The following is a 112,857-nucleotide window of genomic DNA, read 5'->3' on the forward strand; positions in this document are numbered from 1 at the left end:
CGGCCCGCGGCCACGTCCCGGACGGCGGCGAGCAGTTCGCTGCCGCGGATGTCCTTGAGCACATAGCCGGACGCGCCCGCCATGATCGCGTCGAACAGGGCCTCGTCGTCGGCGAAGGAGGTGAGCATCATGCAGCGGATGGTCTCGTCGCGCGAGCGGATCTCCCGGCAGACCTCGACCCCGCTGCGGTCGGGCAGCCGGATGTCCAGCACGGCGACGTCGGGGCGGGTGGCGATGATCCGGGCGAGGGCGTCGGCCGCGGTGCCCGCCTCGCCGACCACCTCCATGTCCGGCTCGCTCGCCAGCAGCTCGCGCACGCCGCGTCGTACGACTTCGTGGTCGTCGAGTAGGAAAATCCTGATTTTTCCTTCTTCGCGCACGGCTCCAGTCTCACACACCAAGTCTTCCCGCGCCTTTGTCCTGCGGGATAACGTGCGAGGGACCGACGGTCGGCGAGGCTGTGACCAGTGGATGTTCACCCAACCGCGCGATTTACTTGGAAATCCAAGCAAAATTGCAGGTCAGGTGGGGTTTCGCAGGAATGCGGAGCACTGGGTAACGTGCCTTGTGCAGGGCCGACCGCCGGGAACCTGTCACGCCTGGACGGACGTTTCGCCGCACCCACCCCGTGCGTCGTCGTCGGACGGGCGAGCCGCAACTGGCCGCCGGCCGATCCCGGAGGCCGGACAGACGGAGGAGCACACGTGACCGTGGAGAGCACTGCCGCGCGCAAGCCGCGCCGCAGCGGAGCCAAGCGCAGCACCAGCGCGCGGAGCACGAAGAAGCAGTCGGCGGAACCGGAACTCGTACAGCTGCTGACCCCGGAGGGCGAGCGGGTCGAGCACCCGGACTACGCGATCGACCCGACCCCCGACGAGCTGCGCGGCCTGTACCGGGACATGGTGCTGACGCGGCGCTTCGACGCCGAGGCCACCACTCTGCAGCGCCAGGGCGAACTGGGCCTGTGGGCCTCGCTGCTCGGCCAGGAGGCCGCGCAGATCGGCTCCGGCCGGGCCCTGCACGACGACGACTACGTCTTCCCGACCTACCGCGAGCACGGCGTCGCCTGGTGCCGCGGGGTCGACCCGACGAATCTGCTGGGGATGTTCCGCGGGGTGAACCACGGCGGATGGGACCCCAACAGCAACAACTTCCACCTGTACACCATCGTCATCGGCTCGCAGACGCTGCACGCCACCGGCTACGCGATGGGCGTGGCCAAGGACGGCGCGGACACCGCCGTGCTGGCCTACTTCGGGGACGGCGCCTCCAGCCAGGGCGACGTGGCCGAATCGTTCACCTACTCCGCGGTCTACAACGCCCCGGTCGTCTTCTTCTGCCAGAACAACCAGTGGGCCATCTCCGAGCCCACCGAGAAGCAGACCCGGGTCCCGCTCTACCAGCGCGCCCAGGGCTACGGCTTCCCCGGCGTCCGGGTGGACGGCAACGACGTGCTCGCCTGTCTCGCCGTCACCAAGGCGGCGCTGGAGCGGGCCCGCACCGGCCAGGGCCCGATGCTCGTCGAGGCGTTCACCTACCGCATGGGTGCCCACACGACCTCCGACGACCCGACGCGCTACCGCTCGTCCGAGGAGCGGGAGCTGTGGGAGACCAAGGACCCGATCCTGCGGCTGCGCATCCTCCTCACCAACGAGGGACACGCGGACGAGGCGTTCTTCGACGCCCTGGAGCAGGAGTCCGACGCGCTCGCCAAGCGGGTGCGGGAGACGGTCCGGTCCATGCCCGACCCCGATGACATGGCACTGTTCGAGCACACCTACGCCGACGGCCACGCGCTCGTGGACGAGGAGCGGGCGCAGTTCGCCGCGTACCAGGCTTCGTTCGAAACCGCCGAGGAAGGCATCTGACATGGCCGCCCAGAAGATGTCGCTTTCCAAGGCGATCAACGCGTCGCTGCGCACGGCGCTGGAGAGCGACCCCAAGGTCCTGATCATGGGAGAGGACGTCGGCAAGCTCGGCGGCGTCTTCCGGGTCACCGACGGGCTGCAGAAGGACTTCGGCGAGGACCGGGTCATCGACACCCCGCTGGCCGAGTCCGGCATCGTCGGCACCGCGATCGGGCTCGCGCTGCGCGGCTACCGCCCGGTGGTGGAGATCCAGTTCGACGGTTTCGTCTTCCCCGCGTACGACCAGATCGTCACCCAGCTGGCCAAGATGCACGCGCGGTCGCTCGGCAAGGTCAAGATGCCGGTCGTCATCCGCATCCCGTACGGCGGCGGCATCGGCGCGGTCGAGCACCACAGCGAGTCCCCGGAGGCGCTGTTCGCGCACGTCGCCGGGTTGAAGGTGATCTCGCCGTCCAACGCCTCCGACGCCTACTGGATGCTCCAGCAGGCCATCGGCAGCGACGACCCGGTGATCTACTTCGAGCCCAAGCGCCGCTACCACGACAAGGGCGAGGTCGACACCTCGGCCATCCCCGGCCCCCTGCACACCGCCCGCGTGGTGCGGTCCGGCACCGACCTCACCCTCGCGGCCTACGGGCCCATGGTGAAGGTCACGCTGGACGCCGCCGCGGCCGCCGCCGAGGAGGGGAAGTCGCTGGAGGTCGTGGACCTGCGGTCGATGTCGCCGATCGACTTCGACACGCTCCAGCGGTCGGTCGAGCGGACCGGCAGGCTGGTCGTGGTGCATGAGGCACCGGTCTTCCTGGGGACCGGGTCGGAGATCGCCGCGCGCATCACCGAGCGGTGTTTCTACCACCTCCAGGCCCCGGTGCTGCGGGTCGGCGGCTATCACGCGCCGTACCCGCCCTCGCGGCTGGAGGACGAGTACCTGCCCGACCTGGACCGGGTGCTCGACGCCGTAGACCGTGCGTTGGCGTACTGAAGGGCTTGAGGAGATCGTGACGATGACCGCAGTCGAACAGCGCTTCCGTGAGTTCAAGATGCCCGACGTGGGCGAGGGACTGACCGAGGCCGAGATCCTCAAGTGGCTGGTGGCGCCGGGTGACACCGTGACCGACGGTCAGGTGGTCTGCGAGGTCGAGACCGCCAAGGCCGCGGTGGAGCTGCCCATCCCGTTCACCGGGGTGGTGCACGAGCTGCGCTTCGGCGAGGGCACCACCGTGGACGTGGGCACGGCGATCATCTCGGTGGACACCGACCCGGGCGCCGGAGACGCGCCCGCGGCCGCCGCCGCGCCGGAAGCCGCCGCCGAGGCCCCCGCCGAGGCCGAGCCGGAGGGGCGCCAGGCCAACCTGGTCGGCTACGGTGCCGCGCCCTCCTCCACCAAGCGCCGCCCGCGTAAGGCCCAGCCCGGCGCCCGGCGCCCGGCGGCCGAGGCCCCCGCGGCCCCGGCGCCCGCGCCCGCCCCCGCGGCTCCCGCCGCGCCGGTGCGCGCGGAGCCCGCGCCCGAGCTGAACGGGCACCCCGGAACCGCCCGCCCGCTGGCCAAGCCGCCGGTCCGCAAGCTCGCCAAGGACCTCGGCATCGACCTGGCGACGATCACCCCGTCCGGGCCGGGCGGGGTCATCACCCGCGAGGACGTCCACGCGGCCGTGGAAGCCCCCGCCACGGCCCCGGAGCCCGCCGCCGCGCCCGCCGCCCCGGTCACGGGCGCGCGGGACGCGCGGGAGCGCCGGGTGCCCGTCAAGGGCGTACGGAAGGCCACCGCGCAGGCGATGGTGGACAGCGCCTTCACGGCCCCGCATGTAACGGAGTTCGTGACCGTCGATGTCACCCGCACCATGAAGCTGGTCGCCGACCTCAAGCAGGACCCGGAGCTGGCCGGGCTGCGGGTGAACCCGCTGCTCCTGGTCGCCAAGGCGCTGCTGGTGGCCATCAAGCGCAACCCGGATGTCAACGCCTCCTGGGACGAGGACAGCCAGGAGATCGTCTACAAGGACTACGTCAACCTGGGCATCGCCGCCGCCACCCCGCGCGGTCTGATCGTCCCCAACATCAAGGACGCGGACGCCAAGACGCTCCCCCGGCTGGCCGAGGCCCTGGGCGACCTGGTGGCCACCGCCCGCGACGGCAAGACCAGCCCGGCGGCGATGACGGGCGGCACGGTGACGATCACCAACGTCGGCGTCTTCGGCATCGACACCGGTACCCCGATCCTCAACCGCGGGGAGTCGGCGATCCTCGCCTTCGGCGCGGTCAAGCTCCAGCCGTGGGTGCACAAGGGCGAGGTCAAGCCGCGCCAGGTGACGACCCTCGCGCTCTCCTTCGACCACCGCCTGGTCGACGGCGAGCTGGGCTCCAAGGTGCTCGCGGACGTCGCGGCCATCCTCGAACGCCCCAAGCGTCTGATCACCTGGGGTTAACCCGGAAGTACCCCCCGTCCGCGATGCGGACGGGGGGTACGCAGGCATACGTGTTGTATCTATGCTGTGCGCATCATGAGTCCCACCGATACGGTCACCAAGCCGCCGCCCGCCGCCGAACGCGTCTACACCCATGTCAAACAAGCCGTCCTGGAGCGCCGCTACGAGGGCGGCACGCTGCTGAGCGAGGGCGAGCTGGCCGAGGCCGTCGGGGTCTCCCGTACGCCGGTCCGTGAGGCCCTGCTGCGGCTGGAGGCCGAGGGGCTGCTGAAGCTCTACCCCAAGAAGGGCGCGCTGGTGCTGCCGGTCTCCGCCCAGGAGATCGCGGACGTGGTGGAGACCCGGCTGCTGGTCGAGCAGCACGCGGTGGCCAAGGCGGTACCGGCCGGGCCGCAGCTGCTGGCGCGGCTGGAGGAGCTCATGGAGGAGCAGAAGGGGCACGCGGCGACCGGCGACCTGGGCGCGTTCGCGGTCGCGGACCGCTGCTTCCACGCGGAGATCGTCCGGGCCGGAGGGAACACGATCCTGGCCCATCTGTACGACCAGCTGCGCGACCGGCAGCTGCGGATGGGCGTGGCCACCATGCACGCCGAGCCCGACCGGATCGCCAAGAACATCGCCGAGCACACCGAGATCCTGGAGGCGCTGCGCGCCGGGGACGCGGGCTCGGCGGCCGGGCTCGTCCAGCGCCACATCAGCTGGGTGAACACGCTCGCCCGGGGGGACGTGCGATGACCACGCCCCGATTGCCCGGGGACCCGCCCGGGGGACGGCGTGCCGTCGCCATCTGGGGTCTGGGTGTCGCCGTCTACTTCGTCGCCATCGTCTTCCGCACCAGCCTCGGCGTGGCCGGGATCGACGCCGCCGAGCGCTTCCACATCAACGCCTCGGCGCTGTCCACCTTCTCCGTGCTCCAGGTGCTGGTCTACGCGGGCATGCAGATACCGGTCGGGCTGATGGTCGACCGGCTCGGCACCCGCAAGGTGCTGGCGCTGGGGATCGTGCTGTTCACCGCCGGGCAATTCGGCTTCGCACTGTCCCACTCGTACACCATGGCGCTGGCCTCCCGGGCGGTGCTCGGCTGCGGTGACGCGATGACGTTCATCAGCGTGCTGCGGCTCGGCTCCCGCTGGTTCCCGGCCCGCCGGGTGCCGCTGGTCGGGCAGTTCGCCGGGCTGATCGGGATGGCCGGCAACCTGGTCTCCACGCTGGTGATCGCCCAGATCCTGCACAGCGTCGGCTGGACCCAGACCTTCGCGGGCAGCGCGGTCGCCGGAGTGGTCATCCTCGTCCTGGTGCTGCTCTTCCTCAAGGACCACCCGGAGGGGCACGAGCCGCCGCCCGTCGACCGGACGGGCGGGGGCTTCGTACGCCAGCAGCTCATGGACGCCTGGCGTGAGCCCGGCACCCGGCTGGGCATGTGGACGCACTTCACCACCCAGTTCCCCGCCATGGTCTTCCTGCTGCTGTGGGGGATGCCGTTCCTGGTGGAGGCGCAGGGGCTGTCCCGCGGAGCCGCCGGTGAGCTGCTGACGGTGGTGGTGCTGTCCAACATCGTGATCGGCCTGGTCTACGGGCAGGTCATCGCCCGCCACCACGCCGCCCGCGGCCCGCTGGCCTTCGGCACGGTCGGCGCGACCGCGCTGGTGTGGGGCACCGTGCTGTTCTGGCCCGGCGACCACGCACCGCTGTGGATGCTGGCCGTCATGTGCGTGGTGCTCGGCAGCTGCGGCCCCGCGTCGATGATCGGCTTCGACTTCGCCCGCCCCGCCAACCCGCCCGAGCGGACCGGGACCGCCTCCGGAATCGTCAACATGGGCGGATTCACGGCCTCGATGAGTACTCTGCTCGCCATCGGCGTACTCCTGGACATGACCGGTCAGGACTACAGCGTCGCCTTCGCCGTGGTGTTCGTGCTGGAGGCGTTCGGCATCTCCCAGATGCTGCGGCTGCGCGGCCGCGCGCACCGCCGGGAGCGCGAGCGCGTGGTCGCGAGCCGCGTCGAGGCGGTGCACGTACCGGCGTGAAGGCCCGTCAGGGGGTCACGGGGCTTACGGGGCTTACGGGGCTTACGGGGTGATCGCGAAGTTGGCCACGATGGCGTCGGCCAGCTGCTGGTCCCCTTCGACCTTCACCCGCTCGGCGACCGCCTCCGGCCGCACCCGGCCGCACGCGAGCCGTACGTACGTCTCCCAGTCCAGGGAGAGCGTGAGGGTCGGGCCCAGCGACACACTGCCGTCGATCGTGGCCCGGCCCTCCGCGTCCAGCCGCACGGTGCGCATGAACTCCATCGGGCCGTGCACATCGAAGACCACCGCCGACTGGGGCGCCGCGCCCGCGTCCTTGGCGACGACCCTCGGCAGCGCCGACAGCAGCACGTCCCGGCTGAGGTAGGCGCCCGGCGAGTCCAGGTTGCCCGGCTGGTTCAGCGCCCGCCGCAGATCCTGCTCGTGCACCCACACATCGAACGCCCGCCGGGTCAGCACCTCCTCCAGGCTCAGCTCGCTGCCGCCGGGCCAGCGCACCACGGTGTCCGGCGCGCGCTTCTCGTTGCGCAGCTGACGGGACCGCCGGATGACGGTGTACTCCAGCTCGGAGGTCATCTCGGGCGCCGTATGGCAGCGCCGCACGTCGACCTGGACTTCCATGTACCGCGACATCTCGCTGGTGACGTGGTACAGGTCGCGCGGCAGCGTATGGATCGGGCGCGGATCGCCGAGCAGCTCGCAGTCGAGGCCGATCACATGCGAGACGACGTCACGGACCGACCATCCCGGGCATTCGGTGGCGCGGTTCCATTCGCGCTCCGCGAGTGGATTCACCAACTCCGATATCGCGTCGATGGAATGCGTCCAGGCGTCGATGGAGGTCTGAAGGCTGGGATGGACGGTCACGGGACCCCTCGGGCGGTTGGTACGCGGGTTGGGTGCAGGTGTGTGGCTTCAAGTTACGCTGCCCACGCGCGCGAGGGCAGTGCTTCGAGTCCGATCGTAGGCCCGGAACGGCCGCTTGCCGCGTGCGCGCCGCGGCCGTTCGCGGACCCTTGAGCGCCGGACCGGGACGGACCGGGGCGAGCCGGTCGAACCGGCCCGCGGGAATGCGTTTCCCCCAGCTGATGTTGGATGGGGATATGGCTCCACGTGCACGCGTCCGCGCCCCCGAGCTGACCGGCCGGGGCGGCTGGCTCAACACCGGCGGAAAAGACCTCTCCCTCGCGGATCTGCGAGGCCGCGTCGTCATCCTCGACTTCTGGACGTTCTGCTGTGTGAACTGTCTGCACGTTCTGGACGAGCTGCGCGAGCTGGAGGAGAGGCACCGTGACACCGTCGTGATCGTCGGGGTGCACTCGCCGAAGTTCGTCCACGAGGCCGACCACCGGGCCGTCGTGGACGCCGTCGAGCGCTACGAGGTGCACCACCCGGTCCTGGACGACCCGGAGCTGGCCACCTGGAAGCAGTACGCGGTACGGGCCTGGCCCACCCTCGTCGTCATCGACCCCGAGGGGTACGTGGTCGCCCAGCACGCGGGCGAGGGCCACGCCCACGCCATCGAGACCCTGGTCGGGCAGCTGGAGACCGAGCACGCCGCCAAGGGCACGCTGCGCCGCGGCGACGGGCCGTACGTACCGCCGGAGCCGGTCCCCACCGAGCTGCGCTTCCCCGGCAAGGCGCTGCTGCTGCCCGGCGGCACCTTCCTGGTCTCCGACACCACCCGCCACCAGCTGGTCGAGCTGGCCGCCGACGGCGAGAGTGTGCTGCGGCGGATCGGCACGGGCGAGCGCGGGTTCGCCGACGGCCCGGCCGACCGGGCCCGGTTCAGCGAACCGCAGGGGCTCGCCGCGCTGCCCGACGGCACGGTGGCGGTCGCCGACACCGTCAACCACGCGCTGCGCCGCTTCGACCCCGCGACCGGTGAGACCACCACGCTCGCCGGGACCGGCCGCCAGTGGTGGCAGGGCTCGCCCGACGAGGGACCCGCCCGCGAGGTCGACCTGTCCTCCCCCTGGGACCTGGCCTGGTTCGACGGCCGCCTGTGGATCGCCATGGCGGGCGTGCACCAGCTGTGGACGTACGACCCGCAGGCCCAGACGGTCGCGGCCGCCGCCGGGACCACCAACGAGGGCCTGGTGGACGGGCCCGCCGACCAGGCGTGGTTCTCCCAGCCGTCCGGGCTCGCCGCGGCCGGGGACCGGCTGTGGATCGCCGACTCCGAGAGCTCCGCGGTGCGCTGGGTCGAGCGGGACGGCGACGGCTTCGCGGTCCGCACCGCCGTCGGCACCGGCCTCTTCGACTTCGGCCACCGGGACGGCGCCGCCGAGCAGGCCCTGCTCCAGCATCCGCTGGGCGTCACCGCGCTGCCCGACGGCTCGGTCGCCGTCGCCGACACCTACAACCACGCGCTGCGCCGCTACGACCCGGCCACCGGCGAGGTCTCCACGCTCGCCACGGATCTGCGCGAGCCGTCCGGCGCGGTCCTGGTCGACCAGGACATCGTGGTGGTGGAGTCCGCCCGGCACCGGCTGACCCGGCTGCGGCTGCCCGAGGAGGCCGTACGGGTCGAGGCGGTGGCCCACCGCACCCAGCGCGCGGCCACCGACATCGCCCCGGGCACGCTCCGGCTGGACGTGGTCTTCCAGGCGCCCGCGGGACAGAAGCTGGACACCCGCTACGGGCCCTCCACCCGGCTGCTGGTCAGCTCGACCCCGCCCGGGCTGCTGGCGGGCGGCGAGGGCGCGGGCACGGATCTGCGCCGGGACCTGGCCCTGGCCGAGGGGGTGACCGAGGGCGTGCTGCACGTCTCGGCGATGGCCGCGTCCTGCGACGACGATCCGGCTAACGAGTACCCGGCTTGCCATGTGCACCAGCAGGACTGGGGTGTTCCGGTCCGGGTCACCGAGGGCGGCGCGGCGCGGCTGCCGCTGGTGCTGGCCGGGCTGGACGAGGAGTCCTGACGCGCGGACGGTCAGTCGGGGCAGTTGGGGAGCGTCGTGTACTGCACCTGGTCATGATCGATCCGGATGGCCGGAATCCACATCCGCTCGCCGCCTCTTAAGACGCGGAACCACATGCTGCTGTGGCCGCCCGCCTCGTCGGTGACGGTGACGCCGTTGGCGATGCGGCAGTCGGCGTGCAGTACGTCGCCGTGGTAGGCCCGGCCCGTGATGTTGGCGGGGCGGTAGGCCATGTACGGGTCCTTGGCCAGGCCCAGGGCGCAGGTGCGGACGCGCTCGCCCCGGCAGTCCTTCTCGGCGTTGAAGACGGTGATCCGGGCGTTGCCCAGGGTCGGGGGCTCGTCGTCGCCGGACGACCGGAGGGCGAGGACGCCGACCGTGGTCCCGGCGAGGACGGCGACGGTGCCGACCGCCGCGAGCGTGAGCCGCAGCCGCCGCCGGGGCGGCCGGTCCCGCGTGCCCTCGGGCGGCGTGCCCTCGGCAGGCGGGGCGACGGGCTCGCCGCCGGGCTCCACCACCGGCCCGGTACCGGCCTCCGCGGCGGCCTCGTTGGCCCGGTGGAGCAGCTTCACCAGCTCGGGCAGCCGGTCCTCGGCGGTGAACGAGAGCTTGCCCCACTGGACCAGGAGCCGTTCGTCGGGGAGGCTCTGACCGCGCAGATAGCGGGAGAGCGAGGAGCGGCTCGCGGGCAGGCGCCCCTCCAGCTCCTTGAGGCTCAGGCCCAGTTCGCCGTGCATGTGGCGCAGTGCGGTCACGAATTCCCGCACCGGGCCGGACAGTTCCTCGGGAAGCGGGGCGAGCGGCTTGCGCCGTGGGTTCTCGGAATGATGCGGATGCGCTGGCACGCTTCCCATTGGAGCATGTGGATCATGAACATGACGAGCGACACGTCCACACCCCCGAGGTGGACGTGCCGCTCGTTACCGGAACCGGATCGCTTGCGGACCGGCCGGTGAATTACCGCATCAGTCCGTGAACTTCAGCGGTCGGTAGGGCTTGTACTCGCTGCCCGGCGCCAGGCCGTAGGTGCGGGTCGCGTGGTCCGTACCGAAGTCGCCGCGCTGCTCGTACGAGGTGTACGAGGTGTGGGCGTCGTTGTTCCACTTCTCGAACATCACCACGTGACGGGTGTTGTTGTCGCCGGCGGCGTCGATCAGCAGATCGCCCGGCTTGAGGTCGTTCACGGCGACCGGCTTGGTGATGCCGGAGCCGGTGAGACCCACGGTGTTGGTGCCGGGCGTCGGCAGGCCCAGCGCCATGGAGACGTAGCCCGAGCAGTCCTGGCGGTAGCCGTCCTTCCAGATCTTGGCCTGGCTGTACGGGACCCGGCCGCCGCCGTTGGCCGTGAGCCAGGTGGAGGCGCGCTGCAGCGCCTCGGCGCGGCTGCCGCCGGGCTGGGGCGGCTTCGGCGGCTGCGGACCGCCGTTCTGCACGGGGACGCCGGGCAGGGAGTCCTCCGGGATGTCCACCGCGAGGACGCTCAGGAAGCCGGTGACCGGCCCGGTGATGTGCGCCATGTACGTCGAGCAGGTGCTGCCCTCGCACGCCTTCTTGCCGGTGTTGACCTGGTAGTCGGCGGTGATCCGGTCGTGGCCCGCCACCTCCTTGTTGATCATGCCGACGGAGGGGCTGCCGGTGTCGGCGCTCTGGTGGACGACCCAGCGCGTGCCCCAGGTGGGGAAGTCGGCGGCGGCCGCCGCCTTCGTACCGAACTCCCCGCTGGTCGTCTTCAGCTTGAGGGCGGCGCCCCCGCCCTTCGCGGCCCCCGTGTCGCGGCTCAGGGCGTTCTTGTCGGCCGCTTGGGCGTTGCCCGCCTTCTCCGCCTTCGCGTCATGGCCTCCGGTGCCCCCGTCGCCCGAGCAGCCCACGAGTCCGGCGGCGCCGATGCCCGCCGCGGCGATCGTGGGGAGCACCTTGCGCCAGATGGTCCGGCGCCGGGCTGTTGTGGTGGAGTGCGTCATGTGTGAATCCCCCTGTGACGAAAGGGCGCCGACTGCCCGCCGGAGCCGCTCTGCCGAGGCCGCCGGGCCGATCCGCCGCGGTGACGGGAACCACTCTCGGCCGCAGGACAGGGGAGTTCGGGGGAGCTTTCGTCCCATGGGACGTCCCATCCCGTCACACCCCTTCGACCTGCGGGGACGCGCCCGGGGAGGGCCCGGTGCGGGACATGGGCGGCGGCGCCTCGGGACATGACGGGACAGCGGACGGACCGCCGACGGCAGGGGACGACAGCGGACGGCCCCCGCCTCGGAGGCGGGGGCCGTCGGGGACACGCAGCCGGGGGGAGTCGGCTACGGGTCCGTCTGGGGAAACCGTGGGGTGCTGATCACCAGGTGAGCGCGTCGGAGGCGGTGTTCTGCCAGTAGGTCACCTGGGCGGTGTTGTCGACGTACACCGAGCCGCCGGGCAGGTCCAGGGTCGTCTCGGCGTCGAGACCCTCCAGGGACACCCCGAGCTTGGACATCTTGGCGCCGCCCGCGTCCGGGTCGTCACCACGGGAGGTGGTGATGCCCGCGTAGGCGGACTCGCCGGGGGCCAGCGTGATGACGGACTGCGGCGTGGTCTCCCCGGCGGCCGGGGTGGCGGCCTGCGCGTCGTCGAAGCGGAGGATCGGGAAGCTGGGAACCTCGCAGTCCACTCCGGCCCGGTTGGTGAACTTCAGCAGCAGGTGGTTGATGGGCCGCTTGACGGAGTCGACGGTCACCATGGCCTTGTTGACGTCGCAGGTGCCGATCTCCCGCTCGGCGTCCGCCCCGGAGCCGCCGCCGTTCTGCGCGGCCGCGCCGCCGTTCTGCTGGGAGGCGCTTCCGGCCTGCTCGGCGGCGTCCTTCGTGCCGCCGTTCCCGCCGCTCTCCGAACCGCTGGCGCCGCCGGTGCCACTCTCGCCCCGGGCCCCGGCGTCCGCGCCGCCCTGGCTCGCCGGGGCGGTGGCCGCGGAGTCGGCCTTGCCGGAGCTCTTGGCCCCCGTGCCGTCGTTGTCGCCGCACGCGGTGAGCGTCAGGCCCGCGGCGACGACCGTCAGACCGGCGGCGACGGAGCGGATGGTGCGGGCGTGGCGGGCGAGGAAGGCGGCGTGCGACATGGTGGGTTCCCCCGGGGGTGAGGTGCGGCTGCTGTCCCGTGCTTTCCGGTACGACAATCAGCTTGTCCGGGGCCGCTGGCGTTCGGCTGCCGTGTGGCTGCCGAACGCTAACGCCTCACTAACGCCCCGTTTAACACCTCACTCAACCCCCGCTGTTCAGGACGGACCGGCTCCCTCCGGCGGCCCGCCCGAGCCCTCGCCGGACGTCCCGGCGCCCCGTCCGCCGTCGCCCTGGGCGAAGAGTTTCACCAGGTCACTCATGACGTAGCGGTTGGTGGCCTCCTCGTCCAGCAGATGCATCTCGGCGAGCCGTTCCAGGGAGTCCTGGATCAGATCGGGGTCCGCCCCGGACAGCGCCGCCGCCTCCGCGGTGTTGACCTCCCGGGCGAAACCCGCGCCGAGCACCCGCAGCAGCTGGGCGTCGTCCGCGGAGAGCCGGGCCACCGAGCTGCGCAGCGCGGCCGCCACTCCGGCGTCCTCCGCCGACAGCAGGGCCAGCCGCCGCCGTTCGTCGCGCAGCGCCGTGGCCAGCCGGGCCAGCCGCCACCGCGGCCGCGCCACCAGCTGGGCGGAGGCGGCGCGCAGCGCGAGCGGCAGCCCGTCGCACAGCGTCACCAGCTCCTGTGCGGCGGCCGGGTCCTCGGCGACCCGGTCGGGGCCGAGCAGCGCGCCGATCAGGGCTGCTCCGTCCTCGGGGCCGAGCGCGTGCAGCCGCACCGGGCGGGCGGAATCGGTGGCGATCAGCCCGTCCAGCCGGGACCGGCTGGTGACCAGCGTGGCGCAGTGCGGGCCGCCGGGCAGCAGCGGACGCACCTGGGCCGAGCTGCTCGCGTTGTCCAGCACCACCAGCAGCCGCCGCTGGGCCACCAGCGAGCGGTAGAGCGCCCCCGCGGCCTGCTCCGAGGGCGGTATCTGGTCGGCCGGGGTGCCCATGGCGAGCAGGAACTCGCGCAGTACGGCGGCCGGTTCCGCCTCCTCCCCGCCGCTGAAGCCGCGCAGATCGGCGAAGAGCCGCCCGTCGGGGAAGGCGGCGGCGTAGGCATGGCCCCAGTACACGGCCAGGCCCGTCTTGCCGACCCCGGCGGCCCCGGTGACGAGGGCGATGCCGCCCTCGGCGGGGAGCCCGGCGGGAGCGCCGCCGTACGACCGGTCCTGCCCGGCGCCGGGCAGCGCCAGCCGGGTCAGCTCGGCCAGTTCCGCGTCCCGGCCCAGGAACCCGGCGGGCGGCCGGGGCAGCAGCTCCGGCGCGGGGCCGGGCGCGGGGGCGCCGGAGGCCGCGGCGGGCGCCGGGGCCTCCCCGCCGCGCGGGTCGCGCGGAGTGTGCGGCTCGCGCGGGTCGTGGGAGGTACGCGGGTCGCGGGAGGTGCGCGGGTCGGGCGGCGGTTCCGCCGCGGGCTCCGCCCGCAGGATCTCCTGGTACGCGGAGTTCAGCCGCTGCCCCGGGTCGACGCCCAGGTCGTCGGCGAGCATCTCGCGGGTGCGGTGGAACCAGGCGATCGCGTCGGACTGCCGCCCGGTGCGGTACAGCACCAGCATCAGATCCGCGATGAGCCCCTCGCGCAGCGGATTGCCGAGGGCCGCCGGGTGCAGCACGCCCGCGGCCTTCTCGTACTCGCCGAGCGCTCCGTGCGCCCGGGCGAGGGCCTCCACGGCGGTCAGCCGCCGCTCCTCCAGGGCGTGCGCGGCCGCCGCGAACGGCGGGCTGGCCACCGTCCCGGTGAGTGCCGGGCCGCGCCACAGGGCGAGCGCCTGCCGCAGCATCGTCACGGCCTCGGCCGGGGCGGATTCGGGGTCGGCGCGGGCCACCAGGTCGTCGAAGCGCACGGTGTCCACCAGCGAGGCGGGCAGCCGGAGCAGATAGGCGGAGCTGTGGGTGGTCAGCTCCACGCCGTGCTCGTCGGCACCGCCCTCGGCGAGGGCCGCGCGCAGCCGGGAGACATGGCCCTGGATGACGGTACGGGCGTGGGCGGGCGGCTCGTCCTCCCACAGACCGGCCACCAACTGGTCGACCGAGACGGTCGAGTTGGGTCGCAGAAGCAGCATCGCGAGCACGCTGCGGCGCTTGGACGGTCCCAGCGGAAGCTCGACGGGGGCCGCCGCGGGGCCTGTGGTCACGGTCACCGGGCCCAGCAGGGAGAAGTGCAACTCAGCCCTCCAGAAAGGCGGTCAGCGCCTTGGCGAGCAGCCGCGGGTCCTGTGCCCCGCACAGTTCGCGGGCGGAATGCATGGACAGGATCGCGACGCCGATGTCGACGGTGGCGATGCCGTGCCGGGCGGCGGTGATCGGACCGATCGTGGTGCCGCACGGCATGGCGTTGTGGGAGACGAAGCTCTGCCAGGGCACGCCCGCGCGCTCGCAGGCGGCGACGAAGACGGCCCGCCCGGAGCCGTCGGTGGCGTACCGCTGGTTGACGTTGACTTTGAGGATGGGTCCTCCGTTGGGGCGCGGGTGGTGGCCCGGCTCATGGCGTTCGGCGTAGTTGGGGTGGACGGCGTGGCCGGTGTCGGAGGACAGGCAGACGGTGCCCGCGAAGGCCCGGGCCCGGTCCTCGTAACCGCCGCCGCGCGCGTAGACGGAACGTTCGAGCACATTACCCAGCAGCGGGCCGTCGGCGCCGGTGTCGGACTGGCTGCCGTTCTCCTCGTGGTCGAAGGCGGCCAGCACCGGGATGTACGGCAGCTCCGGGCGGGCCGCGACGGCGGTGAGCGCGGCCGTCCCGGCGTGCACGGAGAGCAGGTTGTCCATCCGGGGCCCGGCGACCAGCTCACGGTCCCGGCCGAGGTAGGCGGGCGGCTCGACGCTGTGGACCATCAGGTCCCAGCCGGTCACGTCCTCGGCGGCCACCCCGGTCTCCTCGGCGACGAACCGGATGAGGTCGCCCTCCTCGGCGCTGCCGAGTCCCCACACCGGCGTCATATGGCGCTGCTTGTCGAGCTTGAGGCCGTCGGCGTTGACGGACCGGTCGAGGTGCACGGCGAGCTGCGGCACGCGCAGCAGGGGTCTGTCGACGGTGACGAGACGGCTGGAGCCGTCCCGCAGGGTGATCCGGCCGGAGAGCCCGAGATCACGGTCGAGCCAGGTGTTGAGGAGGGCGCCGCCGTAGATCTCCACGGCGATCTGCCGCCAGCCGTGGGCCCCGGTGTCCGGGATCGGCTTGACGCGCAGATTGGGAGAGTCGGTATGAGCGCCCACAATCCGGTACGGAGTGGACGGGCTCGCGTCCTCCGGCACGTACCAGGCGATGATCGCGCCGCCCCGCAGTACATAGCGCCCGCCCGCCGCGCCGTCCCAGGCCGCCGTCTCCTCGGCCTGCCGGAAACCCGCCTCTTCCAGGCGCTCCGCCGTGTTCGCCACCGCGTGGTACGGCGAAGGGCTGGCGCGAAGGAAGGACATCAGGTCATCGGTATGGCCGCGGTCGATGCCGGGGTGTGCGCTCATGTCATCAGCATAGATTCGGGACCGCCCGGCCCGTCGGGGTGTCATGTCCCCAAGGATGGGATCGTGATGAGGGCCCATCCGTGGGGTCCCGTTGATCCAATCTGATGAAAGCACGTCAGGGCGGCGGTATAAAACTCGCGTATCGGACGATAGTCCCCTTAACCGCTCACCAACGCACCCAAGGGGACAGCGGATGCGCGTTCTTCAACACCTCCTCGTCATTCTGGGGTCGCTGCTGCTGCTGTGCGGCGCGGGTCCGGCCGTGGCGCACACCGCCGGGCTGCGCCCCGCCGGACAGCTGCCCGCCCCGGCACCTGCTCCCACGCCCGTACTTGACGCGGCGGCGACGGAGGACGGGGGCGAAACCGGTGCCAAGGGCCACCCGCCCTGTCCGACTACCGACCGCACCGGGGGAACCAATTCCGCACCTACCCAGCCCTTCCAGCGGTACCACAAGGGCGACTGGCGGCTGGGTCCCGCCGCACTGCCGCGCACGGGCGCGATCGGCCGGATGCTCAAGGGCTACGAGCGGCTGGACGGCCTGTCCGCCCCGGCCTTCCTGAAGTGCTACTGGAACGAGCAGACCGGCGGCTGGTGGTATCCGTACCCGGACGGCTGGGTGCTGCTGAACGGCGTACCGCTCAAGACCACCATCACGCTGAAGGCGGGTCAGAAGGTCGATCTCTTCGGGAGCGGCTTCGGTCACTTCCTCGCCCCGGCGGGCACCCCGTACGCGGAACGGGCGCTGCCGCCGAGCAGCCTGAACACCTACGACCCGGCGCACCCGTACGGCTATCACCTCTACGAGGTCACCAAGCCGTTCCTGGTGGACGCGGGGCCCCTCAGAGCCTGGTTCGGCCAGCCGGGCAACGGGCTGCGGTATCTGACCGGGCCGTCGATCCCTCAGCTTGTTGCCGCGGGTAACCTGCGGCCGCTGAACTGACCGCGCATCCTGGTGCCGTGGACAGAACGGAACTCGTCCGGGTGCTGCGCGCCGAGCAGGTCCCGGACGCTTTGTACGACATTCCCGGCGCGGCCGACAGCGAAGTCCGGCCGGACGCCTACTACTTCCTGCGGCCCGCGCCGGACGGCGGCTGGGTGACCGGGCTGTGGGAGCGCTCGGTGGACAGGGACGTCAGCCGCTTCGCCTCCGAGGACGAGGCGTGCCGGGACCTGCTGGCCAGGCTGCGGGCCCGGCCGCGTCCGCCCGGAGCGGGGCAGGAGACGGTCGAGGAGCTGCTGGCGCAGGGCGAGGAGCTGCGGCGCCAGGCGCGTGAGGAGGTGGAGCGGGCCCTGCGGGAGCATCCGCCGGATAGCCAGGCCTGACGCCTGAGCGGTCTGACGAGGAGGCCGGACAGGCGGGAGCCGGCCGCCCCCCGGTGAAGGAGAGGGGCGACCGGCTCCCGGGTCTGTGGAGGCGAGGGCCCTAGAAGGCGGCCTCGTCCAGGTCCATCAGCTCCTTGGTGACGGACTCGGCCAGCGCGCGCTGCACCGAGACGCCCGGCAGCACCTCGTCGGCGAAGAACTTCGCGGCCGCGATCTTGCCCTCGTAGAACGGCACGTCCTTCGCGGTGGCCCCGCCCCGCTTCTCCGCGGCCACGGCCGCGCCGCGCAGCAGGAGGTAGCCGAGCACCACGTCGCCGGAGGCGAGCAGCAGCCGGGTGGCGTTGAGGCCGACCTTGTAGATGGAGCTGACGTCCTGCTCGGTGGCCGAGAGGTCGGTGAGCATGGCGCCCACGATGCCCTCCAGGTCGACCGCGGCCTGGGCGAGCCGGTCGCGGGCCGGGGCCAGCTCCTCGCCGCCGGCGGCCTCCGCCAGGAACTTCTTGATCTCCTCGGAGAGGACGGTCAGCGCCTGGCCCTGGTCCCGGACGATCTTGCGGAAGAAGAAGTCCTGGCCCTGGATGGCGGTGGTGCCCTCGTAGAGGGTGTCGATCTTGGCGTCCCGGATGTACTGCTCCAGCGGGTACTCCTGGAGGTAGCCGGAGCCGCCGATGGTCTGCAGGGACTGCGCCAGCTGCTCGTACGCCTTCTCCGAGCCGTAGCCCTTGACGATCGGCAGCAGCAGGTCGTTGAGGCGGCTCTCGGCCGAGGCGTCCTCGCCCGCGGCCTCCTTGACCAGGATCTCGTCCTGGACGGAGGCGGTGTAGAGGACGAGCGTGCGCAGGCCCTCCGCGTACGCCTTCTGCGTCATGAGCGAGCGGCGCACGTCCGGGTGGTGGGTGATGGTGACGCGCGGGGCGGCCTTGTCGGTGAAGGCCGCCAGGTCCGGGCCCTGGACGCGCTCCTTGGCGTACTCCAGCGCGTTGAGGTAGCCGGTGGAGAGGGTGGCCATGGCCTTCGTGCCGACCATCATCCGGGCGAACTCGATGATCTTGAACATCTGGCGGATGCCGTCGTGCTTCTCGCCCAGCAGCCAGCCCTTGGCCGGGGCGTTGGCGCCGAAGGTCAGCTCGCAGGTGTTGGAGACGCGCAGACCCATCTTGTGCTCGACGTTGGTCGCGTAGACGCCATTGCGCTCGCCCAGCTCGCCGCTGTCCCAGTCGAAGTCGTACTTGGGGACGACGAAGAGGGACAGTCCCTTGGTGCCGGGTCCTGAGCCCTCGGGGCGGGCCAGCACGAAGTGGATGATGTTGTCGGAGACGTCGTGCTCACCGGAGGTGATGAACCGCTTCACGCCCTCGATGTGCCAGGTGCCGTCCTCCTGCCGGACCGCCTTGGCGCGGCCGGCGCCCACGTCCGAGCCCGCGTCGGGCTCGGTCAGCACCATGGTGGAGCCCCACTGCCTGTCCACCATCAGCTGCGCGATCTTCAGCTGCTCCTCGGTGCCCTCGTCGTGCAGCACCCCGGCGAAGGCCGGGCCGGAGGCGTACATCCAGATCGGGGTGTTGGCGCCGAGGATCGTCTCGGCCGAGGCCCAGAGCAGGGAGCGCGGGCAGGAGGTGCCGCCGAGGCTCTCCGGAACCCCGAGCCGCCACCACTCGGCGTCCATGTACGCCTGGAAGCTCTTCTTGAACGACTCGGGCAGCGGCGCCGTGTTCGTCTTCGGGTCGAAGACCGGCGGATTGCGGTCCGAGTCGGCGTAGGAGGCGGCCAGCTCGTTCTCCGAGAGCCGGGTTATCTCGGAGAGCACGCTCTTGGCGGTCTCGATGTCCATCTCCGCGAACGGGCCGGTGCCGTACAGCTTGTCGCGGCCGAGCACCTCGAAGAGGTTGAACTCGATGTCGCGGAGATTCGACTTGTAGTGCCCCATGGCGACGGCTCCGTATGGCTCGGGAGAGGCAGGGACCTCTTCTTGGCGCGGTATCGATCAGCAGTCCGGCGCGGTCTATCCGGTGTCGCCATGATGCTACCCGTGGGTAATAAAGGGCAACCCTCAACCGCCCAACTGTGACTCAGTACGCTTCAGTCCATGTACGGCTACGACCAGAACGCGAGCGCAGGGCAGGGTTACGCCGCACCGCCGCCTCCGCCGCAACAGCAGCCGCATGCGTCACACCACTCACAGCCGGGGCCCGGCTACGGTGGGCAGCCGCTGTACCCCGAGCCCTCGCCGCCGTCCCTGGCGGACGCGGTGCGCGCCTTCACCACGGGCTCCATGGCGGCCGAGGACTTCCAGCAGATCTTCGCGGCCTCCAAGGTCTACTGTCCGCGCGGTGACAACCCGGGCTTCCTCGCGCTGCACAACACCCAGCAGCCGGTGATCCCGATGTTCACCTCGCTCAAGGAGCTGCGGCGGTACGCGGGCAAGGAGTCCAAGTACTTCGTGATCACCGGCGCCGAGGTGATCGACCTGCTGCCGACCGGCTATGGCTTCGTCCTCGACATGGAGGGTGAGCACCGCATGGTCTTCGACGCGAAGGCGGTGGAGCAGATGGTCGACTTCGCGATGCGGCGCATGTACGGCTGAGGAGTCCCCCGGGTTCCTCGCGCCCCACACGCCCCTCGTGTCCCGCTAGAGCGGGAATAGGGCCCCTCTTGCGAGTCGTTCAGCCTTCAATTAAGTTGAATGGTGAACGACCGAGGAGGCCGTCATGCCCGCAGTGACCGTAGACAACCCCCTGACCCTTCCCCGGGTCGCCGCGCCCGCCGAGGCGCGCCCCCGCCCGGCGCTCGGCGTCACCACCGCGCCCAGCGGCTTCGAGGGCGAGGGATTCCCGGTGCGGCGCGCCTTCGCCGGTATCGACTACCAGCACCTCGACCCGTTCATCATGATGGATCAGATGGGCGAGGTGGAGTACGCGCCGGGCGAGCCCAAGGGCACCCCCTGGCACCCCCACCGCGGCTTCGAGACCGTGACGTACCTCATCGACGGCACCTTCGTGCACCAGGACTCGCACGGTGGCGGCGGCACGATCAACGACGGCGACACCCAGTGGATGACCGCGGGCTCCGGGCTGCTCCACATCGAGGCCCCGCCGGAGTCCCTGGTCATGTCCGGGGGCCTCTTCCACGGGCTCCAGCTGTGGGTGAACCTGCCGAGCGGCGACAAGATGATGGCGCCGCGCTACCAGGACATCGGCGGCGCCAAGGTCAAGCTGCTCACCTCGGCCGACGGCGGCGCGCTGCTGCGGCTGATAGCGGGCGACATCGACGGCCACCAGGGTCCGGGCGTCACCCACACCCCGATCACCATGCTGCACGTCTCCCTGAACCCCGGCGCCGAGCTGACCCTGCCGTGGCGCGCCGACTTCAACGCCCTCGCGTACGGGCTCGCCGGGCGCGGCACCGCGGGCGCCGAGCAGCGGCCGTTCCGCACCGGGCAGACGGTGGTCTTCGGCGAGGGCGACGCGCTGACGATACGGGCGGACGCGGCGCAGGAGTCGCGCAGCCCCAACTTCGAGGTGGTGCTGCTCGGCGGGCAGCCGATCCGCGAGCCGATGACGCACTACGGCCCGTTCGTGATGAACACCCACGCCGAACTGGCCCAGGCCTTCGAGGACTTCCGAGCCGGAAAGCTCGGAACGATCCCGGCCGACGCCGAGTAGGCCGGGGGCGGGCGCCGTCCCGGCCCGGGCGCCCGGGCCCCGGTCGCGCCCCGGCGGCCTGCGGCGGGGCCTTCCCGGCCTGCTCGTCCGGTGCCCCGGGGAAGGCCCTGCTGATATGAGCGCGCCCTGTGCCCCGCGGCTCCGCGCGGCTGACGTGCCGGGCCGCCGTCCCGGGCCCGGCGCCTCGGCCCGAACGGCCCGGGCCGGACAACCCGGCGGCGCCGCACCCGCGGCGGACGGCGCGGCAGCGGCGGGCCGGGGCGTGCCGGATCTCTCCCGGTAAGGGGTGCACCGGCCGGTGGCCCGGGGCGGGCCCGGACGATGTGGCCGGGGCTTGTCGCGGCGGGTGCCCGGCGGTGGGGCTACGGCTCCGGCGGGCGTTCGTGGAGTTCGTACCAGATGCATTTGCCGTCGCCTCGGGGGTCGACGCCCCAGGCGTCGGCCAGCATCTCCATCAGCATCAGCCCCCGCCCCGACGAGGCGAGTTCGCCGGGGCGGCGGCGGTGCGGCAGTTCGTCGCTGCCGTCCGCGACGTCGAGCCGCAGCCGCCTCGACCCGCGCCGCCCGCTGACCTCGGCGACCAGCAGGGCGTCCCCGTCGGTGTGCACCAGGACGTTGGTGACCATCTCGGAGAGCAGCAGGACCGCCGACTCGACCTGGTCCGGGTCCGCCCAGTCGTGCAGCATGTCGCGCAGCTGATGGCGGGCGCCCGCTATCCGCTCCGGCTCGGCCTGGGCGAGGGTGATCGCGGTACGCCGCACCGGCGCCGAACCGGGTCCGACCAGGCACACCTCCGCGTCCCGGCGGATCAGCAGCAGGGCTATGTCGTCCTCGCGGCGGTCGGCGAGCGGGCCGGTGGTGTGGTGCGAGGGCGGCCCGTGCACGGCCTGTACCAGGGCCTCGGCGAGCGCCTCCAGGTCATGGGGGCCGTCGGTCGCGGTGGCCGGGTGCTCCAAGACCGACCGGATGCGGTCCCAGCCGGTCTCCAGGTCGTGGCCGCCGGTCTCGATGAGTCCGTCGGTGCACATCAGCAGCGTCTCGCCGGGCTCCAGCACCACCCGGGTGGTGGGGTAGTCGCCCTCCGGGTCGATGCCCAGCGGCAGCCCGCCCGCGGTGGGGCGGAGCATCATCGTGCCGTCGGCCAGCCGGACCGCCGGGTCCGGATGGCCCGCGCGGGCGATGTCCAGGGTGCCCGCGACCGGATCGACCTCCATGTAGAGGCAGGTCGCGAACCGGGGGTCGTTCGCCCCGTCCCCGCCGGGGTCGGCGAGCCCGCACAGGAAGCGGGAGGCGCGGGCGAGCACCGCGTCCGGGTGGTGGCCCTCGGAGGCGTACGCCCGGACCGCGATCCGCAGCTGCCCCATGATCCCGGCGGCCCGGACGTCATGCCCCTGGACGTCGCCGATCACCAGGGCGGTGCGCCCCGAGGGCAGCGCGATCACGTCGTACCAGTCGCCGCCGACCTGGAGCCCGCCGCCGGTCGGTACGTACCGCGCGGCCACGGTGAGGCCGGGGATGTCGGGCTTGGCGGCGGGCAGCATGGAGCGCTGGAGGCCGTCGGACAGCTCGCGCTCGGTCTCCTGGAGGGCGGCCCGGGACAGCGCCTGGGCGAGCATCCGGGCGATCGTGGTGAGCACCGAGCGCTCGTCGGGCGAGAACGCGACCGGGTGGGCGAAACCGGCCATCCACGCGCCGATGGTGCGGCCCGCGACGATCAGCGGCAGAAAGGCCCAGGAGCGGCGCTTGAGCGGCCGCATCCGCTGCCAGGCGGCGGGGAACCGGCCGCGGTACTCCTCCGGCGAGGGCAGGTAGACGGCCCGGCCGGTACGGACCACCTCGGCCGCCGGATGGTCGGTGGCCGAGGGCATGTTTGCGGAGGGGTGCTCGGTGTCCAGCCGGTGCCCGTGGTGGCCGATGAGCGATATCCGGTCACCTTTGACGCCGAAGACGGCGAGCCCGTCCGGCGAGAAGCCGGGCATGGACAGCCCCGCGGCCACCCGCAGCACCTCGGCGGTGGACATCGCCTCGGCCAGCGCCCGCCCCGCGTCCAGCAGGAACGCCTCGCGGTTGCGCCGCCAGTCGCCGGTGACCGGGGTGCCGCCCGCGGTGGTGCCGGGCAGCGGCTCGGCGACCTCCTGGAGCGTGCCGAGCAGCAGACGGCCCTCCGGGTCGTCGGGGTGGGCGACGGGCCGGGACCGGGTGCGCACGGTCCGCAGCACCCTGCCCTTCTCGTCCACGATGCGCAGCCGCGCCTCGGCAAGGGTTCCCTCGGCCTCCGCCAGCATCACGATGGACTGGATCTCCAGCCAGTCCGCCGGGTGGAAGCAGGCCCGGGCGGCGGCCTCGGGGAGCGTGACCGCCTCGGCGGGCAGGCCCACCAGGCGGGCCGCCTCGGCGTCATAGGAGACGGCGCCCAAGACGCTGTCCCACCGCCACAGGCCGGTCGCTATGGCGGCCAGCAGATCCTCGGTGCGCATTGCGCTACCTTATGGGCATTTTCCGCGCGCTTACCAGTGAGGGTCACGCCGCCGGTAGTCTTGGCCGGAAGCTTTAAGAGGGTACGCAATACTCACGACCAGACGACTTGGATGAATGATGCATCGGTACCGGTCCCACACCTGTGGCCAGCTCCGCGCCGCTGACGTCGACACCGACGTACGGCTCTCCGGCTGGCTGCACAATCGACGGAACCTGGGCGGCATCCTCTTCATCGATCTGCGCGACCACTACGGCCTGGTGCAGCTCGTCGTCCGGCCCGACACCGCCGCCAACGAGAAGCTCAGCTCGATCTCCAAGGAGAGCGTCGTCCGGATCGACGGCCGGGTGATCGCCCGCGGCGCCGACAACGTCAACCCCGAGCTGCCGACCGGCGAGATCGAGGTCGAGGTCGCCGACGTCGAGGTGCTCGGCGCGGCCGACCCGCTGCCCTTCACCGTCTACCCCGAGGACGGGGTCGGCGAGGAGCGGCGTCTTGAGCACCGCTTCCTGGACCTGCGCCGGGAGCGGATGCACCGCAACATCATGCTGCGCTCCGCCGTGATCTCCGCGATCCGGCAGAAGATGACCGCGCAGGGCTTCAACGAGATGGCGACCCCGATCCTGTCCGCCACCTCCCCCGAGGGCGCGCGCGACTTCCTGGTCCCCTCCCGGCTGCACGCGGGCCGGTTCTACGCCCTGCCGCAGGCCCCGCAGCAGTTCAAGCAGCTGCTGATGATCGCGGGCTTCGACCGCTACTTCCAGATCGCGCCCTGCTTCCGCGACGAGGACGCCCGCGCCGACCGCTCGCCGGGCGAGTTCTACCAGCTCGACGTCGAGATGAGCTTCGTCGAGCAGGAGGACGTCTTCGAGGTCATCGAGAAGGTGATGACCGAGCTGTTCGAGGAGTTCGGCAACGGACGCCACGTCACCTCGCCGTTCCCGCGCATTCCGTTCCGCCAGGCCATGCTGAAGTACGGCTCCGACAAGCCCGATCTGCGCGCCAAGCTCGAACTGGTCGACGTCAGCCAGGTCTTCGCGGGCTCCGGTTTCAAGGCGTTCGCCGACAAGCATGTGCGCGCGCTGGCCGTGCCGGACACCGCCGAGCAGCCCCGCAAGTTCTTCGACCAGCTCGGCGAGTTCGCGGTGGAGCAGGGCGCCAAGGGGCTGGCCTGGGTCCGGATCGGCGAGGACTCCAAGCTGACCGGGCCGATCGCCAAGTTCCTCACCGACGAGGACGTCGAGAAGCTGATCGCCGAGGTCGAGGGCAAGCCCGGCACGTCGGTCTTCTTCGGCGCGGGCGACTTCGACGAGGTCTCCAAGATCATGGGCGCGGTGCGGGTCGAGGCCGCCAAGCGGACCGGCCACTTCGAGGAGAACGTCTTCCGGTTCTGCTGGATCGTGGACTTCCCGATGTTCGAGCGGAACGAGGACACCGGCGAGATCGAGTTCTCCCACAACCCGTTCTCCATGCCGCAGGGCGGTCTGGACGCGCTGGAGAACCGGGACCCGCTGGACATCCTGGCGTGGCAGTACGACATCGTCTGCAACGGCACCGAGCTGTCGTCCGGCGCCATCCGGAACCACGAGCCGGACGTGATGTTCAAGGCGTTCGAGATCGCGGGGTACTCCCGGGAGGACGTCGAGCGGGAATTCGGCGGCATGCTGCGCGCGTTCCACTTCGGTGCACCGCCGCACGGTGGCATCGCCCCCGGCGTCGACCGCATGGTGATGCTGCTCGCCGACGAGCCGAACATCCGCGAGACCATCTCCTTCCCGCTCAACGGCAACGCCCAGGACCTGCTGATGGGCGCGCCCAGCGAGGTGGACGAGGCCCGGCTGCGGGAGCTGCACCTGTCGGTGCGCAAGCCGCAGATCAAGCAGGCCGAGAAGACCGAGAAGACTGGCAAGGCCGAGGGCGCCGAGAAGGCTGAGAAGCCGGTCGACGGGAAAGACGCCGAGTAACGGCGCGGACGGGATGGGAGATCCGTGCCCGGTGTGCATCCAGGGGCGGAGGACACAGTGAGGGTACGGATTCCGGCCGTGGCCACGGCGCTGCTCATCGCGGCGCTCGCGGGCTGCGCGGGTCCCGGGGACGGGTCCCGTAAGCACGCTACGGACGCCAGGGGCACCGCGGACGCCAAGGCGCCCGCGGGCCGCTCCGGCGCGGTGGGCGCGCCCACGGGCACGCACAGCCCGGCCGGGCGGCCCGCCCCCGCCGAGCGGCCGGGCGATCTGCCCGGGCTCGGGCCGCGCACCCGCGCCGAGGTGCCCCGGGACGCCGAGCAGGTCGTGGTCGTCACCGGCGGCGGCCGTGACGCGACCCGTTCCACCGTCGTGCTCTACGAGCGGTCCACGGCGAGCGGGAAGACCGGCGACCGGGAGGGCGACGGGGGCGGCGGCACCGCCTGGCGGGCGGGCCCCTCCTGGAAGGCGCACAACGCCGCCCGCGGCTGGACCGACCACCACCGGCAGGGCGACCTCCGCTCCCCGGCCGGCGTCTTCCGCCTGACCGACGCGGGCGGGAAGCTGCCCGATCCGGGCACCCGGCTCAGCTACGACCACGCCGTCCAGGGCTTCACGATCAGCGGCACCGGTGCCGAGGGCGAGCCGCTGGCCGGGGCCTTCGACTACGTCGTGGCGATCGACTACAACCGGAAGGCCGGGACCTCCCCGCGCGACTGGACCAGGCCGCTGGGCGCGGACCGGGGCGGCGGCATCTGGTTCCACGTCGACCACGACGGGCCCACCCAGGGCTGTATCAGCCTCTCCAGGGCGCATATGCGGACGCTGCTGCGCACCCTCGACCCCGCCCGCCACCCGGTCGTGGTGATGGGGCCCGCGGACTCGTTGGCCGACTGACTTTGGCTCGTTGACGCCGTTCCCACAGGCATTCACAGCAAGCACCCATGCGCTTGCCAGGTTGCGGCCCTAGCGTCCCCTGCCATGACCGAACCCCAGAAGAACACCCCCGTCGCCGAACGGGACATGACGAGGCGTCGGGTCGTCGTGGCGGGCGGCGCCGCGGTCGCGGCAGCCGGTTTGGGCACCGTCGCCGCCACCTCCGCCTCGGCCTCCCCTGACGGCTCCTCCGCCGCCACCCCCTCGGCGTCGGCCTCCTCCCCGTCCCAGGAGGTCTGCTACCGGCTCACCTCGGAGACCACCGAGGGCCCGTACTACATCGACGCCGACAAGATCAGAAAGAACATCACGGAGGGCAAGGCGGGCATCCCGATGACCCTCCGGCTCAAACTGATCGACTCCGAGACCTGCAAACCCCTCGCCAAGGCCGCCGTCGACATCTGGCACTGCGACGCGCTCGGGCTGTACTCCGGCTACGAGGACTCCAGCAGCGGCGGCGGCACCCCGCCCACCGGAGCCCCGCCCACCGGCACCCCGACCGATACGCCGACCGGCGAGCCCACCGGTACGCCCCCCACCGGTGGTCCGCCCGGCGGCGGAGGCGGCCACCAGGACCCGACCGACGACAAGCGGTATCTGCGCGGCACCCAGCTCACCGACCGGCACGGGTTCGTCGAGTTCACCACCGTCTTCCCTGGCTGGTACCGGGGCCGGTGCGTGCACATCCACGCCAAGGTGCACGTGGGCGGCAAGCTGACCGACTCCGGCTACGAGGGCGGCCACGCCTGCCACACCGGACAGCTCTTCTTCGCCGAGGAGGCCGTGCTCGCCTCCGCCGAGGTGGCGCCGTACAGCACCAGCACCACCCCGCGCACCACCCTCGACGAGGACGGCATCTACCCCGGCAACGGGGCCGAGGGCGGTCTGCTGAAGCTCCAGTACCGCAAGGGGAAGATCGCCAAGGGCGTCGTCGGCTCGCTGACCCTCGGGGTCGACCCCGACGCGACGAACGAGGGCACCGGCATGTGACGAACGGCCCCCGGGGAGCTCGTGGGGGGCTCTCCGGGGGTTCCGCGCCCCGGTCGGCACGGCGATCAGCACATGGATCAGCGAGTTGATCAGCGCGGGAAGAGGTCGGTCCGCCGGTCCACACCGCAGGGCGCGCCCCGCTCCGCGCGGGCGGCCCGGTGCACGGCGCGCAGCAGCCGTCTGGGCGTGGTGCGGTGCTGCCACAGCACCGCCCGTACGCCGTACTCCATCACCGTCAGCAGCTCCGCCTCGCGCAGCTCGCCCGCGACCAGCACCACCCGCTGCCGCCCGCCGCGCACCAGGTGGCGCAGCTCGGCCCCGGCGCGGGCGTCGAGGCGTTCGGCGAGCATGACGGCCACCGTGCCGGTCCGGCGCGTCAGCTCGACGCTGGGCTGCTGCTGCAGATGGCGGACGACCCCGGCCCGCGCGAGCGGGTCGGGGCCGTGGACCGACACCGTGACACCTGGGTCCGGCACTGGGTTCCTCGACTTCCCTGTGGAGATTTCCTCCACAGGGTCATCGCGCGGGCTAAACGTACGGTTGCCGATCGATCGACGCCGCCGCCGGTTACTTCGCCTTGGGCTCGGTGGGCTCCGCGGCCGCCACCGGCTCCTCCGTGCCGCCGAAGCGCTCCCGGTAGGACTCCAGGTCCTCCTCGGTGATCTTCGCGAAGAGCACCGGCGGGACGCGGAAGGCCGTGCCCGCCGGGACCGAGGCCAGCGCCCTGGCCTCCCCCTGGCCGACCCACCGCGCGGTGTCCCCCTCCAGCGCGAACGCCGACCGCATGGCCGCCGCCGACGCCGGGATGAACGGCTCCGAGACGATCGCGTAGAGGTGGATCAGGTTCATCGCCGTACGGAGTGTGAGCGCCGCCGCCTCCGGGTCGGACTTGATCTCCAGCCAGGGGGCCTTCTCCTCCAGGTAGGAGTTGCCCGCGCTCCACAGGGCGCGCAGCGCCGCCGCCGCCTTGCGGAACTGGAGCGTGTCCATGTGCTCCTCGTACTCCGCCAGCAGCCGTGCGATCTCCTCGCCGAGGTGCTCCTCGGCCTCCCCGGCGGCCTTCCCGGCCGGGACCTCGTCGCCGAACCGCTTACGGGAGAACGACAGCACCCGGTTGACGAAGTTGCCGAGGGTGTCCGCCAGGTCCTTGTTGACCGTGGCGGTGAAGTGCTCCCAGGTGAAGGAGGTGTCGTCGGACTCGGGCGCGTTCGCCATCAGGAAGTAGCGCCAGTAGTCGGCGGGCAGCACCTCCAGCGCGGCGTCCGTGAAGACCCCGCGCTTCTGCGACGTGGAGAACTTGCCGCCGTAGTACGTCAGCCAGTTGAAGGCCTTGACGAAGTCGACCTTCTTCCAGACGTCCCGGGTGCCGAGCAGGGTGGCCGGGAACATCACCGTGTGGAACGGGACGTTGTCCTTCGCCATGAACTCGGTGTAGCGGACGGTGGTGTCCACGTCGTACCACCACGACTTCCAGTCGCGGTTGGCCGGGTCCAGGTCCGCCCACTCCTTCGTCGCGCCGATGTACTCGATCGGGGCGTCGAACCAGACGTAGAAGACCTTGCCCTCGGCCGCCAGCTCCGGCCAGGTGTCCGCCGGGACCGGAACGCCCCAGTCCAGGTCGCGGGTGATCGCGCGGTCCTGGAGCCCCTCCGTCAGCCACTTGCGGGCGATGGAGGAGGCGAGCGTCGGCCACTGCTTGCCGTGCTCCTCGACCCAGGCGCCGACCTCGTCGGCCAGCTTCGACTGGAGCAGGAACAGGTGCTTGGTCTCCCGGACCTCCAGATCGCTGCTGCCGCTGATCGCGGAGCGGGCGTCGATGAGGTCGGTCGGGTCCAGCACCCGGGTGCAGTTCTCGCACTGGTCGCCGCGGGCGCGGTCGTAACCGCAGTGCGGGCAGGTGCCCTCGATGTAGCGGTCGGGCAGGAAACGGCCGTCGGTGATCGAGTACACCTGCCGGATCGACCGCTCCTCGATGAAGCCGTTCGTCTTCAGCTCGCGCGCGATCCGCTGGGTGATCTCGACGTTCTGCGGGGACGAGCTGCGGCCGAAGTAGTCGAAGGCCAGGCCGAAGCCGTCGTAGATCGCCTTCTGCGCCTCATGCTGCTGCGCGCAGAACACGTCCACCGGCAACCCCGCCTCCTTGGCGGCCAGCTCGGCCGGGGTGCCGTGCTCGTCCGTCGCGCAGATGTACAGCACGTCGTGGCCGCGCTGGCGCATATAGCGGGAGTAGACGTCGGCCGGGAGCATGGACCCCACCATGTTGCCCAGGTGCTTGATCCCGTTGATGTAGGGAAGGGCGCTGGTGATGAGGTGTCGAGCCATTGCAGGCTGCTCCCAAGTCGGTACGGTGGGTGACTTCCGGCCCGCTGCGCAGAGCGCGGCGGCCGCCCATATCGTATCCGAGCAGTGAGGGCCACCCGCGCGGTATTCCGGTGCGCGGACGGCCCTCGTCTGTGCCGTGTTCGCCTTACGCGGCGAGCACGCCCGCCGCCCGGGCTGCCTTGAGCCACACCGGGAACGCCTTCAGCAGTTCCCCGTACACCTCCGCGTCGGACAGCGACCGGGGGTCGAGACCGGCGTGGAAGAACGCCGCGTTGTCCAGCGCCCGCTTCTCCGGCACGGCGAGCGCCGGTGAGGTGCCGAGCTTACGGAGGAAGTCGAACCCCTTGGCCTCCGGATCGCCGAACCCGACGAACTGCCAGAACAGCGGCAGCCCCGCCGCCTCGCACAGCGCCTTCTCGGCCGCCGCCTTGCCCGTGGGCGCGCCGTCCGTCTGGAAGACCACCAGCGCGGGGTCGGCCGTGCCGGACGCCTGGTAGTGCTCGATCACGGCCTCGATCGCCCGGTGGTAGTTCGTCCGCCCCATGTGCCCGAGCGAGGCGTGCAGCTCCTCGACCCGGCCCTCGTAGTCGTCGAGGCCGATCTCGGCGGTGCCGTCGATGTCCGTCGAGAAGAACACGATGGGCAGGGTGCCGCCGACGCTGGCGCTTGCGGAGAGGGCGAGCGTCTGCTCGGCGAAGTGCTGGACGGTGCCGTCCTTGAAGTAGTTCCGCATCGAGCCGGAACGGTCCAGCACGAGGTAGACGACGGCCCGGACCCCACCGAGCCCGTCCCCCGCGGCAGCCCGCACCCCGGCAAGCCCCGCGCCGACGCCGGCGCTTGCGGTTGCGGTTTCGGCGCTGGTCGGCTCGGGCTGAGCTTCCGCCGCAGCGGTGTCGGCGGTGGGCTCGGCCTCGGCGGCCGCCGCCTTGGCGTTGTCCGCCGGGTCGGGCTCGGCGTCCGCGCTGGTGGCGGCGACCGGCTCCGGCGCGACGTCGGTCGTGACGTCGGCCGGGGTGGTGACCTTGCCCTCGATGGCCGCGGCCACCTCCGGCTCGGGTGCGGCCTCGGTGGCGGCGCCCCCGGTTTCGGCACCGGTCGCCTCGGGCTGGGCCTCCGCCGCAGCGGTCTCGGCAGGCGCACTGTCGGCAGGCTCGTCGGCGGCCACCGGTGTGGGCTTTGCGGCGTCGGTGTCGGGCTTCGCCACCGGCTCGGCCTCGGCGACCGGCTCCGGCGTGGCCTCGGGCTGGTGGTTGTCCGGCGCTTCGGCCGCCACCGGCTTGGGCGCTGCTTCCGCGCTGGCGGTTGCGGTTTCGGCGCTGGTCGGCTCGGGCTGGGCCTTCGCCGCAGTGGTGTCGGCCGTGGTCTCGGCCTGGGCGGGCTCGTCGTCGGCGTGGGTCACCGGCTCGGCCTCGGTGGTTGCCACCTTGGTGTTGTCCGCCGCGTCGGGCTCGGCGTCCGCGCTCGCGGTGGCGACCGGCTCCGTCGTGACGTCCGTCGTGACGTCGGCCGGGGTGGTGATCTTGCCCTCGATGGCTGCGGCCACCTCCGGCTCGGGTGCTGCCTCCGTGGCGGCGCCCCCGGTTTCGGCGCCGGTCGGCTCGGGCTGGGCCTCCGCCGCGGTGGTGTCGGCCGTGGTCTCGGCCTCGGCAGGCTTGTCGCTGTCCTCGGCCTTCGCCACGGGGGCGGGCTCGTCGGTGGCCACCGGCGTGGGCTTTGCGGCGTCGGGCTTCGCCGCCGGGTCGGGCTCGGCGTCCGCGCTGGTCGGCTCGGGCTGAGCCTCTGCCGCAGCGGTGTTTGCCGTGGTCTCGGCCTGGGCGGGCTCGTCGTCGGCGTGGGGCACCGGCTCGGCCTCGGCAGGCGCGCTGTCGGCAGGCTCGTCGGTGGCCACCGGCGTGGGCTCTGCGGCCTCGGCGGCCGCCGCCTTGGCGTTGTCCGCCGGGGCGGGCTCGGCGTCCGCGCTGGCGGCGGTCTCGTCCGCGGCGGCGGGCGTTGCCTTGGTGGGGGCGTCGGTCGCCTGCGCGGGCTTCGCGGTGGCGGGCTCGGCCGTGGTCTCGGCCGGGGCGGGCTGCTCGTCGGCGTCCGCCGGGGCGGCGGGCTGCTCGTCGGCCTTGGCCTTTGCCGCCGGGGCGGGGTCCTCCTTGGCGGGGGCCGCCACCGGCTCGGTCGGTGCCGAGTTGGGGGTGGCGGGGGAGCCCAGGATTTCGTCGAGGGACTTCAGGGGCTCGGCCAGGGCCGGGTCGTGGTGGGGCTCTTCGGGAGCCGCGGCCGGGGCCTTGTCCGGGGCCGGGGCGGGCTGTGGCGCGTCCGGGGCCGGGTCGGGCTGGGGGGCCGGGACAACTGCCGCCTCCGGCGCAGCGGAATCGTCCACCCGTGTGTCTCGTGAGCGTCCGAATACTTTGCGCAGTAGGTCCCGTATGCCCATGGGAGATGCCTCTCACGTGTTCGAGTGCGGTACATGACGTCGCATGACCGTGGTGCCGAAAGGCTAGCGGTCGTACCGGCTGGTTTCGGCCGTCGATTCCGGCCGCCGGTCGTTCACCTTCGGTTCACGGGGTGGTTGTCGCCCTGCGGTTCTACACGCCTAGCTTCGCCGCACATGGATTCCGACGTCATGTCGGCGGGGGCCGCCGCGATGTGACGTCCAATGGAGGGGAAGTCGTGCCCAAGCTCCTGCCGCTCATCAGCTCGCATCCGGGCGGTCGTTCCGCGCTGACCTGCCGGTACCGCTGTGGTGACGCATGTCTCCACGAGACGCCGAACACGAGTGACAACGCCTACGTCGGGGACGTGATCGCGGGCGCCCTGTCGCGCCGTTCGCTGATGCGGACCGGCGCGGTGGTGACCGTGGCCGCCGCGACCGGGGCGGCGGCGGTGGGGCAGGCGCCCCTGGCCGCGGCCGCGTCGCAGAAGCCGGACAAGCCCGGCACGACGGGCAAGCCCGCCCGTGGGCTGCGCTTTTCGACGGTCGCGCCGAACACGGAGGACGCGGTGGTCGTCCCCGAGGGGCATGACCAGAACCTGGTCATCCGCTGGGGCGACCCGATCCTGCGCGGCGCGCCCGCGTTCGACCCGGACCACCAGTCGGCGAAGGCGCAGGAGGGCCAGTTCGGCTACAACAACGACTACATGGCCGTGCTGGACGTCCCGAACGAGGACGACCGGCAGTTGCTGGTGGTCAACCACGAGTACACCGACGAGGTGTTGATGTTCGCGGGGTACGACGCGGACAACCCCACCCGCGCGCAGGCCGAGATCGGCTGGGCGGCGCACGGGCTGTCGGTCGTGGTGGCGGCCGAGGACCGGAAGGTCGGCAAGCTGACGGCCGTATCCAGGCACCGCCTCAACCGGCGGATCACCGGGACGACGCCGTTCGAGGTGACGGGCCCGGCGGCGGGCGGCAAGCTGCTGCGGACCTCGGCGGACCCGTCCGGCAAGCGCGTCCTGGGCACGCTGAACAACTGCGGCGGCGGCATCACCCCGTGGGGCACGGTCCTGTCGGGCGAGGAGAACTTCAACCAGTACTTCGCCAACGCCGACCAGGCACCCGACGCGACCGTGAAGACGCGCCTGAAGCGCTACGGCTTCGAGGAGGGCGCCTCCGAGCGCAAGTGGGAGCGTTACGACGACCGCTTCGATGTGGCGAAGGAGCCCAACGAGCCGAACCGGTTCGGCTGGGTGATCGAGGTGGACCCGTTCGACCCCGACTCGACCCCGCGGAAGCTGACCGCGCTGGGCCGCTTCAAGCACGAGGCCGCCGAGCCGCGGCTGACGACCGACGGCCGCCCGGTCCTCTACATGGGCGACGACGAGAAGTTCGACTACTTCTACAAGTTCGTGTCGTCCCGGCGCATGATGAAGGGCGGCAGCCGCACCGCCCGCGAGCACAACCGCACGCTGCTGGACGAGGGCACGCTGTACGTCGCCAGGTTCACCGGCGACAGCCCGGCGTCGCAGATCGACGGCTCCGGGAAGCTGCCCGACGACGGTGAGTTCGACGGTTCCGGCGAGTGGATTCCGCTGGCGACCGGCGACACCTCGCATGTGGACGGGATGACGGCCGAGGAGGTGTACGTCTTCACGCGGATCGCCGCCGACAAGGTGGGCGCGACGAAGATGGACCGCCCCGAGGACGTCGAGCCGAGCCCGCGCACCGGCCGGGTCTACATCGCGCTGACGAACAACACCGACCGTGGCAAGGACGGCAAGGCGCCGGTCGACGAGCCCAATCCGCGCAGCGGCAACAAGCACGGCCAGATCCTGGAGCTGACCGAGCGCCGCAACAACCCGGGCTCCAAGAGCTTCAGCTGGCGGCTGTTCCTGGTGTGCGGCGACCCGGAGGACCCGAGCACCTACTTCGGCGGCTTCCCGAAGGACCAGGTCAGCCCGATCTCCTGCCCGGACAACCTGACGTTCGACGCGTTCGGCAACCTCTGGATCTCCACCGACGGCAACGCGCTGGGCAACCACGACGGGCTGTTCGGGGTGGCGACGGCGGGTGGCCGACGCGGTGAGGTGCGGCAGTTCCTGACCGTCCCGAACGGCGCCGAGACCTGCGGGCCGATCGTGCAGGACCGGCGGGTGCTGGTGGCGGTGCAGCATCCGGGCGAGCTGGACGGGGCGAGCGTGGAGAAGCCCGCGTCGACGTGGCCGGAGGGGCCGGGCACGCTGGTCCGCCCGTCGGTGGTCAGCGTCTGGCGGCGCGACGGCGGGGACATCGGCGCCTAGCCGCTGCCGCTGCCGCTCAGCCGTGCCGGCCGCCGTCGCGCGGTGCGCGGCGAAACGACCCCTGGTGTCCACATGGGCCCAGGGGTCTTTCACGTGGCCCGGCGCACCCATTCCGGAAAGTACCCGGGGGCATTCATCGGCGCGTATCTCGCTCATATCCGCCGGGATTACCAGGGGGCGGCTGCGTAAACTCGGAGGCCCTTGGCGGGGAGCGGGGGAAATCGGGGACTCGGGGAGGGAAAGAATGATGACGAGGTCCGGACTGCCGGAGAGTCCGCTCGCGCTCATGGACACCACGATGGACCAGCTCCGCACGCTGGTCGTGGTCCACGACACCGGTACGGCGCTGGGCGCGGCCCGTGCGCTCGGGCGGGAACAGGCCAGTGTGCAAAAGCAGCTCGACACCATGAACCGCAACTTCTCCGAGCTGTGCGGCGAGCCTCTGGTGCTCAAGCAGGGGCGCGGCAAGGATGTGCTGTTCACCGGCACCGGGGCGGCCCTCGTCGAATTGGCCCGGGGAACGCTCGGCGACTGGCTGGACGGCATCCACGACTCCCGTCGGCGTCTCGGCCGGAGCCTGATGGTGGGCACCACGCGCCTTACCCTCGGTTATCTCGCGAGCGCCCGGGAGCAGGTCGCCGGGGAATTCCGGGAACGCGGGATCGACCTCAGGGTCGGCCATGTGCGGACCCGGGACGTGCTGGCCAAACTGCGCGCCAAGGAAATCGATCTGGTGTGCGGAAGTGTGGTGACGCAGCCCGTCGATACCCAGCGGGATTCCGGCCGGGAAACCGCCCGCGAACTCGACGCCTTCGACGTGATGGAGTGGCGGCGCAGCGCCGTGTCGCTGGTGACCAATCTGCCGGTGGGCGAACTGCCCGGCCCGGCCGTCGAGCGCGGCGAACTGGCCACGCTTCCGCTGGTGGTCTCGGCGGGCGGGGTGATGGCCGGGGTGCTGCACACCTGGTTCGGCGCCGGGTACCGCGACACCCTGCGCATCGCCGCCGAGATCGACAACGTCAACTACGGCTTCGAGCTGCTGCGTTCGGGGGTGGTGCGCGGCTGCATGCTGGTCACCGAGGGCGTCGCGGGCGCGGCGGCCGATCCACAGGCGGCGTACGCGCGCGGGCTGCGCGCCGTCGAACTGGTCAATGACACCGGGCCGAAGCTGAAGGTGCTGCTCGGCGCCTTCACCCGGCGCGGGGAGCGCGCGGGGTACACCGCCGACCATCCGCTCAACCTGCTGTGGAACGCGCTGGAGGCGGAGAAGGAGCGGTGGCGGCGCGAGCCGTACGGCCCCGGCGAGGCCCCGGCCCAGGACCCCTTCGAACTGGCCACCGCGGACGCTCCGGACGCCCCGGAACCCCCGGACGCCCTCTAGCCCGTGTGCAGGTCGAGCTCGACGAGCAGCGCCCGGTGGTCGGTGTGCGGCAGGTCCAGGAAGCGGGCGGTGCGCGGCCGCAGCGCGTCGCTGACCAGGACGTGGTCGATCTGCGCGCCCAGCACCGGGGTCGTGGTGCTGGGCCAGCTCGGCGTCCGGGAAAGCCCGGCGGCCCGTGCGCTGTCCCGCATCCCGGTGTCCAGGAGGGCCCGGAAGGCGGCATGGTCCTGGGTCGCGTTGAAGTCGCCCGCGATCAGCGTGGGTTCGTCGCCGCGCCCGGCCGCGTACGCGCGCAGCCTCCCCAGTTCGGTGCGCCATACGCCCAGCTGCCCCGGCATCGGCGGCATCGGGTGCGCGACCTGGAGCCGCAGCGTCACGCCCCCGATCCGGGCGGTCGCGCCCGGCATCGACAGCTCGCCGGACACGCCGCGCGCCTTGGTCAGCGGGTGGGTGCTGAGGATCGCCGAGCCCTCGGCGGGGCTGCCGGTGACGATGTCCCGGTACGGATACGCCTTACGGAGGGCCGCCGAGCCGAGCGCGTCCGCGCAGTGGACGTCGCACTCCTGGACGGCCACCACATCCGGCCGCTCCCGGCGCAGCGCGGCCAGCAGCCCGTCCGTGGCCTGGCCGAACTCCAGGTTCGCGGTGAGCACCCGCAGCCGGGCCACCACCGGGCCGCGCGCCGCCCCGGGCGCCGCCCCGCCGGGGTCGTACGGCTGGATGAACCAGCCGGTCACCGCGGCGGCCACCAGCGCCCAGCCGCAGCCCAGCGGCCAGCGCGCGGCCACGCTGAGCAGCAGCGCCAGCAGGACGGGCACCAGCAGCCAGGGCAGAAAGGCCAGCAGCTGCGGTACGGGCGTGACGCCATCGCTGCCCACGGCCCGGCACCCCAGCACGACGCTCACCACGCCCAGCGCCACCAGCGCGCACCACGTCGTCGCCCGGCTTCCCGGCCGGGGCCACAGGAGGCGTCGGACGGCGGCCCGGCGGCCGGACTCGCGGACGGCGGCGCGGTCCGCCGCGACTGTCGTCTCCACGCTGGGCCTCTCGTTCGGCTGAACCCCCATTGTCCCGCGCCCACCGCTGGGCCCCGAGCCACCCGGGGCACCCCAACCGGGCCGAGGGCAAGCGCCCCTGACCTCACGTCAGCGACGCCGGGAGGAGCCGGGCCCCACCCCCGCCGCAGCGGGACCGGCCGGGTGGCTGAGGCTGACCGGGCCCCGCGCCGTGGCCGTGGGGCACGTCCGCCGCAGCGCCAGTTTCGGTCTCGACCGTGCGGCGCACGGGGTCTCGCGGCGGGCTCGGTCCCGCGCTCCACGCAGCCCTGCGCGCACGCGGCCCTACGGGGCACCCCGGCCGGACGGCCCCCGCCGCGGCCATCCGGCCGGGCTGCGCGCCGGGGCCGGGGCCGGGGGCGCGGGTCCGGGTCCGGGTCAGGGTCGTCGCAGGGACAGGACCGTTTCGATCGTGTCCGCCTGGTCCGGGGGTTTGTCCTCGCGGTAGCGCAGGACCCGGGCGAAGCGCAGGGTGACTCCGGCCGGGTAGCGGGAGGAGCGCTGGAGGCCGTCGAAGGCGACCTCCACCACCAGTTCGGGGCGTACCCGGACCACCCAGCCGTCGTCGCTGACCGCGATCCCCAGGAGGGCGTCCGTCTGCCAGTCGAGCAGGGCGTCGGTCAGGCCCTTGAAGGTCTTGCCGAGCATCAGGAACGTGCCGTCCGGCCGCCGGGCGCCCAGGTGGAGGTTGGACAGCTTTCCGGTGCGGCGGCCGTGTCCCCACTCCGCGGCCAGGACGACCAGGTCGAGGGTGTGCACCGGCTTGACCTTCAGCCAGGACGCCCCGCGGCGGCCCGCGCCGTACGGGGCCTCAAGGCCCTTGGCGAGCACGCCCTCGTGGCCCCGGGCCAGGACGTCGGCGGCGAACTCGCGGGCCGCGCGCCGGGTTTCCGGGTCGGCGGGGTCCTCGGCGAGCAGCTGCCGTACCCGGCGGGGCGCGGGGGCCGCCCGGGCCAGTTCGGTGTGGCGCTCGCGGGTCGGCAGCGCGAGCAGATCGCGGTCGTCCACGGCGAGCAGGTCGAAGAAGACGGGGGACAGCGGCAGCGCGGCGGACGCCCCGGCGACGTCGAGCCGGGAGCCGACCCGGGCGGAGGTCTCCTGGAACGGCCGCGGCCGCCCGGACTCGTCCAGCAGGATCACCTCGCCGTCGAGGATGGCCCGCCGCACGGCGAGTTCACGGGCCGCCGCCACGACCTCGGGCAGCCGGTCGGTGATCTCGTCCAGGGTGCGGGTGTAGACGCGTACGTCGTCCCCGTCCCGGTGCACCTGGACCCGGATGCCGTCCAGCTTCTCCTCGATCACGCACGGGCCGAGCCGGTCCATGGCCTCGTCCAGGTTCCCCGCGCTCTGCGCCAGCATCGGCAGCACCGGCCGCCCCACCTCCAGCCGGAAGTCGGCCAGCGCGGCCGGGCCGCGCGCGAGCAGCGCCTCGGCGACCGCGCCCAGCGAACCGCCGAGCATCACCGCACGGCGCACCTCGGCGGGCGGTGCGCCGACCGCCTGCGCCAGCCCCTCCACGGCCAGCGCCTCCAGGGCGCCCTGGCGCAGCTCCCCGCCGATGAGCCCGAGCAGGAAGCGCTGCTCGTCCTCGGTGGCATCGGCCATCAGGGCGCCGACGAGGCGCCTTCGCTCCGCCCCGGCGCCGGTGCCGGAGACGGCGGCGATCCGGCTCAGCGCGCGGTCCACGTCGAGGACGGCGAGGCGCGGGGCGGCGGCGGGCTCGCGCCGCTGCCGCAGGGTGGACCAGCCGACGCCGGTCCGGCGCTGCGGCAGCTTCCCCGCGAGGTAGGTGATCACCACGGACGCCTCGGCGGGCTCCGTACGGCGGAACAGCCCGGCCAGTGCGGCGATCTTCTCCGAGCGGGCGGAGGTGGCCGCGACCTGCCGGGAGGTGCGTGCGACATCGGCCAGCAGCATGGCTCCAGCCTGCCTCTGCCACCGCCGCACCGCACGCGTACCGACGACCGGGGGCGGCGCAACCGGCAGAGATTGGCACAATGGTCACAAAGGGGGTGGTGGGTGCGAGGCAGGGAGCGGGCCACGGGACAGCAGATCGACTACGCAGCGCTCTTCGAGGCCGTTCCCAGCCCGATGCTGGTCATGGACCCCGATTTGATGATCGTCGCCGTCAACCAGGCGTATCTGGCGGTCACCCGCCGGGTGCGCGAGGATCTGGTCGGCCGGTACGTCTTCGCCGCGTTCCCCGACAACCCGGCCGACCCGGACGCCTCCGGCACCCGCAATCTGGCGGCCTCGCTGCGCCGGGTGCTGCTCACCGGCGAGCGCGACTCGATGGCGCTCCAGCGGTACGACATGCCGGTGCCCGACGCGGAGGGCGGGTTCGAGGAGCGGTACTGGAGCCAGATCAACACCCCGGTGCTCGGCCCGGACGGCTCGGTCGTGCTGCTGGTCCACCGGGTCGAGGACGTGACGGCGTTCGTCCGTGGCCGGGAGGCCGGGCGCGGGCGGCGGCCGAGGGGCGGCGGCGAGGAGACGAGCCCCCAGGCCCTCCGCACCGACACCATGGACGCGGACCTCTACATCCGCGCCCGGGAGCTCCAGGAGGTCAACGAGCGGCTGCGGAAGGCGCACGCCCGGGAGCGGGAGACCGCGCTGGCGCTCCAGCGGTCCATGCTGCCCACGGGCCCGCCCGAGGAGCATCCGTACGCCGCCGTGCGCTACCGGCCCGCCGTGGGCTCGCTCAATGTGTGCGGCGACTGGTACGAGCTGACCGAGCTGGCGGACGGCCGGATCGCCGTCGCCGTCGGGGACGTGGTGGGGCAGGGGCTGGAGGCGGCCTGTGTGATGGGGCAGCTGCGCAGCGCGCTGTCGGCGGCGACCCGGGCGGTCAGCGGTCCGGCGCGGGCGCTGGAGGTGCTGGGGCTGTACTCGGGCTTCGTCGACGGCGCGCTGGCCGCCACCGCCGTGCAGGCGGTCATCGACCCGGCCGCGCACGTGGTCGCGTACAGCTGCGCGGGCCACCCGCCGCCCCTGCTGCTGCACGGCGGGCACGGCCAGCGCGGCGGGCAGGGCGGGCAGGGCAAGCACGGCGAGGGCGGCGTGGAGCTGCTGGACCGGGCCACCGACCCACCGCTGGGCGCCCGGCCCGAGCAGGTCGGGCGGCCGCAGGCGAGGGTGGCGTACGAGCCGGGGGACACGCTCGTGCTCTACACCGACGGGCTCATCGAGCGCCGCGACGAGGACATCGACGTAGGCCTCGGCAGGCTCGCCGACAGCCTCGCCCGCCACCGCGGTCTCGCCCCCGAGCCGATGGCCGACGCGCTGCTGGCCGACCTCGGTGTCACCGGCGGCCGGGCCGCCGATGACACCGCCCTGGTCGTCATCGGACTCCGGGACCCGTTCCGCCCTGGGGCTCGGGACCCGGCCCACCGGCCCGGGGCTCGGGACCCTGACCGCCGGTCCGGGGCTCGGGGCCCTGCCCGCCGGTCCCACCGGTCGTAGGGCCGCCCGTCCTGCTCATTCCCGCCCCGCTCATCCCCGCCTCGTAGCCCTGGCCCCCGGTGCACAGGGACCAGATCACGAAGGCGTCGATGAGAATCAGCACCGTCGCCCACAGCGGGGTGTACGGCAGCCACAGGAAGTTGGCGATCAGCGCGAGTCCCGCGATCACCACGCCCACGACCCGGGCCCACATCGCGCCGGTGAACGTCGCCAGACCGGTGATCACCAGCACGATGCCGAGGATCATGTGGATCCAGCCCCACCCGGTGAGGTTGTAACTGAAGATGTAGTTCGGGGTGGACACGAACACCCTGTCGGTGCGTATGGCCGCGATGCCCTGGGCGAGGGTCATCAGACCGCCGAAGAGCATCATGACGGCCCCGAAGACGAGACGTCCGCTGACCCCGCCGTAGGTGCGGGGGGCGGTTCCCGGGTGGACTCCACCCGCGTGAGTGGCCATGTCGGACTCCTTCGTCAGGCGCGATCGACGGCATGGCGGCCGCCGTTTCGCGGCAATTCGGGTGAATTGCCCTGATGTCAGGTTTGCACAGTCCGCCGGGCTCGGCACCCCGCGTCCCGACCGCTCCCCCGCACGCAAAGTCACCCCTACTCTGCTGAAAGTTATTTTTGTGGGTATGACGGGCATAAGGGGTTCGCCTTCCGGGAGTTCCCGGTGTAGATGTATCTCTATGGCCCGGTTCATGGGTCGATCGTGGGTTGCCCGCGTGTTCCCCGGTCGGCGCCCGCGGAGTCGGCGACGTGAGCGCCCTCAGGCGGCGGGACGGCGCCCTCGGGTGTGGGCGAACGTCCGCAGCGTCGCCAGTCAGGTCTTCGTCCTTCAGCTGATCATCGTGCTGCTGCTCGGCGCCGCGGCGACCGCCGCCCTGGTGCTCCAGGTGCGGCACGACGCCACCGACGAGGCGCGCGGCCGCTCGATCGCCGTCGCCGAGTCGTTCGCCAACGCGCCGGGGATGGTCCGGGCCCTGCACAGCCGCGATCCGACGGCTGTGCTCCAGCCGAAGGCGGAGGCCGCCCGGAAGAAGTCCGGGCTCGACTTCGTCGTCGTCATGAAGACCGACGGCATCCGGATCACCCACCCCAACCCCAAGCGGATCGGACATCACTACATCGGCACCATCGCGCCGGCGATGCACGGGCACACCACCACCGATACCGGCCCCGGCACCCTGGGCGAATCGATGGACGCGGTGGCGCCCATCTTCAACAGCCACCACAAGGTCGTCGGCGCGGTCGGCGCGGGGATCACGATCAAGAAGGTGAGCGGGCTCGCCGACCGCCAGATGCCGCTGCTCATCGGCGCCGTCACCGCCTCCCTCGCCCTCGCCACCAGCGGCACCGCGCTCGTCAGCAAGCGGCTGCGGCGCCAGACCCGGGGCCTGGAGCCCGGCGAGATGACGCGGATGTACGAGCACCACGACGCGGTGCTGCACGCCGTGCGCGAGGGCGTGGTGATCGTCGACGGCGACGCCCGGCTGGTGCTCGCCAACGACGAGGCGTCCCGGCTGCTCGACCTGCCGCCGCGCCCCGAGGGGCGCCCGGTCCACCAGCTGGGCCTGGACTCGGGAATCGCCGACCTGCTGGTCTCCCGGCGCGTCGTCACCGACGAGGTGCTGGTGACCGGCGACCGGCTGCTGGCCGTGAACAACCGGCCCACCGACCGCGACGGCGGCCCGCCCGGCGGCGTCGCCACCCTGCGCGACTCCACCGAGCTGCGCGCCCTCTCGGGCCGCGCCGATGTGGCCCAGAAGCGGCTCAAGCTGCTGTACGACGCCAGTGTGGAGGTCGGCACCACGCTCGACGTGGGGCGCACCGCGGAGGAGCTGGCGCGGGTGGCGGTGCCGCGGTTCGCCGACTTCGTCACGGTCGACCTGGCGGAGCCCGTACCGCGCGGGGAGGAGCCCCCGGCGGTCGGCGGCGCCGAGATGTGCCGGGCGGCCGTCCACGGCATCCGGCCCGACGCCCCCTTCTATCCGGTGGGCGAGCGGTTCTCGTTCGCCGAGTCCACGCCCCAGGCGTGGGGTCTGGGCAGCGGGCAGGCGGTCGTGGAGGACGATCTGACCCGGGCCGCCGGCTGGCAGGCCCAGGACCCCGACCGGACCGCCAAGATCATCGGCTACGGCGTACGGTCGCTGGTCACCGTGCCGCTGCGGGCCCGCGGCGTGCTGCTCGGCGTGGTCAACTTCTGGCGGATGGCGGAGCGCGACCCCTTCGAGGAGGAAGAGGTGACGCTCGCCGAGGAGCTGGCCTCCCACGCGGCGGTGTGCATCGACAACGCCCGCCGCTACACCCGCGAGCACACCATGGCGGTGACCCTCCAGCACAGCCTGCTGCCCCGCGCGGTGCCCGCGCAGAGCGCCCTCGACGTGGCCTTCCGCTATCTGCCCGCCGAATCCGGGGTCGGGGGTGACTGGTTCGACGTGATCCCGCTGCCGGGCGCGCGGGTCGCGCTGGTGGTGGGTGACGTCGTCGGGCATGGGCTGCACGCGGCGGCGACGATGGGGCGGCTGCGGACGGCCGTGCACAACTTCTCCACCCTCGATCTGCCGCCGGACGAGATCCTGTCCCATCTGGACGACCTGGTGGCCCGCATCGACCAGGACGAGAGCCCCCTCGGCCAGGACATCCCCGGGGGCGGGGGCGAGCCGCTCACCGGAGCGACCGGCGCCACCTGCCTGTACGCGATCTACGACCCGGTGACCCGGCGCTGCACCATGGCGCGGGCCGGTCATCCGCCGCCCGCGGTGGTGAGCCCGGACGGCTCGGTGGAGTTCCCGGACCTGCCCGCCGGACCGCCGCTGGGCCTGGGCGGGCTGCCGTTCGACACGGCCGAGCTGGAGTTGGCCGAAAACAGCCATATCGTCCTCTACACCGACGGGCTCATCGAGGACCGCCGCCGGGAGATCGATATCGGTCTGGAGATGCTGCGGGACGCCCTGGCGCACCCGGGGCGGTCGCCCGAGGAGGTCTGCGTCGAGGTGCTCGACGCGCTGCTGCCCGCCAGGCCGGGCGACGACATCGCGCTGATCGCCGCCCGGACCCGGGTGCTGGCCCCGGGCGCGGTGGTGACCTCGGACGTGCCGTCCGACCCCGCCGCGGTGGCCCGGGTGCGCGCCGATGTGCAGCGGCAGCTGGCGGAGTGGGGCATGGAGGAGGTGGCGTTCACCGCCGAGCTCGTCCTCAGCGAGCTGATCACCAACGCCATCCGGCACGCCACCGGCCCGATCCGGCTCCAGCTGCTCCGGGACCGCACTCTGATCTGCGAGGTGTCCGACACCAGCAGCACGTCACCGCATCTGCGGTACGCGACGCCGGTCGACGAGGGCGGCCGCGGGCTGTTCCTGGTCGCGCAGTTCGCCGAGCGCTGGGGGACGCGCTACACCGCGGGCGGCAAGGTCATCTGGGCCGAACTGGCCCTGCCCGAACCGCCGGAGCCTCCGGTGGAGATCGGCGTGGCCGGCGCGCGACTCTAGCGACGCTAGACACTCTAGCCTCGGCTGTCGGGCCCACCGCGCGCATGATGGATACGTGATCCCAGCTCAGAACCGTTCAGCTTTGGCGCGATCGGACAACATCCGGTGCCGGACCGCGATGCTGACACATCGTCATGAACCGTGTGCCCAGCGCGGTCGTTCAAAATTCTCCGAGCAGTACTACCATGTGCCGCCCACGGCTTGATGTCCGCGTGGTCCACCCTCAACCCACGAACGCGCCCATGAGGACCTGATAGATGTCAGCACATATATCCAGCCATCCCTACAAAGGGCCTGCCGCAACCCGGCAGGCCCTGGCCGTGCCCCTGCTGGCAGCGGTCGTCGCCGGCGGCGCGGGAGCGTGGGTGACGGCAGAGGTGCCCGAAGCTCAGCGCGTCCTGGTCGCCGTCTTCTGCGCGCTGGCGGCCGTGGCCCTGGGCGTGGCCCTCGCGGTCGCCGCCCACCGGACGCGGACCATCGGCCGCCTCCAGTCCCGGATCGCGGGTCTGGAGGCCTCGGCCGCGCAGTACGCCGCGGAGGCCGCCCGGCTCGCTGACGAAACGATTCCCGCTGCGGTGAAGGGCCTGCGGGACGGCGGTTCGGTGGACACCGTGCTGATGCGGGTGACGAAGCCCGGCGACCAGGCGCACGGCCGGGTGCTGCGCAGCGTGGTGCAGGAGATCGGCACCGGTGAGCGCATGCGCGCCTCCGCGATGGCGGCGTGCGCCAACGCCGCGGGCCGGGTCCAGGCACTGGCCACCAGCATGCTCGCGGACCTGCGCGAGATGGAGAACCGGCACGACGAGAGCGTCCTCGGCGACCTGCTGAAGCTCGATCACACCACCGCCCAGACGGGCCGCATCGCGGACAGCATCGCGGTGCTCACCGGTGCCCGCTCCGGGCGCCGCTGGACCAAGCCCATCGTGATGGAGTCCATCCTGCGCGGCGCGGTCGGCCGGATCAGCGCCTATCAGCGGGTACGGGTCCACGCGGCCAGCAACGCCGCGGTGGCCGGTTACGCGGCCGAGGGCGTCATGCACGCCCTCGCCGAGCTGATGGACAACGCCACCAGCTTCTCGCCTCCCACCGAGGAGGTGCACGTGTACGTCGAGGAGACCCACACCGGCGTCGTGGTCACCGTCGAGGACGGCGGCCTCGTCATGGGCTCCTCCGCGCTGGCCCGCGCCCAGAAGGCGGTCTCCTCGCAGACACTCGACCTGACGACCCTGTCCGGCACCCGGCTCGGCCTCGCGGTCGTCGGCTGTCTGGCGCGCAAGCACGGGCTGACGGTCTCCTTCCGGCCGTCCGCCCGGGGAGGTACCGGCGTCGTGGTTCTGATCCCACAGCAGCTGATCACGCACATCAACCAGGACGCGGTGCCCGCGGCTTCCGCGCGCGGCCGCGCCGAGTCCGCCCGGCCTCGGGTCGCCGCCCCGGCCGCACCGATCGCCCCGGCCGCACCGATCGCCCCGGCCGCTTCCCGGCCCGCCGTGAGCGCCGAGCGCACCGAACCGGTGGCCGAGGCACCCGCCCCGTCGGCCCCCTCTGCCCCGGCAGCGCCCTCGGCGCCGTCCGCCCCGGCACCCTCGGCGGAGCCCTCCGGGCCCTCCGGCGCGTCCGGGTCGTCCGGCGGACCCTCCGGCGCCGAGGCCCGTGCGGATTCGCCCATCAACGGGTTGCCCCGGCGCCGCCGCGGTGAGACGCTCGCCGCCGCCACCCGGGCCACGCCCCGCCCCGCGCCCGACGCCACGCCGAAGCCTCCGCGTACCGACGCCGGAGCCCGGTTCGGTGCCTTCCGCGACGCCACGCGCGGCTGCCCCGGCGATACCGATGGGCGTAACACCACGTCGGCGGCGTCCGCAGAAGCCACCGGGACCGCGCCGCCCGCCGAGTCCGCCGAGTCCGCTGAGTCCGCCGAGAACGACCAGCCGTGATGATAGGAACGCCGATGAACACCACAGACCGCAGCTTGGACTGGCTGCTGGAGAACCTGCTGGAGAAGACGCCGGGGGCCCGGCACGCGCTCGTGCTGTCCCGGGACGGCCTCAAGCTGTGCCTGACATCGGGGCTGTCCGTGGACCAGGCCGACCAGCTGTCGGCCATCGCCTCGGGCATCCAGAGCCTCTCCCACGGTGCGTCGATCGAGTTCGGTGACGGCAGCGGCGGCGTCCGGCAGTCCATGACGGAGTTCCACGGGGGAATCCTGTTCATCGTCGAGGCGGGCGAGGGCGCCCATCTGGCCGTCGTCGCGCACGACGAGGCCGACGTCGGCATCATCGGCCACAACATGAACGAACTGGTCGAGCAGATCGGCGACCATCTGCGCGCTGCGCCCCGCAGCTTCGCGAACGGCGGCCGTGGCGGCGGGGCGAACGCATGATCCGAGGGCCGCTCGACAGCGAGGACCCTGACCGGCTGTACACCGTCACCGGTGGCCGCAGCCGCGCCGACGAGAGCGTGTTCGACATGGTCACGCTCATCGTCAGCGAATCCGATCCCACACTCGGCATGCAGTCGGAACACTTCAAGATCCTTCGGATGTGCCGACGGCCCATGGCGGTCGTGGAGATCTCGTCCTACCTGGGACTGCCCGTCAGCGTGGTCAAGATCCTGCTCTGCGACCTGCTCGACACCGGCAAGATCACCGCGCGCCATCCCGCCGCTGCCCGCCCCGACAACGGAGGGCTGCCGGAGCCCGAAACGCTGAAGAAGGTGCTCGTTGCACTCCAGAACCTCTGATCGCGCCGACGTCCGGGCACCGCTGAGGGCGAGCGCGAGCGACGGCCTCAAGATCGTCGTCGTCGGCGGCTTCGGCGTGGGCAAGACGACCATGGTCCAGTCGGTGAGCGAGATCCGCCCGCTCAGCACCGAGGAGACGATGACCCAGGCGGGCGTCGGGATCGACGACGCCTCGTTCGTCCAGTCGAAGACGACCACCACGGTCGCCTTCGACTTCGGCCGCATCAGCCTGGACGAGCAGATGGTGCTCTATCTGTTCGGCGCGCCCGGGCAGGAACGTTTCTGGTTCCTGTGGGACCGGCTCTTCGCCGGAACCCTGGGCGCGGTCGTCCTGGTCGACACCAACCGGCTCGCCGACTCCTGGTACGCCATCGACCGTCTCGAATACCACGGGACGCCGTTCATCGTGGCCCGCAACAACTTCACCGCACCGCAGCACACCCTGGAGGAGGTCCGGGACGCGCTCGATCTGCCCTCGGACGTCCCCGTGATCGACTGCGACGCCCGCGAGCGCGACTCCAGCAAGGCCGTGCTGGTCGCGCTGGCCCGTCACCTCTACTCCCTGTCCACCTCCTCCGCCGCCCGGGAGACCACCGCGTGACCACCCCGGACCCCACGTCCCCGCCAGAGGATCTCTTCGCCCCCGACGCACCGCCGCTGGAGGGCTGGCCGGAGCAGCCGGACGCGGTGCGGCTGGACATGGATCTGCTCCGCGCCGATCCGGACGAGCTGTACCGCAAGCTCCGCCGCGAGCACGGTGCCGTCGTCCCCGTGCTGCTCGAACCGGACATCCCCGTCTGGATGGTGCTCGGCTACCGGGAGCTGCTCCGGGTCACCACGGACCCCAAGGTGTTCGCCCGCGACTCCCGCCGCTGGCACGCCTGGGACCGGGTCCCGCCCGACTGGGAGCTGATGACGTTCGTCGCCTACCGGCCGACGATGCTGTTCTCCGAGGGCGCCGACCATGAGCGGCGGTCCGAGGCGGTCATCGACAGCATGGAGACCGTGGACCCGTCCGAGCTGCGGGCGGAGTGCGAGCGCGTCGCGGACCGGCTGATCGACGTCTTCGCGGGCAGCGGCCGCGCCGATCTGATGGCCGAGTACGCCAGCCAGATCCCGCTGCGGGTGCTGAACCGCATGTACGGCCTGGACGACGATCCCGCCCTGACGCAGGAGATGGTGGACCTGGTCAGCGGGAAGGCGGTGCCGGCCGCGTTCGACCGGCTGACCAACCGGATGGTGGGGCTGCTGGAGCACGCCCGGGCCAACCCCGACGCGAACAACATCGCCTCGGTGCTGGCGTTCCACCCGGCGGGCCTCAACGACGAGGAGATCATCAACGACCTCCTGGGCAACGTCTACGCGGCCCACCAGCCCACCACCGACCTGATCGGCAACGCGCTGCGGCTCATGCTCACCGACGAGCGGTTCGCGGTGACGATGTCCGGCGGGCGGCGCAGCGTGGGCCAGGCGCTCAACGAGGTGCTGTGGGAGTCCACCCCGGTCCCCAACTGGGTCGGCCGCTGGGCGTCCGAGGACACCATGTTCTCCGGACGCCACATCCGCAAGGGCGACTGCCTGATGCTGGGGCTCGCGGCGGCCAACGCCGACCCCGACGTACGCCCGGACTTCCGGGCCGGGGCCTCCGGCAACCAGGCCCACATGGCCTTCAGCCACGGTCCGCACGGCTGCCCCCAGGCCGCCCGCGAGCTGGCCGAGAACATCGCCATGGCCGCGATCGAGGTCCTGATCGACCGTCTCCCGGACGTGTCCCTGTCGATCACCCCCGAGGAGCTGCAGTGGCGCTCCGCGCTGATGATCCGCGGCGTCTCGTCGATCCCGGTCGAGTTCACCCCGGCCTTCGCCCGCTGACGTAGCGTCAGGCCCCGGTGGTGTCCGTCACCGCCGGGGCTTCCTGCTGCCCGCCGGGGGCCGCAAGCGCGCCGGACCTTCCCTCCCCGCGTACGGAAGGTCCGGCGTGCCTACTTCATGGCTCACCCTTAATGCTCTTGGGCGCGCGTTAAGTTGGAGGCGTCACCGTATCCGGACGTGGGCACGTCACGCAATGGAGTACTGGCCGGTAGCGTCCTGAAGTAGTCAACATCTCCTGCGCCGGGGTTTCGGTGGGACGTAGGGTCGGCCCGTTACGGACCCCTACCGCGGTACAGGAGACATGGCGGCTCACCAACCATGAACGCGCGACCATCCCACGGCTCGGCGCGCCCCGGCGGGCGCACGGCACGGACCCGCGCCGCCGTGCTGGCCGCCGTCTACGACGAACTGGGCGCCGACTCGTTCAGCGCGCTCACCCTCGACAAGCTCGCCCAGCGCTCCGGGGTGCACGTGTCGACCATCCGGCGGCGCTGGCGGACGGTGGAGGGGGTCGTCGTCGATCTGCTGGCCGAGCGTGCCTCCGCGCTGCCCACCCCCGACTCGGGCGACCTCCGGCGGGACTTGCGTGAACTCGCCCAGCTCATCGCCGACTTCAACAGCGCGCTGCGCAATCGCAATGTCATCCAGGGGCTGGTGGCGGCCGCCGCCCACGATCCACGGGGCGAGGAGATCCTCCGCGACACCTTCGTCGGCCGGGTCGACGAGCGGGCCGACATCGTGCGGCGCGCGATCGACCGGGGCGAACTGCCCGCGGACACCGACGCCAAGGAGGTCATCGCCGCACTGGCCGCGCCCTTCTACTACCGGGTGCTCATCCTGCGCGGGTCCATCGACGCCCGGCTGGTGCGGACCACCGCCGACGCGGTCTACCGGGCGGCGCGCGCGGGGGTGTTCGGCAGCGGGAACGACGCCCCCGGCCCGTGAGCTTTGGGCCGGGGGCGTCACCGGGGTGTCCCACCGGGGGTGTTCAGGAGCTCGCGCCGCGCTCCTTCAGCATGTCGGCCATCAGCTGGATCTCCGACTGCTGGGCCCGGACCATCGTCGTGGCCAGCCGCTTCTCGGGCCGGTCCGTGACCAGTTCGGCCGCGCCCTCCGCCATCGCGACACCGCCCTTGTGGTGGGCGGTCATCAGCTTCAGGTAGAGCACCTCGGCCGCCTTGCCCTTGGCCTCGCGCAGCTTGTCCAGCTCGGTGTTGGTGGCCATGCCGGGCATGAGCGAGCCGTCGTGCGGCTTGTAGGCGTGGTCCATGCCCTTCATCGAGCCGTGGCCCATGCCGTCCGTGCTGTCCATGCCTCCGGCGTTCTTCATCCACGTCATCGGCGCGTCCTCGGACGTCCGGTCCAGTCCCCACCGGTCCAGCCAGCCCTGGAGTATCCCGCGCTCGGTGGCCTGCGCCGTGAGGATGTCGAACGCCAGCCGCCGCACGTCCTCATTCCCGGTGCGGTCGCGCACGATGAGCGACATCTCCACCGCCTGCTGATGGTGGGTGGACATGTCGCGGGCGAAACCGGCCTCGGCGGAGGTGTCCTTCGGTGTGCCGGTGCCGGTGGTGCCCTCCGAGCGGTCGCTCATCAGCCACACCACCCCCACCGCCACCAGCGTCAGCACCGCGAGAGCGGCGGTGACGCCCGCCACCACCGGCTGCCGGGAGGCCCGGCCGAGGGCGGTGGTCCCGTCGGTCACGACGACTTCCCGTTGGTGCAGTAGGCGTTCGGCTCGGGGGTCTGCTTGCCCTGGACGAACTTCTTGAAGAACGTGGCCACCCGCGGGTCCGACGCCTTCTCGACCTTCAGCTGGTTGCCCCAGGCGTTGAGGACGATCGGCGTGTCCTGGTCCTGGTAGGGGCTCAGCAGCGAATACGGGGTCTTCTTCACCCGGTCCGTGAGCGCGGCGATGTCCTCCTTGGAGGCCTTGTCGCTGTAGGTCACCCACACCGCGCCGTGCTCCAGCGAGTGCACCGCGTTCTCCTTGGCCAGCGGCTTGGTGTAGACGTCGCCGTCGCAGTTCTGCCAGACCTGGCTGTGGTTTCCGCCGACCGGCGGCGACATCGCGTACTTCACGGTGCCGCCCACATGGGTGCGGCCCAGGTTCTTCCAGGTCTTCATGCCCTTGAACTCACCGGTCTTCGCGACCGACGAGGAGACCTTCGTGGCCTTCTCCTCCTTCTCGTTGCCCGCGTCGACCAGGAAGAAGCCGCCGACCGCCAGAGCGGCGACGATCACGGTGCAGGAGGTGATGGTGATGATCCGGTACCTGCGCTCACGGGCCTTCTCCGCGCGGCGCAGCTCTTCTATCTTGGCGCGGCGGTCGGCGGCCGCGCCCTTCGTCTTCGGTCCCTTGGAAGCCATGGCTGTCCAGTCCTCGCAGTTCTCGCACAGTCGCACTGAATGAGTGAAGTGATGGCGGAAGTCGGCGATCGGCCTAGGTGCGGAGTACTTGGAGCTGGTGAAGGCCGAGGGCGTGGACTTGGGTGTCGGGCGGCGCCCGTACGGAGTCCGTGGTCCGTGGGCCGTCCGGCGGCCGGAGTCCGGCGAGGGCGGGCGGCGGGACGGGGGCGGGGACCAGGGCGGGGTTTCCGCCGCGCGGACCGGCCACGCAGTCGTCGCCGCCGCCCGTCGGTCCCTCGTCCCCGGTGGCCGGGGCGAGGGGAGCGTCCGAGGCGTGCCCCAGTGGGGGCTGTTCGAGCCGGGGTTCGGCTATGAGACGGTGCGGGCAGCCCGCCGATATCGGCGGATGGTCGCCGCCCGAGTGGACGCACGACGGCGCCACCCAGAGCGCCACGGCGAGGAGCGCCACGGCACGCCTGAGCGCGGAGCGCGCGGTGGCTCGCACCCTGCGCATCCGTAAGCCCCCGTCTCCGCCCCGCCCTGTGCCCATCGCGCCAGATCGTAACCAGTGGGCCTGCCGGGGCTGAACGGGTAGGCGGCAATCACGTCAGCCGCGCCGGGTCAGACCTCGCTGACCGGGGCGATCAGCCCGGCGGTGGAGGCCGGGGGCACGGGGCCCACCCGGGCGCTGACCAGGTCGCCGCGCTCCAGGAAGCCCGTACCGCTCAGGTCGACGTGGACGCGCAGCCCGTAGATGTCGTCGGGGTCCAGCTCGCCCGGGACCGTGACGCTGAACGGGATGTGCCCGGCCGGGCTCAGCGGCACATCGGTCTGCACCTGCGCCCCCACCACGGAGGCGGACACATCGGCGCGGGACACGTTGCGCACCTCCACCACCACCCGGGCCGCCCGCACCGTGGGGGTGTCCGGGGGCAGGGACACGATGCCGCTCAGGACACTGCTCATGCGCGCCATTACATGCCACCCGCGCCCGGTGTGTAACACGGTCGGGGGTCCGGTACGGCCATCCGGGTGGCCGTGGGACTGCCCGTACACGCCCGTACACGCCCGTACACGCCCGTACACGCCGGTACCGATCCGGTCATGATCCGGTCATGAATGCGCTCCCGCGGACGTGGTGTGGCGTGCCCGCCCGCAGAATCGGGGGCGGAAGCTCACGGGGAGCGACCGCCAACGGGAGAACACAGATGAAGAAGATCGGCATCGTCGCCGTAGCCGCCGCCTCGGTGCTGCTGGCCACGGGCGGAGTCGCCCATGCCGCGAACAACGGGGTGGGCTGGAAGCTGGAGAGCGGCAGCCCGTACTACATCGAATCGCTGCGCCACCACTCCACGTACACCCTGTCGTTCGTGACGAAGACCGCCCGGGACCGGCTCACGCCGTATCTGAGGATTCCGGTCGCCCAGCTGAACGCCATGCCGGAGGTCAAGGCCGCGGGCATCACCTTCAAGCTGTCCACGACCATCGAGGGCGGCACGAACCTCAAGAACAAGAAGTACTGCGCGGGGTCCGCGAACCACATCATGTTCACGCTGGCCCACCGCCCGCTGAACGGCCGGAAGGGCATGTCACAGGCCAAGCCCTGCTACAACACCACCGACAACAGCGCCTGGGGCGGATACGTCCTGATGGACGACGAGTACTGGAACAGCGCGGGCAAGGAGAACGACTGGTTCGGCTCGGACAAGGCGAAGAACACCGCCATGACCCGCAACGCCATCACCCATGAGCTGGGCCACATGATGGGGCTGGACCACCCGGACCCGAAGTCCTTCGACCCGAAGGAGAACAAGCCGGTGATGACCTCGCCCAACGGCGGCTATCTCAACGCCAACGGCGGGAAGTACACGGCCGCGGACCAGCGCGGCATCAGGAAGCTCGTCTCCAACGGCGGCTGACGGCGGAGGCTGACCGCGTCGGCTGCTGACCGCCCCGACGGCACCGGACGCGGCCCGGAATCCCGGGCCGCGTCCGTCGGTGTGCGGCGCTCAGGCCGAGCAGCGCTCACCGTTCAGGGTGAAGGCGCGGGGCGGGGAGTTCCGGCCGTCCCAGGTGCCGAGGAAGCCCACGGAGAGGGGCTTACCGGCGTCGATCCGCTGGTTGTAGTCGGCCGGTGTGGCGGTCACCGTGGCACCGCGCTGGGTGAATTCGCCGTTCCACATCTGGGTGACGCGCTGGCTGCCGGGGAAGTCCCAGCTGACCCGCCAGCTGTCGAGCGCACTGCGGGAGGTCAGCGTGATCTCGGCCTTGAAGCCGTCGGGCCACTCGTTGACCACGTCGTAGCGGGCCGTGCAGGTGGGCTTGGACGGGGGCTTCCGGGTGGGGTCGGCGGGGGGCCGGTGGCCCTGGCCCGAGTCCTCCGGGGCGGACGAGGAGGCGGGCGGGTCCGTGCGCTTCCCGGCCTTCTCCCCCGTACGGCTCTCGCCCTCCGGGTCGTCCTTCCCGGCCTTGCCGCCCACGCCGTCGCCACTGCGGGAGGAGGACGGTTCTGTGGACCCGCCCGGGCTGCCGGGGGTCCCGGTGTCCGCCGGGGTGGTGTCCGGGGGCGTACCGCCCGGAGCGGTGGTGTCGCGGGCGACGCGGCCGGTGGCCTGCTCCTCGGTGCCGCCGCCGGACACCGCGGCGGTCCTGGTCAGCGCGACCGTCGTGGCCAGCGCCACGATGGCCACCACGGCCAGGGCGACCGTCGCCGTACGGGCCCTGCGCGAGCCGTGCACGGCTCGTCTGCGCCCGGTCGCGCCGAGTCTCTGACGCAGCAGGCGCGGCGCCATCGTCAGCGGGCCGCCGACCTTGTCCAGGACCTGGTCCCGTAACGGGATGCGGACGGCGTGCGAGGCCGGTGCGGTCGAGACGGAGGTGGCGCCCGGGGTCCGCTCGACGGCTCTTCGGCGCCGCGCCACGTACCCGTGCCCGCCCCAGCCCAGCACCCCGCCCGCCAGCGCGGTGGGCAGCCCGCCGCCGTGCAGATACAGACAGGCGGCGGCCTCGCGGCAGTTACGGCAGCGGGCCAGGTGCTGCCAGAGGTCCGCGGGGGAGTGGGCATCGGGCGAACGGGTGGCGGCGTCCAGCAGCTTGGCGTAGCTGCGGCACTCCTCATGCCCGAGGGTGTCCAGATGGTTGCGCTGGCAGCGCTGCCGGAAGGCGGCCCGCACCCGGGCGACCTCCTCGGTGGCGTACGCGATGTCGCCGCCCAGCTGCCAGGCCAGCGTCTCGACCGGCTGCGACTCCACCTCGATTTCCCACAGCAGCGCCCCGTCACGTTCCCCCAGGTCACGCAGCCCGCGCAGGGCGAGCGGCTGTTCGCGGGGCGGGACGGCGTAGCGGGCGACGCCGGTGGAGGAGAGCCAGACCCGCAGCTCCGGGTCGAGCCGGTCGCCGTCCCGGTGGGTGTGCCAGTCGGCGGCGGTCTTGCGTACGGAGGTCAGGAGCAGCGGCAGCCACGGCAGCCGCGGGCCCCAGGAGCGGGCCCGGCGGTTGCGGGCGGCCCTGATGCCGCGCCGGAACGCCTCGGTGGCCAGCCGCATGCCGTCTTCGGGGGTGGTGGTGCACAGGTTCGCGTAGTCGGCTACCGCGTCCCAGTAGAGGTTGAGCAGGGCCGTCGGGGAGACGGCGTCGGCGTCCGTTGCGGTGACGGACGCTTGACCGGGTGGCGCGAACGCGCCGTCCCGGGATGCCGAGTGGTCGGGCATGGAGGCACATTCCTCACTCACGAACAGTGGCGCCCCCGCCAGGGGGGCAAGCCTCTCACATGGGGCCGCGGGGTTGGGCAGCCAACAGCACAGATCTGACTCGGAGTTGGGGGTTCCCCTTCACGGGTGGGCCGAGCCTTTCACGTCCCCGAGTCGACTGACAAGAGACGATAGAGGAGTGGCGAAGGAGTTGTGTGCAAGGGGTTCGGACCAACGTCACATATGGCTGTGACGCATCGTCAGAAAGCAGTCTGACGCCTTATCAGCGACCAGGATTTCGCGCGCCGCCCCGGGGGGCAATCGCCCCATCACCCCGCGAAACGCGTGGTTCGGGAGTTAAGGTTCACTCCACTTATGCGGATGTAGCCATCACGCATCGCGGGTAGCCGCACGGGCAGTTCCACAGCGGCTGTGCACATTGGGGGGAACCAATGCACGAGATGATCAAGGGCGGCAACGTCGGACTCGCCGCGCTGAGCGAGGACACCGGCTCGGTGATTCTGAGCCTGGGCTGGTCCACCGCCACCGGGGAGGGGGACGCGGACGTCTCCGTCCTGCTGCTGAACGCGGGCGGCAAGGTGCGCGGCGACGCGGACTTCTACTTCTACAACAACCCGGCCGCCGCCGACGGCAGTGTCCAGCTGCTCGGCAAGGCGCCCACCGCCGACGGCAGCGAGGACCGCATCGGCCTCGACCTGACCGCCGCCCCGGCCGACGTCGACCGCATCGTCGTGGCGGCCAGCCGGTACGGCGGCGCCCGCTTCGGCGACCTCGCGGACCTGCGGATGACGCTCGCCGACCGGGCCGGGGAGACCTTACTCGGGTTCACCATCGAGGACGCGAGTGTGGAGACCGCGTTCATCTTCGGGGAGCTCTACCGGCGCGGCGAGGAGTGGAAATTCCGGGCCGTCGGTCAGGGATACGAGTCCGGGCTGGCCGGGCTGGCGTCGGACTTCGGCATCGACATCGACGATGACGCTGCCGACGCTGACACTGATGATGCCGCTGACGCCGAGGACGCGGTGCCCGAGGAGCCCGTCGCCGTCGAGCAGGAGGCGTCGCCCGCCGCGCCGCCGACCGTCCCCGCCCAGGCGGCGGCACCGGCGGCGGAACCCGCGTCGCGGCGTCCCCGTACGGCGAAGAAGAAGGTCACGCTCCCCAGGGTCGCCAAGAAGTCGCTCGCCGAGAACGACTCCTGGCGGCGGGCCCGGCTCTTCCCGGCCTCCTCGCTCAAGAGCGACCGGGAGCGCGAGACGCGGGCGACGTCCGTGCTGCTGTCGGTGATCGCCCAGGTGCCGGAGTTCGGGCGTCGGCTCACCGCCGCCTTCGGCGCACCGGCGGGCCGTATGGAGACCTTCACGGAGGTCTCGCTGCCGCACGGTGACTCCCCCAAGCGCCCCGACGGTGTGATCCGCGTCGAGCGGGCGGGCAAGCTCTGGACCGCCCTGGTCGAGACCAAGACCAACGGCAATCCGCTCAAGTCCGAGCAGGTGCAGGACTACATGGACATCGCGGCCCGGCGCGGCTACGAGGCCGTCATCACCCTGTCCAACGATGTCGCCCTGGAAGGCAGCCCGCTGGTCGACATCAAGATCGACGGGCGGCGCAAGCACAAGGTGGCGCTCTGGCATCTGTCCTGGGCCGAGGTGGCCCATCACGCCCAGATGCTCATCCGGCACGAGGGCGTCGGCAACCCCGCCCACGCCTGGCTGCTCCAGGAGCTGCTGCACTATCTGCAGCATGAGAACTCCGGCTGCCACGGCTTCCAGAACATGGGCCCGGCCTGGGTGCCGGTGCGCAACGGCATCGACGACGAGACCCTGTGCCACGGCGATCAGCGCGCCGTCGACGTCGTCGAGAGCTGGGAGAGGCTGATCCGCCAGGTCTGTCTGCGGCTCGGCGGCGAGCTGGGCCAGCGGACGCTGCCCGTCCAGCGCGCCAAGCGCGGCAGCGACCAGGTCTCCCGCCGCGAGGCCCTCGCCGAGCAGCTCTGCCAGGACGGCCGTCTCCACGCCGAGCTGCGCGTCGAGGGCACCGCCGGAATCCTGGCGATCGTCGCCGATCTGCGCACCGGCAGGCTGCGCACCTCCATCGAGCTTCCGGTGCCCGACCAGGGTTACCCCCTGACCTGGGTCAAGCGCCTGGTGCGTCAGCTGGCCGAGGCCCCGGCCGATCTGCACATCGAGACCCTTGTGGAGGGGGAGGGCGGCGGTCCGCGCGGCACGCTGGAGCGGCTGCGCCCCGAGCCCGGGAATCTCCTGCCCAAGGACGGCGACCGGATCACCGGTTTCCGGCTGTCCCTCTTCAAGAGCATGGGCAGCACCCGTGGCAACGCCGAGTCGGGCTTCATCCGCAGCGTCGACGACGCCGTGGACCGCTTCCACGCCGGGGTCGTCGACCGGCTGGAGCGCCGGGCGGTACGCCGGGGCGCCGAGTAGGCCCGGCGGGAAGCGGCGGGAAGCAAAGCTCACAGGCGGCGGAAGGGGACTGTGCAGGGGACGTAATCGCCCGCGATCGGCGGCTGTGACGCGCTCGCAACCGGGATTTTTTACGGTGTGCGGCAGTGGGAGAGGCCCACCGCGAGCGTGAGAGGGGCATCCGTGACGGCATCGGCTCGGTCGGCGGGTCCGGCACGCACCGGCCCCGCCGAGGGGACGGCGCGATCGGTGCGGACCGTGTGCTCCTACTGCGGCGTCGGGTGCGGCATCGTGCTCGACGTCGGGCAGGACGCCGACGGGCGGCGGACGGTGCTGAAGGCGTCCGGGGACAAGGCGCACCCCGCCAACGCGGGGCGGCTGTGCACCAAGGGCGCCACCAGCGCGGAGATGCTCCGGGCGGCCGGGCGGCTGGAGACGGCGCTGTCGCGGGACGACCGGGGCACGGAACCGGCGGCGGCCGGGGTGGACGAGGCGATCACCGCGACCGCCCGGCGGCTGCGGGCGATCCTCGACGAGCACGGGCCGGACGCGCTCGCCTTCTATGTGTCCGGGCAGATGACGCTGGAGGCGCAGTACCTGGCCAACAAGCTGGCCAAGGGGTTCATCGGCACCAACCGGATCGAGTCCAATTCGCGGCTGTGCATGGCGAGCGCGGGCAGCGGCTACAAGCTGTCGCTGGGGGCGGACGGGCCGCCCGGGTCGTACCAGGACTTCGAGCACGCCGATGTGTTCCTCGTCACCGGCTCCAACATGGCCGACTGCCATCCGATCCTCTATCTGCGGATGATGGACCGGGTGAAGGCGGGCGCCAAGCTGATCGTGGTCGATCCGCGGCGCACCGCGACCGCCGCCAAGGCGGATCTGTTTCTGCAGATCAAGCCCGGTACGGACCTCGCGCTGCTGAACGGGCTGCTGCGGCTGCTCGTCGACGGCGGCTACACCGATCAGGGGTTCATCGACGAGCACACCGAGGGCTGGGACGCCCTGCCCGGCTTCCTCGACGACTACCCGCCCGAACGGGTCGCGGAGATCACCGGCATCCCCGAGGACGACATCCGCGCGGCGGCGCGGTGGATCGGGGAGGCCGGGGAGTGGATGAGCTGCTGGACGATGGGGCTCAACCAGTCCACCCATGGCACCTGGAACACCAATGCCCTGGTCAACCTGCATCTGGCCACCGGCGCGATCTGCCGCCCCGGCAGCGGCCCCTTCTCGCTCACCGGCCAGCCCAACGCGATGGGCGGCCGCGAGATGGGGTACATGGGGCCGGGGCTGCCCGGGCAGCGGTCGGTGCTGGACGCGGAGGACCGGGCGTTCACCGAGGAGCTGTGGGGCATCGCGCCCGGCACCCTGCGCGCGGACGGCGCCGGGCAGGGCACCGTCGACATGTTCCGGCGCATGGCGGACGGCGAGATCAAGGCGTGCTGGATCATCTGCACCAACCCCGTCGCCTCGGTCGCCAACCGCCGGACGGTGATCGAGGGGCTGGAGGCGGCCGAGTTCGTCGTCACCCAGGACGCCTTCGCCGAGACCGAGACGAACGCCTACGCGGACGTGGTGCTGCCCGCCGCGATGTGGGCCGAGGCCGACGGCGTGATGATCAACTCCGAGCGCAACCTCACCCTCGCCCGGCAGGCGGCCGACCCGCCCGGCGAGGCGCTGCCGGACTGGCGGATCATCGCCCGGATCGCCTGCGAGATGGGGTACGGGGACGCCTTCGGCTACGACAGCGCGGAGGAGATCTTCGAGGAGATCAAGCGCACCTCGAACCCGAAGACCGGCTACGACCTGCGCGGGGTGACCTACGAGCGGCTGCGCGAGACCCCGGTGCAGTGGCCCGCCGCGTCCGGTGACGGCGACGACCGCAACCCGGTCCGCTACCTCAACGACGGTGTCAGCCAGACCCTCGCCGTACGGGAGGACGGCACCCGGCCCCGGCTGGTCTTCCCCACGCCGAGCGGCCGCGCGGTCTTCCACGCCCGCCCGCACCTGGACGCCGCCGAGCTGCCGGACGACGACTTCCCGTTCCTCCTGAACACGGGGCGGCTGCAGCACCAGTGGCACACGCTCACCAAGACCGGCAAGGTCGCCAAGCTGAACAAGCTCAACCCGGGGCCGTTCGTCGAGCTGCATCCGCGGGACGCGGAGGAGCTGGGCGTCGGCGAGGGCGACGCGGTGGAGGTGGCCTCGCGGCGCGGGCGTGCGGTGCTCCCGGCCGTGGTGACGGACCGGGTGCGGCCGGGGAACTGCTTCGCGCCGTTCCACTGGAACGACCTGTTCGGCGAATACCTCAGCGTCAACGCGGTCACCCACGACGCGGTCGACCCGGTGTCCTTCCAGCCGGAGTTCAAGGTGTGCGCGGTGTCGCTGGCCAAGGTCGCCTCGGCCCCGCCCCGGCTCGCCCCGGCGGCCCCCGGCGCGGCGCACACGGCGGCGGTCGGCGTCCCCGGCGCGGCCGCCCCGACGGAGACGGCCCCCGTGGACACGGCCGCCGTGGCCGACGGGCTTGCCGCCGCGTTCGGGGTCGCCGACCTCGCGCCGCCCGCCCTCACCGAGCCCGAGCGCCAGTACCTGCGCGGCTTCCTCGCCGGGCTCCCCGGCACGGCCGCGGGCCCGGGCGCCCCGGCCGTGCCCGCCGCCGTCCCCGTACTCCCCCCTGACGCCCCCTTCTCGTCCGCGCACGCCCTGTGGGTCAACGGCGTCCTGGCCGGGGCCTTCTCGCGGGCCGCCGTGCCCGCCACCGCCGCCCCGACGACGGCCCCCGACACCTCCGCACCCGACCCCGCCATCCGCGACGTGGTCGTCCTGTGGGCCTCCCAGACCGGCAACGCCGAGGACGTCGCCGGTGCCGCCGCCCGCCGCCTCGCCGACACCGGACGGCAGGCCCGCCTGCTGGAGATGGAGGGCCTCGCCGCCGCCACCCTCCCCCGCACCGCCGACCTCCTCGTCATCACCAGCACCTTCGGCGACGGCGACGCCCCCGACAACGGCTCCGGCTTCTGGGAGTCCCTGGCCGCCCCCGACGCGCCCCGCCTGGACGGCACCCGCTACGCCGTCCTCGCCCTCGGCGACTCCTCCTACGACGACTTCTGCGGCCACGGACGCCGCCTGGACGAACGCCTCGACGAACTGGGCGCCGTACGCCTCGCCCCGCGCACCGACTGCGAACCGGACTACGACGAGCCCGCCCGCGCCTGGCTGGACACCGTCCTCGACGCCCTGGGCGCCGCGGCCGCCGCGCCGCCCCCCAAGGCCCCGCCGGCACCGGCCCCGCAGGCCCCCGCCCGCCCCTCCAAGGCCGCGCCCTTCACCACCCGCCTCACCGGCAACCGGCTGCTGAGCCTGCCCGGAGCGGCCAAGGAGGTGCGGCAGTTCGCGTTCGACACCGGCGACGGCACGCTCGCCTACGAGGCCGGGGACGCGCTCGGGGTCCAGCCCGAGAACTGCCCCGGGCTGGTCGCCGAATGGCTCGCCGCCACCGGCCTCGACCCGGCCGCCGAAGTGGCCGTCTCCGGCCCCGGCTCCGACGTGCGCGCGATGCCGGTCGCCGACGCCCTCCGCCACCATCTGGAGATCGCCAAGATCACCCCGGATCTGCTGCGCTTCGTCCTCGACCGCACCCACGACCACGACCTCAAGCGGCTGCTGCGCCCGGACAACAGGGACGGTCTGGCCCAGTGGACCTGGGGCCGCCAGGCCGTGGACCTCCTCGCCGAACACCCGGTGCGCGCCTCCGCCCAGGAGTGGGCCGACGTCCTCAAACGGCTCCAGCCCCGGCTGTACTCGATATCCTCCAGCCCCCTCGCCCACCCCCACGAGGTGCGGCTGACTGTCTCCGTGGTGCGCTTCGAGAGCCGCGGCGGGACGCTCCGCAAGGGCGTCGCCTCCACCCACCTCGCGGACGCCGACACCGACCACCCCGTGCCCGTCTTCGTGCAGCGCACGCCCGCCTTCCGGCCCCCGGCCGACCCCACGACACCGATGGTGATGGTCGGCCCCGGCACCGGCGTCGCCCCGTTCCTCGGCTTCCTGGAGGAGCGCCGGGCGCGCGGCGCGACCGCCCCCAACTGGCTGTTCTTCGGCGAACAGCGGCGCGCCACCGACTTCTACTACGAGGACGAACTCGACCAGTTGCGCCGCCACGGCACGCTCACCCGGCTCGACACCGCCTTCTCCCGCGACCAGCGGTCCAAGGTGTACGTCCAGGACCGGATGCGCGAACACGGCGCCCGGCTGTGGTCCTGGCTCCAGGACGGCGCCCACTTCTACGTCTGCGGGGACGCCACCCGGATGGCCAAGGACGTCGACCGGGCGCTGCGCGACATCGCCGTCGCCCACGGCGGACTCGACGAGGACGCGGCCGAGGTGTACGTCAAGCAGCTCGCCGCCGACAAGCGCTACGGCCGCGACGTGTACTGACGCGCGTACCGATCCCCGGCATCCCAAACGCATCTGCCAGGGTTCGTTGCCCGATCGTTGGGCCGATGCAACCCAATAGATGATCCAGGCCTCGCAAACGCGCTCGTATCATGGGCGGATGCACACGTACCGGATCGGAGACGCGGCGGCCCTGATGGGCGTCAGCGCCGACACCCTGCGCCGCTGGGTCGACAGCGGACGGCTCACCGCCGAGCGGGACGAACAGGGCCGCCGGATCATCCCGGGCCCGGCGCTGGCCGCGTTCGCCCGGGAGCTGAGCCGCGGCTCGGACCGGGAGGGCAACGGCGTCTCGTCGGCCCGCAACCGCTTCGCGGGCATCGTCACCGAGGTGATCCTCGGCGATGTGTCCGCGCAAGTGGAGATCCAGGCGGGACCGTTCCGGGTGGTGTCCATGATCAGCCGGGAATCCGCGGAGGAGCTGAAGCTCGAACCGGGCGTCCCCGCGGTGGCCGTGATCAAGTCGACCAACGTGGTCGTGGAGAAGCCGTGAGCGCGGCCCCGCCGCGCCCACCGACGAGGGAGAAACCTGTGACGACCCGTTCCGTGCCCCACCGCACCCTGCGCATTGCCGGTGGCCTCACCGTGGCGGCGCTGGCGCTGTCCGCCTGTTCCTCCGGCGGTTCCGGCGACACGAAGAAGGACGGCGGCGCATCCTCGGACGGCTCGAAGAAGGTGTCCGGCACGGTCACGGTCTTCGCCGCCGCCTCGCTCAAGGAGAGCTTCACCGAGCTGAAGAAGACCTTCGAGAAGGAACACCCCGGCACCAAGGTGACGTTCAACTTCGGCGGCAGTGACGCCCTCGCCGCCTCCATCACCTCCGGCGCCCCCGCCGACGTGTTCGCCGCCGCGAGCCCGAAGACCATGAAGACGGTCACCGACGCGGGCGACGCCAAGGGCACCCCGTCGACGTTCGTCCGCAACCAGCTGGAGATCGCGACCCTCCCCGGCAACCCGAAGAAGATCACCAACTTCGAGGACCTCACCAAGGGCGGGCTGAAGGTCGCGCTGTGCGCCAAGGAGGTGCCGTGCGGCTCCGCCGCGCAGAAGGTGCTGGACGCGGAGCACCTGAAGCTCACGCCGGCCAGCTATGAGCAGGACGTCAAGGGCGCGCTGACCAAGGTGGAGCTGAAGGAGGTGGACGCGTCCGTGGTCTACAAGACCGATGTGAAGGCGGCGGGCGGCAAGGTCGAGGGCGTGGAGTTCCCGGAGTCGGAGAAGGCCATCAACGACTACCCGGTCGCCCTGCTGAAGAAGGCGCCCAACGCCGACGCGGCCTCCGCCTTCATCGACCTCGTGAAGTCCCCGCAGGGTCAGAAGGTGCTGACCAAGGCGGGCTTCCTCAAGCCGTGACCACTTCCGCCCCGCAGGACGGCCAGATCCTCGAAGACGAGCGGCGGCGGCGCGGACGGGGGCGGCGGCCCCGGTCCGGTGTTCCGCTGCCGCTGCTGCTGCCCGCCCTCGCCGGGTTCGCCTTCCTCGTCCTGCCGCTGGCCGCGCTGCTGGTCCGGGCGCCCTGGCGGTCGCTGCCGGATCAGCTGACCAGCGTCGAGGTGTGGCAGGCGCTGCGGCTGTCGCTGATCACCGCGACCGCCGCGACCGCCGTCGCGCTGGTGCTGGGCGTACCGCTGGCCTGGCTGCTGGCCCGGGCCAGCTTCCCCGGCCGCCGCATGGTGCGCGCCCTGGTGACGCTGCCGCTGGTGCTGCCGCCGGTGGTGGGCGGTGTGGCGCTGCTGCTGGCGCTGGGCCGCAACGGGATCGCGGGCCGCTGGCTGGACTCCGCGTTCGGCATCACCCTGCCGTTCACCACGGCGGGGGTGGTGGTGGCGGAGGCGTTCGTGGCGATGCCGTTCCTCGTCATCAGCGTCGAGGGCACGCTGCGGGCCGCCGACCCGCGGTACGAGGAGGCCGCCACCACCCTCGGCGCCTCCCGCTTCACCGCCTTCCGGCGCGTCACCCTGCCGATGATCGCCCCCGGTGTGGCGGCCGGTGCGGTGCTGGCGTGGGCGCGGGCGCTGGGCGAGTTCGGCGCCACCATCACCTTCGCGGGCAACTTCCCGGGCCGCACCCAGACCATGCCGCTGTCCGTCTACCTCGCGCTGCAGAGCGACCCGGCCGCCGCCATCGCGCTGAGCCTCGTCCTGCTCGCCGTATCCGTCGCGGTCCTGGCCGGGCTGCGCGACCGCTGGATGGGAGCCTCCTCGTGACCACCCGCACCTCCGAGACCGGGCGGCACACCGGCGGCCTCGACGCCCATCTCGTCGTGGACCGCGGCGACTTCCGGCTCGATCTGCGCCTTGCCGCCGCCCCCGGCGAGGTGGTCGCCCTGCTCGGCCCCAACGGCGCGGGCAAGACCACCGCGCTGCGCGCCCTGGCCGGGCTCACCCCGCTCACCGCGGGCGAACTGCGCCTGGACGGGCGGGCGCTGGAGGAACCGGCACGGCGGCTGCGGATCGCGCCCGAGGCCCGCCCGGTCGGCGTCGTCTTCCAGGACTATCTGCTCTTCCCGCACCTCACCGCCCTCGACAACGTGGCCTTCGGCATCCGCTGCCACGGCGTCCCCAAGGCCGAGGCCCGCGCCCGGGCCGCCGACATCCTGGCCCGGATGGGCCTTGAGACCCACGCGGGCGCCAAACCGCGCCGGCTGTCCGGCGGCCAGGCCCAGCGCGTCGCCCTCGCCCGCGCCCTGGCCGTACGCCCCCGGCTGCTGCTGCTGGACGAGCCGCTGGCCGCGCTGGACGCCCGTACCCGGCTCGACGTACGCGCCGGACTCCGCCGCCACCTCGCCGAGTTCGAGGCGGTGGCCGTCCTGGTCACCCATGACCCGCTGGACGCGATGGTGCTCGCCGACCGGCTCGTCGTGGTCGAGGACGGCCACGTCGTCCAGGACGGCACCCCGTCCGAGGTGTCCCGGCGGCCCCGTACCGACTACATCGCCAGCCTCGTCGGCCTCAACCTGTACCAGGGGCGCGCCGAGGGCCACACGGTGCGGCTCGACAGCGGTACGGCCATCACCACCGCCGACGACCTCCACGGCCCGGCCTTCGTCGCCTTCCCGCCCGCCGCCGTCACCCTCCACCGCGACCGCCCCGAGTCCAGCGCCCGCAACGCCTGGCGCGCCGAGGTCACCGGCCTGGAGTCGCACGGCGACCAGATCCGCGTCGCCCTCACCGGCGAACTGCCCCTCCTCGCCGACCTCACCACCGCCGCCGTGGCCGACCTCGGCCTCCACCCGGGCCGCACGGTCTGGGCCACCCTCAAGGCGGCCCAGACACACGCCTATCCGGCCTGAGAGAATGCCCCCGTGAACGAACGGGGCGCGCGCGGCGGGCGTGTTGAGCGGAACCGGGCATGGCGGCGGCACCTCATCGCGGCGGCGGTGAGCTGTCTGGCCCTCGGGGTGGCCTTCGCCCATCTCGTCGCCCCCGACCTGAAAATCGACAACGTCACCGTCGCGCTGCTGGTCATCGCCGTCGTGCCGTGGCTCCGCGACCTCTTCACCAGCATCGAACTGCCCGGCGGGCTCAGGGTCGAGTTCCGGGACGTCGAGCAGCGCATCGAGGCGGCCGAGGCCATGGCCGACGCCGCGCTCGTGGGCGGCGGCGAGGGCCCGGGGGAGACCGACGACCCGACGGCCCGGGACGAGGTGCGCAGGCTGGCCGCCGAATACCTGTCGGTGCGTGAGTCGATGCGCGCCGGATCGGCCCGTACGCAGCGCATGAACGGCATCCTGGCGCGCCTGGTACGCACCACCCAGCGCCTCGCCGACCCCCCACTGGCCGACTGGCTCGCGTCACCGGACGGCGGCCTGCGGCTCGCGGCCTACGCGCGCCTGTACGCCGTACCGGACGCGGCAGCGCTGCGCGCTCTGGCGGACGCCGTCGTCGACGAGCCCCAGCCGTTCGGCCAGTACTGGGGGCTCCGCGCGCTCGACAAGGCCGTGGACCTCGTCGGCCCCGACGAGGTGCCGTCGGCGGTCGTCCGGCGCCTGGAGGACTGCCGCCCGGGCGGCGCCGACCGGAGGCATCTGCTGCGGCGCCTGACCGCGAAGATCCACGGCCTCCCGTAGGGGCACATGGGCGCTGTCCGAACCCCCTTGTAGCGTCCGGCCCATGACGACTTCCGCATCACTTCTCGACCGTCTCAAGGCCGACCGCAAGGCGGACATGCTGGCCTGCTTTCCCTTCGAATTCGACATGCTCACCGGCTTCGGGCCCGTCACCCACTGCGAACCGGTGTGGCTGTTCTCCGGCGCCCCGCTGGAGCCGATCGCGAAGGACGACGGTGGCGGTACGTACTTCCTCTGCGGGCACGGCGACGGCGAGGACCGCCCGGTGCTCCTCGCCGACTCGGAGGGCCACTGCGGGTTGATGGGCGCGACCCTCCGCGACGCGCTGCTCCTGATGATCGGGCTGTCGTGCGCCGGGGAGGCCCTGTACCGGGAGGGGCAGGGCCGGACGATGGACGAGCAGGCGCTCGAAGCCCTGCGCGCCGAGTACGACGCGGAATTCACCGAGGAAGCCGACCTCGAAGAAGGAGCCATCCCCGCGATGCGGGCCGAACTCCTCGAACGCCTCGGCCTGGCCCCGCTCCCGCCCCTGACCGAGCTGCTGGAGCGGGAGCGCGCGCTCAAAGCGCTGCAACCCCAGTACGCGCTCGTCAACGAGGAGGGCATGCTCTATCAGGGGGGTTACGGGGACGACTGAGATCACGTATCCGTGATGACCACCTTCCCGAAGTGGCCCCGGCCCGCGAAGTGGCGGTAGGCGGCGGGCGCTTCCGCGAACGGGAAGGCGCGGTCGATCACCGGACGCAGCCGGTGCCGCTCGATCGCCCGGTTCATGTCCTCGAACATGTCCCGGCTGCCCACGTACATCCCCTGGAGCGTGATGCCCTTGCGCACCACCGCGATCGGATCGACCCCGTCGCCGTCGGCCAGCACCCCGATGACGCTGATCCGCCCGCCGGTGCGGACGGCGGTGAGCGACTGGGGCAGCGTGCCCGCCCCGCCGACCTCCACCACATGGTCCACGCCGCCGCCGGTCGCCTCGTACACCGCCTGCCCCCACGCGGGCGTCCGCACGTAGTCGACCCCGTCGGCCGCGCCGAGCGCGCGCAGCCGGGCCAGCTTGGCGTCGCTGCTGGAGGTGGCGACGACATGGGCGCCGCCCAGCGCCGCGAACTGCAGCGCGAAGAGCGACACACCGCCGCTGCCCAGCGTCAGCACCGTCTGCCCGGGAGCCACTTGGCCCGCTGCCACCACGGTGTGCCAGGCGGTCACGGCGGCGCAGGGGAGGGTGGCGGCCTCGGCGAAGTCCAGCGGCGCGGGGACGGCGACCAGGGCGTCCTGGTCGAAGAGGACGTACTGGGCGAGTACGCCGTCGGACGGGCCGCCGAGCGCGCCCGCGGTCCGCTCCGCGGTGGCCGGGCCGGAGATCCAGTGCGGCATGAAGATGCCCACCACCCGGTCCCCGGCGGACCACCGGGTGACCTCGGCGCCCGCGTCGGCCACCTCGCCCGCGCCGTCGGACAGCGGCACCAGGCCGGGGGTGAGGGTGCGCCCGTAGGTGTCCGAAGCGATCATCAGGTCGCGGTAGTTGAGCGACCAGGCGCGCATCCGGACGAGCACCTCGCGCGGCCCGGGGGCGGGCAGTTCGCGTTCGGCGGGGCGGAGGGCGTCCACGCCGGTGAAGCGGGGCAGCTGGTAGTAGCGGTTGATCGTCCGTGTCGTCCGTGTCGTCCGTGTCGTCCGTGTCGTCATGCGGGAATCCTCACCGCGTGGCCGCTGACGCGGACGCGGGTGTCGTCGGGAGTGATGTCGACCAGAAGTTCGCTGGGCCGCCCCATGTCTTCGCCCTGCCGGATGCGGACCCGGGCCGCCTCACCGACCAGGCCGGTCGCGCGCAGATAGCCGCCGAAGGCGGCGGCCGCTGCGCCGGTGGCCGGGTCCTCGACGACACCGCCCACCGGGAACGGATCGCGGGCGTGGAAGTCGAGCCGGTCCGGGTCCGGGCGGTGCACCAGGTGCACGGTGGTCCAGCCGCGCCGCCGCATCAGCTCCTCCAGCGCGCCGTAGTCGTAGGCGAGGTCGGCGAGCCGGGCCCGGGTGGCGGCGGCCAGGACGAGGTGGTCGTTGCCCGCGAACGCCACATGCGGGGCGAGGGCCGGGTCGAGGTCGTCCCCGGACCAGCGCAGCGCGGCCAGCGCGGGCGCGACCTCGGTGGCCTCGTCGGCGGGGCGCGACCGGGTGGGCACGGAGGTGAGGGTGGCGTACCGCACCCCGCCGTCCGTGCTCGTCGCCACCCGGACCTCGCCCGCCGCCGTGTCGAGGACCAGCTCGCCGGGGCCGTCCCGCTCGGCGAGGGCCACGGCGGCGGCGACGGTGGCGTGCCCGCAGAAGGCGACCTCGGCGCGCGGGCTGAAGTACCGCACCCGGTAGCGGCGCGGGGTCGTCCCGTGCGCGGTGAGGAACGCGGTCTCGGAGTCCCCGACCCGGGCGGCCAGCGCCACCATGGCGGCGTCGTCCCCGGCGAGCGCCCCGGCGTCGAGGACCACCCCGGCGGGGTTGCCACCGGAGGGGTGGGTGGTGAAGGCGGAGTAGCGCAGCACTTCGGTCATGCCCTCCAGGCTTCCACCGGGAGCCCATCGCGTCCAACGATTCCTTTCGCTGGCCGCCATCGGTAAACCCGATAGCCTGGCGGTGTGGACACCAGACTTCTGCGGACGTTCGCGGCCCTGGCCAGGACCGGGAGCTTCACCGCCACCGCCGCCGAGCTGCATCTCGCCCAGTCCACGGTCACCGTCCAGGTCCGCACCCTGGAACGGGAGCTGGGCGCCCGCCTCTTCGACCGGCTGCCCACCGGCGCCGTCCCCACCAGCGCCGGGCGGCGGCTGCTCACCGACGCCGAGGACGTCCTCGACGCCGAGGCGCGGCTGCGCGCGGCGGCCGCGGGCGTCGCCGGGGCCGGGGGCACCCCGGAAGGGCAGGTCGCCCTCGGCGCGGGCGAGTCCCTGTGCGCCTCCCGGCTGCCCCGGGTGATCGCCTCCCTCGCCCGCAGCCACCCCGGTATCGAGCTCAACCTCCACCCGGCGGGCAGCGCCGCCGCCGTCGAGGGGCTGCGCGCGGGCCGCCTCGACCTCGCGCTCCTGCTGGAGCAGCGGGTCGACCACGCCGACCTCGCCGCCCGCGCACTCGCCCGCGAGCCGCTGGTCTATCTCGCCGCCCCCGGCCACCCGTTCGCGGACCGCACCGTGGGCTGGGCCGAGCTGGCCCGGCAGACCTTCTTCGTCCACGAGGAGGGCTGCTCGTACAGCGACCACCTGGTGCGCACCCTGCGTACCGTCCCCGGCCCGCCGCCCCGCCTCACCCGCTTCGGCAGCATCGAGGCCGCCCGCTGCTGCGTCGCCGCCGGGCTCGGCCTCACCCTGCTGCCGCGCGCCACGGTCGTACGCCAGCTGGCCGAGGGCAGCCTCGCCGAGGTCCACGGCCCCGAGATCCCGCCGGTCCCGATCCAGCTGACCCGCGCCCGCCGCCGCTGGACCAGCCCCGCTGCCCAGGCGGTCGCCACCGAACTGGCCCGCCTCATCCCGGGCGACGACTGACGCCCGGGATTACCGACGCCTGGGATTACCGACGCCTGGGATTACCGACGCCCGGGATTACTGACGCCCGGGGTTACAGCAGCCGCAGGCCGTCGTGGGCGCGGACGGTGGGCGGGGCGGCGGTGTCGAGCGCGTCCAGGATGCGGGCCGCGTACGCCTCGCACGCCAGGTCCGGCACCTCCGCCCGGGTCGCCCAGCGCCAGGCCCGGGTGCGCGGGCCGGTGGCGGGCGTGCCGTCGGCGGCCCGGCAGCGGAACACGAGGGAGACGGCCAGCCCGTTCATGTCCTTGTAGACCCCGGTGAGGGCCGCCGGCAGCTCGATCTTCACCCCGGTCTCCTCCAGGAGCTCGCTCCGCAGGGCGTCGGGGATCGTCTCGTCCGGGCCGAGCGGCCCGCCCGGCGGCTCCCAGGTACTGCTGTCCCGGCGCTTGATCAACAGCGCCCGGTCCCGCTCGTCGACGATGACTCCGGCGACGTTCACTGTGTGCGGGCGTTCCACGGTCACGTTCCTCGGCCCTCTCGACTGGCTGCGCGGCCCTCACGGTAGCCCAAGTCCCTTGGCCGCCTCGGCGATCGGCCTCGGCGACGGGCCTCAGCGGATGTCGACCACGCCGTCGTCCGGCCGGGCACCGTTCCGGCCGCCGCCCGCACCCGGGGACGGCGTCTCCGCGTCGCCCAGGTTGCGCCGCACCGAGTCCAGGATGGTCAGACCCTGGCCCACCAGCCCGGCCGCGATCTCGCCCAGTCCGTCCGCGCCGTTGAGGACGTTGACGTTGGCGCCGGCCAGACCCGACGAAGCCTCCTTGACGATCTGCGGCAGCTGATCGATGAGCATGCGGTCCAGCGCGACCCGGCCGTGCGAGGCCGCCGCCTCGGCCTGGATCTTCATCCGCTCCGCCTCGGCCGTCGCCAGCACCCGGATGCGCTCGGCCTCGGCCTCGGCGGGCTTCACGATCTCGGCCACCAGCTCCTGCTGCCGCAGAGCGGCCGCCCGCTGCGCCAGCTCGGTCTGCGCGGCCAGCACTTCCTGCTGGGCGTGGGCCTGCGCCAGCGGTCCGGCCTGGGCGGCCTCGGCCTGTGCGCGGTCCACCTCGGCGTTGTACCGCGCCTGCACGATGGCGGTCTGCCGGGCGTATTCGGCCTGGTTGCGGGCCGCCTCCTGCTGCGCCTCGGACGACGCCTGGGTGGCCTGCGCCTGCGCGATCTGGGCCTGCCGCTGGATGGCGGCCTTGTGCGGGGCGGACATCGCGTCGATGTAGCCGGCGTCGCCGTCGTCGATGGACTGGATCTGAAGCGAGTCCACGATCAGGCCGATCTTCGCCATCTCGGCCTTGGAGGTGTCCAGCACCTCGGTGGCCAGCTTCTGCCGCTCGGTGATGATCTCCTCGACGGTCATCGAACCGATGATGGCCCGCAGATGACCTGCGAAGATGCGGCCGGTGAGGATGGACATCTGCTCCTGGTCGGAGAGGAAGCGCTGTCCGGCGTTGACGATCGACTCGGTGTCGTTGCCGACCTTGAAGGCGATCACCGAGCGGACGGTCAGCACGATGCCCTGCCGGCTGACGCACGTCTCGGCGACCTCCGCCTCGCACATCGCCAGCGTCAGGAAGCGCACCTTACGGAAGACGGGCAGCACGAACTTGCCGTGGCCGGTCACCACCCGGAACGGCGCGCCCCCCTGGCCACGCCTGCCTCCGGATATCAGCATCGCCTGGTCGGGCGCGGGAACGCGGTAACCGAACATCGTTCGTCTCCCTCACGCTGCGCCGCCGGTCACGCCGGTCGACGCGTTCAATGGGTCGGCCCACTCCATGACATCGACCTCCCGGGTGCCCCGGGAGTCGATGACCAGCACGGAGGCCCCCTGCGGCAGGGGGTCGGAGGACCAGGCGAGGAAGGTCTCCGAGCCGCCCCGTACGCGTACCAGGACCTCGCCGGGACCGGCGGTCCCCCGGGTGCCGATGACCAGCACCCCGGTACAACCGATCACGGACTCGTCCCGCGCCATGTGACGGTGTCCCCCTCGTCAGGTGCACTGAATTCCGACTTTAGCTCGCTCTTGTGACACCGGATACGGGGAAGCGCGGCCATTACGCGGCTCTTACCGTTCCGGGTCCGAATCGCGATGTAAGCCCACGTGAGCCCCGGCGCGCCGACGCTTTACTGCGAGGCTACGAGGCGGTGTCCTCGAAGTACGCGTCCAGGACCTCGTCCAGCTTCGCCGTCCAGTCCTTGAGGGCGCCGCGGGCCGGGGCCTCGACGTCGGCGGTGTACCAGCGGCGGGCGGTCGTGTAGACGGTGACGCTGAAGCGGCGGCCGAAGCGGGGGGTGTCGATCTCCACCGCGCCGATCTCGTCCCAGGAGAACTCGGCGTTCTCGCCGTCCAGCTGGAAGGCGACGCCGGAGCGCCCGGCGGTGATCGAGCCGCGGCGGTCGGAGACCTCGAAGACCGGCCCGTCCTCGGCCGCCTCGTCGTCGTCCCCGGCCTCGTCCTCGGCCTCGTCCTCGGCCTTGTCGTCGGCCTCGTCGTCAGCCTTGTCGTCGGCCTGTTCCTCCGGCTCTTCCGGCGTCTCGGCGTCTGCTTCAGCCGCCTTCGCTTCCTCCGGTTCCTCCGGCTCGGGGCCGGTCTCGGCAGAGGGCCGGTCGGCGGCCTCTTCCGGGGCTTCCGGGGCTTCTGGGGCCTCCTGGGCCGTCTTCGCCTCCGCGGTCGCCTCCTCGGTGGCGTCCGGGCGCGGGGGCGTCAGGCCGGGGATGTGCCCCGGATCGGTCCCGGCGGCGGGTACGGGCGGGATCATCGGACCTATGCGCTGCTCCACGCCCGGCAGTATGTCGGATGAAGCTGTGCCCGCGACACCCACTCCCCGACTGTTCCGCCGCGCGTCACGGTCAGGCGACGTCGATGCCGTACTCCCGGACCAGCGCCTCCAGCCCGCCCGGGTAGCCCTTGCCGCCGATCACGAAGTCCCAGTCGCCGCCCGCGCGGCGCCGGAACGAGCCCAGGACCAGGGCGGTTTCGCCGGGGCGGCCGTCGGAGACCTCCAGTTGGCCGAGTTCGGCGCCCGACGCGTCCAGGAGCCGTATCCGGGCGTCGGCGAAGCCGGACAGGTCCGCCCCGGGGTCGGCCTCGGGGTCGACGGCCGCGGCGAGGACGAGGCGGTCGGCCTCGGGCGGCAGGGCGTCGAAGGCGACGCGGACCGCCGCCCGGTCGGGGGCGGTGGCGGGGAGCGCGCTGACGGTGCCGTCGGGGGTGCGGGGGTTGTTGAAGAAGACGAAGTGGTCGTCGCTCAGCACCCGGTCGCCGTCGCAGACGAGGGCGCAGACGTCGAGGGCGACCGCACCCGACCAGGACATGCCCAGCACGTTGTGGTCGGGCGGCCCGGCGGCGGAAGCGGGCCCGGGCGCGGTGGCGCCGTCGCCCAACCGCCCGCGCAGCCCATGGCGGTGGAGCAGGTCGACCAGCTCCGCCCCGGACACCAGCTCCAGCGGCTTCCCGCGCGCGAAGGTGTGCGAGCCGGGGCCGAACCGCGAGGTGGTGACCAGGACGCCCTTGTTGGCGCCGCTGCCTTGGACCGTGCCGTACAGATCGCGCACCGCGGTCGGCGGCACCGTGCCGCGGTAGCGCTTGACCTGCACCACGATCCGGCCGCCCCGGATCGGCGTGGGGTCCATGGCCTCCACGTCCACCCCGCCGTCGTTCGAACGCCGGGTCGTCACCGCCCGCATCCCCATGGCCCGGAACAGGTCCGCGACCAGCGACTCGAAGGCGATCGGGTCCATCGCGTGCAGATCCGGCTCGTCGCCCCCGCCCTGGGTGAGGACACCGGAGCCGACCTCGTCCGGCGTCCGCCCGGGGGCTACGGCGGCGCGCTGGTCGGGGCGGGTGGACAACCGGCCGCGTACGCCGTCGACCAGGCACTCCACCGCGCTCACCTGCTCCAGCCGCAGTGCGGCGAAGTCGGTACGGCTCACCGTGACGGTCGCCAGGACGATCCGGGCGCGGTGGCCGGTGGCCGGATCGTGGTCGTCCACGAACCCGTTCAGCGCGACCGATTCCAGCGCGCCCGACGCGTCCGCCGCGAACAGGTCGCGCAGCGCCAGCAGCACGCACTGCGCGAGCACGTCCCGGTACAGCGCCCGGCGCTGGGTGGCCGGGCGCGCCGTCTCCCGGTCCTCGTCGGCGGAGGGCATGTACCGCACCGACTTGGTCTCCGGGACGATGTCGTAGCGCGGCAGCTCCCAGTCCACGACGAGCTGGCGCGCGGCCGGGTCGTACGCGGCGGACATCTCGCGGGGCGGGCCCTCCGGCCACACCGGGGAGGCGTAAGCGGAGTGGTAGAGCGCCGCCGTGAAGTACTCCACCACCGCCTCGGGATCACCGGCCCGCACCTCGGCGGCCAGCTCCGCCGCGCCCTCGTTGTGCCGCCGTATCTCCGCGAGCCGCTGGGCGGCCCACCGCTCGTACTGCCGCTCGTACGCCGCCAGCTGCCGCACCCGTTCGGCCTCCGCCGCCTGCGCGGCGCGCCAGTCCCGCTCGTACCGCTCCCGCGTCTCCTCCCGCTCCCGGCGCCCGGAGCCGAGGCCCCAGCCGCCGCCCTGCGGCGGGTAGTGCCGCTGGTCGGGCATCGGTACGGGGTGGGCCAGCGCGCCCGGGTCGAACGGCTCGACACGCTCCGGCTGTTGGAGTCCGTCCGGGCGGAACGCCGGGGCCCGGCACCCGGCCGCCAGCAGCGACCGCAACGCCTCGACCCGCGCCTCCAGCTCCTCCGTACGCCGCCGCGCGTCCGCCTCGCGCTGCCGCCGGTACGCCGCCTGCCGCTCCCGCTGGTCGCGCCCCCGCTCCCGCTCGGCGGCCCGCAGCCGCCGCACTTCCTCGCGCTCCCACTCCCGTTCCCGCTGGATTCGCGCCCGCTCCTGCGCCTCGCGCTGGCGCTGCGCCTCGGCCCACAGGGAGATCAGGCCGCTGGAACGACCGGAGTGACGGCTCATATACGACTCCCCCCGGGACCCCACCGGACCCCACCCTCGCGCCCGGCCCCCAACCAGCGGTAACGCCCCCGATTCTAGTGGCCGCCGAAAGCCCCGGAGTGTGACGGGAACCGCAGACGCGAGGGGCCCGGCGGGATGGGGGCAGCCATCCCGCCGGGCCCGGCATGTGTGATCGTGCGGTGGTGCGGTCGTAACTCAGCGGCCTCAGTGGCCTCAGCCGCACTTACGGCCGCTGTTGATGCACTTCACGGCCTGCTTCATCAGCGAGTCGGACATCACGTTGATGAAGTCGCCGTGGTCCGTGACCGGCTTGTGCAGCTGCTCGGGGAAGCTGTCCACCGCGAAGACCGCCTTCGGCGCGATCTTGTAGGTGATGCGCTGGGTCAGGGCCGGGATGGCCTTGAAGCCCTTGCCGCACCCGCCGTTGGCGCCGGCGAAGGCGACGTGGGTGCGGTGGTTGGCGCTGTCGGAGTTACGGCCGTCCCAGCAGCTCTGGAACTTGAACGTCCGCACCACGTTGCTGCCCTTGGGGCACAGCGGGTACTTGTCCTTGAGCTGGCGGTTCTCGAAGCCGGTGCAGCTCCAGGAGGCGTTGGCATTGGCCGTGCCGTTGGTGAAGGCCTTGGCGTCACCGGTGATGATGCGCAGGAACTTCGGCATCGCCGCGACCTTGCCGACGGCGCTGCCGCGGAAGGTGAGCTGCACGGAGGTGGGCTGGAGGATGGTGCCGACGTTTCCTTCGGTGCCGCCGCCCGGGGCGCCCGCGTCCTTCTCGTTCTTGCCGTCGCGCAGCCGCAGGACCGGCCAGTAGTGGGTGGAGCGGTCGCCGTTGGTGCAGGAGGTGGTCGCGGTGGCGAGGATCTGGTCGGTGGCGAAGGCGTCGTTCTTCTGGTTGCCCACGTAGTCGTGCATGTGGTGGGCGCCGTTGCTCACGCCGGGGGCGACGATGACGTTGTCGGAGTTGAACTTCTTGTTCTCGTTGCGCCCGCAGCGCGAGGAGAAGGTGCCCTTGGAGGCGCCTGCCTGCTTGCGCGGGTTCTTGACGTTGGGCCGCACCTTCTTGATGTCCACGAAGTCGGCCTTCTGGGGGCCCGCGGCCTGCGCCCCGCCCGCTGCCTGAGCCCCGCCCGCTGCCTGAGCCCCGCCCGCGGCCTGCGCCTTGGCGTCCGCCGCCGCCGGAGCGGCCGCCGGGGCGGCGTCCACCGCGCCCTGCTTGACCGTGCAGGACGCCATCGAGCCCAGCCCGGACGCCTGCTGCGAGCCCTGCCCCATCCGGGTGGAGATGCGGTTCAGGGCGCTGCGGCGCTGGGACGACAGCGGCTCCAGGACGCGGGTGCGCACCCACTCCTGGTCGGCGGCCTTGGTGGCCTGCGCGGCGAGCTGCTTGTAGGCCCCGGCGACCTGGGTGTCCATCTCCGCCAGTTCCTTGTCCACGGCGGGCCGTGCCTTCTGCGGCACGTTCGACAGCCGGGTGGCGACGTCGGGACACTGGATGGTCATCGAGGACCGGGCGGCGGACTCGGTCCGGTTGGGGGACTGCCGGGCGGCCGAGGCGTTGTTGTCCGTCATCAGCAGCGCCCCGCCGCCGACCGCCAGGGCCGTGACGCCGACAGCGGACACCACGAGTACGCGGGACCGCTTGTGTCTCTTCTTGTATCTCACCACTACGCCCCTCATTGGGTAGTTGTCGTACTGCGATACGAAAACCGGGGCGGTTCCGCTCATCGGCGGCCGTAGCGGATGAAGGTGTGGCGGGAAATCAGCGCTGGGAAACCGGCGCCGGGAGGCGGCCGGTCGTCCGCTCAGCGCGTCGCGGCGGGGCTTCCGGACGCGGATGTCGGGGCCGCCGACGGCGAGGCGGTGGGATGGTCCGGGCGTACGGAGAACACCGTGTCCCCGGCCATCGCCACGATCGCGTCCTTGACGAGCAGCACGGTCGGCGGCCGGTCCTGCGCCGTGTCCCCGGGGTCGGGCAGCGCGGAGGTGCGCCACGCCTCCGCCCCGGTGACGCTGTCCAGCGCCAGCAGGCGGCCGAAGCGGTTGGAGAAGTAGAGCTTGCCGTGGCGCTTGGACTCCACGGGCGCGGACAGGCTCTCCGTCTCCGTCTCCCGCTGCCACAGCTGCTTGCCGCTGCGCGCCGACACCGCGGTGACCGTTCCGTTGGTCCGGACGGCGTAGACGACCCCGTTCAGCAGGGTGGCCGTGCCGCGCAGGGGGTGCCGCAGCGGGACGCGCGTGGTGTGGCCGGTGCGCGGGTCCACCCGGATGACCGCGTCGTACGGGCGCTCGTACCCGGCCTCGTACACCTCCTTCGCGGTCTGCGGCGCGAGGAAGAGGGGCGCCCCGTCGTCGGAGCCGAGGTGCACCGCCTTCTTGGGGAGGGTCGCCACCGCGCGCCGCGAACCGTCGGCGGGGTCGAGCCGCAGCAGGGTGTACGGGCCCTCTTCGGCCAGCCCGTCCGACGTGAGCGGCGAGCACAGCGCGTACGGGACGCCGGACGCGACCGGTGTCGACGGTTCGCAGAACTGCCTCTCCAGCGCGGGCGACCGCCACAGCAGCTTCCCCGACGACCCGTAGGCGACCAGCTGACGGCTGTCCTCGGACAGCGTCAGCACCCCGCCGCGGAACAGGCGCACCGACGCCGACTGGCTGATCCCGCGCTCCCACCGCCGCTTCTTGCCGCCGGTGTCCAGGGCGGTCACCCGGCGGCCCTCGTTCTCCCGCTCGGAGTAGCTGTAGACGATCCCGTCCCGCACCCCGATGGGGCGCGCGTCCTGCGGCCTGGTGCCGCTGCGCCACTGGACGCGGCCGGTGGCGGCGTCGACCCTGGCGACGGTGAAGCCCTTGCCGCCGCAGTACAGGGCGGCGGCGTGGTCCGCCACGCATGCGGCGTCCTGGTACACGAGAGGCGGCAGCGGCGCCTTGTACCGCAGCGTCGTCCGCCATGGGCGCCAGCCGTCGGGCACGGACACCGAGCGCGCGTCGGCGGTGGCGGACGCGGCGGGGTGGTACGGGGGCGGGTCGGTGGCCAGGCTGGAGGCCACCGTCGCGACCAGCCCGCTGACGGCCAGGGCGCCGACCCCGATGAGGACCGGCCGCACCCAGCGCCCGCGGCCGCTCCCCCGCGTCCGCCACGGCCGGAACTCCCCGCGCGGGGGCGTGAAGGTGGCCCGCGGCGTCGTGGACTTCGCCCGGGCGGGCGTGAAAGTGCCCGCCTCCGGCGGCAGGGTGTCCGCGAACGCGGGCTCCGCCGGGCGGGCCGCGGCGACGAAGTCCGGCAGCGCGTCGAGCATGCGGTGCAGTTCGTCCAGGCCGGGCCGTGCGGCCGGGGCCTTGGCCAGACACCGCTTGATGAGCCTGATGAGCGGTTTCGGGACCCCGTTCAGCGTCGGCGGCTCGTACATCACCTGGTATCCCGAGAGATACGGGCTCTCGGCGTCGAACGGCCCGACGCCGGTGGCCGCGTACACCACCAGCGCGCCCAGCGAGAACACGTCCGAGGCCGTGGTGACCTCGCGTGCGTCGCGCAGCTGCTCGGGCGACATGAAGCGCGGGGTGCCGAGCATCCGCCCGGCGGTGACGGTGAGCGTCTGGTTGTCGGCGGCCCGCGAGATGCCGAAGTCGATGACGCGCGGCCCGTCCCCGGCCATCAGGATGTTGGCCGGTTTCAGATCCCGGTGCACCACCCCGGCCCGGTGGATGTCCCGCAGCGCCTCGACGAGCCCCAGCCCCAGCGTCCGCAACTCCCGCCCGCCGAACGGGCCGTCCTGCCGCACGGCGTCGGCGAGGGTGCGCCCCGGTACGTACTGCGTGGCCATCCACGGACGCTCGGCCTCCGGATCGGCGTCCACCACCGGAGCGGTGAACGCCCCGCTCACCTTGCGGGCCGCCGTGATCTCCTGCCGGAAGCGGGCGCGGAACTCCTCGTCCTGCGCGTACTGCGCGTGCACGAGCTTGACCGCGACCTGCCGCCCCGAGGCCGACCGGGCCAGATAGACGATGCCCATACCGCCCGAACCGAGCCGGTCGAGCAGAGCGTAGCCGCCTATGGACGCCGGATCATCGGTACTCAGCGGCATCGCCGATCCCCTTTACCCTCTCCCCAACGCCCATCAACCGCCCCTAGATTAGGCCGCCACCCCCCACCCCGCCCGCAAGAGCCCCCACAGTGCGCGTCGTCACAGGGCCCCGGGCGCAGGGACATGCGGTGGGACCTGGGGGTTGGCGGGGAGCGGGCGGGTTAGGGTGATCATGCCCAGGACGTGTGTAGCGGCCATGTACCAGGGGCTCGTCGGAACGGGACGTCCCCTGTCCGCCCTGGGGTCTCGATGATCAGTAAGCTCACTCCCGAGGAGTGAGTGGCACCGCCCCTGAAAGAGAAACGATGCGCGTTCAGAACCTCTCCCTCCTCGCCCTGGCCGTCGCGGCCGGACTCTCGCTCAGCGCCTGCCAGGGGGACGACTCCTCCTCCCAGAGCTCCGGCGACAGCAGCGCGTCCGCCGACCAGAAGTCCGACACCTCCACCGGCGGCACCGGCTCCTCCGACGGTTCGGACAACTCCGACGGCTCGTCCGGTGACATCGGCGCGGGCGGCGGCTCCGAGGCCGCCTCGGACGCCTGCAAGACCTCCCAGCTCGACTTCAGCAGCTCCCCCGGCATGGGCGAGGGCACCCTCCTCGTCAACCTCAAGAACACCGGCTCCGCCACCTGCACCCTCCAGGGCTTCCCCGGCGTCGACCTCAAGAGCAAGGACGGCGCCATCAGCGCCGACCGCACCAAGGACACCCCGCAGAAGGTCAGCGTCAAGGCGGGCGCGGAGACCCGCTTCACCCTCTCCTACCCGCCGAACACCTCCGGCGGCACCGGCGCGACCTTCACCAGCCTCAGCGTCACCCCGCCCGGAGAGACCCACTCCGCCTCGGTGCCCGCCACCATCAACATCCCTGCCTCCGACAGCACCGCCTCCGCCATCCGGGTCACCCCCGTCGGCGCCGGAAAGTAACCGCCCCCGGCGCCCAGCCCGGCGCCCCCGGCGCGTAGCCCCAGGTCGCTGGCCTGGGGCTTTTCGGATCGGCGTGCGCCCGTGCCCACGGCGGCAGACCCTGGACACAGGGACCGGACCGGAAGGTGGTCATCGCCATGGAGACACCGCCGATCGTTTCGCCGGGGGAGTGGGAGGAGGCGCGCCGACAGCTGCTCGTGGACGAGAAACAGCTGACCCGCGCCCGTGACGCACTGGCCGCCAAGCGCCGGCGGATGCCCTGGGTGGCGGTGGAGAAGGAGTACGCGTTCGAAGGCCCCGAGGGCAGGCTGAGCCTGCTCGACCTGTTCAAGGGCCGCCGCCAGCTCATCGTCTACCGCGCCTTCTTCGAGCCCGGCGTCTTCGGCTGGCCCGACCACGCCTGCCGCGGCTGCTCCATGGTGGCCGACCACGTCGGCGACCTCGCCCATCTCAACGCCCGCGACACCACTTTGGTCTTCGCCTCGCGCGCCCCGCAGCAGCACATCGAGGCCGTGAAGGCGCGGATGGGCTGGACCATGCCCTGGTACACGATCACCGACGACTTCGACGCCGACTTCGACGTGGACCAGTGGCACGGCACGAACGCCTTCATCCGCGACGGCGGCCACGTCTTCCGCACCTACTTCATCAACGCCCGCGGCGACGAGGCCCTGGGCAGCACCTGGAGCTACCTCGACATGACCGCCCTCGGACGGCAGGAGACCTGGGAGGACTCCCCCGAGGGCTACCCCCGGACCCCGCCGTACGAGTGGTGGAACTGGCACGACACCTACGGCGACACCGAACCGGCCCCGGAATGGCTGGACCAGACCCGCCGCGGCCCCCGGGGCCGCCTCGACGCCTGAGGAGCGCGTGCCCGCGGTCGGACTCGCGGTCGGACGAGCGGTCGGACGAGCGGTCAGAGGTGCGGGAGGACGGCCGGGATCAGGTCCTGGAAGGTCTTCCCGGAGGCGGGGGCGCCGATCGCCGACATCTGCCAGCTGCCGTTCGAGCGGTAGACCTTCGCCATGATCTGCGCGGTGTAGGGGCCGCCGCCGCTGAGCGTGTAGCGGGCCATCTCCTGCCCGTCGCTCTCGTCGATCAGTCGGCAGAAGGCGTTCCGCACCTGCTCGAAGGTCTGCCCGGTGAACGAGTTCACGGTGAAGACGATCTGGTCGACCTGGGCCGGAACCCGCTCCAGGTCGATCAGGATCGACTCGTCGTCGGCGCCCTGGCCGGTGCCGCCGACGAGGTTGTCGCCGGTGTGGCGCACGGAGCCGTCGTCGCTGCTCAAGTGCTGGAAGAAGACCACGTCGACCGGCCGCTGCCCGGAGAACAGCACCGCCGAGGCGTCGAGGTCGATGTCGCGGGCGGCCATCCGCGCGAAGAGGCCCTTGCGGGGCGCGGCCTGCCAGCCCAGGCCCATGCGTACCGCACTGAGCGCGCCGCCGTCGGACTTGCTCAGGCTGATCTGCTGGCCCTTGGCCAGGTTCACGGTCATGTGCTTCTCCTGACGATTCCCGGTTCCCCTGCGATGCCCCGGCGTACGGGCGTCAGAGGCTGACGCCGAAGTCGGACGCGATGCCCGCCAGGCCCGAGGCGTATCCCTGGCCGACCGCGCGGAACTTCCACTCCGCGCCGTGGCGGTACAGCTCGCCGAAGACCATCGCGGTCTCGGACGCGGCGTCCTCGCTCAGGTCGTAGCGGGCGAGTTCGGCGTTGTCGGCCTGGTTGACCACCCGGATGAAGGCGTTGCGGACCTGGCCGAAGCTCTGGCCGCGGCTCTGGGCGTCGTGGATGGAGACGGGGAAGACGATCCGGGTGACCTCGGCGGGGACCGCCGCCAGGTTCACCTTGACCGACTCGTCGTCGCCCTCGCCCTCACCGGTGAGGTTGTCGCCGGTGTGCTCGACCGAACCGTCGGGGCTGGTCAGGTTGTTGTAGAAGACGAAGTGCCGGTCGGACACCACCTTTCCGCCCTCGTCGCACAGCAGGGCGCTGGCGTCGAGGTCGTAGTCGGTGCCCGTGGTCGTCCGTACGTCCCAGCCGAGGCCGACCAGGACCGCCGTCAGGCCCGGGGCCGCCTTGCTGAGCGAGACGTTGCCGCCTTTGGACAGGGAAACTCCCACGATCTCCTCCTGAGTGCTCGATGAATGTCCTTTAAAATCTACAGCAGTGTAGAAGTTTCGTGGTGGGCGGGGGCGATCCGGGACCCTGTACCGTCACCAACGGCTGGGCTGTCGGCGGTGTGCCGGAGGGAGATGGCGTGAGAGATCAGGACGAGGGCGACCAGCACCCGCGCTTCCGTCGGCGGGGGCAGGGGGAGCTGGAGGCACAGGTGCTGGCCGTGCTGCAGCGGGCCGACGGCCCGGTGACGGCCGCCTGGGTGCAGGAGCGGCTCGAAGGCGATCTCGCCTACACCACGGTCATGACGATCCTGTCCAGGCTGCAGGCGAAGCAGGCGGTGACCCGGGAGCGCGCGGGCCGGTCGTTCGTATGGCAGGCGGAGTCGGACGGCGCCGGGCTGGCCGCGCTGCGGATGCGCCGGGTCCTGGACGGCCAGGACAACCGCGGGGCGGTGCTGGCCAGCTTCGTGACGGGGCTGACGGCCGACGACGAGCGGCTGCTGCGGGACCTGTTGAGCGAGGCGGAGGGAGACTGAGCGCGTTGGGTGTGTTCGTCTTTCTGCCCCTTGTCCTGCCGTTAACGGCGCTGCCGATCACGCGCCTGGCCGAGCACTACCTCCACCCGCGCAGCGCCACCCGGCTGCTGTCGCTCGTGGGCGGCGTCCTCGCGGTGTCCTCCACGCTGTGCCTGGCGCTGCTGGTGGTCGTCGGCACGGCCCAGCTGCCGGGCAACCCGCTGCCGGACGGCTGGTCGGACCCCGAGGTGCGGGCGGCGGTGCCGTTCGACGAGGTGGCCGGGAAGGCGGCCATCGTCGCGCTCGTCCCCGTGATCCTCGCGTGCGCGGCGACGGTCCGGCGCCACCACCGGGCGCGGCGGCGCGCCCAGGAGGCGGTTGCCGGGCTGGCGGACGAGCTGGTCACGACCCTTCCCGACGACGAGGCGTACGCGTACGCGCTGCCCGCCGCGTCCGGCAAGCCCGGCCGGATCGTCGTCTCCACCGCGATGCTCGCCTGCCTGAACGCCTCCGAGCGGCGCGCCCTGATCGCCCATGAGCACGCCCATCTGGCCGGACGGCACCACCGCTATCTGCTGGCCGCCCAGTTGGCGGCCCGGGCGAATCCGCTGCTGCGCCCGCTGCGGGGAGCGGTCGCCTACTGCGCCGAGCGGTGGGCGGACGAGGAGGCGGCCGGGGTGGTGGCGGACCGGAAGGTGGTGGCCAGGGCCGTCGGCAAGGCCGCGCTGGTCTCCCGTGGCACCCCCGCCCCGACGCTGGCCGGAATCGCCGCGCCCGGCCCCGTCCCGCGCCGGGTGGCCGCGCTGCTGGGCCCGGTGCCGTCCGCCCGGAACTGGCCGCCCGCGTACACGGCCGCGGGGGTCGCCGCCTGGGTCGCCGCCGGGGGTTCGGCCGCGTCCGCGCTGTCCTCGGCGAACGCGGCGATCGCGCTCTTCCGGGTGCTCCAGTCCGCGACGCCGCTGTAGCCGTCGTAGCTGTCGTAATCGCTGCGACCGCTGCGGCCGGTCCCGGGGCTCGCTCCCGGGACCGGCCGCACGCCACCGGCTACAGATCGAACTCGGCGGGGTCCAGGTCCAGGCTGAAGCAGGCCTCGCGGACCACGGCCCGCTCCGTCTGGTCGAAGTCGCCGTCGGCGCCGCCGATGACGATGCCGATCTGGATGACGGCGCGCGCCTCGGCGGGCTTCTTCTTCGCCTTGGCCACGTCCTGGAGGACGCTGACCCTGCCGAAGTCGAAGTCGGCGGTGAGCTTGTCGAGGTAGTCGTTGAAACGCCACTGCAGGTCGTCGGCGGGGAAGTTCTGCAGCACCTCGTTGGTGGCGATCAGCTGGGCGACGCGCTGCCGCTCGGACGGGTCGATCGAACCGTCCGCCGCCGCCACCAGGGCGCACATCGCCATGCTGGCGTCGCGGAACGCACCGCTCTTGAGGTCGTTCTTCTTGGCGAGCAGCTGGCTCTGCATCGTCTGGGCGGAATCCTTGATGCGGTCCCACAGGGCCATGACCAACTCCGTACGTCGTCGCTTACTTCTACAACACTGTAGAAGTTAGCAGAGCGTCCGAGCGTCCGAGCCCGGTGGGCCGATGGGGTTTTTAGTCCTCCTCGTCCTCGAAGGCGTCGCCGATCTCGTCGACGACCTCCGCCGCGACGAAGCCGCCGACGACGCCGACCGCCACGCCCGCCGCGACACCGCCGACGATGGCCCCGGTGCTGGGCCCGGAGCGGCGGTGGCCGTCGTCGTGATGGTCACCGAATCCGTGGTGGGAGCCGTGTGAACCGTGAGAGCCGTGGGAGCCATGGGAGCCGTGAGCGCCCCGGTGGTCGACGAGCTGCCGCACCCAGCCGTCGACCTCCGTGGTCCAGTCGCGCTGCCCGACGCCCTCGTGGCCGATGGTGAAGAGGGTGAGGGCGTCATGCCCACCGGAGAAGATCCCGCCCCGCTTGTCGGCCTCCAGGACGACGTCCAGGCCGCCGGGGTTCGCGAGGAAGGTCACCTCCAGCTCGTTGAGGGCGTGGGCGTACTGCGGCGCGGGGGTCAGCTCGATCTCCTGGTAGAACGGCAGCCGCTGCGCCGTGCCGCCGATGTGCCCCAGCTCCAGGTCGGCGGACTTGAAGCCGAAACCGAGCTGTCCCAGCGCCTCCAGGACGGCCTCCTGGGCGGGCAGCGGACCCACCGTCAGCTGGTCCAGGTCGCCCTTGTCCTTCGCGCCCGCCACGTCCAGCCCGGTGCGGACCCCGAGGACGATGCCCAGCGACTGCCCGTACAGCTCGGTGACGGGCGTCTCCCAGGGCAGCTGGGCGGTGAACGGCAGGCTGCGGCGCTCGCCCTCGGCGAGCCGGAACCCGCCGCCCACCGTGAAGTGGTCGAAGACGACGACGCCTTCGCGCTCCTCGTCGCCGTGCTCGGCTTCGACCCGGGCGACGAGGTCCAGGGTGATCCGCTCGATCTCGAAGTCCGAGCTGCCACCCTGGAGATGGACCTGCCCGCTCAGCGTCCCGCCGGGGAGCACGGGACCGGGGTCCAGCACGGTGTCCACGGTCGGGCCGCCGACACCGAGTGAGCCGAGCAGTCGTTTGAACACCATCGTGGCGTTCACTCCTTCTCTGCGTGATGTGCGTATGCGTTCGGTACCGCGCCCGCGGTTACTTGCCCGTGGTGTCGAGCGTGGCCAGGGCCGAGGCCCAGCGGGCGAACTTCAAATCGGCCAGATCCTGGACCGTCTTGACGCCGAACGCCTCCTCCAGCAGACTCCCCTGCCGGTCGGAGACCCCCTTGAGCGCCGATACGGGAGCGGCGAGAATCTCCGTCAGCTCCTTGTCGGCCCATGCCTTGTCCAGCACCGTCTTCAGGTCTATGGAAGCCATGCCTGCCCTCCCGGGGCGAGTGGTCGTGACGCGGTGAGAGCGTGCGGGCGGACGGGCACCCAAGGGCCGCCCGGTCGCGCTTCTACACGCCTGTAGAAGCATAGGGGAGGGCTGCCCCGCCATGCGCGCATCGCGCCACCCCACCGGAGGAAGTCCGAAAAGATCTCCCCCGCAAGGCCCCTGAGGGTGCGGCGGGCGTAGGCGCGGGCCGCGCGGGCGCGGTCGCCGCAGCGGGTGGAGCACCAGTGGCGGCGCCCGGCTCGGAGCGGGTAGCGGTTGCAGGGGGTGGAGCCGCAGGCGGTGGGGGCCCGGGTCAGCGCGTCATCGACGGCGGCCAGAGCCGCGGGCAGGGCGGGGAGGGCTCCGACGTGGGACGCGAGCAGTGACCTGATCTGTTCGCGCAGCGACCGCAGCTGCGCGGCGCACATCTCCCGCATGCCGGTGTCCGCCGGGGCGAGGTCGTGGTCGACCAGCCACTGGTTGGCGGCGGCGGGGGTGCCGAGAAGGTCGAGGAACTGGCTGCCCTGGCCCACCCGGAGCGCGTCGCCGGGATCGTCTACGCCGGGACGTACGCGTCCGGCGGTCAGATGCGCGAGAACGGTGTGACGGCACAGAGCCTGGTGGACGGCGTGGCCACCCCGTGGCCGCTGCACGCGCTGACCGGCAACGCCGAAGCCCTCACGCGATACGAGATCGCGGAGGGCTACTCCGGCGTCACCGCCCCGGCGCTGATCCTGCACGGGGACAGCGACGTCGTCACACCGCTCGACCCGCGGGGGGCTTAAGGGTGGTACTTCTCCTCGACCGAATTGGCACCGCCGGACTTGGTGTCCATGGTGACGCGGACGGTCACGTGGTTCTTCTTCGCGGCCGTCTCCAGCTCGTCCACGCTGCACTTCGCGGTGCCGTAGCCGTCGTCGCCGATGGACACGCCACCGTCGGGGTCGTCGGAGCAGATCGTGGCCGCGCCGAGGATGTTCGTGGCGTTGGCGACCAGGAACTCCTGCTCCATGCCGCCTTCCTCGGGCTTGACGGTCATCTTGCCGGGCGCGAGGTACTTCAGCGTGCCGACGATCGTGCGCTGGTTGCCCGCGTTGGCGACGCCGCCCCCTTCGGCGGGCGGGGCCGAGGCCTCTTCGCCGTTCTGGCTCTGCGAACCGGAGTTGTCGGACTTGCCGGAGTCGTCAGAGGAGTTGCCACCCGTGGGCTGGGTCGAGGCCGAGGCCTCCTGCGAGCTCGACGAGCCCGAGGCGTCCGCCCCGTCGTCGGGCCCGCAGGCCGTGGCCCCCAGCCCCAGCGCCGCGGCGGCGAGGATGGTCGCGGCGAGGCGGCGGCCGGCGCGGCCGCGGAAGCGGTTGGTGGCGGTGTTCATGGGTGTTCTCCCGTTGCTCTGTTCTCTCGTGTCTCTCCCGGACGACAACCACTCTGCAAGATCGCGTTGGTGTTCTACTAACGGACGACTAATGCCTGGTCAGCGAAGGGCGGTGGCATTGGCGGGGGAGCCGACGCCACCGGTGAGATGGAGCGGTTTGACGGTCAGGAGGCTGCTCCAGCGGCCGGTTGCCCGGGAGTCGGCGGCCAGGGCGGTGAGGTTCCACAACTCGCCCAGCGGCAGGCCGAGTTTGGCGATCAGCTCCTGATGCATCATGCCGCTGTCCTCGGGAGCGCTGTGGTGGAAGTCGCCGCCGGGGACGACGGGAAGGACCTCGACGGCGAACGTGTCCGTGGCCAGCAGCGCGACGCGGTGGTCCCAGCACCAGGCGGCGAAGTCCCGGGACTGCGCGAACCCGGTGGCGCGGCGCTCGGCGCGGACGGTGGCACGTACGCCGGGCTCGGCGGTGAGGTACCAGTGGGCCCAGCCGGTGTGGACGAGGACGAGGTCGCCCGGTTCGACGCGGCAGCGCTGGGCCGCGAGCGCCGCGTCGAGCAGATCGGGGACGAGGGCCGGGCCGGACGCGTGGTCGAGCGGGGTGCCGCGGTCGCGGAGCAGGCCGTCGATGTCGATGAGCAGCGCGCGCCCGGCGAGCGGGGTCTCGGCCCACAACTGCACGCCCAGGCGCGGGCTTCGCGGCGCGATCTCGTCGTCGGGTACGCCGTTGTAGAAGCCGTACCCGGAGGCGCGGCGGTGGCGCAGTCCGTCGATCTGGGTGCTGGCCTGGAGGTGGAAGTTGTCCAGGACGTCGTCGCGGGCCTGGTCGTGTGCGGCGGTGATGCGGTGGTGGGGGATGCCACGGGACCGGGACATGGGCGGGTCGAAGGCGTCGAGGGCGTAGTCGAGGTTGAACGCCCGGCCGTCGCGGACCTCGTGTGCCGCCCGCCGGATCTGCTCGGGCCCCGCGAAGTTGGCCATGCCGCGTTCGGGCTGGTCGGGGAAGAGATGCCAGCTGGAGCCGGGCGGGGCGTCGGTGCGCCGCAGCAGCTGGTGGTAGGTGAGATGGCGCAAGACAGGGACCTTTTGCTCAGGGGCAGCGGGCGGCGATGGCGTCGGCTGCCCGGCGTACTTCGGTGATGACGCGCGGGTGGTCGGCGGTGGGCAGGTCGCTGCCGGGACCGGCGACGCTCAGCGCGCCGAGGACGTGTTCGCCGCGGTGGATGGCGGCGCTGAAGGCGGTGACGTCCAGGACCCGTTCGCTCAGGGAGACCGCGTGGCCGCTGTCCTTGATGCGCCGCAGCTCGCCGCGCAGGTCGTCGGCGCCGACGCGTTCGCCGGAGATGCGGGTGAAGGGCGTGACGCTGTCGACGTAGGTGTCGCGTTCGTCCTCGGGCAGCCAGGCGGCCAGGGATTTCCCGGCGCCCAGGTGCAGGGGGAGCTTTTCGCCGATGGGCAGTTGGTAACGGAGGGGGTTGAGGCCCTCGACGCGGGCGATCAGCACCCGGGTGAGGCCGACGCGTACGTACAGGGTGGACGTCATACCGGTGGTCGCGGCGAGTTCCTGGAGGACGGGCAGGGCGACCTGGCTGAGCCGGTTGTTGACCAGGAAGGCGTGGGCGGTGGCCACGGATGCCGGGCCCGCGACGTAGCCCGTCTCCTCCTTGACGGCGTAGCCGCGGTCGATGAGGACGTTCAGGATGCGCTGAGCGGTGGCCACGTGGAGCTCGGAACGGCGGGCGATCTCGCTCAGCCGCAGGGGATGGCGGGCGTCCTCCAGCACCGACAGCACGTCGAAGGCCCGGTCGACGGAGCGCATCGGAGAAGCGGGGGTGGTGGCTGCCATGGCTCGGCTCCTGGGTGGTCTGCTCGGCTGCGGAAGTTTCTGATAAGTGTTATCAGCATGCGCGAGCAGTGGCGTGGTGCGCACAAGATCCACCCAGGGGAGGTACGGCCTACTCCGGCTGCGCTGCGGCCGTGGCGGGCTGCGCCTCGGGAGCGGCGGACGTGGCCGGTTCCGGGTCGTGGGGCCGGACGTACGTCAGGACGTAGGCGAGCAGACCGGTGACGCCCGCGGCGATGAAGGTCGGGGGCCCGGCGGTGGTCGCGACCCCCTCGACCCAGGCGGCGTCGCCGAGCATCAGCCCCAGCGCCTGTCCTGTGACGATACACAGGCCGCCGAGCAGGAAGACGAGGACACCGAGGCGGAAGAGGACGGTGAATACGTTGGTGGGCATGGCACGACCTTGCTGTGATGGAGCGGATCAGACGGGGAGCACGCCGGTGGCCACCGCGGCGCCGATCAGCAGGATCGGCAGGCAGTAGTAGCCGACGAGGGGGATGAAGGTGCGGGCCGGGTTGACTCCGGCGATGCCGCTGGCCACGTAGATCGGGGCTCCGGACGGCGGCGAGGCGCCCTCGGTGGAGGCGAAGATCAGTACGGCGACGCAGGCGGTGGCGGCGGGCACCCCGGCCTCGGCCAGCGAGGAGACGGCGACCGGGCCGATGGCGGCCATCGTGGCGCTCGCGGTGAGCGGGATGGCGACGGCGACGACGATCACGCCCACGATCAGCGCCATGGCCCACTTCGGCGCCTCCAACTGCCCGAGCGCATCGGTCAGTTGCTGTGGCAGCCCCAGCTCGCCGAGGACATTCGAGGCCGAGAACGCGGCCACGATCGTGACGCCGATGACACCGAACTGCGGCGCCGCCCCTTCCAGCAGCGTCCACCACCCGCGGCCCGAGCGGGGCAGCTGGCGGCGGCCCAGGAACAGCACGATCCCGATGAGCAGGACCGGTATCCAGGTGATCAGGCTGATCGCGTCCGACATGGTGGCGCCGACGTAACGGCCCAGTTCGCCACCGGTCGGCCCCCGGGTCAGCAGCAGCGGCACGATCATCCCGGCGAACAGGAACAGGCTGGTCCACCCCGCGCCCAGGCTGACCCGGAGCGGCAGCAGATCGGCGCGGTCCATGGGCTGGATCTTGTGGCGGCGGATCATCCAGAACGCCGCCAGCAGGCGGTAGCCCAGGCACCACAGCCCGCCCAGGAACAGCGGCGTCACGATGTCGTCCTTGGACACCAGCGCCGCCACCCCGGCCGAGCCCATCAGGATGAACATGGTCGAGCTGAATGGAAAGGTGACGCCCATACCGGCGCCACCGGCCGCGACGGTGGCGGCCAGCTCGCCGCTGACCTTCGAGCGCTTCATCCACGGGATGGTCACCGAGCCGACGGCGGCGGTGACGGCCGCTCCGACGTGGGCGATCGCGCCGAAGATGCCCGCCGCGACGGTCGAGGTGTACACCGGTCCGCCCCGGAGGCGGCCGAGCAGGGAGTTGAGGATGTTCAGCAGCTGATCCAGGACCGGCGTATGGCTCAGCAGGTAGCTCATGAACACGAAGGCCAGGGCGGCGAACGTGACCTCCTCCCGCATCGCTTCGGCGAACGCGTCCCACATGACGTGGCCGATGTCGCCGCCCGCGAAGAGGCCGGTCACCACGAAGCCGACGAGGAGCGCTTCGCCGATGTTCCGCTTCAGTACGGCGTTCCAGACGATGATGGCCGTCATGTAACAGACCAGGGCCCATATCGCGATCATGCTGCTTCTCCTGCCGGTGCGTCCGCGGGCGACGTGTCCGAGGGCGAAGTGTCCGCGGGCGGTGTGCCCTTGGGCGATGTGGCCGCTGCGGGCGACGCGTCCGCGGCTCGTGCGCCCTTGGCCGGTGCGTCCGCGGCGCGTGCGGCGGCCCGGATACCGGCGCGGCGGCGTGCCTCGTCGGCCTCGACCGCGCGCGCCGCGACCAGTGCCGACTCTGCCTCCTCGGCGGGGAGCACGGCCACCCCGTCGCCGTCCGCGACGACCAGGTCACCCGGCCCGCACACCACACCCCCCACGGCGACGGCGACGTTCACCCTGCCGGGACCGTCCTTGTACGGCCCGGCGGGTGTGACCGCACGCGCCCACACCGGGAAGCCGATCTCCTCCAGGACCTCCACATCGCGGGCGGCGCCGTCGAGGACCATGCCGACCACGCCGCGGGCCTGGGCGCGCTCGGCGATCAGCTCCCCGATCAGGGCGCGGGAGGTGTCCCCCTCGCCGTTGACCACGAGCAGGTCACCGGGGGCGGCGATCCGCAGCGCCTCGTGGATGGCCCGGTTGTCCCCGGCCCGCGTCAGCACCGTCAGCGCCCGGCCGACCGCGCGGGCGCCGCTCCACAGGGGGCGGATTCCGGAGTCGAGCAGGCCCAGCCGGTCGCGCGCGTCGCCGATGTTGGCGGTCGGCAGCCCTTCGTAGGCCGTCAGCAGTTCCTGGGTCACCAGCGGTGCGGCCCGCAGTCCGTCCGGCCGGGCGGCGCGGGCGTGCAAGCCGCTGATGGCCTGGGCCAGGGCCGCGTCCAGACCGAGGTCCACCATCAGGTCGGCCGCGGCGGCCACCTCGACGGCTCGCCGCCGCCCATGCTTGAACGTTCCCGCGTACAGCCGTTCGAGCGTGGCCTCGCCGTCCGTGAGCTCCTGGGTGATCTGACGGCGCACCCACTCCTCGTCACCGGCGGCGCGGCCCGCTTCCACGGTCTGCGCGATGACCGCGCCCAGCCCCTTCATGAACAGGCTGCGCAGCAGCTTGCGGGCCGACGCCGCCCCCGGCTCCGCGCCCAGGTCCTCCACCGTCGCCCCCAGCGCCCCGAAGTGTTCCGCCACCGTCGAAGCGCCCCGGCCGCTGGCCACCAGCGCCGTGCGGTGGCGGTACGTCGGCACCGAGCCGATCACGGATACGTCCGCGAAGACCGCTCGTCCGCCCTCGGCGACGACGCCGTCGATCGTCCGCTTGAGGTCGGGCGCTCCGGCGTTCATGTCCGCGAAGACCGCACCGGCCCGCAGATGCGGCGCCGCCTCCGCCGCCACCGCCGCGGCCGCGACGGCCCCCGTCAGCCCGAGCACAAGATCGGCCCCGGCGACCGCTTCCGCCACACCGCCCGCGCGGAGGACGCCGGGCGGCGTCGGCACGTCGCCGGGGTCGTACCCGGCCACGGACCAGCCGTGTTCCGCGAAACCGGTGGCGTACAGCGCCCCGGCCTCGCCCAGCCCAAGAATTCCTACCCGCATCGACATCCTCGCTCTTATCGCACAGTGATAACTTTTCTCACTGGGAGTGGGAGGATGGTGCCCACGCCGAAACCCGGCGTCAAGGGCTGAGCGCGAACCGGTTCGCCGCCGTCCGGCCGTCCGGCCTCGGGCTACGACGAGTGGCCGTCCGCCAGGAACGGGCGGACCAGGGCGAGCAGGGCTTCCGGCCGGTGCAGCGGGATGATGTGGCCGCAGTCCTCGAGGAGATGACCGGTGAGGTCGTCGGCGAGCGGACGCAGCTGGCGCTCCAGCGCCGTACCGACGGGATGGGCGCCGACGGCCATCGTCGGCACGGTGAGCCGCGCCGAGGCGGTGGCCCGCCGGATCTGCTCGGCGCTCTCGGGCAGGGCCCGGTAGGTGGCGAAGGCGCGGCGCAGCGCGTCCCGGCCGGTGTGGGCGCGGACGAACGCGTCCCGGATCTCCGGCCGCACCCCGTCACCGAGGGTGCCGGTGTCGAGGAACCAGTCGACGTAACGGTCCTCATGGCCCTCGATCACGCTCTCCGCCAGGCCGGGCACGGCATGGAAGCCGAACCACCAGGGCGCGCCGTGCGCGAGGAAGTCCTCGGCGCCGGGCTCGCGGCCCAGCAGGGACTCCATGACGACGAGCTGTCGCACGAGGTCGGGGCGGCGCAGCGCCAGGAGGAACGCGGGCGGGGTGCCCGCGTCGATGCCGATCACCGCGGCGGGGCCCGCGTCCAGCGCCTCCAGCAGCCCGGCGGCGTCGTCGGCGAGGGAACCGGCGTCGTAGCCGCGCTCGGTCCGGCCGTCCTCGCTCCGGCCGTCTGCGCTGAGCCAGCGCAGATCCGGTGCGATCAGCCGGTACCGGTCGGAGAGTCCGGCCATGACATCGGTCCACACCTCCCAGGTGTGCGGGAAACCGTGCAGGAGCAGCACGGCCGGTCCCCGACCGGCCACGGCCACATCGAGATCGACGCCATGGACGGAAACGCGGCGAAGAATAGTCACGGATTCTCCCCTGGTAACGAATAGTGACAACCCAACGCTAGGTAACTAGCCTGGTCAGGCCAAGAACGCACTTTCCCCTCAGGTGGTGAGCTCCAGGTGACCAGGGCCGAGCGCGGTGACCTGTTCGATCCGGACTGTCCGACCCGCCGACTGCTGGACCGCATCGGCACGAAATGGACGTCGATGGCGGTCAAGGTGCTGGCCGAAGCCGCCCCGCAGGAGGTCCGCTTCGCCGACCTGCGGCGCCGCATCCCGGGCATCTCGCAGAAGATGCTCTCGACCACCCTGCGCAGCCTCGTCCGCGACGGACTGGTGGCCCGCCGCGTGGAGCCGACGGTGCCGCCGAGCGTGTACTACCAGCTCACCGAACTGGGCCGGTCCCTCGAAGACCCGCTCGCCCGCCTGCGCGCCTGGGCGGAGGAGAACATGCCGCGGATCGACGACAACAACCGCCTCGCCGACGAGGATCCCACCTCGTAGTCGGTCGGCGTCTCGCGACGACCGCCGGGCGGGAGCGACATACAACAATCTGGTACATGGGCTACGCTTGGTACATGTCCATGAAGCGCACCAATGTCTATGCCGACCCCGAAGATCTCGCCGTCATCAAGGAAGCGGCCAAGCGACGCGGCATCAGTGAGGCCGAGATCATCCGACAGGGCATCCATCTCGCCGCCATGGCCAATCGCGTATGGGACGAGCCGTTGTTCTCCCGAACCTTCGCCGGTCCCGGGCGCACTCTCGCCAAGGACGAGGTCCGTGATGCCGTCGCCGATGCCGCCCAGCGCGAAAGCGACGCGGGAACCGCTGCGTGATCATCGTCGTCGCCGACACGTCCGGCCTGCTGGCCGCGCTCGATTCCACCCACCCGGAGCATGAAGCGGCACAGGAGGCGATCATGGCTGCCGGGCTGCTCGTCATGTCCCCACTGCTGCTCGCCGAACTCGATCACGTGGCCACCCGCGAACTGGGCCGTGAGGCCGCGGTCAGCGCGATCGACGACATCCGGGGCTGGATGCGCCGCGGCCGGGTATCCGTACCCGAGATCACCGAGGGGCACCTCGGCGTCGCCCAGTCCGTCCGGTCCCGCTACCTGGCGCTCGACCTCGATCTCACCGACGTGGTGAACGTCGCCCTGGCAGCCGAGTACGACACCGACGCGATCCTCACCCTGGACCGCCGGGACTTCCGTGCCGTACGTCCTCTCGGCCACCACAAGGCGTTCCGCGTCCTGCCCGACGATCTTCCCCTCTGAACTCAGGGCCCGCTGAAGCCGGAGCCGTCGCCCGCCGCGTCCTGGGTGGAGCGCATCCCCAAGATGAGGGGCGCGAGGGAACGGTCGTCCGTACTCCCGTTGACCTTGAGCCGACCGCCGACATCATCGACCAGCAACGGGGGCTTCGACGTCGTGTTCTCCTCATCCGCCGCACCGCCAGGACCGGCCGCACCGCGCATGATCGTCTGCGGTGACGACGCGCTCGCACACCGCCTGGCCGCCGAACTCCATGGCGTCTACCGGGCACGCGTGACGGTCGTCATCCCGGGAATCCCGGGCGGTGTTCCGCTGGCGGAACCCACGGGGCAGCGGCTGGCGGGAGGCCCCGCCGCCACCCTCTTCGGCCGGTTCACCGCGGCCGTCGGACGGGTTCCGCTGCCCCGGCAGCCCGCGGCCGGTCCCGTGGCCGATCCCGAGGCCGACGGCGACCCGGACGCGAGCGCGCGCGTCGTGGAGGCCCACGCCCTGGACGACGGCGTGCTGACCGAGGCGGGGGTCGAGCACGCGACGGCGCTCGCCCTGGTCCATGACGACGACGAGACCAACATCCACGCCGCCCTGCGCGCCCGCCGCCTCAACCCCCGGCTGCGGCTGGTCATCCGGCTCTACAACCGCAAGCTCGGCCAGCACCTGGAAGACCTCCTCGACCAGGCCGCACGGGTCGCCGACCCCGGCATGGACCCGGCGGAGCTGGACGCCGCCGCCACCGTCCTGTCGGACGCCGACACCGTGGCCCCCGCACTGGCCGCCACCGCCATCGCGGGCACCAGCAAGGTGGTGCAGGCCGACGGGCTGCTGCTGCGCGCGGCCGAGCGCACCCCGCCCGGCCCCGACGAGATCAGCGACCCCGGCCTGTGCACCCTCGCCCTGCTCTCGTCCACCACCAGCGACCCCGGCGGCAGCGAGGGCTCGGACAGCAGCGACGACGGGCCCAGACTGCTGCCCGGCGACGCCGAGGTCGCCGCCGCCACCGGCCGCGGCACGGTGGTGCTCGACGCCGTCTCCGCCACCGGGTCGCCCATGCCGCCCCAGCGGTTCGGCAGCCGCAGCCTGCCCCTGGCCTCGCTGTTCTCCCGCCGACTGCGCTGGTCCGTCGCCGGAATGGTGATCGCCGTGCTCGCGCTCACCATCGCCTCCTGGCGGCTCACCGGAGACGGTCTCGTCCACGCGGCCTACCTCACGGTGCTGGACGTCCTGGCCATCGACGAACCGGCCCTCGACGAGCCGACCGCGCGCAAGATCCTCCAACTGCTGTCCGGGCTGACCGGACTGCTCCTGCTGCCCGTCCTGGTGGCCGCCGCCTTCGAGGCGCTGGGCACGTTCCGCACCGCGTCCGCGCTGCGCCGCCCCCCGCGCGGCCTCTCGGGCCATGTCGTCCTGCTCGGCCTGGGCAAGGTCGGCACCCGCGTCCTGGCCAGACTCCGGGAGATGGACATTCCCGTGGTGTGCGTGGAGGAGGACCCCGGCGCGCGCGGTATCCCGCTGGCCCGCAGGCTGGGCGTGCCGACCGTCACCGGCGACGTCACTCAGGAGGGCGTCCTCGAAGCCGCCAAGATCCAGCGCGCCCACGCCCTGTTGGCCCTCACCAGCTCCGACACCACCAACCTGGAAGCGACCCTCTACGCCCGCTCCGTCGAACCCCGGCTGCGGGTGGGCCTGCGCCTGTACGACGACCAGTTCGCCACCGCCGTCTACCGCACCCTGCGCGCCGCCCACCCCCAGGCCCTGACGCGCAGCCGCAGCGTCTCCACCCTGGCGGCGCCCGCCTTCGCGGGGGCGATGATGGGACGCCAGATCCTCGGCGCCATACCGGTCGAGCGCCGCGTGCTGGTCTTCGCCGCCCTGCACGTCACCGGACACCCGCAGCTGGAAGGCCGTACCGTCGCCGAGGCCTTCACCCCGGGCGCCTGGCGGGTGATCGCCCTGGACACGGCCGAACCCGCGGACCGCCAACGCGACCTGGCCGCCGCACCCCCTCACGACGGCGACCCCCGCGAACCCGGCCTGGTCTGGGACCCCCACCCCGGCTATGTCCTGCGGCCCCAGGACCGCGTAGTCCTGGCCGCCACCCGCCAGGGCCTGGGCGAACTCCTCGCCGACCACCCATCCCCCCAACCGTCCTCCCAACCCTCCTCCCCACCTGACGTCTGACCGAAGGGCATCGCGAACAGCCACGCGCGGCGGAAGGGCGGGACCCCGGGACCACTCCCCGGGCCCCGCCCTTCCGCCGCGCTCGTGGCCGCGTTTCCGCGCGGTTTCAGCGCAGGGGGTCTACTTGGGGTCCTTGACGTCGTCGTCGGGCAGGAACTTCTGCGAGGGCGGCGGGGCGACGCTGGTGGTGGAGTTGGTGCAGCCGGGGACGCTGCCGTCGGGGGAGCAGTTGTCCGGGGCGTTGTCGACGACCCTGGTGCGGGTGAGCGTGACGTGACCGTTCGCCTCGTTGAGGATGCCGCCACCGGCGGTGATCGCCGTATTGCGCGTGACCAGGCTGTCGACAAGCGTGGCGGTGCTGGCGAGGTTGGAGAGGCCCGCGCCCGTCACCGCGATGTTGTCCCTGAGGGTGCTCGACTTCAGGTTCACGGTGGAGCCGTTCGGGTTGCGGATGCCGCCGCCCACCAGGGCGGTGTTGCCCTGGATCGATACGGACTCCAGGGTCGCCGTACCCACGATGTTCTCCAGGCCGCCGCCGTTGCTGTTGACCGCCCGGTTCTTGCGCAGGGCGCCGTCCTTCATCGTCATCGTGCCGCCGCCGTCGTTGGCGACGCCGCCGCCGAAGCTGGCCGAGGCGTTGCGCTCGACGGTGGTGCGGTCCAGGGCGAGCTGTCCGCCGATGTTGTAGAGGCCGCCACCGGTGGCGGCGAAGTTGTCCTTGATGACGCTGTCGTTCAGGTTCAGCGTGCCCCGCTCGTTCAGGATGCCGCCGCCGGTGCCTGTGCTGAGGCCGCCTCGGACCGTGAGCGACTTCAGGGTGAGCGTGCCGTCCTCCACCACGTGGAAGATCCGGAAGCTCTCCGCCGCGTCCGGGTCGCGCCGAATGGTGGTGTCGCGGCCGGAGATGGTCACATTCCCGGTGATCTCCGGAAGCCCGTCGTCCGTGTTGTCCGGAGCGGTCAGGGTGTAGGTGCAGCGGGGCGCGAGGGTGATGCGACCGCCGTTGGTGTTGGCGTCATTGATCGCGTCCACCAGGCCGGGGATGTCGTTGCACCGCACTCGGGTCCCATCGTCGGCACCGGCCGGTGCGGTCGGCAAGACCGCAAGGCACAGCCCTGCGCCGACCGCGGTTATCGTGGGGCCGTACGGGAAGATGATCTTCATCGTTACGCCTTCCTCAGCGCTGGAGCGAAGCGGCACATCACCGGCGGCAGCGGCGATGCCGATCAGCCGGGATGACGAGATATTGATTCATTTGTAACGACAAGTGATCGCTCGCTCACCTGGTGTACGGCCAAACGGTTCTGGCTGCCGGGCCCGCCGGTGGCCCGGCCAGGGGCGGGCCCAGTACCCTGGCGATCGGCGGTGGCCGTGTCCGGCTGCCGCACGGCGGTGGGGCTCGCCGTACCCGAACCGCGGCACCGGACGCCGCCAACGGTCCCTACTTGTGACGGCACGCGCCCCTGCGCGGGTGCCCGGTGCGAGTAGGAGACACGTACGCATGACAGCCCCCCGCGATCAGATCACCGAGCCCGTCGCCTCTGACGCCTCCGTCGCCTCCGACGCCTCCGTCGCCTCCGACGCCTCCGACGTCGCTCTGTCGGTGCCCGCACAGCGCCACGAGGTGGCCCACGGGCAGATGGCCATCGTGGCGGTGGTCGCGGTCGGCGGCGCGATCGGGGCGGCCGCCCGCTACGGAGCCTCACTGCTGTGGCCCACCGCACCCGGCACCTTCCCCTGGACCACGCTGACCGTGAACGCGGCCGGCTGCGCCGTGATCGGCGTGTTCATGGTCGTCATCAGCGACGTGTGGGCCGCCCACCGGCTGGTACGCCCGTTCTTCGGCACCGGCGTGCTCGGCGGCTTCACCACCTTCTCCACCTACGCCGTCGACATCCAGCGCCTCGCCGTCGACGGCCACGCCCGCACCGCCCTGGCCTACCTGGCGGCCACCGCGCTGACCGCCGTAGCCGCCGTGTGGTGCGCCGCGACCGTGACCCGCCGCGTGATCTCCCGGAGGTTCTTCGCCGGAGAGAAGGACCCCCGGTGAACTGGCTGCTCGTCATCGTCGGCGCCATGGCCGGTGCGCCGCTGCGCTACCTGACCGACCGCGCCGTTCAGGCCCGCCACGACACCGTCTTCCCCTGGGGCACCTTCGCCGTCAACGTCACCGGCTGCCTCATCCTCTCCACGCTGACCGGCGCGGTCGCCTACGCCGCCGCCCCCCACCCGCTGCAACCGCTCCTCGGCACCGGGCTGTGCGGGGCGCTGACCACCTACTCGACGTTCTCCTACGAGACGCTGCGACTGGCCGAGTCCAGCGCGAAGTTCCTCGCCGTCGCCAACGTCATCGCCAGTGTCGTCGCCGGACTAGGCGCCGCGTTCACCGGTGCCGCCCTGGCCCAGGCCATCTGGGGCTGAGCACCGGGTCTGGGGCTGAGCACCGGAACAACGCCAACACCGCCGGGTTCCCCGTACCCGGGCAGGATGCCGCCTCGCGTTCACCCGCCGGGCGCACATACCTGCTTACCGCGCTGCGACGGCGCTGACCGCCACCGTGAGGAGCGCGCGGGGTGGCCGGAACATTCCGTCCACCCCGCACCACGCATCCCGGGGCCGTCAACGGGGCAGGCTCGCCGAGGGCGACCGGGCTGTGCGGATCGCCGAAAGCTGCGCGTCCCAGGACGCCCGGCGACCGGCCGCGCGTCGGCAAGCTGATCAACGCGGCGCAGGAGGCAGGGCCCGGCAGAGCCTGGACCGGCTACGCGAGATGGGGGTGCTCACCCCCAGGGTGCGGACCGCTCAAGCGGCTCGACCTGGGCATGATGGCCAGCGTAACGGGCGTCCGAAGCCACAAAAGGTGGCTTCGGACGCCCTTTCACGTGGTCGGGCGTGTCAGATGGCGCTGGTCTCGCGTGTTGCCCCGCCCTGAAGTGAGGTCAGCGGACGTCGAACGAGTGGATTTGGTAGGTGTTGGGGTTACAAGGGAGCACCCGAGCATAGGAGGGTGCGGTGGTGGTAGTTGGGTTCAGACACTTGTTGTGGGCCACGTTGCGCAGCTGGTAGCGGCTGGGCTTGCTGGAGTCCACCATGGTGAAGATCTGCTCCTCCCACCGGGAATCGCACGGACGCTGCTGGAGAGCTTCCGAGTCGCCGCCGCCCACAGCGGTGACGCACATGTCGCTGTTGAGATTGCGCAGCAGGAAGGTGTCGCGGGTGACCGGATCGATGGCCCACTTCTGGGCCAAGTCGTTGGTGTCGTCCTGGTACTGGATCTGGGCACCACCGACCGTCGAGTTTCCGGCGACGCCGAGGACGAAGCCAGCCTGCCAGTTGCGGACCTTGGTGCCGCTCAACGGCCCCACCGCGTCCGCGGTGCCCACCCCGAGAACGGTCGCACTTAGCGCCACGGCGACCATGATGCAGGCAGATCGAATGCGCATGCAGGACTCCTCCGCTTCGAACTGATCACATTACGTGTCCAGCTGGATACGCAACGTACTGTTCTCGGGAGTCCCCCGACAATGCCACGATGGAGTGACTCGACTCCTGGTCAGGCGGCCCTCAGCGGCGACTCAAGGGTGCAACCAAAGCCGCTGGCAGGGGTAGTCGCCGACCGGCCGGAACAGACACAGACCTCCGCCTCCGTCCACTCCCCAGAGCGGTCGCCCGCCCCGGCGTCGACGCGGTCCTCAAACCCGCCCAAGCCTGGCCAACCCCGGCTGCGGATCATGCCCAGTGAGGGCACGGCTCGGGCACGACCACGGCATGCCCTGGGCGGGAGGCCGCTTCGCAACGGCCGCTTGGACGTGCCAGGACAGCACAGCTAACGCGCCACGCGGTAGCGGAGGTAGACGATTCTCGAGCCTCTCGAGCCGAAGGTGCGGGTCTCGACGAGTTCGAGATCCACCCGGCGCTCGTGCTGGGGGAAAAACGGAATGCCACCGCCAACCAGCACCGGGTAGACCCTGGGCCGGTACTCGTCGATCAGACCCAACGCGGCCGCCTCGGCGGCGAGAGCCGCGCCGCCGATCGCGATCTCGCCCTCCCCCGGCTCGGCTCGCAACCGCTCGATCTCCTCCGCCAGACCGCCGGAGGCCAGGCGGGCATTGCCCTGCACGGCCGACAGCGTGGTGGAGAACACCACCTTCGGGAGCGGCTTCCAGATCGCGGCCCACTCGAGCATGGAGTCGTCGAGCGATGGGTCCTGGTCGGCGGTCTCCCAATACAGCATCGTCTCGTACAGCCGTCGCCCCAACAGGTGGACGCCGACCTCGCGAATCTCGTCGGTGACGAAGCGAAAGACCTCCTCGTCGGGAGCCGACCAGCCGAAGCCGCCGTCCGGCCCGACGATGTAGCCATCAAGCGAAATGCCCATCGAATAGGTCACGCTGCGCATCAGCAGTCCTCCTCGGTGACGGGTTCGACAGTAAGACCGCCGGCCGCCGCAGAACTCATCGCGACTCGCGGGCTCCCCTGGCCTCACCCGGTTCCTTCCGGACCTGCCCGTCCCGGCGTGCCCCGGCGGCCTACTGCTTGTAGCGGGTAACGAGAATCGAACTCGCGCTCTGGGCTTGGGAATCACGGGGCCTCATGGGCGCGAACAAGCTCTCACCTGCGGGAACGGGCGTCCTCCAGGCCGAAGCTCTCGGTCAAGTCCTGGCCTGCTGTCGCGAGGACGTGCAGCCGTTGCCGGTGCGTTGGTTGCTGTACTCCGCTGCTGTACGCGCCTTGCGTGAGTCATGTAGTCGTATGGTCTGCGGCAAGGGGCATGTTGGCCAGGAGGCGGGGGTATGTCGGGACAAGTATTCACATTGATCGGTGTGCTCGTCGGCGCGGCAGGCTCTTATGTAGTCACGGCCTTGACCGAGCGGGCACGCTGGAACAGAGAGTTGGCAACGCGCTGGGATCAACACCGTTTGGAATCGTATCTCCGGTACGCCGACGCGATTAAGAGATTTGTGTCAGTGGCTGGACGGCTGGCGGCAGAGAAAGGGCTGTTTAATCTGCCACAACCAGTTGGCGAAGAATCCGGCCTGGAAATGCTCGCGCAAGCTGAGATGGACCGGGGTTACGCGTTTGAATCGGTACTCCTGATGGGTGATCCGGAGACCATATCTGCAGCTAGGTCCATGCAGCGCTGGGCCTGGGTTCTTGAGCAGTTTGCTCGGGGTGTCCGTTCCGGTTCTGCTGAGGACTGGACAGGTGCATATGGGGAGTTCCAGGAGGCCCGTGATGCTTTCTATATCTCCGCCCGGAAAAGCTTGGGGGTCTCTGCTCCGTTTCGGCTACGCGCCGAAGACCCGGTCATCATGGGACCGGATCCACGGCAGATGTAAACACTGTTGGCGGTCGTCTTGAACCCGCAGAGAAGGTTGTAACTCGCCTCTTACCGTGTAAAGCGGCAAGGTTGGCGAGTCCGATCAAGCCCTTAGGAGGGGTTCGGTGCCTGGCGACGCGTGGGTCAGTACCTCGATGCCTTATCTGCGGCCGACTGCCGGAGGGCAGGGTGACGTGTGGGGGCAGGAAGCCGCGGCGCGTGGCCGTCGGGGCACGCAGCGGATCGTGGGAGCGGGGGAAGCGCCCGCGCCGGAGGCGGTGGCCCGACTGCTCGGGCTTGCGGAGGGGGAACGGGTCGTCGTGCGGCGGCGGATCATGTACCTGGACGAGCAGCCGTGCGAGCTGACCGACTCCTACTACCCGGCCCACATCGCGGCCGGTACCGCGCTCGCGGGCACCGCGAAGATCCGCGGCGGAGCGATGGCGTTGCTCGCCGAACTGGGGTTCGTGGGGCAGCGCGTGCAGGAAGACGTGACGGCCCGGATGCCCGATGAGGAAGAGCGGGAACTGTTGCGGACCGCCGCCGACGAGCCCGTGCTGCGGCTGGAGCGCGTCGTCCTCGACCGGGACGAGCGGGCCATCCAGGCCGACTTGATCACCATGCCCGCCCACCGGCAGCGTCTGCGCTACGAACTCACGATGGGATGACCGTGCCCAAGGCCGAACAGGACGCCGTCGACCGGCGCTCGCTGCACGAGCGGATCGCCGCCGATCTACGGGACGAGATCATGTCGGGTGACCTCCGCCTCGGCGCGAACCTGCCGTCCACCGCGCAGCTCAAGGAACGGTTCGACGCCTCGAACGCGACCGTCCAGAAGGCACTGCAGCTACTGAAGGATGAGGGCCTGGCGGTTGGCCGCGCCGGAGCGGCCGTCACCGTACGCGAGCACCGGCAGCGCACCATGCGCCCCGCCTCATACATGGCCCCGGCCGCGCCCGGTCAGCCGTACCGGTGGATCAGCGAGGCCGCCAGTCACCAGACGCGCGGAAGCGGCCGACTCCTCGACGTGGCCGAGGTCCGGCCGCCCACCGATGTCGCCGAAGCGCTGCGGCTCCCGGAGGACGGCACCGCGCTGCTACGCACGCAGGTGTTGCTCATGGATGACGAACCGGTGGAACTGGTGAAGTCCTACTACCCGCTGGAACTGGCCCGCGGAACGGCGATGATGGACCGCCGCAAGATCAAGGGCGGCACCCCGGCCCTCCTCGCGGAACTGGGCTACCCGCCCCGCCTCAGCGTCGACAAGGTCTCCGCCCGCGTACCGACGCAGGAGCAGTACACAGTGCTCGGCCTGCCCGGCAATCTTCCGGTGCTGCGCACGCTCCGGGTGGTGTACAGCGACGACGAGCGCCCAATCGAGGCCACGGTCATGGCCAAGGCGGGTCACCTCTACGAGCTCCAGTACGAGTTCACGCCTTCCTGACCATTTCCTGGGCAACGGGGCGCTCACCGGCCCGGCGATCGGTGCTGGGCCTCGGTCGTTGAGCGCGTGGACTGTTGGCGTAATCGACAGAATCAAGGATGTCGTTGAAAGCCGTGGTGGGGGAGATCGTGTCATCTGGTAGCGATAAGAACTGGAAGCCGACTGTGCTCCCGGCCGATCCGGAAGCCACGCGGCAACTGCGGGAATGGCTCGCCTCGGAGGAATACAACCTCAATGGCATAGACCGCGACTTCCGGGGAGCTGACCTCTCGGGCGGGGACTTCTCGCAGGCATGGTTCACCGATGCGGTCCTCGTGGGGGTGCGACTTGTCGGCGCGTCCTTCTACCGGGCCGACCTTCGGTCGGCGGATCTGACCGGGGCGGATCTGACCGGAGCGGATCTCGTCAAGGCGAACCTGGACGAGGCCGTGCTCCGATCGGCGCGGCTCGACGGGACGGACATGGTCGGGGCTTCGCTGTACGGTACCGACGCGTCGGGAGCGAGCTTCCACGCAACGCGGTTCCTCGCTGCTTCGCTGATCGACACCGATATGAGGGGGGCGGACCTGACCGATGCCGTCCTTGCCGAGAACATCTTTCAGATCAAATGCGACGACTCCACGGTGATGCGTGGCCTGACAGGCACCGTTTTCGGGCCGGTCACCGTCTTCAGTGGCGAATCGCCCCGAGAACTGACCGGCACCGAACTCGAGGCATGGATCGCTGAGCGCGGTGGACAGGTGCGGGTAATTCCTCCGTACCGCACACCGCAGTAGGGCCACGCCCGGAGTCACCCCGCCCAGAGTGCGCACGTGGCGCGCTGAGCGGCTGAAGGCCACCGGGGAAACGACCGTCGCCAAGTCGTACCGGCTGGTGAAAGCCATCCTGGAAACCGCAGTTGAGGACGAACTGATCCACCGCAACCGTGCCCCGGATTCGAGGGTCGGGCAGGGAGTCGGCCCCTGGGTGGCCCGTCGCCACCGTGGATCAGATGGACGACCGCGCGCTGAGCTCCGCAGGGGCTGGAGGCCGCCTTGTGGGTGCAAGCGCCTGTCGGGGCGGACATTGGCCCTCTCATGCGTGGTCGGCAGCGCATCCGCAGTGTGTGCCGTGGGACGGCAACGGGGTCCGGTTCAGGATGGCTCCGACCAGGTCCGTGGTGAGCTGGTGCCAGTGGCGGGCGTCGCGGAGCATGGTGTGGCCGCCGCGCCGCATCGCGATCGTGTGGGCCCGGGCGCCCGCGTGCCGGGCCCGCTCGGCGAAGAGCCAGGAGTGCTCGGCTTCGGTGATCCGGTCGTGCTCGTCGTGCAGGACGGCGATGGCTTTGCCGCGTAGATGGGCGACCGGTTCGTTCGGCGGGCACCACGGTGCGAGCGCGATGATGCCCAGCACCGAGGGGTGTCCCCCGGCCAGGAGCGCCGCGCGGCCGCCCATGGAGTGGCCGACCAGGACGACCGGCAGGCCGGGGGCGAGCCCGGTGGGTCCGGTGAGCTGGTCGAGGGCGCCGCGGGCGTCGTGCGCGGCGTCGGCGCGTGGTCCGTTCCACCCTCGGCACCGGTAGCGCACGGAGGCGAGCACCAGTCCCCGTTCGTCCAGGGTGCGCGATATCGCGGTGCGGAAGGGGCGCATCCGCAGGGCCGGCAGGTTGAGCGGCGGGGGAGGGGCGAGGCCGTCCGCCTTCCCTCCGTGCAGGAAGACCACCGCGGCGCGTGGGGCGGACGGCTGGCCGTGCACGATCAGCGGACGGTGGGATGCGCGCTGTACGCGGTCGGCGTCCGGCGACGCGGCATCCGGCGACGCGGGGCCCGGCGCCGCGGGGCCCGCGGGGGCTTCGTCTTCGCTCATCGTTCCGTTCCCCTCCCGGGCCTGTCCCGGTGCGGCGGCAGCGGGAAGAACCCGCTGGTCCGAGCGGTGTACTCGGCGTACCCGGGGCGGTCGGCCAGGTGGTTCTCCAGCAGCCGCTGTCCGCTGCCCCGCGTCAACAGGTATGACATCACCAGGGGCGAGACGACCGATACGGCGGCAGCCTGCCACGTACCGCAGGCCAGGGTGAACAGGCCCCACCACACGAGGAAGTCGCCGAAGTAGTTCGGGTGCCGGGTCCAGGCCCACAGGCGGCGGTCCATGATCCGCCCCTGGTTCGCGGGGTCTGCCTTGAAGCGGGCGAGCTGAAAGTCCCCGGGGGGCGAGGGCGGAGCGGATTGGTCAGGGAACGGAGCGGTCCGCGCAGGCCCGCGCGTCTGCGGACCCGCGCGTCTGCGGGCCCGCAGGTCACAGAGGCACGACGGCCAGCGGCGCACTGGTCGGCTTCGCGGAACCGCCCCGCGGTTCCGCCGTGACGCCGACACCGTCCGCCCCGTGCGGACCGCCGGTGAGGAACACCGCGCCCGTGGCGCGACCGGGTTCGAGGAGCCCCGCGGGGACCATCCTGCCGTTGCGGCTGTACCACAGCTCGTACACACCGGCTTTCCGCAGCGTCGGCAGGCCGTGGTAGACGAACGCCGCCCGGCCCAGCCGCCGGGAGACGACCACCGTGCCGCTGCCACCGCCCTTGAGCGCGGTGGCACGGAAGGTGGTGTCCGACGCCGCCATGAGCGCGCTCAGCCCGTCCGCCCGACGCTCGGCCCGGTCGGTCCGGGCCCGCTGCCCGTCGGCGTCGTGACGGGCGTCCAGGACCAGGCCGCCCGCCACCACCGTCAGCGCCAGACAGGCCGCGGTCACCAGATACGGCAGCCGCATCCGCAGCCACCGCCGCCGGGCCGCCAGGGACACCATCGGCGCCTTGCGGACTTCCGGCGGAAGCTGCCGGACCTCGGGCAGCGCCGCCATCACCTTCGCCCGGAGCCGGGCGGGCGGTTCCTCCGCTACCGCCCGCGCCAGCCGGGCCGCAGTCGCCCGCAGCTCCCGGACCTCCTGCGCGCAGGCGTCGCACCCCGCCAGATGACGGTCGAACTCCGCCGCCTCGCGCCCGGTCAGCGCGTCGAGTGCGTAGGCGCCCGTCAGCGTGTGCAGATCCTCCGTGGTCATGACGACACCCCCAGGCAGTCGCGAAGACGGATCAGCCCGTCCCGCAGCCGGGTCTTGACGGTCCCCAACGCCGCCCCCAGCAGCTCGGCGGTCTCCCGGTACGTGTAGCCGCGGTAGTAGGCGAGCGTCACCGACTCCCGCTGCAACTCGGTGAGCTGATCCAGGCAGCGGCGTACCTGCTCACGCTCCAGACGCCGCTCCACCCGCTCGCTGACCTCGTCGAACAAGGGGCTGTAGTCCCGAGCCGCGACCTTGTGCTCGCGGTCCGTCGCGGCCTGCGCGGAGCGCACCCGGTCCACGGCACGTCTGTGGGCCAGCGTGATGATCCACGTCATGGCGCTGCCGAGGCCCGGGTCGAACCGGGCGGCGTGACGCCAGACGTCGATCAGGGCCTCCTGCGCCACCTCCTCCGACTGGGCCGGGTCGCGCACCACCTTGCGCACCAGGCCCAGAACCGCGCCGGCCACCGTCGAGTACACCGTCTCGAACGCCTCTTCGTCGCCCCGCGCCACCCGTTCGAGCAACGACTCCAGCGCACCGGGACCCGGTGCCGCCGATCGGTCGCCGCGTGCTGCCACACGCATGGACACCTCCGGATTGTGGGTCTGAACAGCAAGTGCTTCGGCGCCGGGCGCGGAGCGGATTGGTCGGGCCGGACCATCGTGCCCAAAGAGTTTTCGGATGGGCCGCCGAGTAATTCACTGCGTCATGAGGTGGCCACGACGCCGCCCCGACGCCACATGGAGCAGAAATTCTTCGGAGTTACCGGCACCTTGGATTGGTGGGGAAATGCCCATTCCCTCGAACGGGTGAATGACCAATCCGCGCAGGTCGCGGCACCGGATTCCCCGTGTGAGCGATGAACTGACGACATCAAAGCGCCGGAAAGTGCTGCGGCTTGCCGGGCTGGGCCCGTTGAGCGGTCTGCTGGCGGGCTACGCCGCGCTCACGGTGGCCGAGCTGGTGTCGGCCGGGGTGCGTCCCGAGGCGGGTCCGGTGATCGCGGTGGGCGGCGCGGCGATCGACCGGACCCCGCCCTCGGTGAAGGACTGGGCGATCCGCCACTTCGGGACGGACGACAAGCTCGTACTCCAGCTGGGCATCCTCGCCGTACTCACCCTCCTCGCGATCGCCCTCGGCGTCGTGGCCGCTCGCCACCGGCGCACCGGCGCGGCCGGAGTCCTGCTGTTCGGCCTCGTCGGCGCGCTGGCGGCGACCGGCCGGCCCGACTCCACGAGCGCCGCCGACGCGCTGCCGTCGGTGGCCGGCGCCGTGGCGGGGGCGGCGCTCCTCCACTGGCTGGCCGGACACCTCCCACAGCGCGGCCGTCCGGCCACTGCCCGAGGGCCCGTACGAGAGCGCGACGCGACGGACACCGGCCCGGCCGCGCGCACCGATGCCCCGGCCGCGCGAGCCGACGCCCCAGCCGCGCGAACCGACGCCCCGGCCGCCCGGGCTGGTGAAGGCGCCCGGCCCGGTGAAGACGGCCTGCGCGCATGGGACCGGCGCGGCTTCGTCATCGCCGCGACCGCCGCCGCGGCCGCGTCGACGGGAGCGGGCGCGCTGGGCCGCTCACTCAACGCCGCACACGGCCGGAACGCGGTCGCCTCCCGCAACCGGATCGTCCTGCCCGCCCCCGCCTCGGCGGCGGCGCCCATACCCAAGCGCGCCGCGCTGCGCGTCGCGGGCGTCAGCCCGTTCATCACGCCCAACCACGACTTCTACCGGGTCGACACCGCCCTGGTGGTGCCCCGGGTCGACGCCACTTCCTGGAGCCTGCGCATCCACGGCAGGGGCGTCACCCGCGAGATGACGCTCTCCTATCAGGACCTGCTGCGGATGCCCCTGACCGAGCGGGACATCACCTTGACCTGCGTCTCGAACGAGGTCGGCGGACCGTACGCGGGCAACGCCCGATGGATCGGGGTACGCCTGGCCGATCTGCTGACCGAATGCGGCGTGAAACCCCCGTCCAAGGGCGGCCCGGCCGACCAGCTGGTGGCGAGGTCGGTGGACGGGATGACGATCGGCACCCCGGTCGACGACGTGATGGACGGCCGCGACGCGTTGCTCGCCCTCGGGATGAACGGAGAGCCGCTGCCGTTCGCGCACGGTTTCCCGGCGCGGATGGTGGTGCCGGGCCTGTACGGGTTCGTCTCCGCCTGTAAGTGGATCAAGGAACTCGAACTGACGACGTTCGACGCCTACGACCCGTACTGGGTGAAGCGGAACTGGGCGCGCCGGGCGCCGGTCAAGACCGAGTCGCGGATCGACACCCCCAAGCCCTTCGCGCGCCCCGAGCCCGGCCCGGTGATGGTCGCCGGGGTGGCCTGGGCCCAGCACCGCGGGATCGACAAGGTCGAGGTCCGGGTGGACGACGAGCCCTGGCGCGAGGCCGATCTGGCCGCGGAGGACACCCGGGACACCTGGCGCCAGTGGTCCTTCCCCTGGCAGGCCACCCCGGGCGGCCACACGCTCACCGTCCGCGCCACCGACCGCACGGGCCGGACCCAGACCCAGAAACGGACCCGCACCATCCCCGACGGCGCCAGCGGGTGGCATTCGGTGGTGGTCACCGTCGACTGACCAGCCCTTCCCCGCCCAGTCGCGACCCCGCACCACACCAACGAACACAAGGAGCAACCATGAACACCACCTCCCGCCGCACCCGCCGCGCATCCCTGGTTCTGGCCACGGCCGCGCTGCTGCCGCTGGCCCTGACGGCCTGTTCGGGCAGCGACAGCGACGACAGCGCCTCCGGCTCGAAGTCCTCGGCGCCGTCGGCCAAGCCGAGCGAGACCGCCTCGGACGACATGGCCACCATGGCCAAGCCGTTCGGCCCGGCCTGCGCGTCGGTGCCCAAGAACGGGGCCGGTTCCTTCGACGGCATGGCCAAGGACCCTGTCGCCACCGCCGCTTCCCATAACCCCGCCCTCTCGACGCTCGTCACCGCGGTCAAGAAGGCCGGCCTGGTCGACACGCTCAACAACGCCGAGAACATCACGGTGTTCGCACCGACCAACGACGCCTTCGACAAGATCCCCAAGGCCGACCTGGACAAGGTCCTGAACGACAAGGCCCAGCTGACGAAGATCCTCACGCACCACGTCGTGGGTGAGAAGCTCGCTCCGAAGGACCTGGCGAACGGCTCCTTCCCGACCCTGGAGAAGTCCAAGCTGACCACCTCCGGCTCCGGCGAGTCCTACCAGGTCGACGACTCCGCGAAGGTGGTCTGCGGCAACGTGAGGACCGCCAACGCCACCGTCTACATCATCGACAGCGTGCTGATGCCCAAGCAGTAACAGCCGACGTCAACGGGGGCGGCCGCTCCGCGATTCCGGCCGCCCCCCGGACCGCACACCGCCTGGTTCGGACCCGAAGGAAGACCCTGGTGGACGATTCAAGATGTCGCCCAGTTTGTTCGCATTTAGGGTGTATGTCATGAGTCGAATACACAAGATCGTCCCGTTGCTGACGGTCGTCGTATTCGTGTTATTGCATGTCTTCGCCTATCCGAGCACGCGCTTCGCCAACGACTCATACCGCTACGCTCGCTCTGCGTACGAGTTCTTGGGCGCCCCCCACGGGGAAGCCCAGGACAAAGCGCTGCGGGCCTACTGCGCGGACACCGCGGCGATGCTTCAGCGAAACCGGATGCTGCATCAGATCGAGTTCCGGGCCCCGGTGCGCCGCAATGAGTTCCAGGACTGCCTGACTCAGTATGCGGATGGCCTCAACCCCAGCAATCCGCAGTACGAGGCGATCTTTCACGCTCGTCCCGCCTATCCACTGCTGTCCGCACCGTTCGTCTGGCTCCTGGGGGCCAAGGCGGGGCTGACGGCCGTCGCCCTGGGTTTCACGGCGCTCGGAGGGCTGTTGGTCCTGGTGCTCCTGCGCGCGCTGCGTGCACCGCCTCCGGTGACATGGCTCGGTCAGTGCCTGTACTACGTCACGCCCATAGGGCTGTGGGGCAGTCGGCCTATGACGGAAGGTCCGGTGCTTGCCCTCATGGTGGCCATGCTGCTCGGGGCGGTGTGGCTGTGCCAGGGGCGGTGGGTGGCCGGGGCTCTGCTGTCCGTGGGGGCCTTCGCGCTGGGTTTCGCGGTCAAGTACTCAAGCTTCGTCCTGATGGGGCCATGCCTGGTAGCGGCGGGTGCCATGGCGCTGATGTTCGTTCCACAGGCCCGGCACAAGGGCACGCGCTGCCTGCTCATCGTCTCGCTCTTCGAGTCCCTGGTCGCCTTTGCGATGAGCAGGGTGCTCCGGTTGCCCGGAGTGGAGGCTTCGCTCCAGGACACCTTCTCCCTCCACTGGACATATTCCGAAGTCACCAACCCATGGCGGCTGTTGGTCCGGCTCGATGCCAACTACTGGTGGCAGTGGCTACAGAGAGAGGCATTGGCCCCCTCTCTGCTCCTGCTCTTGGTTCTGGGCACCTGGGGCGCGATGAGCCGCTCGGTGCCCATCGCGCTTTGCCTGATCGCCGTGGGGGGTACGGGCCTGCTGACGTCCGCGGCCCACCCGGTGGCGCTGGAGGGCGACCGGCTCTACGTGCAGGTGTGGTTGATAGTCGTCGTCGGGCTGCCCCTCCTGGTCGAGCGGCTGCGCATGAGCGGCGGGCCCTCCGACGCGCTGCCCGCGCGAAGTGATCCCCTGATGAAGAGCGACGGACGCCAGTGAGAAACAAGCGGAACAAAAGCCCCCGGCCGCTGGCCCTGGGCCACGCGGCAACTGCGGGAATGGCTCGCCTCGGAGGAATACAACCTCAATGGCATAGAACGCGACTTCCGGGGAGCTGACCTCTCGGGCGACGACTCCACGGTGATGCGTGGCCTGACAGGCACCGTTTTCGGGCCGGTCACCGTCTTCAGCGGCGAATCGCCCCGAGAACTGACCGGCACCGAACTCGAGGCATGGATCGCTGAGCGGGGTGGACAGGTGCGGGTAATTCCTCCGTACCGCACACCGCAGTAGGGCCACGCCCCGGAGTTCACGGCAGGGCAACGCAGGAGATCCAGGGAAGTTCGATGGCCATGCTGATGCGCGCGCCGGGAGAGCGCGGCTCGTGGTTCTGGGACCTGAACGACCTGGTGGCCCGGTCTGGAGCACCGCGCTCAGGACGGCGGGGCGTATGAGTGCGGTGCTCCAGAAGCACGCTTTCGATCGAGGTGCCGCTGATGCTCCGGGTACCGGGCGATGTGGGGGCTGGAGGGCAGATCGCGACCGTCACACATCGCGCATGACCAGCCACCCGACACGCTCTCAGAGGAAGACGCGCGCCACCTCCAGCCACTTCTGTGCGTCCTCGCCGGTCGCCGTTATGTCGGTCTCGGGCCAGGGGCGACGCCGGGTGACACGCAGGCAGAAGTCCATGGCGCTGCCCTGTACCCGTTGCGCGGCAGCCTCGGGGCCCCACACCCAGGTCCGTCCGTCAGGAGCTGTCAGCTCGACGCGGAAGGGCTCCACCGGCGCGGGCAGTCCGACGGCGGCGAAGGAAAGCTCCCGTCCCAGCACCCCCAGCGAAGCCACGTGCTTCAGCCGATCCGTCGGGTGGTGCGCGACGCCCACCGCGTCGAAGACGTCCTGCCCGTGTGCCCAGGTTTCCATCAGACGAAGGGGCACCATGAGGGCCGGGCTCACCTTCGACATGTACCAGGGGAATGCGTGGTCCCATGGCGTGTCGCGCAGTGCCGCCGCCAGTTCCGCTCGACCGGCTCGCCACTCGTCCAGGAGTAGCGACCGGGGTTTGGCCGCTCCCGCGGCGGCGGCCTTGTCGGCGTATCCGCTGCCTTCGGCTTCTGCCCGCTCGAGCTCGGCGCCGAACGCGTCCGGTGTGGTTAAGGCGCTGAGTGCGTTCGCGTCCGCCCACGCGAGATGGGCTATCTGGTGGGCGACCGTCCAGCCCGGTGCCGGCGTCGGTCTGGACCAGTCGTCCACGGCCCTGACCAGGACGTCAAGCTCATCGCCCTCAGCCACCAGGGCGGACAGGACACCGGCATCATCCACATCGGGGACGGCGAGGTTGTAGTTCAGCATGTGCGTCAGAATGCCACTCCTCCCTGACCAGCGAAGGTGGCGAGGCGCGTGGATTCGATGCGGGCAAGTGAACGACGGGGCGGAAGAGAAATCCCCACGATCAGTCTGGTGTGGGCCGGCGGCGGATACGCCAACTCCGTAACCGGCCACCCGACAGGCTCTCAGCGGCGGGTGAAGGTCTGGCGGTAGGCGGTTGGGCTGGTGCCGGTGGCTTTGTGGAAGCGGGCGCGGAGGTTTGCGGCGGTGCCGAGGCCGACGCGCCGGGCGACCTCGTCGATGCTGTGGTCACCGGATTCGAGAAGCTGTTTGGCGAGGTCGATGCGAGCGGTCAGCAGCCATTGTGCTGGAGATACGCCGACTTCTTCCACGAAGCGTCGGGCGAAGGTGCGCTCCGACAAGACCGCATGTTTCGCCAGTCGGCGGACCGGCAGCGGTTCGCCGAGGTGAGCCAGTGCCCACTCCCGGGTTCGGGCGAGTGACTGCCCGGACGTGTGAGGTATGGACCGCTTGATGTACTGGCTCTGACCACCGGTACGGTGTGGCGCCGCGACCGCGAGCCGAGCCGCGGTGTTGGCGGCGGCCGCGCCGTGGTCACGGCGGATGATGTGGAGGCACAGGTCGATCCCTGCGGAGGCGCCGGCGGAGGTAAGAATCTGGCCGTGGTCGATGTAGAGAACGTCCGGATCGATGAGTACGGCGGGGTGGTGTCGGGCAAGGCGGTCCACCGCCCGCCAGTGTGTCGTGGCGGTCAGCCCGTCGAGCAGGCCGGCCTCGGCAAGAGCGAAGACACCACTGCAAATGGACACGATGCGCGCCTCGTCGACATGGGCCTTGCGCAACGCCTCCAGCGCTGCGGCCGCGACGGGCTTGTCGATGTCATAGCCAGGGACGACGACAGTGTCGGCCTGCGCCAGAGCGTCGAGTCCATGGCTGACGTTCAGTGAGAAGCCATCGAAACTGCACACGGCTCCCGGCTCGGGTGCGCAGAGGACGATGCGGTAGTCATCGGGCAGGGCGCCGAACACCAGCAGTGGGACTCCCAGGTCGAAGGTCACTACACCCTCCAGAACCAGGACAGCAACGGTGTGGGGCACGCCGGCGGTAAGCGTAGAGGACTGCATGGCAGAAAAATAGCGCTTCCTGTCAGAGCTGCCACTCGATCAGAGATATTTCGACAACTAGCGTGGTCGGTATGAGCGAAGAGAATAACGCTGGAACCGAACGGCCGTTGGAAGTCGGTATGCTTCTTTTCAACGACCACACCACACTGGATTTCATCGGTCCGCACACGGCCTTCTGGGGCGCGGGCATGAAGGTCCACCTGATATCCAAGACACTTGAACCGGTTGTCTCCGACACCGGAGTGACCATCACGCCGACCGTCACATTCGATGACTGCCCCGCCCGACTGGACATCCTGTTCGTGCCCGGAGGGTCCGTCGACAAGGTGATGCTCGACAGCGCGGCCATCGCCTTTCTGGCCGACCGCGGTGCGACGGCCTCGTACGTCACCTCGGTCTGTACCGGATCACTCGCCCTCGCCGCGGCCGGGCTGCTCGACGGCTATCGCGCGGCAACGCACTGGTCCACCCGTGACCATCTGGCACGGCTGGGCGTCGCGGTGTCGACGGAGCGAGTGTGCATCGACCGGAACAGGTTCTCCGGCGGCGGCGTGACTGCGGGCATCGACTTCGGCCTCACGGTCATTGCGCACATCCTCGGGGAAAAGGCCGCGAAATTCTCACAGCTGGCCATGGAATACGACCCCAAGCCACCCTTCGACGCAGGCTCTCCCCAGGGCGCGGGACCCGAGGCGGTGGCGCTGTTCAATGAGTGGGCCACAAAGGCCGATGATGCTCTCCGACACTCCGTCTCCCATGTACTGGAGCAGCGGACGGCGGTGGGCGCGGGCACCGCGGGATGCCCGGCTTGATCGGTCTCA

101 protein-coding genes and 6 pseudogenes (2 of these 107 cut by a window edge) are annotated in these 112,857 nt (G+C 71.8%); 54 read left to right on the forward strand and 53 right to left on the reverse strand.

Features of this window, described 5'->3' with window-relative positions; genetic code table 11:
• Positions 1-380 carry the 5' portion of a response regulator transcription factor gene (locus ABZ370_RS11075; protein ID WP_358619061.1) on the reverse strand. 277 nt of this gene lie to the left of the window's left edge, so only the first 380 of its 657 coding nucleotides appear in the window; the start codon lies at positions 378-380; its stop codon lies beyond the left edge, outside the window.
• A 324-nt stretch (positions 381-704) separates the two neighbouring features.
• Between ABZ370_RS11075 and pdhA the strand changes: the two genes are divergently transcribed.
• The 5 genes from pdhA (at position 705) to ABZ370_RS11100 (ending at position 6,318) form a co-directional block, all read left to right on the forward strand.
• Positions 705-1,868: a pyruvate dehydrogenase (acetyl-transferring) E1 component subunit alpha gene (gene pdhA / locus ABZ370_RS11080; RefSeq protein WP_358619063.1), complete on the forward strand. Its 1,164-nt coding sequence runs from the start codon at positions 705-707 to the stop codon at positions 1,866-1,868.
• Between the two features lies 1 nt (position 1,869).
• Positions 1,870-2,850: an alpha-ketoacid dehydrogenase subunit beta gene (locus ABZ370_RS11085; RefSeq protein WP_358619065.1), complete on the forward strand. Its 981-nt coding sequence runs from the start codon at positions 1,870-1,872 to the stop codon at positions 2,848-2,850.
• A gap of 22 nt (positions 2,851-2,872) precedes the next feature.
• Complete coding sequence (locus tag ABZ370_RS11090) at positions 2,873-4,291, forward strand: dihydrolipoamide acetyltransferase family protein (protein ID WP_358619066.1); 1,419 nt, start codon at positions 2,873-2,875, stop codon at positions 4,289-4,291.
• A 75-nt stretch (positions 4,292-4,366) separates the two neighbouring features.
• On the forward strand, positions 4,367-5,026 hold the full coding sequence (locus ABZ370_RS11095; protein ID WP_358619068.1) for a GntR family transcriptional regulator: 660 nt from the start codon (positions 4,367-4,369) through the stop codon (positions 5,024-5,026).
• The gene (locus tag ABZ370_RS11100) at positions 5,023-6,318 is read left to right on the forward strand and encodes an MFS transporter (RefSeq protein ID WP_358619070.1); all 1,296 of its coding nucleotides are present in this window, start codon (positions 5,023-5,025) and stop codon (positions 6,316-6,318) included. Before ABZ370_RS11095 ends, ABZ370_RS11100 begins: the two co-directional genes overlap by 4 nt.
• A gap of 42 nt (positions 6,319-6,360) precedes the next feature.
• Here the strand turns inward: ABZ370_RS11100 and ABZ370_RS11105 are convergent, their stop codons facing one another.
• Positions 6,361-7,185, reverse strand: a complete 825-nt coding sequence (locus tag ABZ370_RS11105) for a maleylpyruvate isomerase family mycothiol-dependent enzyme (protein ID WP_358619071.1) — start codon at positions 7,183-7,185, stop codon at positions 6,361-6,363.
• A gap of 236 nt (positions 7,186-7,421) precedes the next feature.
• Between ABZ370_RS11105 and ABZ370_RS11110 the strand changes: the two genes are divergently transcribed.
• Complete coding sequence (locus tag ABZ370_RS11110; protein WP_358619072.1) at positions 7,422-9,242, forward strand: NHL domain-containing thioredoxin family protein; 1,821 nt, start codon at positions 7,422-7,424, stop codon at positions 9,240-9,242.
• 11 nt (positions 9,243-9,253) lie between these two features.
• Here ABZ370_RS11110 and ABZ370_RS11115 read toward each other — a convergent pair whose 3' ends face one another.
• From ABZ370_RS11115 to ABZ370_RS11135, 5 genes are all read right to left on the reverse strand, one after another.
• Entirely contained in the window at positions 9,254-10,096 is an 843-nt protein-coding gene (locus ABZ370_RS11115) for an XRE family transcriptional regulator (RefSeq protein ID WP_358619074.1), read from the reverse strand.
• Between the two features lie 111 nt (positions 10,097-10,207).
• The gene (locus ABZ370_RS11120) at positions 10,208-11,203 is read right to left on the reverse strand and encodes a hypothetical protein (RefSeq protein WP_358619075.1); all 996 of its coding nucleotides are present in this window, start codon (positions 11,201-11,203) and stop codon (positions 10,208-10,210) included.
• Between the two features lie 365 nt (positions 11,204-11,568).
• A complete protein-coding gene (locus ABZ370_RS11125; protein WP_358619077.1) occupies positions 11,569-12,324 on the reverse strand; it encodes a DUF4232 domain-containing protein in 756 nt (251 codons plus the stop codon).
• A 156-nt stretch (positions 12,325-12,480) separates the two neighbouring features.
• Positions 12,481-14,469, reverse strand: a complete 1,989-nt coding sequence (locus tag ABZ370_RS11130; RefSeq protein WP_358619078.1) for a BTAD domain-containing putative transcriptional regulator — start codon at positions 14,467-14,469, stop codon at positions 12,481-12,483.
• 1 nt (position 14,470) lies between these two features.
• Positions 14,471-15,763, reverse strand: coding sequence for a M18 family aminopeptidase (locus ABZ370_RS11135; protein ID WP_358619080.1), 1,293 nt, complete (start codon positions 15,761-15,763; stop codon positions 14,471-14,473).
• 193 nt (positions 15,764-15,956) lie between these two features.
• On the opposite strand from ABZ370_RS11135, the gene ABZ370_RS11140 reads away from it, so the two are divergent.
• Both ABZ370_RS11140 and ABZ370_RS11145 read left to right on the forward strand, forming a co-directional pair.
• A complete protein-coding gene (locus ABZ370_RS11140) occupies positions 15,957-16,706 on the forward strand; it encodes a TNT domain-containing protein (protein WP_358619082.1) in 750 nt (249 codons plus the stop codon).
• A 17-nt stretch (positions 16,707-16,723) separates the two neighbouring features.
• Positions 16,724-17,089 (forward strand): hypothetical protein, encoded by a 366-nt coding sequence (locus ABZ370_RS11145; RefSeq protein ID WP_358619083.1) that lies wholly within the window; start codon positions 16,724-16,726, stop codon positions 17,087-17,089.
• 100 nt (positions 17,090-17,189) lie between these two features.
• Here ABZ370_RS11145 and ABZ370_RS11150 read toward each other — a convergent pair whose 3' ends face one another.
• On the reverse strand, positions 17,190-19,016 hold the full coding sequence (locus ABZ370_RS11150) for an acyl-CoA dehydrogenase (protein WP_358619084.1): 1,827 nt from the start codon (positions 19,014-19,016) through the stop codon (positions 17,190-17,192).
• Positions 19,017-19,175: 159 nt separating this feature from the next.
• Between ABZ370_RS11150 and ABZ370_RS11155 the strand changes: the two genes are divergently transcribed.
• Positions 19,176-19,673, forward strand: coding sequence for an SseB family protein (locus ABZ370_RS11155; RefSeq protein WP_009716404.1), 498 nt, complete (start codon positions 19,176-19,178; stop codon positions 19,671-19,673).
• 124 nt (positions 19,674-19,797) lie between these two features.
• Positions 19,798-20,751 carry a pirin family protein gene (locus tag ABZ370_RS11160; RefSeq protein ID WP_358619085.1) on the forward strand — a complete coding sequence of 318 codons (954 nt, stop codon included), beginning with the start codon at positions 19,798-19,800 and terminating at the stop codon, positions 20,749-20,751.
• A 362-nt stretch (positions 20,752-21,113) separates the two neighbouring features.
• Here ABZ370_RS11160 and ABZ370_RS11165 read toward each other — a convergent pair whose 3' ends face one another.
• A complete protein-coding gene (locus ABZ370_RS11165) occupies positions 21,114-23,228 on the reverse strand; it encodes a SpoIIE family protein phosphatase (protein WP_358619087.1) in 2,115 nt (704 codons plus the stop codon).
• 118 nt (positions 23,229-23,346) lie between these two features.
• On the opposite strand from ABZ370_RS11165, the gene aspS reads away from it, so the two are divergent.
• From aspS to ABZ370_RS11180, 3 genes are all read left to right on the forward strand, one after another.
• The gene (aspS, locus tag ABZ370_RS11170) at positions 23,347-25,191 is read left to right on the forward strand and encodes an aspartate--tRNA ligase (protein ID WP_358619322.1); all 1,845 of its coding nucleotides are present in this window, start codon (positions 23,347-23,349) and stop codon (positions 25,189-25,191) included.
• 57 nt (positions 25,192-25,248) lie between these two features.
• Positions 25,249-26,088 (forward strand): L,D-transpeptidase family protein, encoded by an 840-nt coding sequence (locus ABZ370_RS11175; protein ID WP_358619089.1) that lies wholly within the window; start codon positions 25,249-25,251, stop codon positions 26,086-26,088.
• Between the two features lie 84 nt (positions 26,089-26,172).
• Positions 26,173-27,117 (forward strand): intradiol ring-cleavage dioxygenase, encoded by a 945-nt coding sequence (locus ABZ370_RS11180; RefSeq protein WP_358619091.1) that lies wholly within the window; start codon positions 26,173-26,175, stop codon positions 27,115-27,117.
• 89 nt (positions 27,118-27,206) lie between these two features.
• Here ABZ370_RS11180 and ABZ370_RS11185 read toward each other — a convergent pair whose 3' ends face one another.
• The 3 genes from ABZ370_RS11185 to ABZ370_RS11195 form a co-directional block, all read right to left on the reverse strand.
• Positions 27,207-27,593 carry a DNA-binding response regulator gene (locus ABZ370_RS11185; protein WP_358619092.1) on the reverse strand — a complete coding sequence of 129 codons (387 nt, stop codon included), beginning with the start codon at positions 27,591-27,593 and terminating at the stop codon, positions 27,207-27,209.
• Positions 27,594-27,684: 91 nt separating this feature from the next.
• Complete coding sequence (metG, locus tag ABZ370_RS11190) at positions 27,685-29,439, reverse strand: methionine--tRNA ligase (protein WP_358619093.1); 1,755 nt, start codon at positions 29,437-29,439, stop codon at positions 27,685-27,687.
• A 145-nt stretch (positions 29,440-29,584) separates the two neighbouring features.
• Complete coding sequence (locus ABZ370_RS11195) at positions 29,585-31,807, reverse strand: VWA domain-containing protein (RefSeq protein ID WP_358619095.1); 2,223 nt, start codon at positions 31,805-31,807, stop codon at positions 29,585-29,587.
• A gap of 290 nt (positions 31,808-32,097) precedes the next feature.
• On the opposite strand from ABZ370_RS11195, the gene ABZ370_RS11200 reads away from it, so the two are divergent.
• Positions 32,098-34,164: a PhoX family phosphatase gene (locus ABZ370_RS11200; protein ID WP_358619097.1), complete on the forward strand. Its 2,067-nt coding sequence runs from the start codon at positions 32,098-32,100 to the stop codon at positions 34,162-34,164.
• A 247-nt stretch (positions 34,165-34,411) separates the two neighbouring features.
• A complete protein-coding gene (locus ABZ370_RS11205) occupies positions 34,412-35,545 on the forward strand; it encodes a LysR family transcriptional regulator (RefSeq protein ID WP_358619098.1) in 1,134 nt (377 codons plus the stop codon).
• Here ABZ370_RS11205 and ABZ370_RS11210 read toward each other — a convergent pair.
• Both ABZ370_RS11210 and ABZ370_RS11215 read right to left on the reverse strand, forming a co-directional pair.
• Positions 35,542-36,582, reverse strand: a complete 1,041-nt coding sequence (locus tag ABZ370_RS11210) for an endonuclease/exonuclease/phosphatase family protein (protein WP_358619100.1) — start codon at positions 36,580-36,582, stop codon at positions 35,542-35,544. The two genes, ABZ370_RS11205 and ABZ370_RS11210, sit on opposite strands and share 4 nt — an antisense overlap.
• A 396-nt stretch (positions 36,583-36,978) precedes the next feature.
• Positions 36,979-38,517 (reverse strand): ATP-dependent DNA ligase, encoded by a 1,539-nt coding sequence (locus ABZ370_RS11215; protein WP_358619102.1) that lies wholly within the window; start codon positions 38,515-38,517, stop codon positions 36,979-36,981.
• Positions 38,518-38,619: 102 nt separating this feature from the next.
• Here ABZ370_RS11215 and ABZ370_RS11220 point away from each other — a divergent pair, with 102 nt between their 5' ends.
• Positions 38,620-40,062 (forward strand): SpoIIE family protein phosphatase, encoded by a 1,443-nt coding sequence (locus ABZ370_RS11220; RefSeq protein ID WP_358619104.1) that lies wholly within the window; start codon positions 38,620-38,622, stop codon positions 40,060-40,062.
• A 55-nt stretch (positions 40,063-40,117) separates the two neighbouring features.
• Here the strand turns inward: ABZ370_RS11220 and ABZ370_RS11225 are convergent.
• Positions 40,118-40,435, reverse strand: a pseudogene (locus ABZ370_RS11225) (hypothetical protein); the annotation flags it as partial.
• A 316-nt stretch (positions 40,436-40,751) separates the two neighbouring features.
• Between ABZ370_RS11225 and ABZ370_RS11230 the strand changes: the two are divergent.
• The 7 genes from ABZ370_RS11230 to ABZ370_RS11260 all read left to right on the forward strand — a co-directional run bounded on the left by ABZ370_RS11230 (position 40,752) and on the right by ABZ370_RS11260 (position 49,109).
• Positions 40,752-43,553, forward strand: coding sequence for a SpoIIE family protein phosphatase (locus ABZ370_RS11230; protein ID WP_358619105.1), 2,802 nt, complete (start codon positions 40,752-40,754; stop codon positions 43,551-43,553).
• A 257-nt stretch (positions 43,554-43,810) separates the two neighbouring features.
• Positions 43,811-45,487, forward strand: a complete 1,677-nt coding sequence (locus ABZ370_RS11235) for an ATP-binding protein (protein WP_358619107.1) — start codon at positions 43,811-43,813, stop codon at positions 45,485-45,487.
• A gap of 14 nt (positions 45,488-45,501) precedes the next feature.
• Positions 45,502-45,933, forward strand: coding sequence for a roadblock/LC7 domain-containing protein (locus ABZ370_RS11240; protein ID WP_358619109.1), 432 nt, complete (start codon positions 45,502-45,504; stop codon positions 45,931-45,933).
• Complete coding sequence (locus tag ABZ370_RS11245) at positions 45,930-46,292, forward strand: DUF742 domain-containing protein (protein WP_358619111.1); 363 nt, start codon at positions 45,930-45,932, stop codon at positions 46,290-46,292. The genes ABZ370_RS11240 and ABZ370_RS11245 overlap by 4 nt, the downstream gene beginning before the upstream one ends.
• The gene (locus ABZ370_RS11250) at positions 46,273-46,893 is read left to right on the forward strand and encodes an ATP/GTP-binding protein (RefSeq protein ID WP_358619112.1); all 621 of its coding nucleotides are present in this window, start codon (positions 46,273-46,275) and stop codon (positions 46,891-46,893) included. Before ABZ370_RS11245 ends, ABZ370_RS11250 begins: the two co-directional genes overlap by 20 nt.
• Positions 46,890-48,164, forward strand: a complete 1,275-nt coding sequence (locus tag ABZ370_RS11255; RefSeq protein ID WP_358619114.1) for a cytochrome P450 — start codon at positions 46,890-46,892, stop codon at positions 48,162-48,164. Before ABZ370_RS11250 ends, ABZ370_RS11255 begins: the two co-directional genes overlap by 4 nt.
• Before the next feature lie 318 nt (positions 48,165-48,482).
• Positions 48,483-49,109, forward strand: coding sequence for a TetR-like C-terminal domain-containing protein (locus ABZ370_RS11260; RefSeq protein ID WP_358619116.1), 627 nt, complete (start codon positions 48,483-48,485; stop codon positions 49,107-49,109).
• Positions 49,110-49,152: 43 nt separating this feature from the next.
• Here ABZ370_RS11260 and ABZ370_RS11265 read toward each other — a convergent pair whose 3' ends face one another.
• The 4 genes from ABZ370_RS11265 to ABZ370_RS11280 all read right to left on the reverse strand — a co-directional run bounded on the left by ABZ370_RS11265 (position 49,153) and on the right by ABZ370_RS11280 (position 51,479).
• Positions 49,153-49,758 carry a DUF305 domain-containing protein gene (locus tag ABZ370_RS11265; protein ID WP_358619324.1) on the reverse strand — a complete coding sequence of 202 codons (606 nt, stop codon included), beginning with the start codon at positions 49,756-49,758 and terminating at the stop codon, positions 49,153-49,155.
• 107 nt (positions 49,759-49,865) lie between these two features.
• Positions 49,866-50,534: a DUF3105 domain-containing protein gene (locus tag ABZ370_RS11270; RefSeq protein WP_358619118.1), complete on the reverse strand. Its 669-nt coding sequence runs from the start codon at positions 50,532-50,534 to the stop codon at positions 49,866-49,868.
• A 73-nt stretch (positions 50,535-50,607) separates the two neighbouring features.
• A complete protein-coding gene (locus ABZ370_RS11275; RefSeq protein ID WP_358619120.1) occupies positions 50,608-51,018 on the reverse strand; it encodes a hypothetical protein in 411 nt (136 codons plus the stop codon).
• 116 nt (positions 51,019-51,134) lie between these two features.
• Positions 51,135-51,479 (reverse strand): hypothetical protein, encoded by a 345-nt coding sequence (locus ABZ370_RS11280; protein WP_358619122.1) that lies wholly within the window; start codon positions 51,477-51,479, stop codon positions 51,135-51,137.
• Between the two features lie 242 nt (positions 51,480-51,721).
• On the opposite strand from ABZ370_RS11280, the gene ABZ370_RS11285 reads away from it, so the two are divergent.
• Complete coding sequence (locus ABZ370_RS11285; RefSeq protein ID WP_358619123.1) at positions 51,722-52,432, forward strand: hypothetical protein; 711 nt, start codon at positions 51,722-51,724, stop codon at positions 52,430-52,432.
• Positions 52,433-52,522: 90 nt separating this feature from the next.
• Here ABZ370_RS11285 and ABZ370_RS11290 read toward each other — a convergent pair whose 3' ends face one another.
• Positions 52,523-54,223, reverse strand: coding sequence for a cellulose binding domain-containing protein (locus ABZ370_RS11290; protein WP_358619124.1), 1,701 nt, complete (start codon positions 54,221-54,223; stop codon positions 52,523-52,525).
• A 440-nt stretch (positions 54,224-54,663) separates the two neighbouring features.
• Between ABZ370_RS11290 and ABZ370_RS11295 the strand changes: the two genes are divergently transcribed.
• From ABZ370_RS11295 to ABZ370_RS11330, 8 genes are all read left to right on the forward strand, one after another.
• Positions 54,664-56,661: a TerD family protein gene (locus ABZ370_RS11295; protein ID WP_358619325.1), complete on the forward strand. Its 1,998-nt coding sequence runs from the start codon at positions 54,664-54,666 to the stop codon at positions 56,659-56,661.
• Positions 56,662-56,889: 228 nt separating this feature from the next.
• Positions 56,890-61,080, forward strand: coding sequence for a bifunctional nitrate reductase/sulfite reductase flavoprotein subunit alpha (locus ABZ370_RS11300; RefSeq protein ID WP_358619327.1), 4,191 nt, complete (start codon positions 56,890-56,892; stop codon positions 61,078-61,080).
• Between the two features lie 118 nt (positions 61,081-61,198).
• Entirely contained in the window at positions 61,199-61,591 is a 393-nt protein-coding gene (locus tag ABZ370_RS11305) for a helix-turn-helix transcriptional regulator (RefSeq protein ID WP_358619125.1), read from the forward strand.
• Between the two features lie 38 nt (positions 61,592-61,629).
• Positions 61,630-62,451 carry a molybdate ABC transporter substrate-binding protein gene (gene modA, locus ABZ370_RS11310; RefSeq protein WP_358619127.1) on the forward strand — a complete coding sequence of 274 codons (822 nt, stop codon included), beginning with the start codon at positions 61,630-61,632 and terminating at the stop codon, positions 62,449-62,451.
• Between the two features lie 26 nt (positions 62,452-62,477).
• Positions 62,478-63,305 carry an ABC transporter permease gene (locus ABZ370_RS11315; protein ID WP_358619328.1) on the forward strand — a complete coding sequence of 276 codons (828 nt, stop codon included), beginning with the start codon at positions 62,478-62,480 and terminating at the stop codon, positions 63,303-63,305.
• Entirely contained in the window at positions 63,302-64,390 is a 1,089-nt protein-coding gene (locus tag ABZ370_RS11320) for an ABC transporter ATP-binding protein (RefSeq protein WP_358619129.1), read from the forward strand. The genes ABZ370_RS11315 and ABZ370_RS11320 overlap by 4 nt, the downstream gene beginning before the upstream one ends.
• A gap of 12 nt (positions 64,391-64,402) precedes the next feature.
• A complete protein-coding gene (locus ABZ370_RS11325; RefSeq protein ID WP_358619130.1) occupies positions 64,403-65,167 on the forward strand; it encodes a hypothetical protein in 765 nt (254 codons plus the stop codon).
• A gap of 43 nt (positions 65,168-65,210) precedes the next feature.
• A complete protein-coding gene (locus tag ABZ370_RS11330) occupies positions 65,211-65,804 on the forward strand; it encodes a hypothetical protein (protein WP_358619131.1) in 594 nt (197 codons plus the stop codon).
• Between the two features lie 2 nt (positions 65,805-65,806).
• On the opposite strand, the gene ABZ370_RS11335 is transcribed toward ABZ370_RS11330, so the two are convergent.
• Both ABZ370_RS11335 and ABZ370_RS11340 read right to left on the reverse strand, forming a co-directional pair.
• On the reverse strand, positions 65,807-66,859 hold the full coding sequence (locus ABZ370_RS11335) for an NAD(P)-dependent alcohol dehydrogenase (RefSeq protein WP_358619133.1): 1,053 nt from the start codon (positions 66,857-66,859) through the stop codon (positions 65,807-65,809).
• Positions 66,856-67,716: a PhzF family phenazine biosynthesis isomerase gene (locus ABZ370_RS11340; protein WP_358619135.1), complete on the reverse strand. Its 861-nt coding sequence runs from the start codon at positions 67,714-67,716 to the stop codon at positions 66,856-66,858. The genes ABZ370_RS11335 and ABZ370_RS11340 overlap by 4 nt, the downstream gene beginning before the upstream one ends.
• An 84-nt stretch (positions 67,717-67,800) precedes the next feature.
• On the opposite strand from ABZ370_RS11340, the gene ABZ370_RS11345 reads away from it, so the two are divergent.
• Positions 67,801-68,700 carry a LysR family transcriptional regulator gene (locus ABZ370_RS11345; RefSeq protein WP_358619137.1) on the forward strand — a complete coding sequence of 300 codons (900 nt, stop codon included), beginning with the start codon at positions 67,801-67,803 and terminating at the stop codon, positions 68,698-68,700.
• A gap of 73 nt (positions 68,701-68,773) precedes the next feature.
• Here ABZ370_RS11345 and ABZ370_RS11350 read toward each other — a convergent pair whose 3' ends face one another.
• From ABZ370_RS11350 to ABZ370_RS11380, 7 genes are all read right to left on the reverse strand, one after another.
• Entirely contained in the window at positions 68,774-69,205 is a 432-nt protein-coding gene (locus ABZ370_RS11350) for an NUDIX hydrolase (RefSeq protein WP_358619139.1), read from the reverse strand.
• A gap of 87 nt (positions 69,206-69,292) precedes the next feature.
• Positions 69,293-70,447 (reverse strand): SPFH domain-containing protein, encoded by a 1,155-nt coding sequence (locus ABZ370_RS11355; protein ID WP_358619141.1) that lies wholly within the window; start codon positions 70,445-70,447, stop codon positions 69,293-69,295.
• Between the two features lie 12 nt (positions 70,448-70,459).
• Positions 70,460-70,711, reverse strand: coding sequence for a hypothetical protein (locus ABZ370_RS11360; protein WP_358619143.1), 252 nt, complete (start codon positions 70,709-70,711; stop codon positions 70,460-70,462).
• 163 nt (positions 70,712-70,874) lie between these two features.
• Complete coding sequence (locus ABZ370_RS11365; RefSeq protein WP_358619145.1) at positions 70,875-71,519, reverse strand: hypothetical protein; 645 nt, start codon at positions 71,517-71,519, stop codon at positions 70,875-70,877.
• Positions 71,520-71,589: 70 nt separating this feature from the next.
• Positions 71,590-73,689: a restriction endonuclease gene (locus ABZ370_RS11370; protein WP_358619146.1), complete on the reverse strand. Its 2,100-nt coding sequence runs from the start codon at positions 73,687-73,689 to the stop codon at positions 71,590-71,592.
• A 213-nt stretch (positions 73,690-73,902) separates the two neighbouring features.
• Positions 73,903-75,351, reverse strand: coding sequence for a DUF1996 domain-containing protein (locus ABZ370_RS11375; protein ID WP_358619148.1), 1,449 nt, complete (start codon positions 75,349-75,351; stop codon positions 73,903-73,905).
• A gap of 140 nt (positions 75,352-75,491) precedes the next feature.
• The gene (locus ABZ370_RS11380; protein ID WP_358619150.1) at positions 75,492-77,768 is read right to left on the reverse strand and encodes a protein kinase; all 2,277 of its coding nucleotides are present in this window, start codon (positions 77,766-77,768) and stop codon (positions 75,492-75,494) included.
• A gap of 305 nt (positions 77,769-78,073) precedes the next feature.
• Between ABZ370_RS11380 and ABZ370_RS11385 the strand changes: the two genes are divergently transcribed.
• Positions 78,074-78,691, forward strand: a complete 618-nt coding sequence (locus tag ABZ370_RS11385; protein WP_358619151.1) for a DUF4232 domain-containing protein — start codon at positions 78,074-78,076, stop codon at positions 78,689-78,691.
• Between the two features lie 137 nt (positions 78,692-78,828).
• Complete coding sequence (locus tag ABZ370_RS11390) at positions 78,829-79,557, forward strand: DUF899 domain-containing protein (protein ID WP_358619152.1); 729 nt, start codon at positions 78,829-78,831, stop codon at positions 79,555-79,557.
• Positions 79,558-79,610: 53 nt separating this feature from the next.
• Here ABZ370_RS11390 and ABZ370_RS11395 read toward each other — a convergent pair whose 3' ends face one another.
• Positions 79,611-80,192 carry a TerD family protein gene (locus ABZ370_RS11395; protein WP_358619153.1) on the reverse strand — a complete coding sequence of 194 codons (582 nt, stop codon included), beginning with the start codon at positions 80,190-80,192 and terminating at the stop codon, positions 79,611-79,613.
• Between the two features lie 52 nt (positions 80,193-80,244).
• Positions 80,245-80,820 (reverse strand): TerD family protein, encoded by a 576-nt coding sequence (locus ABZ370_RS11400; protein WP_358619154.1) that lies wholly within the window; start codon positions 80,818-80,820, stop codon positions 80,245-80,247.
• A gap of 137 nt (positions 80,821-80,957) precedes the next feature.
• Between ABZ370_RS11400 and ABZ370_RS11405 the strand changes: the two genes are divergently transcribed.
• Both ABZ370_RS11405 and ABZ370_RS11410 read left to right on the forward strand, forming a co-directional pair.
• Positions 80,958-81,353: a BlaI/MecI/CopY family transcriptional regulator gene (locus ABZ370_RS11405; protein ID WP_358619155.1), complete on the forward strand. Its 396-nt coding sequence runs from the start codon at positions 80,958-80,960 to the stop codon at positions 81,351-81,353.
• 5 nt (positions 81,354-81,358) lie between these two features.
• Positions 81,359-82,297, forward strand: a complete 939-nt coding sequence (locus ABZ370_RS11410; protein WP_358619157.1) for a M56 family metallopeptidase — start codon at positions 81,359-81,361, stop codon at positions 82,295-82,297.
• Positions 82,298-82,376: 79 nt separating this feature from the next.
• On the opposite strand, the gene ABZ370_RS11415 is transcribed toward ABZ370_RS11410, so the two are convergent.
• The 4 genes and pseudogenes from ABZ370_RS11415 to ABZ370_RS11430 form a co-directional block, all read right to left on the reverse strand.
• Positions 82,377-82,832 carry a TerB family tellurite resistance protein gene (locus tag ABZ370_RS11415; RefSeq protein ID WP_358619158.1) on the reverse strand — a complete coding sequence of 152 codons (456 nt, stop codon included), beginning with the start codon at positions 82,830-82,832 and terminating at the stop codon, positions 82,377-82,379.
• Between the two features lie 91 nt (positions 82,833-82,923).
• A complete protein-coding gene (locus ABZ370_RS11420; RefSeq protein WP_358619160.1) occupies positions 82,924-83,916 on the reverse strand; it encodes a sporulation protein in 993 nt (330 codons plus the stop codon).
• A gap of 58 nt (positions 83,917-83,974) precedes the next feature.
• The gene (locus tag ABZ370_RS11425) at positions 83,975-84,196 is read right to left on the reverse strand and encodes a hypothetical protein (RefSeq protein ID WP_358619161.1); all 222 of its coding nucleotides are present in this window, start codon (positions 84,194-84,196) and stop codon (positions 83,975-83,977) included.
• A 185-nt stretch (positions 84,197-84,381) separates the two neighbouring features.
• Positions 84,382-84,711 (reverse strand): annotated as a pseudogene (locus ABZ370_RS11430) (ABATE domain-containing protein); the annotation flags it as partial.
• Here ABZ370_RS11430 and ABZ370_RS11435 point away from each other — a divergent pair.
• On the forward strand, positions 84,658-84,981 hold the full coding sequence (locus tag ABZ370_RS11435; protein ID WP_358619339.1) for a hypothetical protein: 324 nt from the start codon (positions 84,658-84,660) through the stop codon (positions 84,979-84,981). The pseudogene ABZ370_RS11430 and the gene ABZ370_RS11435 sit on opposite strands and share 54 nt — an antisense overlap.
• Here ABZ370_RS11435 and ABZ370_RS11440 read toward each other — a convergent pair.
• The 7 genes from ABZ370_RS11440 to ABZ370_RS11470 all read right to left on the reverse strand — a co-directional run bounded on the left by ABZ370_RS11440 (position 84,978) and on the right by ABZ370_RS11470 (position 91,661).
• A complete protein-coding gene (locus ABZ370_RS11440) occupies positions 84,978-85,568 on the reverse strand; it encodes a hypothetical protein (protein ID WP_358619162.1) in 591 nt (196 codons plus the stop codon). The two genes, ABZ370_RS11435 and ABZ370_RS11440, sit on opposite strands and share 4 nt — an antisense overlap.
• 99 nt (positions 85,569-85,667) lie before the next feature.
• Positions 85,668-86,639, reverse strand: a complete 972-nt coding sequence (locus ABZ370_RS11445) for a cyclase family protein (RefSeq protein WP_358619163.1) — start codon at positions 86,637-86,639, stop codon at positions 85,668-85,670.
• 16 nt (positions 86,640-86,655) lie between these two features.
• Positions 86,656-87,411 carry an IclR family transcriptional regulator gene (locus ABZ370_RS11450; RefSeq protein WP_358619165.1) on the reverse strand — a complete coding sequence of 252 codons (756 nt, stop codon included), beginning with the start codon at positions 87,409-87,411 and terminating at the stop codon, positions 86,656-86,658.
• Positions 87,412-87,520: 109 nt separating this feature from the next.
• Positions 87,521-87,802, reverse strand: a complete 282-nt coding sequence (locus tag ABZ370_RS11455; protein ID WP_358619166.1) for a hypothetical protein — start codon at positions 87,800-87,802, stop codon at positions 87,521-87,523.
• 27 nt (positions 87,803-87,829) lie between these two features.
• The gene (locus ABZ370_RS11460) at positions 87,830-89,167 is read right to left on the reverse strand and encodes a TRAP transporter large permease subunit (RefSeq protein WP_358619168.1); all 1,338 of its coding nucleotides are present in this window, start codon (positions 89,165-89,167) and stop codon (positions 87,830-87,832) included.
• Positions 89,164-90,672, reverse strand: coding sequence for a DUF1932 domain-containing protein (locus tag ABZ370_RS11465; protein ID WP_358619169.1), 1,509 nt, complete (start codon positions 90,670-90,672; stop codon positions 89,164-89,166). Before ABZ370_RS11465 ends, ABZ370_RS11460 begins: the two co-directional genes overlap by 4 nt.
• A 131-nt stretch (positions 90,673-90,803) precedes the next feature.
• On the reverse strand, positions 90,804-91,661 hold the full coding sequence (locus ABZ370_RS11470) for an alpha/beta fold hydrolase (protein WP_358619171.1): 858 nt from the start codon (positions 91,659-91,661) through the stop codon (positions 90,804-90,806).
• Between the two features lie 96 nt (positions 91,662-91,757).
• Here ABZ370_RS11470 and ABZ370_RS11475 point away from each other — a divergent pair, with 96 nt between their 5' ends.
• From ABZ370_RS11475 to ABZ370_RS11485, 3 genes are all read left to right on the forward strand, one after another.
• Positions 91,758-92,141, forward strand: coding sequence for a helix-turn-helix domain-containing protein (locus ABZ370_RS11475; protein ID WP_358619172.1), 384 nt, complete (start codon positions 91,758-91,760; stop codon positions 92,139-92,141).
• A gap of 74 nt (positions 92,142-92,215) precedes the next feature.
• On the forward strand, positions 92,216-92,476 hold the full coding sequence (locus ABZ370_RS11480; RefSeq protein WP_358619173.1) for a CopG family transcriptional regulator: 261 nt from the start codon (positions 92,216-92,218) through the stop codon (positions 92,474-92,476).
• Positions 92,473-92,916, forward strand: coding sequence for a PIN domain-containing protein (locus tag ABZ370_RS11485; RefSeq protein ID WP_358619175.1), 444 nt, complete (start codon positions 92,473-92,475; stop codon positions 92,914-92,916). The genes ABZ370_RS11480 and ABZ370_RS11485 overlap by 4 nt, the downstream gene beginning before the upstream one ends.
• Positions 92,917-92,918: 2 nt before the next feature.
• On the opposite strand, the gene ABZ370_RS11490 is transcribed toward ABZ370_RS11485, so the two are convergent.
• Positions 92,919-93,116, reverse strand: coding sequence for a hypothetical protein (locus ABZ370_RS11490; RefSeq protein ID WP_358619177.1), 198 nt, complete (start codon positions 93,114-93,116; stop codon positions 92,919-92,921).
• Here ABZ370_RS11490 and ABZ370_RS11495 point away from each other — a divergent pair.
• Complete coding sequence (locus tag ABZ370_RS11495; RefSeq protein WP_358619179.1) at positions 93,115-95,088, forward strand: NAD-binding protein; 1,974 nt, start codon at positions 93,115-93,117, stop codon at positions 95,086-95,088. The two genes, ABZ370_RS11490 and ABZ370_RS11495, sit on opposite strands and share 2 nt — an antisense overlap.
• Positions 95,089-95,208: 120 nt before the next feature.
• On the opposite strand, the gene ABZ370_RS11500 is transcribed toward ABZ370_RS11495, so the two are convergent.
• Positions 95,209-96,252, reverse strand: a complete 1,044-nt coding sequence (locus ABZ370_RS11500) for a right-handed parallel beta-helix repeat-containing protein (RefSeq protein WP_358619181.1) — start codon at positions 96,250-96,252, stop codon at positions 95,209-95,211.
• A gap of 337 nt (positions 96,253-96,589) precedes the next feature.
• Here ABZ370_RS11500 and ABZ370_RS11505 point away from each other — a divergent pair, with 337 nt between their 5' ends.
• From ABZ370_RS11505 to ABZ370_RS11515, 3 genes and pseudogenes are all read left to right on the forward strand, one after another.
• Complete coding sequence (locus ABZ370_RS11505; RefSeq protein ID WP_358619183.1) at positions 96,590-97,138, forward strand: CrcB family protein; 549 nt, start codon at positions 96,590-96,592, stop codon at positions 97,136-97,138.
• Positions 97,135-97,509: a fluoride efflux transporter CrcB gene (gene crcB, locus ABZ370_RS11510; protein ID WP_358619185.1), complete on the forward strand. Its 375-nt coding sequence runs from the start codon at positions 97,135-97,137 to the stop codon at positions 97,507-97,509. The genes ABZ370_RS11505 and crcB overlap by 4 nt, the downstream gene beginning before the upstream one ends.
• 199 nt (positions 97,510-97,708) lie before the next feature.
• Positions 97,709-97,795, forward strand: a pseudogene (locus tag ABZ370_RS11515) (heavy metal transporter CzcB); the annotation flags it as partial.
• 232 nt (positions 97,796-98,027) lie between these two features.
• Here the strand turns inward: ABZ370_RS11515 and ABZ370_RS11520 are convergent.
• Both ABZ370_RS11520 and ABZ370_RS11525 read right to left on the reverse strand, forming a co-directional pair.
• Positions 98,028-98,531, reverse strand: a complete 504-nt coding sequence (locus tag ABZ370_RS11520; protein ID WP_358619187.1) for an RICIN domain-containing protein — start codon at positions 98,529-98,531, stop codon at positions 98,028-98,030.
• 383 nt (positions 98,532-98,914) lie between these two features.
• Entirely contained in the window at positions 98,915-99,487 is a 573-nt protein-coding gene (locus tag ABZ370_RS11525; RefSeq protein WP_358619189.1) for a dihydrofolate reductase family protein, read from the reverse strand.
• 394 nt (positions 99,488-99,881) lie between these two features.
• Between ABZ370_RS11525 and ABZ370_RS11530 the strand changes: the two genes are divergently transcribed.
• From ABZ370_RS11530 to ABZ370_RS11550, 5 genes and pseudogenes are all read left to right on the forward strand, one after another.
• A complete protein-coding gene (locus ABZ370_RS11530) occupies positions 99,882-100,427 on the forward strand; it encodes a hypothetical protein (RefSeq protein WP_358619191.1) in 546 nt (181 codons plus the stop codon).
• A 106-nt stretch (positions 100,428-100,533) separates the two neighbouring features.
• The gene (locus ABZ370_RS11535) at positions 100,534-101,076 is read left to right on the forward strand and encodes a UTRA domain-containing protein (protein ID WP_358619192.1); all 543 of its coding nucleotides are present in this window, start codon (positions 100,534-100,536) and stop codon (positions 101,074-101,076) included.
• Positions 101,073-101,852 (forward strand): GntR family transcriptional regulator, encoded by a 780-nt coding sequence (locus ABZ370_RS11540; RefSeq protein WP_358619194.1) that lies wholly within the window; start codon positions 101,073-101,075, stop codon positions 101,850-101,852. Before ABZ370_RS11535 ends, ABZ370_RS11540 begins: the two co-directional genes overlap by 4 nt.
• 98 nt (positions 101,853-101,950) lie before the next feature.
• A complete protein-coding gene (locus ABZ370_RS11545; RefSeq protein WP_358619196.1) occupies positions 101,951-102,628 on the forward strand; it encodes a pentapeptide repeat-containing protein in 678 nt (225 codons plus the stop codon).
• A 13-nt stretch (positions 102,629-102,641) separates the two neighbouring features.
• Positions 102,642-102,870: pseudogene (locus ABZ370_RS11550) on the forward strand (site-specific integrase); the annotation flags it as partial.
• 56 nt (positions 102,871-102,926) lie between these two features.
• Here ABZ370_RS11550 and ABZ370_RS11555 read toward each other — a convergent pair.
• The 4 genes and pseudogenes from ABZ370_RS11555 to sigK form a co-directional block, all read right to left on the reverse strand.
• Entirely contained in the window at positions 102,927-103,697 is a 771-nt protein-coding gene (locus ABZ370_RS11555) for an alpha/beta hydrolase (protein ID WP_358619198.1), read from the reverse strand.
• Positions 103,694-104,032, reverse strand: a pseudogene (locus tag ABZ370_RS11560) (DUF1295 domain-containing protein); the annotation flags it as partial. The gene ABZ370_RS11555 and the pseudogene ABZ370_RS11560, both read right to left, overlap by 4 nt.
• 91 nt (positions 104,033-104,123) lie before the next feature.
• Positions 104,124-104,879, reverse strand: coding sequence for an anti-sigma factor (locus ABZ370_RS11565; protein ID WP_358619200.1), 756 nt, complete (start codon positions 104,877-104,879; stop codon positions 104,124-104,126).
• A complete protein-coding gene (gene sigK / locus ABZ370_RS11570; RefSeq protein WP_358619202.1) occupies positions 104,876-105,463 on the reverse strand; it encodes an ECF RNA polymerase sigma factor SigK in 588 nt (195 codons plus the stop codon). The genes ABZ370_RS11565 and sigK overlap by 4 nt, the downstream gene beginning before the upstream one ends.
• A 229-nt stretch (positions 105,464-105,692) precedes the next feature.
• Between sigK and ABZ370_RS11575 the strand changes: the two genes are divergently transcribed.
• From ABZ370_RS11575 to ABZ370_RS11585, 3 genes are all read left to right on the forward strand, one after another.
• Entirely contained in the window at positions 105,693-107,465 is a 1,773-nt protein-coding gene (locus tag ABZ370_RS11575; RefSeq protein ID WP_358619203.1) for a molybdopterin-dependent oxidoreductase, read from the forward strand.
• Between the two features lie 59 nt (positions 107,466-107,524).
• Entirely contained in the window at positions 107,525-108,181 is a 657-nt protein-coding gene (locus ABZ370_RS11580) for a fasciclin domain-containing protein (protein ID WP_358619204.1), read from the forward strand.
• 139 nt (positions 108,182-108,320) lie between these two features.
• Positions 108,321-109,559: a hypothetical protein gene (locus ABZ370_RS11585; RefSeq protein ID WP_358619206.1), complete on the forward strand. Its 1,239-nt coding sequence runs from the start codon at positions 108,321-108,323 to the stop codon at positions 109,557-109,559.
• Between the two features lie 582 nt (positions 109,560-110,141).
• Here ABZ370_RS11585 and ABZ370_RS11590 read toward each other — a convergent pair.
• Both ABZ370_RS11590 and ABZ370_RS11595 read right to left on the reverse strand, forming a co-directional pair.
• Positions 110,142-110,915 (reverse strand): TIGR03084 family metal-binding protein, encoded by a 774-nt coding sequence (locus ABZ370_RS11590; protein WP_358619208.1) that lies wholly within the window; start codon positions 110,913-110,915, stop codon positions 110,142-110,144.
• A gap of 161 nt (positions 110,916-111,076) precedes the next feature.
• Positions 111,077-112,036, reverse strand: coding sequence for a helix-turn-helix domain-containing protein (locus tag ABZ370_RS11595; RefSeq protein ID WP_358619209.1), 960 nt, complete (start codon positions 112,034-112,036; stop codon positions 111,077-111,079).
• 71 nt (positions 112,037-112,107) lie between these two features.
• Between ABZ370_RS11595 and ABZ370_RS11600 the strand changes: the two genes are divergently transcribed.
• Positions 112,108-112,848 carry a DJ-1/PfpI family protein gene (locus tag ABZ370_RS11600; protein ID WP_358619211.1) on the forward strand — a complete coding sequence of 247 codons (741 nt, stop codon included), beginning with the start codon at positions 112,108-112,110 and terminating at the stop codon, positions 112,846-112,848.
• A gap of 6 nt (positions 112,849-112,854) precedes the next feature.
• Here ABZ370_RS11600 and ABZ370_RS11605 read toward each other — a convergent pair.
• A pseudogene (locus ABZ370_RS11605) lies at positions 112,855-112,857 on the reverse strand (ATP-binding protein); its annotated part runs 321 nt beyond the window's last position; the annotation flags it as partial.

The organism is Streptomyces sp. NPDC005962, from assembly GCF_040629205.1.
Taxonomy (GTDB): Bacteria; Actinomycetota; Actinomycetes; order Streptomycetales; family Streptomycetaceae; genus Streptomyces.

What these genes read in the sequence shown, in the direction of transcription:
- ABZ370_RS11085 (WP_358619065.1), top strand. Translation starts at nt 1,870, where the DNA reads ATGGCCGCCCAGAAGATGTCGCTTTCCAAGGCGATCAACGCGTCGCTG.
- ABZ370_RS11090 (WP_358619066.1), top strand. Translation starts at nt 2,873, where the DNA reads ATGACCGCAGTCGAACAGCGCTTCCGTGAGTTCAAGATGCCCGACGTG.
- ABZ370_RS11095 (WP_358619068.1), top strand. Translation starts at nt 4,367, where the DNA reads ATGAGTCCCACCGATACGGTCACCAAGCCGCCGCCCGCCGCCGAACGC.
- ABZ370_RS11100 (WP_358619070.1), top strand. Translation starts at nt 5,023, where the DNA reads ATGACCACGCCCCGATTGCCCGGGGACCCGCCCGGGGGACGGCGTGCC.
- ABZ370_RS11110 (WP_358619072.1), top strand. Translation starts at nt 7,422, where the DNA reads ATGGCTCCACGTGCACGCGTCCGCGCCCCCGAGCTGACCGGCCGGGGC.
- ABZ370_RS11115 (WP_358619074.1), bottom strand. Translation starts at nt 10,096, where the DNA reads ATGGGAAGCGTGCCAGCGCATCCGCATCATTCCGAGAACCCACGGCGC.
- ABZ370_RS11120 (WP_358619075.1), bottom strand. Translation starts at nt 11,203, where the DNA reads ATGACGCACTCCACCACAACAGCCCGGCGCCGGACCATCTGGCGCAAG.
- ABZ370_RS11125 (WP_358619077.1), bottom strand. Translation starts at nt 12,324, where the DNA reads ATGTCGCACGCCGCCTTCCTCGCCCGCCACGCCCGCACCATCCGCTCC.
- ABZ370_RS11135 (WP_358619080.1), bottom strand. Translation starts at nt 15,763, where the DNA reads ATGAGCGCACACCCCGGCATCGACCGCGGCCATACCGATGACCTGATG.
- ABZ370_RS11140 (WP_358619082.1), top strand. Translation starts at nt 15,957, where the DNA reads ATGCGCGTTCTTCAACACCTCCTCGTCATTCTGGGGTCGCTGCTGCTG.
- ABZ370_RS11150 (WP_358619084.1), bottom strand. Translation starts at nt 19,016, where the DNA reads ATGGGGCACTACAAGTCGAATCTCCGCGACATCGAGTTCAACCTCTTC.
- ABZ370_RS11155 (WP_009716404.1), top strand. Translation starts at nt 19,176, where the DNA reads ATGTACGGCTACGACCAGAACGCGAGCGCAGGGCAGGGTTACGCCGCA.
- ABZ370_RS11160 (WP_358619085.1), top strand. Translation starts at nt 19,798, where the DNA reads ATGCCCGCAGTGACCGTAGACAACCCCCTGACCCTTCCCCGGGTCGCC.
- ABZ370_RS11165 (WP_358619087.1), bottom strand. Translation starts at nt 23,228, where the DNA reads ATGCGCACCGAGGATCTGCTGGCCGCCATAGCGACCGGCCTGTGGCGG.
- aspS (WP_358619322.1), top strand. Translation starts at nt 23,347, where the DNA reads ATGCATCGGTACCGGTCCCACACCTGTGGCCAGCTCCGCGCCGCTGAC.
- ABZ370_RS11180 (WP_358619091.1), top strand. Translation starts at nt 26,173, where the DNA reads ATGACCGAACCCCAGAAGAACACCCCCGTCGCCGAACGGGACATGACG.
- metG (WP_358619093.1), bottom strand. Translation starts at nt 29,439, where the DNA reads ATGGCTCGACACCTCATCACCAGCGCCCTTCCCTACATCAACGGGATC.
- ABZ370_RS11205 (WP_358619098.1), top strand. Translation starts at nt 34,412, where the DNA reads ATGACGAGGTCCGGACTGCCGGAGAGTCCGCTCGCGCTCATGGACACC.
- ABZ370_RS11215 (WP_358619102.1), bottom strand. Translation starts at nt 38,517, where the DNA reads ATGCTGCTGGCCGATGTCGCACGCACCTCCCGGCAGGTCGCGGCCACC.
- ABZ370_RS11230 (WP_358619105.1), top strand. Translation starts at nt 40,752, where the DNA reads ATGGCCCGGTTCATGGGTCGATCGTGGGTTGCCCGCGTGTTCCCCGGT.
- ABZ370_RS11235 (WP_358619107.1), top strand. Translation starts at nt 43,811, where the DNA reads ATGTCAGCACATATATCCAGCCATCCCTACAAAGGGCCTGCCGCAACC.
- ABZ370_RS11240 (WP_358619109.1), top strand. Translation starts at nt 45,502, where the DNA reads ATGAACACCACAGACCGCAGCTTGGACTGGCTGCTGGAGAACCTGCTG.
- ABZ370_RS11245 (WP_358619111.1), top strand. Translation starts at nt 45,930, where the DNA reads ATGATCCGAGGGCCGCTCGACAGCGAGGACCCTGACCGGCTGTACACC.
- ABZ370_RS11260 (WP_358619116.1), top strand. Translation starts at nt 48,483, where the DNA reads ATGAACGCGCGACCATCCCACGGCTCGGCGCGCCCCGGCGGGCGCACG.
- ABZ370_RS11265 (WP_358619324.1), bottom strand. Translation starts at nt 49,758, where the DNA reads ATGAGCGACCGCTCGGAGGGCACCACCGGCACCGGCACACCGAAGGAC.
- ABZ370_RS11270 (WP_358619118.1), bottom strand. Translation starts at nt 50,534, where the DNA reads ATGGCTTCCAAGGGACCGAAGACGAAGGGCGCGGCCGCCGACCGCCGC.
- ABZ370_RS11280 (WP_358619122.1), bottom strand. Translation starts at nt 51,479, where the DNA reads ATGAGCAGTGTCCTGAGCGGCATCGTGTCCCTGCCCCCGGACACCCCC.
- ABZ370_RS11285 (WP_358619123.1), top strand. Translation starts at nt 51,722, where the DNA reads ATGAAGAAGATCGGCATCGTCGCCGTAGCCGCCGCCTCGGTGCTGCTG.
- ABZ370_RS11290 (WP_358619124.1), bottom strand. Translation starts at nt 54,223, where the DNA reads ATGCCCGACCACTCGGCATCCCGGGACGGCGCGTTCGCGCCACCCGGT.
- ABZ370_RS11295 (WP_358619325.1), top strand. Translation starts at nt 54,664, where the DNA reads ATGATCAAGGGCGGCAACGTCGGACTCGCCGCGCTGAGCGAGGACACC.
- ABZ370_RS11305 (WP_358619125.1), top strand. Translation starts at nt 61,199, where the DNA reads ATGCACACGTACCGGATCGGAGACGCGGCGGCCCTGATGGGCGTCAGC.
- ABZ370_RS11330 (WP_358619131.1), top strand. Translation starts at nt 65,211, where the DNA reads ATGACGACTTCCGCATCACTTCTCGACCGTCTCAAGGCCGACCGCAAG.
- ABZ370_RS11335 (WP_358619133.1), bottom strand. Translation starts at nt 66,859, where the DNA reads ATGACGACACGGACGACACGGACGACACGGACGACACGGACGATCAAC.
- ABZ370_RS11340 (WP_358619135.1), bottom strand. Translation starts at nt 67,716, where the DNA reads ATGACCGAAGTGCTGCGCTACTCCGCCTTCACCACCCACCCCTCCGGT.
- ABZ370_RS11355 (WP_358619141.1), bottom strand. Translation starts at nt 70,447, where the DNA reads ATGTTCGGTTACCGCGTTCCCGCGCCCGACCAGGCGATGCTGATATCC.
- ABZ370_RS11360 (WP_358619143.1), bottom strand. Translation starts at nt 70,711, where the DNA reads ATGGCGCGGGACGAGTCCGTGATCGGTTGTACCGGGGTGCTGGTCATC.
- ABZ370_RS11370 (WP_358619146.1), bottom strand. Translation starts at nt 73,689, where the DNA reads ATGAGCCGTCACTCCGGTCGTTCCAGCGGCCTGATCTCCCTGTGGGCC.
- ABZ370_RS11380 (WP_358619150.1), bottom strand. Translation starts at nt 77,768, where the DNA reads ATGCCGCTGAGTACCGATGATCCGGCGTCCATAGGCGGCTACGCTCTG.
- ABZ370_RS11385 (WP_358619151.1), top strand. Translation starts at nt 78,074, where the DNA reads ATGCGCGTTCAGAACCTCTCCCTCCTCGCCCTGGCCGTCGCGGCCGGA.
- ABZ370_RS11390 (WP_358619152.1), top strand. Translation starts at nt 78,829, where the DNA reads ATGGAGACACCGCCGATCGTTTCGCCGGGGGAGTGGGAGGAGGCGCGC.
- ABZ370_RS11395 (WP_358619153.1), bottom strand. Translation starts at nt 80,192, where the DNA reads ATGACCGTGAACCTGGCCAAGGGCCAGCAGATCAGCCTGAGCAAGTCC.
- ABZ370_RS11415 (WP_358619158.1), bottom strand. Translation starts at nt 82,832, where the DNA reads ATGGCCCTGTGGGACCGCATCAAGGATTCCGCCCAGACGATGCAGAGC.
- ABZ370_RS11420 (WP_358619160.1), bottom strand. Translation starts at nt 83,916, where the DNA reads ATGGTGTTCAAACGACTGCTCGGCTCACTCGGTGTCGGCGGCCCGACC.
- ABZ370_RS11425 (WP_358619161.1), bottom strand. Translation starts at nt 84,196, where the DNA reads ATGGCTTCCATAGACCTGAAGACGGTGCTGGACAAGGCATGGGCCGAC.
- ABZ370_RS11440 (WP_358619162.1), bottom strand. Translation starts at nt 85,568, where the DNA reads ATGAACACCGCCACCAACCGCTTCCGCGGCCGCGCCGGCCGCCGCCTC.
- ABZ370_RS11450 (WP_358619165.1), bottom strand. Translation starts at nt 87,411, where the DNA reads ATGGCAGCCACCACCCCCGCTTCTCCGATGCGCTCCGTCGACCGGGCC.
- ABZ370_RS11455 (WP_358619166.1), bottom strand. Translation starts at nt 87,802, where the DNA reads ATGCCCACCAACGTATTCACCGTCCTCTTCCGCCTCGGTGTCCTCGTC.
- ABZ370_RS11460 (WP_358619168.1), bottom strand. Translation starts at nt 89,167, where the DNA reads ATGATCGCGATATGGGCCCTGGTCTGTTACATGACGGCCATCATCGTC.
- ABZ370_RS11465 (WP_358619169.1), bottom strand. Translation starts at nt 90,672, where the DNA reads ATGCGGGTAGGAATTCTTGGGCTGGGCGAGGCCGGGGCGCTGTACGCC.
- ABZ370_RS11480 (WP_358619173.1), top strand. Translation starts at nt 92,216, where the DNA reads ATGTCCATGAAGCGCACCAATGTCTATGCCGACCCCGAAGATCTCGCC.
- ABZ370_RS11495 (WP_358619179.1), top strand. Translation starts at nt 93,115, where the DNA reads ATGATCGTCTGCGGTGACGACGCGCTCGCACACCGCCTGGCCGCCGAA.
- ABZ370_RS11490 (WP_358619177.1), bottom strand. Translation starts at nt 93,116, where the DNA reads ATGCGCGGTGCGGCCGGTCCTGGCGGTGCGGCGGATGAGGAGAACACG.
- ABZ370_RS11500 (WP_358619181.1), bottom strand. Translation starts at nt 96,252, where the DNA reads ATGAAGATCATCTTCCCGTACGGCCCCACGATAACCGCGGTCGGCGCA.
- ABZ370_RS11505 (WP_358619183.1), top strand. Translation starts at nt 96,590, where the DNA reads ATGACAGCCCCCCGCGATCAGATCACCGAGCCCGTCGCCTCTGACGCC.
- ABZ370_RS11520 (WP_358619187.1), bottom strand. Translation starts at nt 98,531, where the DNA reads ATGCGCATTCGATCTGCCTGCATCATGGTCGCCGTGGCGCTAAGTGCG.
- ABZ370_RS11525 (WP_358619189.1), bottom strand. Translation starts at nt 99,487, where the DNA reads ATGCGCAGCGTGACCTATTCGATGGGCATTTCGCTTGATGGCTACATC.
- ABZ370_RS11530 (WP_358619191.1), top strand. Translation starts at nt 99,882, where the DNA reads ATGTCGGGACAAGTATTCACATTGATCGGTGTGCTCGTCGGCGCGGCA.
- ABZ370_RS11540 (WP_358619194.1), top strand. Translation starts at nt 101,073, where the DNA reads ATGACCGTGCCCAAGGCCGAACAGGACGCCGTCGACCGGCGCTCGCTG.
- ABZ370_RS11545 (WP_358619196.1), top strand. Translation starts at nt 101,951, where the DNA reads ATGTCGTTGAAAGCCGTGGTGGGGGAGATCGTGTCATCTGGTAGCGAT.
- ABZ370_RS11555 (WP_358619198.1), bottom strand. Translation starts at nt 103,697, where the DNA reads ATGAGCGAAGACGAAGCCCCCGCGGGCCCCGCGGCGCCGGGCCCCGCG.
- ABZ370_RS11565 (WP_358619200.1), bottom strand. Translation starts at nt 104,879, where the DNA reads ATGACCACGGAGGATCTGCACACGCTGACGGGCGCCTACGCACTCGAC.
- sigK (WP_358619202.1), bottom strand. Translation starts at nt 105,463, where the DNA reads ATGCGTGTGGCAGCACGCGGCGACCGATCGGCGGCACCGGGTCCCGGT.
- ABZ370_RS11575 (WP_358619203.1), top strand. Translation starts at nt 105,693, where the DNA reads ATGACCAATCCGCGCAGGTCGCGGCACCGGATTCCCCGTGTGAGCGAT.
- ABZ370_RS11580 (WP_358619204.1), top strand. Translation starts at nt 107,525, where the DNA reads ATGAACACCACCTCCCGCCGCACCCGCCGCGCATCCCTGGTTCTGGCC.
- ABZ370_RS11585 (WP_358619206.1), top strand. Translation starts at nt 108,321, where the DNA reads ATGAGTCGAATACACAAGATCGTCCCGTTGCTGACGGTCGTCGTATTC.
- ABZ370_RS11590 (WP_358619208.1), bottom strand. Translation starts at nt 110,915, where the DNA reads ATGCTGAACTACAACCTCGCCGTCCCCGATGTGGATGATGCCGGTGTC.
- ABZ370_RS11595 (WP_358619209.1), bottom strand. Translation starts at nt 112,036, where the DNA reads ATGCAGTCCTCTACGCTTACCGCCGGCGTGCCCCACACCGTTGCTGTC.
- ABZ370_RS11600 (WP_358619211.1), top strand. Translation starts at nt 112,108, where the DNA reads ATGAGCGAAGAGAATAACGCTGGAACCGAACGGCCGTTGGAAGTCGGT.